The sequence below is a fragment of the Scandinavium sp. NPDC088450 genome (assembly GCF_044900545.1).
GTDB lineage: Bacteria > Pseudomonadota > Gammaproteobacteria > Enterobacterales > Enterobacteriaceae > Scandinavium.
Map to the genome: position 1 here is coordinate 1 of NZ_JBJDNI010000005.1, position 114539 is coordinate 114539.

112 protein-coding genes, 1 tRNA gene and 2 pseudogenes are annotated in these 114539 nt (G+C 53.0%); 67 read left to right on the plus strand and 48 right to left on the minus strand.

Annotated elements, in window-relative coordinates; all coding sequences use genetic code 11:
• The 8 genes and pseudogenes from ACI2I2_RS06230 to ACI2I2_RS06265 form a co-directional block, all read right to left on the minus strand.
• Positions 1-263: pseudogene (locus ACI2I2_RS06230) on the minus strand (lateral flagellin LafA); the annotation flags it as partial.
• 186 nt (positions 264-449) lie between these two features.
• Complete coding sequence (flhA, locus tag ACI2I2_RS06235; protein WP_404657109.1) at positions 450-2549, minus strand: flagellar biosynthesis protein FlhA; 2100 nt, start codon at positions 2547-2549, stop codon at positions 450-452.
• The gene (flhB, locus tag ACI2I2_RS06240) at positions 2536-3663 is read right to left on the minus strand and encodes a flagellar biosynthesis protein FlhB (RefSeq protein WP_404657110.1); all 1128 of its coding nucleotides are present in this window, start codon (positions 3661-3663) and stop codon (positions 2536-2538) included. The genes flhA and flhB overlap by 14 nt, the downstream gene beginning before the upstream one ends.
• The gene (gene fliR, locus ACI2I2_RS06245; protein ID WP_404657111.1) at positions 3663-4436 is read right to left on the minus strand and encodes a flagellar biosynthetic protein FliR; all 774 of its coding nucleotides are present in this window, start codon (positions 4434-4436) and stop codon (positions 3663-3665) included. The genes flhB and fliR overlap by 1 nt, the downstream gene beginning before the upstream one ends.
• 4 nt (positions 4437-4440) lie before the next feature.
• Entirely contained in the window at positions 4441-4713 is a 273-nt protein-coding gene (fliQ, locus tag ACI2I2_RS06250; protein WP_404657112.1) for a flagellar biosynthesis protein FliQ, read from the minus strand.
• A gap of 2 nt (positions 4714-4715) precedes the next feature.
• Complete coding sequence (gene fliP / locus ACI2I2_RS06255; protein ID WP_404657113.1) at positions 4716-5471, minus strand: flagellar type III secretion system pore protein FliP; 756 nt, start codon at positions 5469-5471, stop codon at positions 4716-4718.
• Complete coding sequence (gene fliN, locus ACI2I2_RS06260; protein ID WP_404657114.1) at positions 5468-5869, minus strand: flagellar motor switch protein FliN; 402 nt, start codon at positions 5867-5869, stop codon at positions 5468-5470. The genes fliP and fliN overlap by 4 nt, the downstream gene beginning before the upstream one ends.
• Entirely contained in the window at positions 5862-6743 is an 882-nt protein-coding gene (locus tag ACI2I2_RS06265; protein ID WP_404657115.1) for a FliM/FliN family flagellar motor C-terminal domain-containing protein, read from the minus strand. The genes fliN and ACI2I2_RS06265 overlap by 8 nt, the downstream gene beginning before the upstream one ends.
• Before the next feature lie 466 nt (positions 6744-7209).
• Between ACI2I2_RS06265 and ACI2I2_RS06270 the strand changes: the two genes are divergently transcribed.
• The 7 genes from ACI2I2_RS06270 to fliJ are packed head-to-tail and all read left to right on the plus strand — an operon-like array spanning position 7210 to position 13821.
• Entirely contained in the window at positions 7210-8244 is a 1035-nt protein-coding gene (locus ACI2I2_RS06270) for a sigma-54 interaction domain-containing protein (RefSeq protein WP_404657116.1), read from the plus strand.
• Positions 8245-8261: 17 nt separating this feature from the next.
• Positions 8262-8630 carry a flagellar hook-basal body complex protein FliE gene (fliE, locus tag ACI2I2_RS06275; RefSeq protein WP_404657117.1) on the plus strand — a complete coding sequence of 123 codons (369 nt, stop codon included), beginning with the start codon at positions 8262-8264 and terminating at the stop codon, positions 8628-8630.
• A gap of 12 nt (positions 8631-8642) precedes the next feature.
• Positions 8643-10310 carry a flagellar basal-body MS-ring/collar protein FliF gene (gene fliF, locus ACI2I2_RS06280; RefSeq protein ID WP_404657118.1) on the plus strand — a complete coding sequence of 556 codons (1668 nt, stop codon included), beginning with the start codon at positions 8643-8645 and terminating at the stop codon, positions 10308-10310.
• The gene (locus ACI2I2_RS06285; protein WP_404657119.1) at positions 10285-11310 is read left to right on the plus strand and encodes a flagellar motor switch protein FliG; all 1026 of its coding nucleotides are present in this window, start codon (positions 10285-10287) and stop codon (positions 11308-11310) included. The genes fliF and ACI2I2_RS06285 overlap by 26 nt, the downstream gene beginning before the upstream one ends.
• A 3-nt stretch (positions 11311-11313) precedes the next feature.
• The gene (gene fliH / locus ACI2I2_RS06290; RefSeq protein ID WP_404657120.1) at positions 11314-12066 is read left to right on the plus strand and encodes a flagellar assembly protein FliH; all 753 of its coding nucleotides are present in this window, start codon (positions 11314-11316) and stop codon (positions 12064-12066) included.
• Positions 12059-13378: a flagellar protein export ATPase FliI gene (gene fliI, locus ACI2I2_RS06295; RefSeq protein ID WP_404657121.1), complete on the plus strand. Its 1320-nt coding sequence runs from the start codon at positions 12059-12061 to the stop codon at positions 13376-13378. Before fliH ends, fliI begins: the two co-directional genes overlap by 8 nt.
• Positions 13379-13386: 8 nt before the next feature.
• Entirely contained in the window at positions 13387-13821 is a 435-nt protein-coding gene (fliJ, locus tag ACI2I2_RS06300; protein WP_404657122.1) for a flagellar export protein FliJ, read from the plus strand.
• A gap of 704 nt (positions 13822-14525) precedes the next feature.
• Here the strand turns inward: fliJ and ACI2I2_RS06305 are convergent.
• The 3 genes from ACI2I2_RS06305 to flgA form a co-directional block, all read right to left on the minus strand.
• On the minus strand, positions 14526-14963 hold the full coding sequence (locus tag ACI2I2_RS06305; RefSeq protein WP_404657123.1) for a flagellar protein FlgN: 438 nt from the start codon (positions 14961-14963) through the stop codon (positions 14526-14528).
• Positions 14964-14969: 6 nt separating this feature from the next.
• Positions 14970-15245, minus strand: a complete 276-nt coding sequence (locus tag ACI2I2_RS06310; protein ID WP_404657124.1) for a flagellar biosynthesis anti-sigma factor FlgM — start codon at positions 15243-15245, stop codon at positions 14970-14972.
• Between the two features lie 123 nt (positions 15246-15368).
• The gene (gene flgA / locus ACI2I2_RS06315) at positions 15369-16070 is read right to left on the minus strand and encodes a flagellar basal body P-ring formation chaperone FlgA (protein WP_404657125.1); all 702 of its coding nucleotides are present in this window, start codon (positions 16068-16070) and stop codon (positions 15369-15371) included.
• 166 nt (positions 16071-16236) lie between these two features.
• Between flgA and flgB the strand changes: the two genes are divergently transcribed.
• The 12 genes and pseudogenes from flgB (at position 16237) to ACI2I2_RS06375 (ending at position 26027) form a co-directional block, all read left to right on the plus strand.
• Positions 16237-16587, plus strand: coding sequence for a flagellar basal body rod protein FlgB (gene flgB, locus ACI2I2_RS06320; RefSeq protein ID WP_404657126.1), 351 nt, complete (start codon positions 16237-16239; stop codon positions 16585-16587).
• A gap of 18 nt (positions 16588-16605) precedes the next feature.
• Entirely contained in the window at positions 16606-17031 is a 426-nt protein-coding gene (flgC, locus tag ACI2I2_RS06325; RefSeq protein WP_404657127.1) for a flagellar basal body rod protein FlgC, read from the plus strand.
• Between the two features lie 2 nt (positions 17032-17033).
• A complete protein-coding gene (gene flgD, locus ACI2I2_RS06330; RefSeq protein ID WP_404657128.1) occupies positions 17034-17702 on the plus strand; it encodes a flagellar hook assembly protein FlgD in 669 nt (222 codons plus the stop codon).
• 45 nt (positions 17703-17747) lie between these two features.
• Positions 17748-18941, plus strand: a complete 1194-nt coding sequence (flgE, locus tag ACI2I2_RS06335; RefSeq protein ID WP_404657129.1) for a flagellar hook protein FlgE — start codon at positions 17748-17750, stop codon at positions 18939-18941.
• Positions 18941-19672, plus strand: a complete 732-nt coding sequence (locus tag ACI2I2_RS06340; protein ID WP_404657130.1) for a flagellar basal body rod protein FlgF — start codon at positions 18941-18943, stop codon at positions 19670-19672. The genes flgE and ACI2I2_RS06340 overlap by 1 nt, the downstream gene beginning before the upstream one ends.
• A 27-nt stretch (positions 19673-19699) precedes the next feature.
• On the plus strand, positions 19700-20485 hold the full coding sequence (gene flgG / locus ACI2I2_RS06345) for a flagellar basal-body rod protein FlgG (protein WP_404657131.1): 786 nt from the start codon (positions 19700-19702) through the stop codon (positions 20483-20485).
• 27 nt (positions 20486-20512) lie between these two features.
• A complete protein-coding gene (gene flgH / locus ACI2I2_RS06350; protein WP_404657132.1) occupies positions 20513-21178 on the plus strand; it encodes a flagellar basal body L-ring protein FlgH in 666 nt (221 codons plus the stop codon).
• A gap of 8 nt (positions 21179-21186) precedes the next feature.
• Positions 21187-22281 (plus strand): flagellar basal body P-ring protein FlgI, encoded by a 1095-nt coding sequence (locus ACI2I2_RS06355; RefSeq protein WP_404657133.1) that lies wholly within the window; start codon positions 21187-21189, stop codon positions 22279-22281.
• 9 nt (positions 22282-22290) lie between these two features.
• Positions 22291-22572 (plus strand): annotated as a pseudogene (locus ACI2I2_RS06360) (rod-binding protein); the annotation flags it as partial.
• A gap of 119 nt (positions 22573-22691) precedes the next feature.
• Positions 22692-24062 (plus strand): flagellar hook-associated protein FlgK, encoded by a 1371-nt coding sequence (gene flgK / locus ACI2I2_RS06365; RefSeq protein WP_404657134.1) that lies wholly within the window; start codon positions 22692-22694, stop codon positions 24060-24062.
• A gap of 22 nt (positions 24063-24084) precedes the next feature.
• A complete protein-coding gene (flgL, locus tag ACI2I2_RS06370; RefSeq protein WP_404657135.1) occupies positions 24085-25002 on the plus strand; it encodes a flagellar hook-associated protein FlgL in 918 nt (305 codons plus the stop codon).
• A 2-nt stretch (positions 25003-25004) separates the two neighbouring features.
• Complete coding sequence (locus tag ACI2I2_RS06375; RefSeq protein ID WP_404657136.1) at positions 25005-26027, plus strand: hypothetical protein; 1023 nt, start codon at positions 25005-25007, stop codon at positions 26025-26027.
• A 15-nt stretch (positions 26028-26042) separates the two neighbouring features.
• On the opposite strand, the gene ACI2I2_RS06380 is transcribed toward ACI2I2_RS06375, so the two are convergent.
• A complete protein-coding gene (locus ACI2I2_RS06380; RefSeq protein ID WP_404657137.1) occupies positions 26043-26498 on the minus strand; it encodes a hypothetical protein in 456 nt (151 codons plus the stop codon).
• The gene (locus tag ACI2I2_RS06385) at positions 26476-27459 is read right to left on the minus strand and encodes a winged helix-turn-helix domain-containing protein (protein WP_404657138.1); all 984 of its coding nucleotides are present in this window, start codon (positions 27457-27459) and stop codon (positions 26476-26478) included. Before ACI2I2_RS06385 ends, ACI2I2_RS06380 begins: the two co-directional genes overlap by 23 nt.
• Before the next feature lie 585 nt (positions 27460-28044).
• On the opposite strand from ACI2I2_RS06385, the gene cueR reads away from it, so the two are divergent.
• Positions 28045-28449, plus strand: a complete 405-nt coding sequence (gene cueR, locus ACI2I2_RS06390; RefSeq protein ID WP_404657139.1) for a Cu(I)-responsive transcriptional regulator — start codon at positions 28045-28047, stop codon at positions 28447-28449.
• Here the strand turns inward: cueR and ACI2I2_RS06395 are convergent, their stop codons facing one another.
• Both ACI2I2_RS06395 and ACI2I2_RS06400 read right to left on the minus strand, forming a co-directional pair.
• Positions 28450-28902: an NfeD family protein gene (locus ACI2I2_RS06395; RefSeq protein ID WP_404657140.1), complete on the minus strand. Its 453-nt coding sequence runs from the start codon at positions 28900-28902 to the stop codon at positions 28450-28452.
• Complete coding sequence (locus ACI2I2_RS06400; protein WP_330983182.1) at positions 28899-29816, minus strand: SPFH domain-containing protein; 918 nt, start codon at positions 29814-29816, stop codon at positions 28899-28901. Before ACI2I2_RS06400 ends, ACI2I2_RS06395 begins: the two co-directional genes overlap by 4 nt.
• 135 nt (positions 29817-29951) lie before the next feature.
• Between ACI2I2_RS06400 and fetA the strand changes: the two genes are divergently transcribed.
• Both fetA and fetB read left to right on the plus strand, forming a co-directional pair.
• The gene (gene fetA / locus ACI2I2_RS06405) at positions 29952-30620 is read left to right on the plus strand and encodes an iron efflux ABC transporter ATP-binding subunit FetA (RefSeq protein WP_404657141.1); all 669 of its coding nucleotides are present in this window, start codon (positions 29952-29954) and stop codon (positions 30618-30620) included.
• Positions 30607-31392: an iron efflux ABC transporter permease subunit FetB gene (gene fetB, locus ACI2I2_RS06410; protein ID WP_404657142.1), complete on the plus strand. Its 786-nt coding sequence runs from the start codon at positions 30607-30609 to the stop codon at positions 31390-31392. The genes fetA and fetB overlap by 14 nt, the downstream gene beginning before the upstream one ends.
• A 72-nt stretch (positions 31393-31464) precedes the next feature.
• Here the strand turns inward: fetB and ACI2I2_RS06415 are convergent, their stop codons facing one another.
• The 3 genes from ACI2I2_RS06415 to tesA all read right to left on the minus strand — a co-directional run bounded on the left by ACI2I2_RS06415 (position 31465) and on the right by tesA (position 33873).
• Positions 31465-32319, minus strand: coding sequence for a co-chaperone YbbN (locus ACI2I2_RS06415; protein WP_404657143.1), 855 nt, complete (start codon positions 32317-32319; stop codon positions 31465-31467).
• A 68-nt stretch (positions 32320-32387) separates the two neighbouring features.
• On the minus strand, positions 32388-33158 hold the full coding sequence (locus tag ACI2I2_RS06420; RefSeq protein ID WP_404657144.1) for an SDR family oxidoreductase: 771 nt from the start codon (positions 33156-33158) through the stop codon (positions 32388-32390).
• Between the two features lie 28 nt (positions 33159-33186).
• Positions 33187-33873 carry a multifunctional acyl-CoA thioesterase I/protease I/lysophospholipase L1 gene (gene tesA / locus ACI2I2_RS06425; protein ID WP_404657145.1) on the minus strand — a complete coding sequence of 229 codons (687 nt, stop codon included), beginning with the start codon at positions 33871-33873 and terminating at the stop codon, positions 33187-33189.
• 103 nt (positions 33874-33976) lie between these two features.
• Here tesA and ACI2I2_RS06430 point away from each other — a divergent pair, with 103 nt between their 5' ends.
• The 13 genes from ACI2I2_RS06430 (at position 33977) to ACI2I2_RS06490 (ending at position 49094) form a co-directional block, all read left to right on the plus strand.
• Positions 33977-35149: a tyrosine-type recombinase/integrase gene (locus tag ACI2I2_RS06430; RefSeq protein WP_404657146.1), complete on the plus strand. Its 1173-nt coding sequence runs from the start codon at positions 33977-33979 to the stop codon at positions 35147-35149.
• Positions 35150-35166: 17 nt separating this feature from the next.
• The gene (locus ACI2I2_RS06435) at positions 35167-35787 is read left to right on the plus strand and encodes a hypothetical protein (protein ID WP_404657147.1); all 621 of its coding nucleotides are present in this window, start codon (positions 35167-35169) and stop codon (positions 35785-35787) included.
• Positions 35788-35943: 156 nt separating this feature from the next.
• Positions 35944-36177 (plus strand): helix-turn-helix transcriptional regulator, encoded by a 234-nt coding sequence (locus ACI2I2_RS06440; RefSeq protein ID WP_404657282.1) that lies wholly within the window; start codon positions 35944-35946, stop codon positions 36175-36177.
• On the plus strand, positions 36170-36607 hold the full coding sequence (locus ACI2I2_RS06445) for a hypothetical protein (RefSeq protein ID WP_404657148.1): 438 nt from the start codon (positions 36170-36172) through the stop codon (positions 36605-36607). Before ACI2I2_RS06440 ends, ACI2I2_RS06445 begins: the two co-directional genes overlap by 8 nt.
• Positions 36604-39660: a DUF927 domain-containing protein gene (locus ACI2I2_RS06450; protein WP_404657149.1), complete on the plus strand. Its 3057-nt coding sequence runs from the start codon at positions 36604-36606 to the stop codon at positions 39658-39660. Before ACI2I2_RS06445 ends, ACI2I2_RS06450 begins: the two co-directional genes overlap by 4 nt.
• 691 nt (positions 39661-40351) lie before the next feature.
• The gene (locus ACI2I2_RS06455; RefSeq protein WP_404657150.1) at positions 40352-41062 is read left to right on the plus strand and encodes a hypothetical protein; all 711 of its coding nucleotides are present in this window, start codon (positions 40352-40354) and stop codon (positions 41060-41062) included.
• A 10-nt stretch (positions 41063-41072) separates the two neighbouring features.
• A complete protein-coding gene (locus tag ACI2I2_RS06460; RefSeq protein ID WP_404657151.1) occupies positions 41073-42482 on the plus strand; it encodes a PAAR domain-containing protein in 1410 nt (469 codons plus the stop codon).
• Positions 42482-42877 carry a hypothetical protein gene (locus ACI2I2_RS06465; protein ID WP_404657152.1) on the plus strand — a complete coding sequence of 132 codons (396 nt, stop codon included), beginning with the start codon at positions 42482-42484 and terminating at the stop codon, positions 42875-42877. The genes ACI2I2_RS06460 and ACI2I2_RS06465 overlap by 1 nt, the downstream gene beginning before the upstream one ends.
• A gap of 254 nt (positions 42878-43131) precedes the next feature.
• Positions 43132-43704, plus strand: a complete 573-nt coding sequence (locus tag ACI2I2_RS06470) for a recombinase family protein (RefSeq protein WP_404657153.1) — start codon at positions 43132-43134, stop codon at positions 43702-43704.
• 24 nt (positions 43705-43728) lie between these two features.
• Positions 43729-44592 (plus strand): hypothetical protein, encoded by an 864-nt coding sequence (locus tag ACI2I2_RS06475; RefSeq protein WP_404657154.1) that lies wholly within the window; start codon positions 43729-43731, stop codon positions 44590-44592.
• Positions 44593-44678: 86 nt separating this feature from the next.
• Positions 44679-45359: a putative ABC transporter ATP-binding protein YbbA gene (gene ybbA / locus ACI2I2_RS06480; RefSeq protein ID WP_404657155.1), complete on the plus strand. Its 681-nt coding sequence runs from the start codon at positions 44679-44681 to the stop codon at positions 45357-45359.
• Positions 45356-47767, plus strand: coding sequence for a putative ABC transporter permease subunit YbbP (gene ybbP / locus ACI2I2_RS06485; RefSeq protein ID WP_404657156.1), 2412 nt, complete (start codon positions 45356-45358; stop codon positions 47765-47767). Before ybbA ends, ybbP begins: the two co-directional genes overlap by 4 nt.
• 181 nt (positions 47768-47948) lie before the next feature.
• On the plus strand, positions 47949-49094 hold the full coding sequence (locus ACI2I2_RS06490) for a porin (RefSeq protein ID WP_404657157.1): 1146 nt from the start codon (positions 47949-47951) through the stop codon (positions 49092-49094).
• A gap of 130 nt (positions 49095-49224) precedes the next feature.
• Here the strand turns inward: ACI2I2_RS06490 and mnmH are convergent, their stop codons facing one another.
• The gene (gene mnmH, locus ACI2I2_RS06495; protein ID WP_404657158.1) at positions 49225-50295 is read right to left on the minus strand and encodes a tRNA 2-selenouridine(34) synthase MnmH; all 1071 of its coding nucleotides are present in this window, start codon (positions 50293-50295) and stop codon (positions 49225-49227) included.
• Positions 50296-50360: 65 nt separating this feature from the next.
• Positions 50361-51287 (minus strand): HTH-type transcriptional activator AllS, encoded by a 927-nt coding sequence (gene allS, locus ACI2I2_RS06500; RefSeq protein ID WP_404657159.1) that lies wholly within the window; start codon positions 51285-51287, stop codon positions 50361-50363.
• 217 nt (positions 51288-51504) lie between these two features.
• On the opposite strand from allS, the gene allA reads away from it, so the two are divergent.
• The 9 genes from allA to glxK all read left to right on the plus strand — a co-directional run bounded on the left by allA (position 51505) and on the right by glxK (position 62062).
• The gene (gene allA / locus ACI2I2_RS06505) at positions 51505-51987 is read left to right on the plus strand and encodes an ureidoglycolate lyase (protein WP_330983192.1); all 483 of its coding nucleotides are present in this window, start codon (positions 51505-51507) and stop codon (positions 51985-51987) included.
• Between the two features lie 89 nt (positions 51988-52076).
• Positions 52077-52895, plus strand: a complete 819-nt coding sequence (allR, locus tag ACI2I2_RS06510) for an HTH-type transcriptional repressor AllR (protein ID WP_404657160.1) — start codon at positions 52077-52079, stop codon at positions 52893-52895.
• An 87-nt stretch (positions 52896-52982) separates the two neighbouring features.
• Entirely contained in the window at positions 52983-54764 is a 1782-nt protein-coding gene (gene gcl / locus ACI2I2_RS06515) for a glyoxylate carboligase (RefSeq protein ID WP_404657161.1), read from the plus strand.
• Between the two features lie 9 nt (positions 54765-54773).
• Positions 54774-55550 carry a hydroxypyruvate isomerase gene (gene hyi / locus ACI2I2_RS06520; protein ID WP_404657162.1) on the plus strand — a complete coding sequence of 259 codons (777 nt, stop codon included), beginning with the start codon at positions 54774-54776 and terminating at the stop codon, positions 55548-55550.
• Positions 55551-55640: 90 nt separating this feature from the next.
• Positions 55641-56519, plus strand: a complete 879-nt coding sequence (gene glxR / locus ACI2I2_RS06525; RefSeq protein ID WP_404657283.1) for a 2-hydroxy-3-oxopropionate reductase — start codon at positions 55641-55643, stop codon at positions 56517-56519.
• Positions 56520-56647: 128 nt separating this feature from the next.
• Positions 56648-58102, plus strand: coding sequence for a putative allantoin permease (locus ACI2I2_RS06530; protein WP_404657163.1), 1455 nt, complete (start codon positions 56648-56650; stop codon positions 58100-58102).
• 77 nt (positions 58103-58179) lie between these two features.
• Positions 58180-59541, plus strand: coding sequence for an allantoinase AllB (gene allB, locus ACI2I2_RS06535; protein WP_404657164.1), 1362 nt, complete (start codon positions 58180-58182; stop codon positions 59539-59541).
• A gap of 50 nt (positions 59542-59591) precedes the next feature.
• The gene (locus tag ACI2I2_RS06540) at positions 59592-60908 is read left to right on the plus strand and encodes a uracil/xanthine transporter (protein WP_404657165.1); all 1317 of its coding nucleotides are present in this window, start codon (positions 59592-59594) and stop codon (positions 60906-60908) included.
• A gap of 11 nt (positions 60909-60919) precedes the next feature.
• Complete coding sequence (gene glxK / locus ACI2I2_RS06545; RefSeq protein WP_404657166.1) at positions 60920-62062, plus strand: glycerate 3-kinase; 1143 nt, start codon at positions 60920-60922, stop codon at positions 62060-62062.
• 200 nt (positions 62063-62262) lie between these two features.
• Here glxK and allE read toward each other — a convergent pair whose 3' ends face one another.
• Genes allE through allD form a run of 3 tightly spaced genes read right to left on the minus strand, consistent with a single transcriptional unit; the run spans position 62263 to position 65361 of the window.
• Entirely contained in the window at positions 62263-63045 is a 783-nt protein-coding gene (gene allE / locus ACI2I2_RS06550; protein WP_404657167.1) for a (S)-ureidoglycine aminohydrolase, read from the minus strand.
• Between the two features lie 10 nt (positions 63046-63055).
• Positions 63056-64291 (minus strand): allantoate deiminase, encoded by a 1236-nt coding sequence (gene allC / locus ACI2I2_RS06555; protein ID WP_404657168.1) that lies wholly within the window; start codon positions 64289-64291, stop codon positions 63056-63058.
• Positions 64292-64305: 14 nt separating this feature from the next.
• Positions 64306-65361: an ureidoglycolate dehydrogenase gene (gene allD / locus ACI2I2_RS06560; protein ID WP_404657170.1), complete on the minus strand. Its 1056-nt coding sequence runs from the start codon at positions 65359-65361 to the stop codon at positions 64306-64308.
• Between the two features lie 304 nt (positions 65362-65665).
• Here allD and ACI2I2_RS06565 point away from each other — a divergent pair, with 304 nt between their 5' ends.
• Genes ACI2I2_RS06565 through ACI2I2_RS06580 form a run of 4 tightly spaced genes read left to right on the plus strand, consistent with a single transcriptional unit; the run spans position 65666 to position 70311 of the window.
• Positions 65666-67333 carry an acyl-CoA synthetase FdrA gene (locus tag ACI2I2_RS06565; RefSeq protein WP_404657171.1) on the plus strand — a complete coding sequence of 556 codons (1668 nt, stop codon included), beginning with the start codon at positions 65666-65668 and terminating at the stop codon, positions 67331-67333.
• A gap of 9 nt (positions 67334-67342) precedes the next feature.
• A complete protein-coding gene (locus ACI2I2_RS06570) occupies positions 67343-68599 on the plus strand; it encodes a DUF1116 domain-containing protein (protein ID WP_404657172.1) in 1257 nt (418 codons plus the stop codon).
• Positions 68599-69414: a DUF2877 domain-containing protein gene (locus tag ACI2I2_RS06575; RefSeq protein WP_404657173.1), complete on the plus strand. Its 816-nt coding sequence runs from the start codon at positions 68599-68601 to the stop codon at positions 69412-69414. The genes ACI2I2_RS06570 and ACI2I2_RS06575 overlap by 1 nt, the downstream gene beginning before the upstream one ends.
• 3 nt (positions 69415-69417) lie before the next feature.
• Complete coding sequence (locus ACI2I2_RS06580) at positions 69418-70311, plus strand: carbamate kinase (RefSeq protein ID WP_404657174.1); 894 nt, start codon at positions 69418-69420, stop codon at positions 70309-70311.
• Between the two features lie 19 nt (positions 70312-70330).
• On the opposite strand, the gene purK is transcribed toward ACI2I2_RS06580, so the two are convergent.
• A complete protein-coding gene (purK, locus tag ACI2I2_RS06585; protein WP_404657175.1) occupies positions 70331-71398 on the minus strand; it encodes a 5-(carboxyamino)imidazole ribonucleotide synthase in 1068 nt (355 codons plus the stop codon).
• Positions 71395-71904, minus strand: coding sequence for a 5-(carboxyamino)imidazole ribonucleotide mutase (gene purE, locus ACI2I2_RS06590; RefSeq protein WP_154160146.1), 510 nt, complete (start codon positions 71902-71904; stop codon positions 71395-71397). The genes purK and purE overlap by 4 nt, the downstream gene beginning before the upstream one ends.
• Positions 71905-72162: 258 nt before the next feature.
• Between purE and ACI2I2_RS06595 the strand changes: the two genes are divergently transcribed.
• Positions 72163-72777: a Fic/DOC family protein gene (locus ACI2I2_RS06595; protein ID WP_404657176.1), complete on the plus strand. Its 615-nt coding sequence runs from the start codon at positions 72163-72165 to the stop codon at positions 72775-72777.
• Here ACI2I2_RS06595 and ACI2I2_RS06600 read toward each other — a convergent pair.
• Positions 72774-72932 (minus strand): hypothetical protein, encoded by a 159-nt coding sequence (locus ACI2I2_RS06600; RefSeq protein ID WP_404657177.1) that lies wholly within the window; start codon positions 72930-72932, stop codon positions 72774-72776. The two genes, ACI2I2_RS06595 and ACI2I2_RS06600, sit on opposite strands and share 4 nt — an antisense overlap.
• A gap of 244 nt (positions 72933-73176) precedes the next feature.
• Here ACI2I2_RS06600 and ACI2I2_RS06605 point away from each other — a divergent pair, with 244 nt between their 5' ends.
• On the plus strand, positions 73177-73440 hold the full coding sequence (locus ACI2I2_RS06605; protein ID WP_330983210.1) for a DUF2534 family protein: 264 nt from the start codon (positions 73177-73179) through the stop codon (positions 73438-73440).
• Here ACI2I2_RS06605 and lpxH read toward each other — a convergent pair whose 3' ends face one another.
• Both lpxH and ppiB read right to left on the minus strand, forming a co-directional pair.
• Entirely contained in the window at positions 73441-74163 is a 723-nt protein-coding gene (gene lpxH, locus ACI2I2_RS06610; protein WP_404657178.1) for a UDP-2,3-diacylglucosamine diphosphatase, read from the minus strand.
• 2 nt (positions 74164-74165) lie between these two features.
• Positions 74166-74660 carry a peptidylprolyl isomerase B gene (gene ppiB / locus ACI2I2_RS06615; protein ID WP_404657179.1) on the minus strand — a complete coding sequence of 165 codons (495 nt, stop codon included), beginning with the start codon at positions 74658-74660 and terminating at the stop codon, positions 74166-74168.
• 172 nt (positions 74661-74832) lie between these two features.
• Here ppiB and cysS point away from each other — a divergent pair, with 172 nt between their 5' ends.
• Positions 74833-76218: a cysteine--tRNA ligase gene (gene cysS, locus ACI2I2_RS06620; protein ID WP_404657180.1), complete on the plus strand. Its 1386-nt coding sequence runs from the start codon at positions 74833-74835 to the stop codon at positions 76216-76218.
• 58 nt (positions 76219-76276) lie between these two features.
• Complete coding sequence (locus tag ACI2I2_RS06625) at positions 76277-76435, plus strand: hypothetical protein (RefSeq protein ID WP_404657181.1); 159 nt, start codon at positions 76277-76279, stop codon at positions 76433-76435.
• Between the two features lie 270 nt (positions 76436-76705).
• On the opposite strand, the gene ACI2I2_RS06630 is transcribed toward ACI2I2_RS06625, so the two are convergent.
• The 5 genes from ACI2I2_RS06630 to folD all read right to left on the minus strand — a co-directional run bounded on the left by ACI2I2_RS06630 (position 76706) and on the right by folD (position 81252).
• Entirely contained in the window at positions 76706-77227 is a 522-nt protein-coding gene (locus ACI2I2_RS06630) for a metal-dependent hydrolase (RefSeq protein ID WP_404657182.1), read from the minus strand.
• A 73-nt stretch (positions 77228-77300) separates the two neighbouring features.
• A complete protein-coding gene (gene malI / locus ACI2I2_RS06635) occupies positions 77301-78317 on the minus strand; it encodes a Mal regulon transcriptional regulator MalI (protein WP_404657183.1) in 1017 nt (338 codons plus the stop codon).
• 89 nt (positions 78318-78406) lie between these two features.
• Entirely contained in the window at positions 78407-79906 is a 1500-nt protein-coding gene (locus ACI2I2_RS06640) for a PTS transporter subunit EIIC (protein WP_404657184.1), read from the minus strand.
• 264 nt (positions 79907-80170) lie between these two features.
• Positions 80171-80383, minus strand: coding sequence for a ribosome-associated protein YbcJ (gene ybcJ, locus ACI2I2_RS06645; protein WP_404657185.1), 213 nt, complete (start codon positions 80381-80383; stop codon positions 80171-80173).
• A 2-nt stretch (positions 80384-80385) separates the two neighbouring features.
• The gene (gene folD, locus ACI2I2_RS06650; RefSeq protein WP_404657186.1) at positions 80386-81252 is read right to left on the minus strand and encodes a bifunctional methylenetetrahydrofolate dehydrogenase/methenyltetrahydrofolate cyclohydrolase FolD; all 867 of its coding nucleotides are present in this window, start codon (positions 81250-81252) and stop codon (positions 80386-80388) included.
• Positions 81253-81612: 360 nt separating this feature from the next.
• On the opposite strand from folD, the gene fimA reads away from it, so the two are divergent.
• The 6 genes from fimA to sfmF all read left to right on the plus strand — a co-directional run bounded on the left by fimA (position 81613) and on the right by sfmF (position 87632).
• The gene (gene fimA / locus ACI2I2_RS06655; RefSeq protein ID WP_404657187.1) at positions 81613-82164 is read left to right on the plus strand and encodes a type 1 fimbrial major subunit FimA; all 552 of its coding nucleotides are present in this window, start codon (positions 81613-81615) and stop codon (positions 82162-82164) included.
• Positions 82165-82234: 70 nt separating this feature from the next.
• Positions 82235-82780 (plus strand): type 1 fimbrial protein subunit FimI, encoded by a 546-nt coding sequence (gene fimI / locus ACI2I2_RS06660; protein ID WP_404657188.1) that lies wholly within the window; start codon positions 82235-82237, stop codon positions 82778-82780.
• A gap of 42 nt (positions 82781-82822) precedes the next feature.
• The gene (gene fimC / locus ACI2I2_RS06665) at positions 82823-83515 is read left to right on the plus strand and encodes a type 1 fimbria chaperone FimC (RefSeq protein ID WP_404657189.1); all 693 of its coding nucleotides are present in this window, start codon (positions 82823-82825) and stop codon (positions 83513-83515) included.
• Positions 83516-83580: 65 nt separating this feature from the next.
• Positions 83581-86109: a fimbrial biogenesis usher protein gene (locus ACI2I2_RS06670; RefSeq protein ID WP_404657284.1), complete on the plus strand. Its 2529-nt coding sequence runs from the start codon at positions 83581-83583 to the stop codon at positions 86107-86109.
• A gap of 4 nt (positions 86110-86113) precedes the next feature.
• Complete coding sequence (gene fimH, locus ACI2I2_RS06675) at positions 86114-87106, plus strand: type 1 fimbria D-mannose specific adhesin FimH (RefSeq protein ID WP_404657285.1); 993 nt, start codon at positions 86114-86116, stop codon at positions 87104-87106.
• A gap of 10 nt (positions 87107-87116) precedes the next feature.
• Positions 87117-87632 carry a fimbria assembly protein gene (sfmF, locus tag ACI2I2_RS06680; protein ID WP_404657190.1) on the plus strand — a complete coding sequence of 172 codons (516 nt, stop codon included), beginning with the start codon at positions 87117-87119 and terminating at the stop codon, positions 87630-87632.
• Between the two features lie 42 nt (positions 87633-87674).
• On the opposite strand, the gene fimZ is transcribed toward sfmF, so the two are convergent.
• A complete protein-coding gene (fimZ, locus tag ACI2I2_RS06685) occupies positions 87675-88307 on the minus strand; it encodes a fimbria biosynthesis transcriptional regulator FimZ (RefSeq protein ID WP_404657191.1) in 633 nt (210 codons plus the stop codon).
• Positions 88308-89197: 890 nt separating this feature from the next.
• Positions 89198-89914 carry a hypothetical protein gene (locus ACI2I2_RS06690; protein ID WP_404657192.1) on the minus strand — a complete coding sequence of 239 codons (717 nt, stop codon included), beginning with the start codon at positions 89912-89914 and terminating at the stop codon, positions 89198-89200.
• 360 nt (positions 89915-90274) lie between these two features.
• Between ACI2I2_RS06690 and ACI2I2_RS06695 the strand changes: the two genes are divergently transcribed.
• A tRNA-Arg gene (locus ACI2I2_RS06695) sits at positions 90275-90351 on the plus strand.
• Positions 90352-90428: 77 nt separating this feature from the next.
• Here the strand turns inward: ACI2I2_RS06695 and ACI2I2_RS06700 are convergent.
• Entirely contained in the window at positions 90429-90992 is a 564-nt protein-coding gene (locus ACI2I2_RS06700) for a hypothetical protein (RefSeq protein ID WP_404657193.1), read from the minus strand.
• Positions 90993-91308: 316 nt separating this feature from the next.
• On the opposite strand from ACI2I2_RS06700, the gene ACI2I2_RS06705 reads away from it, so the two are divergent.
• The 3 genes from ACI2I2_RS06705 to ACI2I2_RS06715 all read left to right on the plus strand — a co-directional run bounded on the left by ACI2I2_RS06705 (position 91309) and on the right by ACI2I2_RS06715 (position 95195).
• Positions 91309-91707, plus strand: a complete 399-nt coding sequence (locus ACI2I2_RS06705) for a DUF350 domain-containing protein (RefSeq protein ID WP_404657194.1) — start codon at positions 91309-91311, stop codon at positions 91705-91707.
• A gap of 453 nt (positions 91708-92160) precedes the next feature.
• Entirely contained in the window at positions 92161-94137 is a 1977-nt protein-coding gene (locus tag ACI2I2_RS06710; protein ID WP_404657195.1) for an autotransporter outer membrane beta-barrel domain-containing protein, read from the plus strand.
• A gap of 437 nt (positions 94138-94574) precedes the next feature.
• Positions 94575-95195, plus strand: a complete 621-nt coding sequence (locus ACI2I2_RS06715) for a DNA-binding protein (RefSeq protein ID WP_404657196.1) — start codon at positions 94575-94577, stop codon at positions 95193-95195.
• Here ACI2I2_RS06715 and ACI2I2_RS06720 read toward each other — a convergent pair.
• Positions 95192-95581: a DUF1090 domain-containing protein gene (locus ACI2I2_RS06720; protein ID WP_404657197.1), complete on the minus strand. Its 390-nt coding sequence runs from the start codon at positions 95579-95581 to the stop codon at positions 95192-95194. The genes ACI2I2_RS06715 and ACI2I2_RS06720 overlap by 4 nt on opposite strands.
• 187 nt (positions 95582-95768) lie before the next feature.
• Here ACI2I2_RS06720 and ACI2I2_RS06725 point away from each other — a divergent pair, with 187 nt between their 5' ends.
• Both ACI2I2_RS06725 and ACI2I2_RS06730 read left to right on the plus strand, forming a co-directional pair.
• A complete protein-coding gene (locus tag ACI2I2_RS06725; protein WP_404657198.1) occupies positions 95769-96890 on the plus strand; it encodes a JmjC domain-containing protein in 1122 nt (373 codons plus the stop codon).
• 215 nt (positions 96891-97105) lie between these two features.
• On the plus strand, positions 97106-97756 hold the full coding sequence (locus ACI2I2_RS06730; protein WP_404657199.1) for a helix-turn-helix domain-containing protein: 651 nt from the start codon (positions 97106-97108) through the stop codon (positions 97754-97756).
• Between the two features lie 45 nt (positions 97757-97801).
• On the opposite strand, the gene ACI2I2_RS06735 is transcribed toward ACI2I2_RS06730, so the two are convergent.
• Positions 97802-99196 (minus strand): MFS transporter, encoded by a 1395-nt coding sequence (locus ACI2I2_RS06735; RefSeq protein ID WP_404657200.1) that lies wholly within the window; start codon positions 99194-99196, stop codon positions 97802-97804.
• Positions 99197-99253: 57 nt separating this feature from the next.
• Complete coding sequence (locus tag ACI2I2_RS06740) at positions 99254-100342, minus strand: cellulase family glycosylhydrolase (RefSeq protein WP_404657201.1); 1089 nt, start codon at positions 100340-100342, stop codon at positions 99254-99256.
• Between the two features lie 199 nt (positions 100343-100541).
• On the opposite strand from ACI2I2_RS06740, the gene ACI2I2_RS06745 reads away from it, so the two are divergent.
• From ACI2I2_RS06745 to ACI2I2_RS06755, 3 genes are all read left to right on the plus strand, one after another.
• Entirely contained in the window at positions 100542-101555 is a 1014-nt protein-coding gene (locus tag ACI2I2_RS06745) for a LacI family DNA-binding transcriptional regulator (RefSeq protein WP_404657202.1), read from the plus strand.
• A gap of 184 nt (positions 101556-101739) precedes the next feature.
• Positions 101740-102756, plus strand: coding sequence for an HlyD family secretion protein (locus ACI2I2_RS06750; protein ID WP_404657203.1), 1017 nt, complete (start codon positions 101740-101742; stop codon positions 102754-102756).
• 11 nt (positions 102757-102767) lie between these two features.
• Entirely contained in the window at positions 102768-104309 is a 1542-nt protein-coding gene (locus ACI2I2_RS06755; protein ID WP_404657204.1) for a DHA2 family efflux MFS transporter permease subunit, read from the plus strand.
• 379 nt (positions 104310-104688) lie between these two features.
• On the opposite strand, the gene ACI2I2_RS06760 is transcribed toward ACI2I2_RS06755, so the two are convergent.
• The 9 genes from ACI2I2_RS06760 to ACI2I2_RS06800 form a co-directional block, all read right to left on the minus strand.
• On the minus strand, positions 104689-105684 hold the full coding sequence (locus ACI2I2_RS06760; RefSeq protein ID WP_404657205.1) for an HAD family hydrolase: 996 nt from the start codon (positions 105682-105684) through the stop codon (positions 104689-104691).
• On the minus strand, positions 105681-106712 hold the full coding sequence (locus tag ACI2I2_RS06765; RefSeq protein WP_404657206.1) for an oxygen tolerance domain protein: 1032 nt from the start codon (positions 106710-106712) through the stop codon (positions 105681-105683). The genes ACI2I2_RS06760 and ACI2I2_RS06765 overlap by 4 nt, the downstream gene beginning before the upstream one ends.
• The gene (locus tag ACI2I2_RS06770; RefSeq protein ID WP_404657207.1) at positions 106709-108226 is read right to left on the minus strand and encodes a tetratricopeptide repeat protein; all 1518 of its coding nucleotides are present in this window, start codon (positions 108224-108226) and stop codon (positions 106709-106711) included. The genes ACI2I2_RS06765 and ACI2I2_RS06770 overlap by 4 nt, the downstream gene beginning before the upstream one ends.
• Positions 108223-109200, minus strand: a complete 978-nt coding sequence (locus tag ACI2I2_RS06775; protein WP_404657209.1) for a VWA domain-containing protein — start codon at positions 109198-109200, stop codon at positions 108223-108225. Before ACI2I2_RS06775 ends, ACI2I2_RS06770 begins: the two co-directional genes overlap by 4 nt.
• Positions 109193-109633, minus strand: coding sequence for a DUF4381 family protein (locus ACI2I2_RS06780; protein ID WP_404657210.1), 441 nt, complete (start codon positions 109631-109633; stop codon positions 109193-109195). Before ACI2I2_RS06780 ends, ACI2I2_RS06775 begins: the two co-directional genes overlap by 8 nt.
• Complete coding sequence (locus tag ACI2I2_RS06785; RefSeq protein ID WP_404657211.1) at positions 109634-110539, minus strand: DUF58 domain-containing protein; 906 nt, start codon at positions 110537-110539, stop codon at positions 109634-109636.
• Entirely contained in the window at positions 110539-111537 is a 999-nt protein-coding gene (locus tag ACI2I2_RS06790; RefSeq protein ID WP_404657212.1) for an AAA family ATPase, read from the minus strand. Before ACI2I2_RS06790 ends, ACI2I2_RS06785 begins: the two co-directional genes overlap by 1 nt.
• On the minus strand, positions 111534-112829 hold the full coding sequence (locus ACI2I2_RS06795; RefSeq protein WP_404657213.1) for an anaerobic sulfatase maturase: 1296 nt from the start codon (positions 112827-112829) through the stop codon (positions 111534-111536). Before ACI2I2_RS06795 ends, ACI2I2_RS06790 begins: the two co-directional genes overlap by 4 nt.
• A 114-nt stretch (positions 112830-112943) precedes the next feature.
• Positions 112944-114521 carry an arylsulfatase gene (locus ACI2I2_RS06800; RefSeq protein ID WP_404657214.1) on the minus strand — a complete coding sequence of 526 codons (1578 nt, stop codon included), beginning with the start codon at positions 114519-114521 and terminating at the stop codon, positions 112944-112946.
• Positions 114522-114539: the final 18 nt, after the last annotated feature.

A 114539-nucleotide genomic window follows, 5' to 3' on the forward strand; every position in this document is an offset into this window, starting at 1 on the left:
ATGTTGCTGACTTCGTCGAATGCGCCTTCAGCGGTCTGCAGCATGGAAGTGGCATCAGAGATGTTACGCTGAGCAACAGCCATACCGTTGGTCTGGCCCTGCAGACGGGTGGCAATCTGCATACCAGCGGCATCGTCAGAGGCAGAGTTGATACGTTTACCGGTACCCAGACGCTCCATGGAAGTGGAAAGCAGGCTATTCGCCTGGTTCAGGGCATTGGTGGAAGACATTGCTGCAGAGTTAGTAAAAAGGGAAAGTGCCATAGTATTTATCTCCTGAAGAAACCGGCGTATCCGGCTTTCCTGTTGTGTACTGAGATAAAACGACACGGGGAGAGGGGAAATTAAATTTTATTTTGATAATTTTAAAAGGGAATAAAAATCAGTCGGTTGTCGTGCAGATTTGGTAGGCCGGGTAAGGCGCAAGCCGCCACCCGGCAAAGGAAAGGATCAGGCTAAAGTTCCGACCACGCTCAGTTCGCTGTCTTCCGGGATCTCGTTGTAAGAGAGAATATTCAGGCCGGAAGCAAACAGGCGACCATAACGGGAAATCAACGGACGCAGCTGAGGGGTCACCAGCAGCACAGGCGACAGCCCTTTGGCTTTCATCTGCTCTTCAATCACTGGCATGTTGTTTTGCAACTGGGTCAAAATATTCGGGTCGACCGGGAAGCTGTCGAGCGAGACTTTCCCGGCTTGCTGTGACTGGTTCAGGGCTGACAGCAAAATATTTTCAAGTTGGTTTTCCATGGTGAACACCGGCAGCTTGCGCTTATCGCCATTGATGTTGTTCACAATGGCGCGACGCAGGGCGTAGCGCACGTCTGAGGTCAGCAACAGCGGATCTTTGGTCATCGTGGCACTGTCGATAAGCGTAGTAGCGATAGTGACAATGTCCTTCAACGACACATTTTCCAGCAATAGCTGACGGTAAACCCGCAACAACTGGCTGTGGTTCAGCGCATTCCCCAAATCTTCAGCCAGCTTCGGGGCCAGCGCAGAAAGGCGGCCGTGCAGATGCGTAATGTCGTCGTAGTTAAACAAGTCCGGCAGGTTTTCGCGCGCAATACGGTTGATGTGGGTGGCCACCACGCTGGCGCAATCCACCACCTGATAACCCAGATTCAGCGCTTCGGCACGCTGATTGTGGTCAATCCACACAATCGACATGCCATAAGCCGGGTCAACATCCAGCACGCCATCAATATCGCCGTAGGTTTCGGTGCCAGGGATCGCCATCAGTTTATCGGCATGCACTTCGCCCATCGCCCGACGAATGCCGTTGATGTGAATCGCATACTGCGCAGGTTTAAGGCGGAAGTTTTCACGGATACGAATTTCAGGCAGCAGTACGCCGCAGTTTTCCGATACCACTTGCCGCACGCCGCGCACGCGCTGTGAAAGCTGATTCCCTTGCGCCGCATCCACCAACGCCACAAGTTTATAGCCAAGGTTCAGACCAATCGGTTCGACCATCGGAATGCTGTCCCAACTGATGTCGGGCATCTTGTCATTGCTGAGTGTATCGTTGATGGCGGCAAAATCGTCCTCTTTCGTCGCAGCGGGTTTGACCTCTTTACCCTGACGCCAGGCAACAAAACAGAGGATCGCCGTGAAGCTCAGGAAGGCGATGTGCGGCATGTTTGGCACAATCGCCAACACGAAGAGAATAAACGCCGCGGTGTAGAGCACGGCAGGTTTCGCCAACAGCTGGGATTTGATTTCCTGGCTGACGTCGTTGCCATCGCTGACGCGAGTCACGATGATCGCCGCCGCGGTGGAGAGCAGCAGGGAAGGGATCTGCGCGACCAGACCATCACCGATGGTCAGCAGAACGTAGGTCTGGAAAGCGTGCGAAGCATCAAGGCCATGCTTGAAGATCCCGATACAGATCCCGCCGAGCACGTTGATGATAAGAACCATGATCCCGGCGACGGCATCCCCACGCACGAACTTGGACGCACCGTCCATCGCACCGTAGAAATCTGCTTCACGCGCAACGTCTTTTCGCCGCTCACGCGCTTGCTGCTGGTTGATCAACCCGGCATTGAGATCGGCATCAATCGCCATCTGCTTACCAGGCAGGGCATCCAGCGTAAAGCGAGCCGACACTTCCGAGATACGCTCGGCCCCTTTGGTGACCACCACGAAGTTGATGATCATCAGGATCACAAACACCACGAAGCCGACCACGAAGTCGCCGCCAATCACCACCTGCCCGAAGGCTTCAATGACCTTACCGGCAGCGCCTTCACCTTCATGACCGTGCAGCAGCACCACACGTGTCGACGCCACGTTGAGCGAGAGTCGCATTAATGTGGTTATCAACAGCACCGTTGGGAACACTGCAAAATCGAGCGGGCGCTGGGAGTTGATCGACACCAGCAGAATAAGCACCGCCAGCACGATGTTGAAGGTGAACAATACGTCCAGCATCATCGGTGACAGTGGCAAAATCACCATTGCCAGCACGCTCAGGATCAGCACAGGTACGCCCACGCGCCCCTGCTTCAGAATGGCAAGCTTCTGCTGAAAGTTACTGTTTGCCATGTTCGTCTAACACCTCTTTCGGGAGTGATATTTGCCTGTTCAGGCGGGGTTTTGCTTTGTTTTTGCCGGTACGCCAGGACTTCAGCTGCATCACATAAGTCAGGACGTGGGCAATGGCGCGGAACAGCTGCGCCGGAATTTGTTGGTTCACACGGGTGGTGTGGTACACGGCACGCGCCAGCGGCGGAAATTCCACCACTTCCACATCGTGCGATTTCGCGACTTCACGGATATAGAGCGCGATGTCATCCACGCCTTTTGCCACGATATACGGTGCCTGGGCTTTTTTCGGATCGTATTTCAGCGCCACGGCGTAGTGCGTCGGGTTGGTAATCACCACGTCGGCGGTCGGCACTTTACGGCTGATCTGGCCCATCGCCATCTGGCGCTGCAACTGGCGAATGCGCCCTTTAATTTGTGGGTTACCGTCGTTGTTCTTGTGCTCTTCTTTCACTTCTTGCTTGGTCATGCGCATCTTTTTGGTGAACATGAATTTGCTGAGCGGCACATCGATAACGGCGAACAGGACGATCACGGCGATAAAGTTACTGATGACGCCGTGAAAAATGTCGAATCCCCGGTAAACCGCCTGATTCAGCCAAAGACGCTGCAAGAACAGCATGGGCTCCATCTGCTTGTGGATGGCGTGATACATAATGCCCAGCAGGATGCCGCACTTGAGGATCATTTTCGCCAGTTCAACGAAATGGTTACTGTCAAACAGGCGCTTGATGCCACTTAATGGGCTGATTTTCTTAAAGTCAGGCTTCAGTTTTGCAATGCTAAACATAAAGCCGCCCGGCACCAGGCTTGCAATAATGCAGGCTATTGGAATCGGTGTCAGCGAGGCGATAATGCGCAGCATGATGTGCACCTGGGTCAGCAAAAACTGGTTCAGGGCGCCGGGGTCGTCGAGTTTGCCCGCCATCATGCCCACCGCTGTGAACGACTCGCCAATCAACGTTTTGTACCACGGCATAAAGGCCGTGATGGTCATGAATGAGGCCACCAGACCGACCGCCATGGTCAGGTCTTTGGAGCGTGGGATATCCCCTTTTTCACGCGCTTTGCGTAATTTGCCCGAGGTGGGTTTTTCGCTTTTATCTCCCGACATCAGTAGTTCCTTACCGCATCCAGCTTCGCGAGGATTTCATTGGTCAGGTTGAGGTAGTGATCGGGAATATTGGTCATCATCATCGACACGCACAGCAGGCCAAACAGCATGCTGATGGGAAAGCCGAGGGAAAACAGGTTCAGCGAAGGTGAAATACGGTTAAGCAGGCCAAAGCCGCCTTGCACAATCATCATCACGAAGGTGGTGGGCAGGGCGATGAGCGTGGCAGTCGAAATAATCCAGCCGAAGCTCTCGACCAGTAATGTCAGGGTCGGGCGATTCAATGCCTCGCCAATCGGCCAGTAGGTAAAACTTTTGTACAGCACGGTCACCAACAGCAGATGGCCGTTCATGATGAAAAACAGCAGCGTGGCAAAAATAGTAATAATTTCAGAGATGACGGGCGTGTTGACGCCGTTCACCGGGTCGTTCATGGTCGCCATGCCCAGACCCATATTCATCGCCAGAATTTGCCCGGCGGTTTGCAGCGCCGTAAACACCAGACGCAGAATCAGCCCGAACAGCATCCCCCAAAGTAATTGCTCACCGACCAGCAACACGGTGCGCATTGAGAGCAATTCGCTCAGCATCACCTGTTTGTGCAGCATCGGGGTGATGATGATCGACAGCATCAGGGCGAGCGCCACGCGCGAACGGCGCGAAAAGGCGTGGCTATCCAGCACCGGGGCGAAATGCAGCAGCGCCAGAATGCGAAAGAACGGCAGCAGCAGCGCCAGCAGTGGCGTGTAGAGGGTCTGAATCTGAATGCCCATGGTGTTAACTCACCAGCGTAGCGGCCTGGTGGAAAATATTGATTGTGAAATCCACCAGTTGAGTGAGTATCCATTTCCCGCCAAACACCAGCACACCAAGGGAAACCACGAGTCTCGGCAGGAAGCTAAGGGTCTGTTCGTTGATTTGCGTCACCGCCTGAAACACGCTGACGCACAGGCCGACAATCAGGCTCGGGACAATCACCACGGCGGACACGATCAGCACCAGGCGAACGCCTGCGGCAACCACATCGCCCGCAATGTCCATGTTCATCATGATTACAGCCCTCTGACGCTGGCAGTCAGCGTGCCGACAATCAGCGTCCAGCCGTCGCAGAGCACGAACAGCATCAGTTTAAACGGCAGGGAGACAATCAGCGGTGACAGCATCATCATGCCCATCGCCATCAAAATGCTCGCCACAATCAGGTCGATGACCAGGAACGGGATGTAAATCATAAACCCAATCTGGAAGGCGGTTTTCAGCTCGCTCAGCAGATAAGCCGGTGTGACGACCGTCAGGTCTTGATCTTTGGCATCGCCTTTCACACCGGCGATATCCATCATCTGCGCCATCGCTTTGTTGTTGGTCTGCGACAGCATGAATTTTTTCATCGGCACTTCGGCCGTCGCCAGCGCCTGAGGCAGAGTCATCTCGTTGTTCTGAAAAGGGATAACCGCTTCCTGATAGATTTTGGTCCACACCGGGTGCATCACCAGCAGCGTTAGCGCCAGTGCAATACCGGTCAGCACTTTGTTCGGCGGGCTTTGTTGCAGGCCCATCGCCTGACGCAGAATAGCCAGCACAATGATGAAACGCGTAAAGCAGGTCATCATCAGCACCATAATCGGCAGCAGACCCAGCAGGGTCATCATGATTAAGATTTCAATCTTAACGCTGTAATCCTGGCCGGCCTGAGTGGCGGTCGAGCTGAACAAAGTGATATCGCCGTTGGCAGCCATTGCCCACGGCGAAAACAGCAGCCCGATGGCCAAAAGCGTGGCCAGGCCGCTGCGGGAAAGGACGCGTTTCATCGGGTTAATTCGCCGAGATCTTTGGTGTTAAATTCGAGAATGCGCAGGCCATACTTGTCGTTCAGCATCACCACTTCTGCTTTGCCGAACAGAATGCCGTTCACTTTGATGTCCAGCGGTTCACCGGCCAGTTTGTCCAGTTCCACCACCGAGTCATTGTTCAGGGTCATCAGTTCTGCCAGCGAAATATGTGCCGAAGCCACTTCGAGGGTCAGCACCACAGGAATGCGGCTGAACAGCGACATCTTCTGCATCTCGCTCATGCCAGGCGTCGGGGCGGCATCGGGCTGAATATCCATGCGGATATTGCCTTCAACAGTCTCTTCTTGCTCAAACTCATTGAGATTCAGATCGCCGAGATCCAGACTTTGGCCAAACTCTTGTTGCAAATCACTCATATTGTTTCTCAACCGTACTGCCAGACAGGTCACTCAGGAAAAGTTTGCCGCGATCTTCGGCTATCTCCGCATCGAAGATCTGTTCCTTACCGATGAACACGGGAACTGGCTCATTAATGAAAATAGGGATGATGTCCCCTGGTTTTAAATCTGAAAGCTGGGCTACCGTCAGGTTGAGGTTAGCCAGCCGGGCATTCAGCGTTAACGGAAGGCAATGGAACATGCTTTCTATCTGCGCAGGCGTTGGCGACTCGGGTGGATTTTCCCCGTTTTCAATGGCGCTGCTGCGCAGTTGGGCGAGGTAGTGATCCACATGCTTTTCATCAAAAAGCAGCGTGAAGGTGCCATGTTCATAGCCGGCAAGCGTGTAGGTAATGCTCCACGCCCAATTATTGATAACCACTGAATTATCCGTTTTGATATCCAGCTTGCTGCCGAAGCTTTCTTCGTCCACTAACAGGCAGGTGAGTTCTTTGCCTATTTTGACCTTTAACCGTTCTTCTGTTTTGGTGACTTTTTCATCTTCAACCTGAGGCTCCACATCGCTGTCATCGCGCAGGCCATAGTAGTCGTAGAGAATATTCAGCAATAAAGGACGCTCAATGCTGATGGCGATATACCCATATTGGGTCGAAAAAATCTGCGTGTTTTTAAAACTCTGATCAATGCCAAAGTGCAGGTTCTTTAACGCCACATTGACCCGCAGCTTTTTTAAGAAATAAATGCTGAGCTGCGAATCGGTAATATCGAAGCGGTCATTAATGATTTTTGGCAATTTATGCCAGGGACGCCCCAGTTTTTGCGCATCCAGGGTCGTCACTTCTGGAAGTGCATCGCTGTGATAAATCCTGAATGTCTGTGATGCTGGGTTCATGGCTCTATTCGCTAAGTCTGAAACGTGATATTAGCCCGAATAAAAGGAAAGTCGTTTTCCTTTTTCGTGGGACACGTGCGTGAATGAATGACGCAATACTGACTGTGACAATAAACAGCAGATGTGGGTGCTAATAAATGTTGAACGATTAAACCGTTTTTCTTCCGCTCGGGCAAGGTCTGTTTCGTTATTATTCTATTATTTAGAAAGCGTAATTTAAGATTAATAACTTTGCATAAACATATGATTTTTATGGATTAATATTTTAATATCGCTAAAAAATTAAGACTAATCCAATGGGGAAGGTATAGTTCCTCCTGATTGAAATCCAGAGGCGCTTCGTCACTTCCGTGTCACGTCAACAATAGCGCGTTCGACAGAGTTAAATGTATTTTGCCTGGTGTGTTCTCTTGTGAGTGGCCAGAGAATTTATTTTAACGTATTACCAATAAATTGGTGAGCTAATATGAATTTGTTTTCTGAACACGAAGTCAGTAAAGAAAGTGGATTTGTTGCCAGTGCGGCACAAAGTAAAAGTGTATTTTCTTTAGCTCGACGTGTTGCGCAATATAATGTGGCAGTGCTGATCACGGGTGAGACAGGGACCGGGAAAGAGTGTATTGCAAAATATATTCATGAAAGTGCGGGCAACCCTGATGCGCCGTATATCGGTGTGAACTGCGCTGCCATTCCAGAAAGTATGCTGGAAGCCATCTTATTTGGTTATGAGAAAGGTGCGTTTACCGGCGCAGTGACCAGCGTGGCAGGGAAATTCGAACAGGCGAACGGCGGGACGTTATTACTGGATGAAATCGGTGATATGCCTTTGGCGTTGCAGGCGAAATTACTGCGTGTGCTTCAGGAGCAGGAAGTCGAACGTCTGGGCAGCCCGAAGCGTATTCCTCTCGATATTCGCCTGATTGCCTCCACCAACAAAGATTTGCAGGTTGAAATTGCCGAAGGCCGTTTTCGTCAGGATCTCTTTTACCGTATCGCGGTGGTGCCTATCAACATCACGCCGCTGCGTGAGCGCAAGCAGGACATCATTCCGCTGGCCTCGCGGTTTATTGCCAAATACGAAGCGTTCCACAATGGCGAAATTCAGTTGAGCGATGAAACCTGGCAATCACTGCTGGCCTACGATTGGCCGGGGAATGTGCGTGAGCTGGAGAACGTGATCCAGCGTGGGATCATCCTCAGCAACGGCAAAGAAATCACCGCCAAAGACTTTGGTCTGACCCCGGTGAACAGTGATCTTTCACTGGTGAACAAAATCAGTGAAAGCCTGCCCGCCTACCACGATCAAAAATCCACCTCGGAAATTCAAAACGTGAAGCTGCACGGTCGGATGGCGGAGTACCAGTACATCATCGACCTGCTAAAACGGAACAACGGTAACAAATCACGCACCGCAGAGTTTCTGGGCATCACGCCCCGGGCTTTGCGCTACCGCCTGGCGTCAATGCGGGAAGAAGGGATCGATATTGTCGCGTTTAGCTAACAATTAAGGACGAACACATGGACAAGATTAGCGCTATCGGTATCAACACCGAACAACAAACGCTGCTTAAGCAGATGTCGCAAATGGCCTCGCAGGCGGGTGTTTCCTCACTGGATATGCCGGTGATGGCAGCCGATCCCAGCTTTGCGACCAGGGCGACCAGCAACACCTCTTTTGCCAACGTGCTGAACCAGGCTATCGACAACGTCGACGGGCTGCAAAAAAGTGCGGATGCGAAACAGCAAGCCATCGATATGGGTCAGAGCGACGATCTGGCCGGAGCCATGATTGAATCCCAGAAGGCCAGCGTGTCGTTTAGCGCCATGGTACAGGTTCGCAACAAGCTGACCTCGGCCCTGGATGAAGTCATGAATCTCCCTCTCTAAGGTTCACAGAAAGTGTTAAACAAGTTAAAAGCGCAATTCGCTTCGCTGCCCGTTCCTGAAGCGCTGAAAAATCCCCGCTGGCTGATGATCGCCGGCGGTGTCGTGCTGGCCGGAGGGATTGTCTTTTCACTCTGGAACAGCGATCGCGGTTATGTCGCGCTGTACGGACATCAGGAAGATATTCCTGTCGCGCAGGTGGTCGAAGTCCTCGGCACAGAAAACATTCCTTATCGTATCAATCCGGATAACGGTCAGATCCTGATCGCGGAAAACCGACTGCCTGCCGCGCGTATGGCGCTGGCGGCGAAAGGGATCACGGCAATTAAACCTGATGGCTACAACCTGATGGATAAGGACGAGATGCTCGGCAGCAGCCAGTTTATTCAGAACGTGCGTTATAAACGCAGTCTGGAAGGCGAGCTGGCGCAGAGCATCATGTCGCTCGATCCGGTTGAGCAGGCTCGTGTGCATTTGGGCATCACCGAAGGCAGTTCGTTTGTGATGAACAACAAGCCGGACAGCAGCGCTTCAGTGATGCTCAAACTCCGCTACGGCACGCACCTGACGGATGAGCAGGTCGGCGCGATTGTGCAAATGGTCGCAGGCAGCATGCCGGGCATGTTGGGCAAAAACGTTCGCGTGGTCGATCAGGCAGGGAATTTGCTGTCAGAAAACTATCAGGGCGGCGCTGAAAATCTGGTCAACGTGCGGCGTGGTACCGAAGCCGCCGATCGCGTGAAGCAGGAAACCACTAAAAACATTTCCAGTCTGCTGATCCCGCTGGTCGGGCAGGGCAACTTCCGTATCAGCGTTACGCCAACGATGGATCTGAGCAGCGTCGAAGAGACTCAGGAACATTACGGCAAAGACCCGCGCATCAGCGATGAAAACGTCTCTAAAGAGAACACCACCAACCAGTTGGCGTTAGGCGTTCCGGGCTCGCTGAGCAACCGTCCGATCCCTGTTCCGGGGGCAGCCGCATTGCCACCGGGTGCAGCGGCACAGGCGAATAACCAGAAATCAAACCCAAGCTCGCTCTCCAGCCGTAGTCAGGAACAGCGCAAATATACTTACGATCGCGATATTCGCCATATCCGCCATCCGGGATATCACCTCGAAAAATTGCAGGTCGCCGTTGCGCTTAACAAGCTCGCGCCGGGGCTGAAAAGCATGCCGCCGGGGCAACTGGAATCCATCACACGCATGGTGGAAGAAGCGGCAGGTATCAACAAATCACGCGGCGATTCCTTGACGCTCGACACGCTGAGCTTTGTTCAGCCGCCGGACTACACACCGCCGCCGCTGAAATGGTGGGAAGACCCGTCCATTCAGCACTGGGGCGAAATGGGTGGCATTGGCCTGCTGGCGCTGTTGACGCTGTTGTTTGGCGTGCGTCCTTTGGTGAAACGTGTGACCACGCAACGTCAGGAATTGCTGACCGCCAGCAACGCGGCATTGCAAGCCACGGAAGCGACAGAGATGGATGGCGCACCGACCAGGGATTCTCCGCTGTCGTTGACGCACTCCTTCCCGTCAGATATTGCGTTGCCGCCACAGGGTTCCGGCCTTGAGGACAAAGTGGAGTATCTGCAAATGATTGCCGAGAGCGAAACCGAGCGTGTCGCTGAAGTCTTAAAACAATGGGTGAACAGTAATGAGCGAAGCAACGGCCAGAAGTAACACTAAAAGCGGTTCCCGCAGCCGTCTGGATCAGGCTGCTATCCTCCTGCTGAGCATCGGTGAAGATGCGGCAGCGAAAGTGATGCAAAAGATGAGCCGCGAAGAAGTGGTGCTGCTAAGCGAAACGATGGCTCGTTTGCATGACGTGAAGCTGGTGCATGCGCGTAACGCGCTGAACACGTTCTTCGAAGAGTATTCCGAGCAGAGTGGCATCAACGGTGCTTCGCGCAGCTATCTTAAAGGCATTCTGGAAAAAGCGCTGGGCGGTGAAATTGCCCGCAGCGTGATCAACGGCATTTACGGCGATGAGATTCGCCACCGTATGGCGCGCCTGCAATGGGTTGATACACCACAGCTGGCGGCGCTGATTGCACAGGAACACCTGCAATTGCAGGCCGTGTTCCTCGCATTTTTGCCGCCGGACGTGGCAGCCAGCGTGCTGAGCTCGCTGCCGGAAGAGCGTCGCGATGAAATTGTCTATCGCGTGGCGCGTCTGGATGATGTGAACCCGGACGTTATCGATGAACTCGAACGTCTGGTGGAACGTGGTGTGGCCGTGCTTTCCGAACACGGTTCGAAAGTGGTCGGCATTAAACATGCGGCCAACATCGTGAACCGCATCGCCGATAATCAGCAGGTGCTGCTGGATCAGTTGCGTGAGCGTGACAGCGACGTGCTGGAGCAAATTACCGACGAAATGTACGAATTCTTCATCCTCAGCCGTCAGTCGCAGCAGACCATTCAGCGTCTGCTGGAAGAAGTGCCGATGGAAGAGTGGGCGATTGCCCTGAAAGGCACCGAGCCGGTGCTGCGCCAGGTGATTTACAACGCCATGCCAAAACGTCAGGTGACGCTGCTGGAAAGCACCACTTCGCGCCTTGGCCCCGTGCCAGTCAGCCGTATCGAGCAGGTGCGTAAAGACATCATGGGCCTGGTTCGCCAACTTGCGGAAGAGGGGGATATTCAGGTGCAGCTCTTTGCGGAAGCGACGGTGGAGTAACCGATGTTCAAGAAACGCACTTTGTCGCTGGACAGCCTGACTCCGCGTCGCAAAGCGGTAGTGAAACCGCGCTTATATAAATTCCCGCCGCTGAAAAAAAGCTGGCAGAAGAACGCCGTTGAACAGGTCGCAAGTGATGAGTCGGGCCTCGATCCTGAAGCTTTCGAACAGCAATTGACGCAGGGCTTTAACGACGGCCTGAACCGCGGTTTTGCTCAGGGTATGGAAGAGGGCAAAGAAGAAGGTTATCAGGAAGGCGCTCGTCTTGGTTTCGACGAAGGGATGCGCAAAGGTCTGGTCGAAGGCAAAGTGCAGGCGCGTCAGCAGTTTCAGGAAGCGGCACAGCCTGTCGATTCCATGATTGATCAGCTGGAGTCCTTTCTGGCGAACCTTGAAGTTCGCCGCCGTGAAGAGCTGCTGCAACTGGTGGAAAAAGTCTCTCGCCAGGTGATCCGCTGCGAACTGACGCTGCATCCTACTCAGCTTTTGACGCTGGTCGAAGAAGCGCTGACCAGTCTGCCTCAGCAGCCCGATCAGGTGAAAGTACTGCTCAATAGTGAAGAATATCGCCGCATCAGTGACACCGAACCGGAGAAAGCCCAACAGTGGGGCTTAGTCGCAGACCCCGATCTCGAACCGGGCGAATGCCGGGTTATCACGGAATCCGCTGAAATGGACATTGGCTGCGAGCATCGCCTGAATCAGTGCATGACTGCGCTGAAAGAGAACCTGCTGCCGGAAGCGCAGAATGAGTGATTTTGATTTCGAGCAGGCGCTGCGCTCCATCGACAATATCAACCTCGCGCGCGTGGCGGGGAGGCTGGTACGCGCTAATGGCATTTTATTGGAAGCGGTCGGTTGCCGTCTGGCAGTCGGCCAGATGTGCCGTATTGAATCCGACGACCATGAGCTAATTGATGCGCAAGTCGTGGGGTTTGACCGCGATGTGACCTACCTGATGCCCTTCAAACAGTGCTCCGGCATGATCAGCGGTGCTCGCGTTTTTCCGGCTGAGAAGCAGGAAAGCGTGATGATTGGCGATCAGTGGCTCGGGCGCGTGGTAAATGGTCTTGCCGAACCGATGGACGACAAGGGCAAACTTACCGGCGACACACCTTTGCTGACTCAGGCACCGCAGGTGCATCCGCTGAAACGCCAGCCGGTGAACACACCGCTGGACGTTGGCGTGCGTGCCATTAACGGCATGCTGACCATCGGCAAAGGCCAGCGCGTCGGTCTGATGGCGGGCAGCGGCGTAGGGAAAAGTGTGCTGCTCGGTATGATCACCCGCTTCACTCAGGCGGAAGTGGTTGTGGTCGGGCTGATTGGAGAACGTGGCCGTGAAGTCAAAGAATTTATTGAAGAAGCGTTGCAGGAAGCGGGCCTTAAGAAGTCGGTCATTGTGGCGGCACCTGCAGACGAATCCCCCCTCATGCGTATTAAAGCCACCGAGTTATGCCACAGCATTGCCAGTCATTTTCGCGATAAAGGCAAAGACGTACTGCTGCTGGTCGACTCCCTGACGCGCTACGCCATGGCACAAAGGGAAATCGCGTTGTCATTAGGCGAGCCGCCTGCGACCAAAGGATATCCGCCTTCAGCTTTTGGCATGATCCCACGACTGGTGGAAAGCGCCGGGAACAGTGAAAGTCTGGGCTCGATGACCGCCATTTATACCGTTCTGGCGGAAGGTGACGATCAGCAAGATCCGATCGTTGACTGCGCACGTGCGGTGCTTGATGGGCATATTGTGTTGTCTCGCCAGTTGGCGGAGTCCGGACACTATCCGGCAATAGATATCGGCCAATCGATCAGCCGCTGTATGAGTCAGGTGACGTCAAGCGATCACCGTAAAGCGGCCATCAACCTGAAGCAGCTTTATGCCGAGTACCAGAATATTAAACCGCTGATCCCGTTGGGCGGCTATGTGGCAGGTGCTGATCCTCTGGCCGATAAAGCGGTGAAACTGGCGCCAGCCATTGCCCGATTCCTTCAGCAGCAGGTGCACGATGCCTCACTGCTGGATCAAACCCTGACAGACCTGAAAACCCTCGCCCAGGCGGGCTAAGGAAAGCAATGAGCAGGATGATTACCACCCTGGAACAGTTAAAGCGCCTTCGTCATCAGGCCGTGGATGACTTGACCACCAAACTGACCCAGCAACAGCAAATCAGCAACCGCTGCGGGCGCAATATCGACACGTTGAATTCACTGGCGGGCAGTGTCACCAGTGAAGGGCTGCTGGATGCCACCATGATGGTGAACCACTCGGCCTACAAAAGTAATATTCAACGCGTGGTGAACTGGCAAAAACAGCAGCAGGCGCTGGCGGAAGCCGAAGCGCGCCAGTTAAAGCTCAAGCTGCTGGTGGAAGCGAAGCGGGAGAAAAGCGTGGAGTTACTGCTGGATATGCGCCGCGATGAACTGCGTGCCGAACAAGACAGACGAGATCAAAAGCAGACGGATGCGGCCTCAGCGCAATGCTGGTTGCGTCAGCATCAGGGGCGGTAATCCTTTGGGCAAAAATATGCCGATTTAGGTAGAATTGTTCCGTCCACTTTATGACCTGCTTTCCCCTGTTATCTGGTTGCACGTGAACGGGTTAAGGGAGCCTCTCGCGGCTCCCTTAACAATCCCTGCGACCCCGCGAATGAAACCGGTGCTTTGCACTCCCCTCCCTGACAACCATCTGCCTAAGGTCGGCTCGACTCGACGTCCATGTCTCATTTCGCCTCAGTCCGCCATCCATGGCGGCCTGACCTTGTCATCTGGTCGTCAGCTCGGCGGTTTCAGCGGGGAGCAACACCAGCGCCCACTGAAGCCGATGTGGTGGGTTTTGGTCCGGCTGAAAATCGCCTCAACCTTCAGCGACTGGCCGGGGCAGCCCGCATGGATGCGGGCTGAGGGCGTGACTTACAGGGACGTTGCATCTCGCCCGACCCGATTAGCCCGTTGCTGAAGGTTGAGGTTCCGTGAAGCGGCGATTTTCTTTTGCCGGGAGCCGGGATTGCTAAGGGAATGGCGGTGAATTCCCTTAGCACGTTCACCGCAGCGGGGATTACACAGTAGCAATGGACTTATAGTGAACGGAACGATTCCACTGCTGCTTTATATACGCTTATTTCTGGGGCCCCTCAGCCTGTGTAAAGTCCGGAGACATGTTGAACACTTGTTCGGGGACATGGTAGACACATATAACTGAGGCGTAAGCCGATTTACACCTGCTGATACAGCCAGTTCTCCGGCTCACTCACGTTGAGCAGATTTTGCAGAATGTCATTTTGCATATTCAGTAACATGCCGTTGGCATCGTTGGCCATTTTGCAGGTGGCGGCGTTGTCTTCCAGATCGGCCCAGAGCTGTTTTACCTGGTTCTGCCAGTTTTCAGGCAGACGAGAAAAGAGCATCTTTAACCCTTTCACACCAACCGGAATGCCCAGCGCTTTCAACAGACGGTGGCGTTTCTGGCTGTGAGCGGAAAGCTGTTGGTACAGGGTAATGATCTCCTGATTGACCATTTCCAGCACCGCCACGTCGCGCAGAATAATGCCTTCCCTCTGCGCTTCAAGACGATCGCGCAGAAGGGTATAGAGGTTACGATCCGCAACCATGTCCTGAATCAGCGTTTTCACACTCTCGCTGGCGTTACTCATACGGTGTTATCCCTGGTAGTACTTCTGCATCGCAACAGTCAGTTCATCAATATTGATACCGATCTGCCCTTTGCTGATGGCTTCTTTCATTTCAGCCACACGATCCATGTCGATTTCTGGCATGGCGGAGAGCTGCGATTGTGCTTCACCCAAAACAGGGTCGATAGCGCCCGGCTTCTGCGTTTTCTGCACTGTAACGCTTGCTTTCACGTCGTTGTTTTTCGCCAACTGTTTTGTGTCGATGGCTGAGACAGTGGTGTACTGCGAAGCGGTGACTTTCATTTTCAAACCCCATTCCCGGTATTAGATAGTGATGCAGTGCTTTGTTCTTTTTGTGAAGCAATTCCCCTGCAACTGAGTAAAGCGGCGCACCGGGTAGAAAACTTAACTGCGAGCGTAAAATTTTTATTTAGCAGAAACTGCAACGGTCTTCACCACGCCGAAGTCGGTCACCCGGGCGCTGACCTGCTGGCCGCTGCTCTCGTTTTTTACTTTGATAATCTCGCCGCGACGGCCTTTCTTCATCGCAAAACCGGTGGTTTGCGCGGTCACGCCATCTTGCGAGGCAATCATCGCCACGCGTTGTCCGCGTTCTACCATGACGGGTGCTTCGAGCATGCTTTGGGTGATGGGCGTCATTTCACGCAAACGGCGTTTTACCGTTAGTCCAACCACGTCATCCACGCGCCAGACGATATCGCTGCGCGCTCCCGTCACGTTGTATTTCTTTAGCGTTAAATCTTCTTCACTCACGACATGACCGCGCTCCAGCGTGGCGTTTGCCATCACGACGGGCATCGAAATATCCGGTTTGACGGTCACGCTGCTGTTCCAGCCCGGCGTGCCTTCACAGCGTAAATCAATCCTCAGACGGCTTAAGTTAACGCGGCCATTTTCGGCAGACATGGCTTTGAGTGGCGAAGGGCAGGCTGCCAGTTGCGTGGCTTCAGTGGGCACAAAAATATTGAGTTTGGCGCTGTAGTCATGCCAGCCGCGCTTTTTGGCTTCGCGCTGGATGAGGGTTGTCGCCTGTTTTTGTGCCGCGGCATAGATCTGTTTACGCGCCGTGGTGGGCTGAACATCCGCTCGCGCGACGGGAACTGACAACAGGGTTACCGCGATGAGTGAAAGGAGGAAATGTGTTTTCCCGAATGATCGGTTTTTTTCAGTAATCGTTAAGTTTTTCATGATGTTGAAAAGTTGGCACGCCTATTGCTTAAATGGAGTGTGTCCAGCAAGGCAGGGCAGTGAAATCATCATGAGGAAGTGAATTGTGAGTATTAGTTTTGACAAAGCATTAGGTGTTCATCCCCACGCTGTAGCAGTCCGTCTTGACCGGGCAGAACTGCTTTCAGCGAACCTTGCAAACGTCGATACCCCGAATTTCCAGGCCAAAGATATTGATTTTGCCGAGGAGATGCAACGGTCACAGCACTATTTCACCAATGCATCTTCCCCGGAACTGAAATATCGCGTGCCTTTTCAACCCTCTGAGGACGGCAACACCGTTTCTCTGGATGTTGAGCAGTCTGAATTCGCCCGTAACTCACAGGATTTCCAGGCGAGTCTGACCTTTTTAAACATGAAGTTTGCTGGTCTGAAACAGGCCATCGAAGGCAAGTAATAAGGAAAGGAAACCCGTATGGCTTTTTCTGATATTTACCGTGTTTCCGGTTCTGCGATGTCTGCCCAAACCGTTCGTTTGAACACGGTGGCCAGTAACCTCGCGAACGCTGAAACACCAGCCCAGGCGGAAGGGGATGTGTACAAAGCGCGTCACCCGGTTTTTGCCGCTGTTTATCAGAATGACGAGTTAATGAACGACAACGCGCTGACAGGCGCTCGCGTCCAGGTGCTGGATGTGGTGCAGACCGGACAGTCCGTGAAGCGCTACGAACCGAATCACCCGATGGCGGATGACAACGGCTTCGTTTACTACCCGGACATTAATGTCGTGGAAGAGATGGCAGACATGATGTCCGCCTCACGCAGTTTTGAGACTAACGTCGACGTCCTGAACAACGTGAAAAGCATGCAGCAAAGCCTGCTGCGACTAGGAGAAGCGTAAACATGAACGTTAACAGCACGTCGAACAGCCAGAGCGGCAATGTGGGCGATACCAACACTGTGGTGAGCAACGACACCTCAAGCAGCATGGACACCATGTTTATGCAGCTGCTGGTGGCGCAAATCCAGAACCAGGACCCGCTCAACCCGACCGACGGCACCGAGTACGTCAATCAATTGGCACAACTCACTCAGGTGCAGTCGATGGAAAGCATGTCGCAGATTATGGCCAACAACATGGTGCTGATGGACAACATCCAGACCCTGTCCACCTCAAGCCTGGTGGATCAGAAAGTGATGGTGCAGACCAGTTCGCTGGAAAGCGACGGTGCAACCACCGTGGATGGCCGTCTGACGCTGGATCACGCGTCCAACGTCGTCAACGTCATTCTGAAAGACGAAGCCGGCACCGAGTACAAAATTCCACTGGGTAATCAGGAGCAGGGTCAGGTTGATTTCTCCATCGACCCGGCAGAACTCGGTATGCCAGCCGGAAAATACACGGTCGCCGTGGTGACTGATTCCGGTGATAACGACACCGCTGTCGAGCTTGGCGGCAACGTCGACAACGTCCGTATTCCGCTGGATGGCAGCACCACTGTGCTGAACGTCGCCGGTATCGGCGAAGTGCCTTACAACCATATCTCGCAAATTGGCGAGACAGACGCCTGACGGATCGGGCATTTCAAGACACATTGAGATTAAGAGGGAAATACCATGAGTTCTAACATTGCGATTAGCGGCCTGAATGCCATCAACGAGCAGCTGGATTCTATCTCCAACAACATCGCCAACTCCGGCACCGTGGGCTTTAAATCGGGCCGTGCAGAATTTGCGTCAATGTATGCCGAAGGCCAGCCTTTAGGTGTGGGCGTGACAGGTGTGACAGAAAGCATCAATAAAGGCGGAAGCATTTTTTCCTCCGGTAATGATCTGGACCTGGCGATTAATGGCAGCGGTTTCTTCGTGATGCGCGATTCCAGCGGCTCCACCGCGTATACCCGTGCGGGCTACATGCAAACGGACAGCAACGGCTATCTGGTCAACAACCAGGGAATGCGTTTGCAGGGGTATCCGGTGGATGCGAACGGCGAGCTGCAGGTCGGTTCTGTCGGCGACCTGAAAGTGGCGTCCGGTTCTATTCCGGCGAAAGCGACCACCTCGCTGGATTTCGCCGCCAACTTTGATGCTAACGCGGATGTCCCGGCCACGCCGACGTTCGATCCGGCGGATAACACGTCTTACAACAATACCTACGCCACCCAGGTGCATGACTCCCTGGGCCGTGAACATACGCTGAACCAGTATTACGTGAAAACCGGCGAAAACAGCTGGGACACTTACTACTACATGGACGGCGCGGCGATCTCCAGCCCAAGCCCGCAGGCGATGAGCTTTGATAACCAAGGTCTGCTGACCAGCCCAACGGGCCCGGTGAACCTGAGCGTTCCGGTTGCTGGCGCGGCAGATTTGAGCATCGACGTGAACTACAACGGCACCACGCAGTTCGGCAGCGATTTCTCCGTGAGCCAGAACAACAGCGACGGTTATGCCTCCGGCGAACGTACCGGTCAGATGATCGACGAAGATGGTTCGGTCTACGCCACGTTCTCTAACGGTGAGCGCATGCTGCAGGGCCAGGTGATCCTCGCCAACTTCCCTAACCCGAACGGTTTGCAGTCCACTGACGGCACCACCTGGGTTCAGACGCAGGCTTCTGGTGCGCCAATTTCTGGCACACCGGGTAGCGGCCTGAACGGCTCTCTGACCTCTGGCGCGCTGGAATCTTCCAACGTCGACCTGACGGCGGAACTGGTGAACCTGATGACGGCCCAGCGTAACTATCAGGCCAACACCAAGGTTATCAGCACCGATGACAAGATGATGACGGCTCTGTTCCAGGCGGTGTAATGGATAAGCTCCTCTATACCGCAGTCAGCGGCGCGGCGCGCAACCTTTCCCAACAGCGCATCCACGCCAACAACCTGGCGAACGTGAATACCGAAGGGTTTCGCCAGGATCTGGAACGTGCGCAGTCTGAGCAGGTAATGGGCGAGGGGTATTCCTCTCGTTTCCTGGTTGAACCGCAAAACGGTGGCGTGGACATGACGCCCGGTGCGGTGCGTGAAACGGGGCGCAATCTGGATGTGGCGATCAAAGGCAATGGCCTGATCGCCCTGAATGATGGCAACCGCGAAGTGTATACCCGTAACGGTCAGATGGAAGTCGGCCCGGAAGGCGATTTGCTGATCAACGGGCTGCCAGTGGAAGGGGATAACGGGCCGATCATTCTGCCGACCTTTACCTCTCTGACCATTGGCGACGACGGCATCATCACCATCATTCCGGATGACGGTGAAATCAGTCAGGCGATCGATGTGGATCGCATCAAGCTGGTGGATATCGCCCCGGGGCAATTGCACAAGAACGAAAATGGCCTGCTGATAACCCAGGCCACCGACAATCCTCGCAGCGAAGAGGTGGAAGTGGCTTCGGGTCATCTTGAAACTTCCAACGTGTCGGCGATTGGCGAAATGGTGGCGAGCATCTCGCTTAACCGCCAGTTCGAAGCGCAAATCAAGATGATGAAAGCGGCCGAAGACATGGCCAGTGCAGGAAATCGACTGCTACGGAACTCGTAAGCGGCGGCATAAGAACAAGGAGTCACAATGAATTCAGCATTATGGGTGAGTAAAACCGGCCTGGCGGCAGAAGACGCCAAAATGACCGCGATTTCCAACAACCTGGCGAACGTCAACACGACAGGCTTCAAGCGCGATCGTGTGATGTTTGCCGACCTGTTCTATCAAACCGATCGCGCACCGGGCGGTTTGCTGGATCAACAGAATACGTCGCCAACCGGCATCCAGTACGGCACCGGGGTGAAGATCGTTGGCACGCAGAAAGAGTTCGGCGAAGGCAACATCCAGAACACCGGACAGTCGCTGGACGTGGCCATCACCGGGCAGGGCTTTTTCCAGGTGGAAACGCCGGACGGCGACACCGCCTATACCCGTGCGGGCAACCTGCAACGTAATGCCGATGGCATGATCACTAATGCGCAAGGTTTACCGCTGATCCCGCAGATTGAGCTGCCGGAGAACACCAAAGACATCCAGATTGGCAAAGACGGTACGGTGACCGCCACGGTTGCCGGTGAAGCTGAACCGGTTGAACTGGGGCAGATTACCCTGGTGAACTTCGTCAATCCGGCCGGTCTGGAAGCGGTCGGCGGCAACCTCTACATGGAAACCGCAGCCAGCGGTGAAGCCGTGGAAGGTGTGCCGGGCGAAGAGGCTTTTGGCCAGCTTGAACAAGGCTCGCTCGAAGGCTCCAACGTTCAGGTTGTGGAAGAAATGGTGGACATGATTACCGTTCAGCGTGCTTACGAAATGAACGCCAAGATGGTGTCTGCCGCCGATGACATGCTGAAGTTTGTCACGCAGCAGATGTAATGCCTGCGGCGAAACAGTGAAAGAGATATGAAAAAGCAGTTATTGATTGGAATGCTGGCACTGTTGCTGTCGGGCTGTGAAAGCCCGGCACTGCTGGTCCAGAAAGACGATGCGGCGTTCGCGCCGCCGGAAGATTACGTCCAGCCGCCGACCCAGGTCAAAGGTGGCGGGCTCTACAATTCAGGCTACAACTGGGGTCTGGTGCAGGATCACCGCGCCTATCGCGTGGGCGATATCCTGACGGTTATCCTCGATGAATCGACCCAGTCGAGCAAACAAGCGAAAACCAACTTCGGCAAGAAGAACGATGTCACGATTGGCGTGCCAACGGTGATGGGCAAAACCCTCGACAAGGCTTCTGGCTCTGTCAGCGGCGACCGTAACTTTAACGGCGGTGCCAGTTCACAGCAGCAAAACAGCCTGCGTGGCGCGATTACCGTGGCGATTTACAAAGTGCTGCCCAACGGCGTGCTGGCGGTTCGCGGCGAAAAATGGCTGACCCTCAATCAGGGTGACGAATACCTGCGCGTCACCGGGCTGGTACGTTCTGAAGACATCGAACACGATAACTCGATTTCTTCCCAACGCATTGCCAACGCACGTATCTCTTATGCGGGACGCGGTGCCCTTAGCGATGCCAACTCGGCAGGCTGGCTGACGCGCTTCTTCAACCATCCGCTGTTCCCGATTTAATGGAGAAGATGATGCGTAAGTTAGTGATTTTCTGCCTGGCGCTGTGCAGTGTGAACGCCTTTGCCGCCCGTCTGGGAAATATCGTGGATGTACAGGGTGTGCGTGGCAACCAACTGGTGGGCTACAGCCTGGTTGTTGGGCTGGATGGAACCGGTGACAAAAACCAGGTGAAATTCACCAGCCAGTCGGTGACCAACATGCTGCGTCAGTTTGGCGTGCAGCTGCCAGCCAAAATTAACCCGAAAGTGAAGAACGTGGCCGCCGTGGCGGTCAGTGCAACGTTGCCACCGGGCTATGCTCGTGGGCAGTCGATTGACGTGACTGTGTCCTCCATGGGCGATGCGAAAAGCCTGCGTGGCGGCACATTGCTGATGACACAGCTGCACGGCGCAGACGGTGAAGTTTACGCGCTGGCACAGGGCAATATCGTGGTGGGCGGCATTAAAGCCCAGGGCAACAGCGGTTCCAGCATTACGGTGAACACCCCAACCGTTGGTCTGGTGCCGAACGGTGCGTCCATCGAGCGTGAAATTCCAAGTGATTTTCAGCAGACCGACCGCGTGATGCTCAACCTGAAACAGCCCAGCTTCAAAACGGCGAATAACATAGCCGTTGCGCTGAATAATTCGTTCGGCTACGGCACCGCGATGGCGGAAAGTTCTACCAACGTTTCCGTGCGTGCGCCAATGAATCCGGGCGATCGCGTGGCCTTTATGTCACAGCTTGAAGACGTGCAGATTAATGCAGGCAAACAGCCGCCGCGCGTGGTGTTCAATGCCCGCACTGGCACGGTGGTGATTGGCGATGGCGTGGTGGTTCATGCCGCAGCGGTCTCTCATGGCAACCTGACGGTTTCCGTTCGTGAGTCTTCTACTGTTTCGCAGCCAGGCGCGTTTAGCCAGGGCAACACGGTGGTCACGCCGCAAAGCGATATCAGCGTGAATCAGGGCAAAGGCCAGATGGTGACATTGCGCACCGGCACCAGCCTGCGAGCGATAGTCAATACCCTGAACAGCCTCGGCGCATCCCCGGATGACACCATGGCCATCCTTCAGGCGCTGCATGAAGCGGGCGCACTCGACGCTGAACTCGTGGTTATCTAAGGAGAGGATATGGTTAACGCAGTTCATCTCAACACGGCGGTGATCCCAGGCGATGTGACCGGGGCCGTGAAGCCGCAAAACCTGGAGCAGGCCGCAGAGCAGTTTGAAGCGATGTTCCTGCGCTCGATGATGAAAGAGATGCGCAAATCCTCCGATGCGCTGTTTGCCGACAACCCGTTTGAGAGCAAACAGCAAAAAATGCTGCGTGATTTTTACGATGACAAAATGGCGTTACACCTCGCGACCACCCGCAGCAGCGGGATTGCGCAGATGATTATGGCGCAATTAGGGCCCTCGACGCAGAACGCGGTTAAGAACCAACAGGATATGGTCGCTCTTATTCAGCATCCACAAGAGTTGAAAACCCCTGTCGTGCCAACCGGGCATGGCAGCAAGGAGTAAGTCACCCCATGAACATTATTAACATTGCCTACAGCGGGCTTCAGGCGGCGCAGATTGGCCTTGGCGTCACGTCGATGAACGTCGCCAATGCCCTGACACCGGGCTACACCCGTCAAAGCTCGACCCAAAGTTCCGTAGGGCCGATGGGCGAAGCGGGCAAGTCTGCGGGCTCTGGCGTGCAGGTCGACAGCATCCGTCGTGTGTCTGACCAGTACCTGGTGAATCAGGTCTGGCAGTCGAACACCAAAGCCAGCTATTACGGCATGACCGATCAGTACACCAGCGCGCTGGAAAAAGTGATCGGCACAGACTCCAGCAGCCTGGGGACAGGGTTTGACGACTTTTTCTCGGCGTTAAGCTCGCTCACCACACAGCCAGAAAGCGAAGCGAATCGTCAGCAGTTGCTGAATCAGGCCAATGCGCTGGCGACCCGTTTCAACAATATGGATGGGTTTATCAGCTCGCAGAAAGATCAGATCCATTCCCAGCGTGGCGCGCTGGTGACGCAGGTGAACACGCTTTCCGGACAGATTGCAGACTACAACCAAAAAATCACCACGGCGGAAGCGTCAGGCGCTAACACCAATACCCTTCGCGATCAGCGAGATGGTCTGGTGAAAGAGCTGAGCGGCATTATCGACGTCAACGTGACCGAAGATGACAACAGCAACTATACCGTGGCGTTGAAAGGCGGCCAGCCTTTGGTCAGTGGCCGCACGGCAGGCACACTGTCGGCGGATTATGACACCGATGGCAACCCTTCGCTGAACCTGAGTTTCTCGAAATCTGACTTCCCGCTGTCGCAGTCTGTGGGCGGCGAAATGGGCTCGTTGTACGACTATGAAACGGGCACGTTGCAGGACATGCGAGACAGTATTCGTGGCATGGCTGATTCCTTCGCGACCCAGTTTAACGATCAGTTGGCGCAGGGTTATGACCTGAACGGCAACCCGGGCCAGCCGATGTTTACCTACGACCCGAGCAGCCCGAACGGCATCTTGCAGGTCAATGATTTGAAGCCTGACGACATTGCGCTTTCCAGCGCAGCAGGCGAACCGGGCAATGGCGATAACCTGCAGAAGCTTATCGACATTAAAAACGCCAAAGTCGACATTCCGGGGATGGGCAACATGAGCCTGAACGAAGGGGCGGCGGCGATTGTGTCCAACATCGGTATTTTCAGTAAGCAGACCAAAGCTGAGCTGGAAGCGGCGCAAGCCGTCAGCGATCAGTCTCAGACTCAGCGCGATAACGTCAGCGCGGTCAATCAGGACGAAGAGGCGATAAACCTGCAAACCTATATGCAGTCTTATCAGGCCAACATGAAAGTGATCGCCACGGGCAATCAGGTCTTTTCTGACCTGCTGGGCCTGTTTTAATCAGGGATGAGGAGAGACCATTATGCGAATCAGTAGCCTTTACCATTCTCAGGCCATGCTGGCCCAGATGAACAGCAACAACGACCGTCTGAGCAAGTTGATGGAACAGATGTCGACGCAAAAACGTGTCAATGTGCCGTCGGACGATCCAGTAGCCGCCACGCGTCTGGTGCAACTTAACCGCGAGCAATCGGCGATTGAGCAATATCAGCAAAACATCAGCCGCGTCAGCGGGACGCTGTCAGTGCAGGAATCCCACGTTCAGGCGATGAGCGATAACCTGCTGGCGATTAATGACAAGCTGCTGTCGGCCAACAACAGTACTTACAGCGAAAAAGATATGTCAGGCTTTGGTGCAGAACTGTCGTCGATGCTGGATTCGCTGGTGGACAGCATGAACGCGCAGAATGAAAACGGCAGCTACCTTTTCTCGGGCACCAAAACCGATACTAAACCGGTGGTGTTCGACGATGCGACCGGCAAGTATGTTTATCAGGGCAACGACGGCACGCGTGAAACAACCGTTGCCAACAGCGTGACGATTCAGGAAAACACCAATATGGCGTCCGTCTTTTCTTCCGGCGGTAACGATCTGGAGATGCTCAATCAGCTCAAGGAGTTGAGCGATAAGATGCAGGACCCCACCGCGCACTTTGAAGACTATCAGCCGCAGATTGATCAGGTACTGAAACTGGAGTCTGACTCGCGCGATAAGATTTCTTCGGTCTTCACGGATTTGGGTGGCCGCCAGAATCAGCTCACGCTGCTGGGCAACGCACACACCGATGTCAGCCTTGCTAACGATCAGGTGGTTCACGATCTCTCTGATACCGACTGGGCTGAAACCAGCATGAACATGCAGCTGTACGTCAACTCGGTGCAGATCAGCAACAAGGCCTACAGCATGGTCAGTTCACTTTCATTGTTCGATAACTTGTAATCATGGTCACCCAGGTCTCTTCTAAAACCAGCCCCCTCCCAACCGCCTCAACCGCGGTTGGACAGCGCCCGGTAGGCGCGCCCGGAACGATTCGCCAGTCTTCTGCGGTGGCCGATGTCGCGTCTTCCGCGCGTAATAACGTTTTCCCGGAAGCGGCGATCATTTCTCGTCAGCCTCTGCGCTATAACGTTCAGTTAAATCAGCAATTGACCGCGGTGCAGCAGGCAGACAGCTATCTGGCGCAAACGGAATCGAAACTGATGCAGTTGCGCCATGCTTCTTCAAATGGGGCGGATAGCCGTAAGGTTTCTTCTGAGTTGAAGCAACACCTCGAAGGACGGAGTGAACTGTCTGGCGGCACGGTCGACAGACAGTTCGCGCTGCGCTTACAGCAGAGCAGCAAGGTGAATTTCAGTCTGTCTGGCCTGGATAAACTGGTGGAGAACCCGCAAGGCGAAACGCTGGTTTTCTCCCTGGGTGGCGATAAGCGAGAACTGGCGGCGGTGACCTTGCCAAAGCAGGACAACCCTCGGCAGGTACTGCGCCAGATGAATCTGGGGCTAGGACGGCTGGGTATTCATGCTCAACAAGGCAAAGACGGACAAACCAGTTTCAGCGTGGACGAACAACGTTGGGGCCGGGTGAGCCAGTATCTGAGCGTGCGCGGGGAAGGGCAGAATTTCCCGGCTGATGCGTTCACGATGCTGACCCCGAAAGCGGAATCTTCGCAGGAAGATGTGCTGCAACAGGTAAGCCAGGATCGCAAACAGGTCAGCAGCACTACGCTGAATCAAGTGATGGACAATATTGTGAAGCAACGTAGCCGCCTGAATCAGCATCAGGGGCGTGCTGCCAGCCGTATTGATGATTTAGCCCCGCCGATGTCAGCGGCTCAGGCACAAACGACTTCGCAGGCGCTGGGCGATATTCTGGCGAACAGTGGCGAAAGCTACGAGAGCTTCTCCCGGGCGCTCTCGGCCCAGGGGAACGTCCGTCTGGCGACGGTGAAGAATCTGCTGAGTTAGCGGCTTTAAGGAAGGTTAGAGTGGGAAAACCACGCCTTCCTTACCGATCATTAACGTCCTCTGATTATCGTCCTGCGCTTGCATCCACAAATCGGTGTGGGTCAGCATCTCAATATATTCCCAGGCCATTGATGTCTTCACGGTTGATGACGTGATCACCGGGCTGAACTTATAGTTGTAGCGATCGTCGTACTTTTTCACTTCCACCATATTGGCTTTGATGAGAAAGCCCGGGTCTTTCGGGTCGGTGAACGTCGCCAGAATGCAGTCATCAAGCACCTGAACATCCACGTTGTACATCTCCTCCTGATGCGACATTAAATCGACAAAACCAATTTTCATCGCCTTCTGGTGCTTGTTCATCAGGAAGCGAGGCGAATGCAGCGTGTGCCATGCAAATGTTCCTGTCAGCCCGATGACCAATGCCAGAATGAAGAGCCAGAGTGTCTTATTTACAGGTTGCCATTTCATTCAGTGTACTCATGGTATTGTCAAAGATAGAGCGATTCAGGGCCGCGTTATCACTGTGCCAGTGATAGAAATAGAGGATGGTCTCTTTGTCCTCACAGCGGCTTTTCAGGACGAAGGTATAGTTCAGCGTTTGTTGCACATAGTGGTAGTAAACCGTCATGTCTACCGAACGGGCTTTCAACGCTTGATTTAACTGGGTATAGGTGTCTCTTAACCGACTGAACAGATACATATCCGTTTGGTCGAGATCGTCGTCGGTGGTGTTTTTGACTTCATACAGCGTGATGTGATCGAACACTTTTTGCTGGCGAGACGACAGCGTCAGTTGGGAAGCATTTACTTTCATCAGCCAGGTTCCGCCGGTGGCGACCAGCACGCTCAAGGCCATCGCTGCAAAAACAACCAGCAGGCGGAAAGACGCGCTACGTGGCTCGCGGGCGGTTGACTCAGGAAGTGCCGTGACTTCAGGCATGTGCTGGACTTCCGCACAGTGAAGACAGACATCCGTCGGCTGGCTTTCATCCACCAGCGTGACGTCTTCCGTTACGATCCCCTCTTCTGTCTCTTCGTGCTCGAAGGTTTCCGTCAGCTCCGCATTCTGGTTGGCGGCGGAAACCTCAGACTCTTCCTTTTCGACCTGAGTGCAGTATTCAGCTTCGAGAATGTAGCCCTTTTTGGGCAGCGTTTTAATGATACGCTGCTGCTTCCCATCATCTTCCAGTGCCGCACGCAGCGCATGAATGGCGTTAGGCAGGCTGTTGCTGCCGATAACACGGCGTTCCCAGACCAACGCCGTGAGCTCTTCACGAGACATAATACGGCCCGCGTTTTCCAGCAGCACTTCGAGGAGCTTTATCTGATACTCACCCAGCCGCTTCTTTTCACCGTTGGCTAAGTGAATGAGCGATCCCGTCGGCGAGTCCACCAGCCAGTTGTTAACCGAGTAAAAAAACTTTTGCATAATGATCAAATGAACAATGGCCCAATAGAGTAAGCACAAAAGCACCCGTCGTAATAACCCAGCGTGAGAGAAATCCTTTCTTGAGGGAGTGATGCAATAGCTGTGCCGTGGTGATGATGTTTTCATCGGTGAACTGTTTTCTACCGAGATATTAATCACATTTCAATCTATTAATCTGTTTAAAATTACATTATGGCAGTATTAATTAACGTTTTTAAATGGCGGCTTGATGGTGGCTATTTTGTATATATGGTTGTTTTGTAATGATTAATCCATTTTTTGTTCGGCGTGTTTTATATTGAATTCCACTTTTTTAAAATTTAAAATTGAATATTTTCAATGTTGATAAATTGTGTCTTTTTTGTTTTTTCAAGACGAGATTATTGTTTATAAATGGCAATAAATAATCAGCATTAATACTAATAAAGGAGTAGGCGACAACTGCCAGTCTCAGGGAAAAATATTCAGGTTGTTTTCAGGCTTCAGGTGGAAACGGTAAAGCAGGGTATAGGCGCTGGCCCGGAACGCCTGGCTGCGAGTATAATTTCACTCTGGCATGCACCTTTGCTCGCCCCAGGAGGCCCCGTGAACATCAGCGACGTTGCGAAAAAAACCGGATTGACCAGCAAAGCGATTCGCTTCTACGAAGAGAAAGGGCTGGTAACGCCGCCTTTGCGCAGCGATAACGGCTACCGCACATACTCGCAGAAGCATCTGGATGAGCTGACGCTACTGCGTCAGGCACGTCAGGTGGGGTTCAATCTGGAAGAGTGCGGTGAGCTGGTGAACTTGTTCAACGATCCTGCTCGCCACAGTGCAGATGTGAAAGCGCGAACCTTGCAAAAAGTGGCGGATATTGAACGCCACATTGAAGAGCTTCAGGGAATGCGTAAGCAATTACTCACGCTCGCTGATGCCTGTCCAGGGGATGACAGCGCCGACTGTCCGATTATCGATAATCTTTCCGGCTGCTGTCATCGTAAGGCCTGATCAGTGAGGGCGCACCTTTAAGGTGATCCCTTCCACGGCAATGATTTCCACTCGTGTGCCTGCCGGCAAATCGTCATCGGCAGAGACGGGCCAGGAGCTGTCACCCACTTTGATGTGGCCTCTCCCGTTAATTAGCGCGGCTTCAAGCGCAAACACTTTACCCACCAATTGCTGCCCACGTTGATTTAACTGACTGTCGGCGCGGGGCTGTTGCTTCACGCGATTGGCCAGCCAGCGCCACCACAACCAGGCGGCCAGCAGTGTCAGGACGGCAAAAATTACCCCTTGCCACTCCCAGCCAAGCGGCAGAAGCCACACCAGCAAGCCGGTGATGATACCTGCCACGCCGCTCCACAGCAGATACCCGTTCCCGCCCAACATCTCCGCCGCCAGCAGCAAACCACCGAGGCTTAGCCAGAAGATGTGCGGGTGTGTGAGAAGGGTGTCCATCATCTGTTTTTCCGCTCAGTGGCGCTGTCTTTCATCAATTCGGCAATCCCGGCGATGGAGCCCATCAGGCTGCTGGCATCCAGCGGCATCATCACCACTTTACTGTTGCTGGAGGATCCAATCTGCTGCAGCGCATCGGTGTATTTCTGCGCCACGAAGTAGTTCACCGCCTGAATGTCACCGGCAGCGATCGCTTCGGACACCATCTGTGTTGCACGAGCTTCTGCTTCCGCAGAACGTTCACGGGCTTCCGCCTGCAGGAACGCTGACTGACGCTCACCTTCCGCTTTGAGGATTTTGGACTGTTTTTCCCCTTCTGCTTTGACGATTTCAGCCTGACGAATCCCCTCGGCTTCAAGGATATAAGCACGCTTGGTACGTTCGGCTTTCATCTGGGCATTCATCGCATCGATAAGTTCGGCTGGCGGGCGAACATCACGGATTTCGATACGGGTGATTTTGATGCCCCAAGGATTGGTGGCTTCATCCACGATGTGCAGCAGGCGAGTGTTGATGCTGTCTCGCTGTGAGAGCATTTCATCGAGTTCCATAGAACCGAGCACGGTACGGATGTTGGTCATGGTCAGGTTGATGATTGCCAGCTCAAGATTGCTGACTTCATAGGCCGCTTTCGGGGCATCGATAACCTGAATAAAGCACACCGCATCAATCGCCACGTTGGCGTTGTCTTTGGAAATGACTTCCTGTGAAGGGATGTCGAGGACCTGTTCCATCATGTTGATCTTACGACCAATGCGGTCCATAAACGGCACCACCAGGCTCAGCCCTGGCTGCAGGGTGTTGGTGTAGCGGCCGAAGCGTTCTACTGTCCATTGATAGCCCTGCGGCACAATTTTGACGCCTGCACCAACAATCACCAGCGCGACAAAGATTAAGACGGGAATAAAGATGAGCATGAAAACCTCCTGTTTTTTGCCTGATAGCCAACAGCCTTCGTCAGCCCGAGAACAGAAAGTATAACTTTTATCCTTCTCAGCGCGAAGTGCGCAGGCGTACAATAATGGGGAATAAGTGTGATAAATGGGAAAACAATGAAGGAATTATTGCAGGTCAGCCAACTGGGTTTTATGTCTGGTGAAACTTCCCTCCTGAATAATATCAATCTGCGGTTGTGCGAAGGACAATTTACGCTGATTACAGGGCCTTCCGGCTGCGGGAAAAGTACCTTACTTAAGATCATTGCCTCGCTGCTCAGCCCAACGTCCGGCAGCATTCATTTTTGTGGCGAAGATATCCTGCAGCTCTCCCCTGAAGCCTATCGACAGCAGGTTTCTTACTGCGCGCAAACCCCTGCGCTGTTTGGTGAGACAGTTTATGACAACCTCATTTTTCCGTGGCAAATACGGGATAAACGTCCGGAACCGGAACACTTGCTGGCGGATTTGGTACGTTTTAATTTGCCAGAAGACACGCTGCAAAAATCCATTCATTCGCTGTCTGGCGGTGAAAAACAGCGAATATCGCTGATTCGCAATCTGCAATTCTTACCGAAAGTGTTACTGCTCGACGAAATTACCAGCGCACTCGACGAGAGTAATAAGCATAACGTGAATGAGATTATTCATCGTTATGTGAAGGAGAAGAACATCGGCGTGTTGTGGGTCACTCATGATAAAGACGAAATAAGCCACGCCGATGATGTTATTACCCTGAAACCGCAGGCGGGTGGAATGGAGGAGCACGCAGATGGGCGAGCATAATATTTCTAACGAATCGCTGGCGTTATCGATGGTGCTGGTGCTGGTGGCGATTATTGTCAGCTATAGGGAAAAACTGGCGCTGGAGAAAGACATCATCTGGAGTATCTGCCGGGCCGTTATCCAGTTGGTGATTGTCGGCTACGTGCTGAAAACGATTTTTAACGTCAATAACGCCTTGCTGACGTTGTTGATGGTGCTGTTTATCTGTTTCAACGCGGCGTGGAATGCGCAAAAACGCAGTAAATACATCAGTCAGGCGTTTGTGTCGTCGTTTATCGCTATCACCACCGGGGCGGGGCTGACGCTGGCGGTATTGGTTTTCTCTGGGGCGATTACTTTCACGCCAATGCAGGTGATTCCGATTGCAGGGATGATCGCTGGCAACGCGATGATTGCGGTGGGGCTGTGCTACAACAACCTTGGGCAGCGCTTCAACAGTGAACAGCAGCAAATTCAGGAGAAGTTGAGCCTGGGCGCAACGCCGAAAATGGCGTCTGAACGTTTGATTCGCGAGAGTATTCGCGCGTCGCTGATCCCAACGGTGGATTCGGCCAAAACGGTGGGATTGGTCAGTTTGCCGGGCATGATGTCAGGCCTGATTTTTGCCGGAATCGACCCGGTGAAGGCCATCAAATACCAGATTATGGTGACGTTTATGCTGCTCTCAACCGCGAGCCTGTCGACCATCATTGCCTGCTACCTGACGTACCGGAAGTTCTATAACTCGCGCCACCAGTTGGTGGTGAAGCAGTTGAAAACGCCGGGCGGCTGATGCCTTACCCGGCCTGTTTACGTTACCGTAGGCCCGTGCAAGCGAAACGCCGCCGGGCATTCAGCAAAGGAGTTAGTAAAGCAGAGAATAAAGCTGACGGCGGTACTTCGAGGCCAAAGCGTCACCGGTGCCGAGGGCTGCAAGAATTTCCTGCATCATCTTGCGCGCCTGGCCGTCTGCTGCGCCCAAATCTTTCTTCAAATGGCTAAACAGCAATTCCAGCGCTTCTTCGTTACGCCCCACTTGATGCAGTTGCAGCGAGAGCTGGGAAGCCAGCGCAGCATCTTCTGGATTGGCGGCTACTTGCTGCTGTAACTGCTGAATTTCTGGGGTATCAGCGGCTTGTTTCAGCAACTCGATTTGCGCGACCAGCCCTTGATAGCGGGTATCCTGATCCTGCAACGGCACGGTTTTCAGTGTCGCTTCGGCGTCTTCAGAACGGTGTAGCGCGATTTGAGTTTCTGCCAGCAGCAGGCCAATCTGGCTGTCCTGACTGGACAACTGCCAGGCGTCTTTCAGCAGCGGCAACGCTTCGTCGTATTTACCTTCCTGCATCAGGGCCATCGCCTGCTGAGCTTTTACCTCTTCTTCACGAGGCAGCACTTTGTCGAGCAGCGCACGAACCACTTCTTCCGGCTGCGGGCCCTGGAAGCCGTCAACCGGCTGGCCGTTCTGGAACAGATAAACGGTTGGAATGGCGCGCAGACCAAACTGTGAGGCGATCATTTGCTCGGCGTCGCAGTCCAGTTTGGCGAGGATAAACTGCCCGTTGTACTGTGCCGCCAGGCTTTCCAGCATCGGGGTTAACTGTTCGCAATGCTGGCTACGCGGAGACCAGAAGTAAAACAACACCGGCCTGCTGGTCGACTGCTCCAGCGTCTGGTGCAGGTTAGCTTCGGTAATGTTAACGATGTACTGTGCAGTCATGAGGCACTCTCTATAGTCGAATTCAGAGGATATCTCTGTTACATGGGGGCTTTAGCCACAGCTTCAACTCAGCCCTGTAAAATTTTGTCCATCATCCGGCCGGGTAACAGGCGCTTGAGCAGCATCACCGCATGGGTAACCAGCGTCACCGGATAGCGCATTTTTGGCCTGTCGCTGGTGAAAGCATGGCGCACTTTGTCCACTACGGCTTCCGGCCCCAGCGTGAAACGTGCAGCAATTCCTGGATTTTCGACTGGCTTATCGGCCTGAGATTGATTGACGTTTTCCGTAAAGCGGGTACGAATGGGACCAGGTTCAATCAGGCTGACTTTGATGCCGCTGTAGCGCAGTTCCATACGCAGTGCGTCGGACCACGCTTCCAGCGCGTATTTACTGGCGGCATAAGCCCCACGGCCTGGGGTGGAAATCAGCCCCATCACCGACGATGTCATCACAATTCGGCCTTCGCCGTGCGGTTCCATGGCGGGCAGCAAGCGCATGGTTAGCTGGTGTGCACCAAAGAAGTTAGTGGAGAATTGTTTCTCTACCTGAGCACGACTCAGCGTACTTAATGGGCCATACAGCCCGTATCCGGCGTTGTTAAAAATGCCGAACAAGCGGTTCCCGGTGAGGGCAATAATGTCACCGGCGGCACGATCGACGCTTTCAGGCGAATCCAGATCGAGAACGATCCCGACCAGCCCCAATTCTGCCATGCGCGCCACGTCTTCTGGCTTACGGCAAGCGGCCAGCACGCGAAAACCCTGGCGTTTCAGTTCCAGCGCACTTTCCAGCCCAATCCCGCTGGAACATCCTGTTATTAAGACCGTTTTTTGCATAACTTTACCTGAAGACCACTCGCGACTCTCAGGAGTCGTGTTTAACTAGGGGAGCCAGACGTGTCGCCATCCAGTCGGCAATAAACGGCTGGGCGTCACGATTGGGGTGAATACCATCATCCTGCATCCACTGCGGTTTCAGATAGACCTCTTCCATAAAAAACGGCAACAGAGGAACATCGAACTCACTGGCAAGCTTCGGATATATCGCACTAAATGCTTCATTATACCGACGGCCATAGTTTGCAGGCAGACGAATTTGCATCAGCAGGGGTTTGGCGTTGGCGGCTTTGACCTGAGTGAGAATAGTGCGCAGGGTGGCTTCAGTTTGCTGAGGCTGGAACCCGCGCAGGCCGTCATTGCCACCCAGTTCAACCAGCACCCATTTGGGCTGGTGTTGTTTCAGTAGGGCGGGTAAGCGTGACAGCCCTTGCTGCGAGGTGTCACCGCTAATACTGGCGTTGACAACCTCCGTCTTCGGCTGCCACTTTTCATTCAGCAGCGCAGGCCATGCGGCTGTGGCCGCCATCCGATAGCCCGCACTCAGGCTGTCACCCAGAATCAGCAGCGTGTCGGCAGCCGCGGCGCGAAAGCTTAACAGAATCAGAAACAGGAAAGGCAAATGCCAGCGGAAAACATACTTGATAGTTGTTTTGTATGTCCTGTTAACTATGGTGATTTCTCTGTATGGCTTGCTGTTTCTGGCTTTGCTCATGTTTTCATTTCCGATGAATTCATTTGAAATAGCATTGATTCAACATCAAAAGGTGTCCCTTTGGTGTACCCTTATGCTTGATTGTATTTTTGAGGGACACCTAATGTCATTAACCAACGCACAGATCAAAAACGCGCCTGTAAAAGATAGAGAGTACCTTATCGCTGATGGGGCTGGCCTGTCGATACTCATCAAGCCCAACGGGGCAAAGCTATGGCGCTTTCGATACTCTCTTTTTGGCAAAAAACAGAAACTCTCCATCGGTAGCTACCCAGAGATCACGCTTTCTCAGGCTCGCGTAAAAGCCGCAGACGCAAGAGCGAAAGTTGCACAGGGTATCAGTCCTGTAGACGAGCGTCAGAAAGAAACTAAAGCCAGCAATAGTGCAAGCTCGTTTGAAGCGGTATGCCTTGAGTGGCAAGGTGTCCGTTCAGCAACATGGGCGGCGAATTACGCGCTTGGTGTTAAGCGATTGTTCAAGAATCATGTTTTCCCTGTCATTGGAAAACGCCCAATTGCGAAAATTGAGCCGATGGAATTGCTGGAACTACTAAAAAGAATTGAAGCAAAAGGCGCTAAAACTGTCGCAGAAAACGTGCGGGGGCGCTGTTCCGAAGTGTTTGCTTACGCAATTATTACCGGAAAGGCAAAATATAACCCTGCTCGCGACCTGGCTGGGGCATTACAACGTTTCCGTAAAGGCCATTTTGCCTCTTTGGATGTTGCGGAATTAAAGGGGTTTCTGCATGTGCTGGAAAACTCAAGAGGGAGTGTGTTAACCATCAGTTTAATCAAGCTAATGATGCTTACAGGGTTACGTCCGACTGAAGCTCGTGAAGGGGCATGGTCGGAAATTGATATTGATGCTGCTTTGTGGAGAATTCCTGCTGAAAGAATGAAAGCCAACAGGCCGCATATCGTTCCCTTATCACGACAAGCAATTGAACTACTGAAAACGCTGAAATCAATGAATGGTGGGTATGGGCATCTTTTCCCTAACCGTCGAGATCTTACCCGTGCAATGGCTCCGGGCGTAGTGAGTTCTCTCATTGCAGATTGTGGCTATGGTGGTAAAACTACTGGACATGGTTTCAGGCATACAATGAGTACAGCTTTACATGAAAAGGGCTATGACAGCGCATGGGTAGAGTTACAGCTCGCACATGCTGACAAAAATACTATTCGTAGCACATATAATCATGCTCAATACCTTGATGGCAGACGTGAAATGCTTCAATGGTATGCTGATTATATTGATGAATTGAAGTCTCAATAACTATTGTAGGTGATGGCATGACTACACGTGACAATAATAATTATAAGGGTAAAAAAATCACACTTGATTCCCTTGTGGGGGAGTACAGAAATGGCGGAGGTTATCCAATTATTACTCCGGCTATGATTCATGAGTCTGGGTGTGATATTTGGGATTTGTGTGAAATGTTGAGTGATGCGATAGGTCTCATTTCTCAACAAGATAAAGCTAATATAAATGCATTGGGTTTATTGGTTAATCGTGATAAGAAAATAACCACACCTGGAATGAGTGAAGCCGAATTGGAGCTATTAAAGAATATTTTTGGTCAGGAATATGACTCTAAGAGTGAGTCTGCAAGTTTCTCAGAAATTAAGAAAGTCATGAACGGTTGGCCTTTGGAATTATCCTTTGAAAGGGGATGTGAAGCTATACGCTATTGGGCACTCCTCGAATTTACTCAGAGAAAAACAAAGCATAAGCGTGTTACTGATCCTGAGGAGGAGCAATTGCGATTAGATGTTCGCGATGAATATATCCGCAATCCGGGGAAAAGTGTTCGTGACTTCTATGAACGTCTCATACGTGAAGGTTGGAAACTTCCTCATCAACGCAAAATTGAGCGTTGGACTAAAGATTTAAGAATCCTAAAGAAATAAATATCAATTATTTCATGTTGATAGGTATAGGCTCAAAGATTTACAAAAATACAGCTAGTTGCTGTCGGGCATTATCCATCACGAAATGCCAGGGTTTCTCCAGTAATCATTGATGTTTATTGGAGGTGAGTCGTGGCGGCTAAAAACATTCTTTGGGTGGCAAAGCCATTCGATCCTAAGTACACACATATTCGCATACAGGATGTATGCGATATGATCTTTCGCACGCAAACATTTGTGTATGAGCAAATGGCAAAAGGGCAATTTCCTACGCCAACTAAGTTATCACCTGCCGTTAGCGTATGGAGGAAGGAAGAAATAGAAAAATGGTTAGTTGAATCAGCTAAGAGTATTGGTTCTGGTGCTGTTGAGGAGAAACGATATGATTAGTTCATTTCATCTGGAGAGGTCAATTTCATTCAATTGTCAAAGAGTAGGTAAGGCGGTTTTATATAATCGAAATGGCTTCGTTGTTGATGCTATCCATGTTTATGTTATTGCAAGTTCCGATCCCAGAGTCATCAGAGGGACAATGCTCTATTTATGCGATGCATTATCTGGTTTGATTAAAGGAATTAAATATACTGCATCAACTACGTTGCTCACGATTTCTCTATCTTCGCGAAGGAAAAGGAAAGTTTCGAATGATGAGTTCCTTATCAGAGATAATGATTTTATTATTTTATCTCAGTCTTGTCGTGCTGTTGAAAAAAGATCACCGTCCAGAAAAGTAAATCCAGATAAATTAGATGCGTATGCGGAAACGATTATTAAGGGAAGTAGCGGGGGATTATCATCAAAAAATAGGGGGAGAAAATGAGCGTCCTTGATGATGTTAAGCATTGGTTGAGGAATCCCTCCAATCTTACGGCGGCATGTGCGGCCTTTAATATCCCCTGTGATGCCAGCGGGAAACATCACTCTTGCCCGATTTGCGGCAAGAGGAAGTTTCGCTTTCAAGCTACGGGAACGCGAGCAGGTAAATATATTTGCACCTGCGGTTCTGCTGGCATTGGCTTTGGATTCATAGATCTGATTGCGCGGCTGTATTTTGATGCACCGAAAGATGGCAGACCAAGTGGCGCTCTGGCCTATCGTGCAGCCAGTTTGATTGATGAACGCATGGGAACTGGTTTTAAAACCAGCCAACCGCAATCTCATGCTATTTCACCGCAGGAGCGGGAAGCATACCGACAGAAACAACAGGACGCTTATGAACAACAGACAAAAGAAGCTCATGCAATAGAAGCGTCCAGGATCGCTGAAGCTGCTCCCCGTATTCGGGAGATACTCACACAAGCGATTATAGGGGAGTGTCTTTACCTTAAAGGCAAAGGGTATTCTGAATGCCAGCTTCCGCTCACTGCGAATGGTTGGGGGGTACTTCTTATTACCGATATTGATAATCGTGAACGCTCTTTACAATATCTGCCCCCTCCCGGCGCAGTGAGTCGCCGAGGTGAGTTGCATACCAAAATCTTCATGAAGCGAGCACCTTTGCGTGATGCATTCATTAACGTCAGCAACCCGACGCAAACCAAAAGTATCGTTATAGTAGAAGGTTATGCTACCGGGCTGGCGGTGGCTCAATGTTTGCCTGACAGCCGGATTGTGGCGGGATTATTTGCCGCCCATCTTGCAAATATCGCTGATGTATTCAGAACTAATTTCCGCGACGCGGAGATCATCATTGCCGCAGATAACGACTGGCATTCAGTGGATGAACGGGATGCTAACGGTAAGCCTAAACGTAATACGGGTCTGGAAAGTGCCTCTGTTGCCGCTCATGCGGTGGGCGGTCTGGTTGTCGCACCTGATATGCAGGACAACAAAAAAACGGACTGGTGTGATGTACGCCAGAAATTTGGCAATGACGAACTTATCGCCCGTTTCACTGCAAAGCTTGCAGAAGCACGTTCCATACCCGATGACTTCATCCCCAAAAAGAGGCAGGATGCACCTTCTGCTATTAAGACCGGTAGCATTTCTGTTGTGCCTGAAAGCGTTGATATTGTGAATCATCGTTGCCCTGACCGTTTTAAAAAATACTATGCTGACCGGGTCACACCGCAGGAAATTCAGCCTGATATTTCCCCTTATCTCGTTGAGCGTGACAACGGTGACATTCAGATTGTCTTTACCCGTGTTGGTCGTGAAACCGTGGACGATGAAAAACGCTCAGGGGTGTTTAAATCTGCGACCACTGAAACGGTAGTATCGGGCGTAAAAGCCATTCAGCGGGGAAGAAGAGACAACGAATCCTATACAACCTATGCAAATCGCCGTGAAAAGCGATTGCGGGTTTCAGTCCCCGATTCTGCTGATGCGAGGGCGCTCGCTGCCGCTCTGCGTAGTATTGGCGGTGTTGTTGCACCAAAACACCTCGATTTCTACCGTAGTGCTTATCTGTCGCAGCAGTACCTTGAAGAAGTGGCTTATATCAATGTACCCGGCTGGCATGAAATAAACGGTAATCGCATTTACATTCCCCCCGTGGGGAAATGCGACCTCCCCGGTGGCTTACGGGCTGAGTTCATTTCTTCTCGCGTTCAGCGGGACAACAGCAAACCCGCCGGGACTCTGGAGCAGTACCGCCAGCATGTTCTGGCTCTGATTACCGGTAATCCGGGGCTTGTTTTCCCTGTATTACTGGAGCTTGCAGCGGTAATTAACCCCATACGGCATGGCGGGTTACGTGCAGAAGGAATGACTATCGTGATGTACGGGCAATCCGGAAGTGGTAAATCACTTTCGTTGCGTCTTGCTGCCAGTGTGTGGGGCGACCATTCCGTTCTGGTTGAAAGCGCCAACGCTACGTTTACCGCTTTGCAAAACAGCGCGGTGGATTCCAGCGGCGGCATTATGCATGTTGATGATTTGTCCTCAATGCCGGATGTGAACGGCAAGGAAGCTGAAAGCCTGCTTTATGCCATCGGTAATGGCAGAAGCAAAGGCCGCAGCAGTGTTGACGGTAAAAATCTCCCTGTCAGTGAGTTCAGTGTTATCTGCCTGATAACCGCTGAGAAATCCATGACGGACACCATACAAGAGAAAACCCAGCATCACCTCAAGGATGGGGCAAAAGCGAGACTGATTGAACAGCCGTTCATCCGGGTTTCTGATTTCAAAGGGTGTGCCACGCTTCAGGAATTTGCCAGCAAACTGCTGGTTGCGTTCTCAGACTTCTATGGAACGCTGGGGGCGGCGTGGGTGGCGCTTTTGCATAAAAATGGCTGGCAAACCATACAACGCGAAATCAAACGCTACCGGGATGAATTTGACACTCACATGAATGAGCTTTTCCCCGCAGAATGGTCTTACCGCCCTGACCATAAAAAGCGGGCGCACCAGATTTACGCGATAGCTTATGCCGCAGGTAAAATGTCTCAGCCATTAACCGGGTTTACTGACCAGCAGGTACTGGAGACCATCATTGTCTGTGTAGAGGCCGAAATTGAAAGCAACGACAATGGACAGCGCTCAGAAACAGAAGCTGTAGAATGTCTATGGGACTTTCTCACCGCTAACACTGGCAACATGGGCGCAATTGCAAGAGAAGGGAATATCGCAGCGCGGCAGAACCGGAGCGCTGAATTGATGGGATGGGCTGATGTTCGTGAGTCACCGGACGGGACGGGCGTAGTCACCGTGTTCTATCTCAATCAAACACAACTGAAATCTGCTTCCCTAAAGTCATGCAGTATGTCAGGCAAAGAAATGCTGCAATTGTTAACCCGTCACGGATATCACGAGCCGCCTGATACTGAGAGAGGTAAGCTCTATGGCACAAAGAAAATCAAGGTTTGGGTTGGCAAAGATGCCAGTACCCCGCTTGACCTCATTAAAATCAGCGCACCTCCATCTCAGGATTAAGAGCTTCCCCTGACCCTTGAAATGCAAAACCCCTCAAAACGCCATACGGTAAATAAATCAGTGGCAGCTATAGCCATTTTATGCCCCGCTAAAAATTAAATAATAAGGTTGTTACAGGGGGGGGAAATCACTTCTACTAAAGGCTGCATTCGATTTTGACTACCTGACTACCGCTTTACTACCGATTTTACTACCCATTTATTTATCTATTTATATGTATTATATAGATATTTATATATAGGTAGTAAAGTAGTCAAAAATTGAGTGCAATACACTCTCTATGCGCGAGAGCTTTTCATTTACAAAATCCATAAATCAGCATTTAAAAAAATCACTATATACATGTCTTTTTTTCTTTGACTACTTTGACTACTTGCCTACCTGTGGAACTGACAGGAATTAATGAACATTCTTTGTACATCATTTTCGGTAGGCAAACCGTGGGGATGGGTAGTCAAAACCCTCCATCGGTAGGCAAATGTTCTTCGTGCGCGCGGGGCTTTTATCTCAGCATCAGGGAAAGGGGAACCAGCAGAGATTACAAACGGAGTGAATGGACGGCTATAGATTTTGCCCGGTATGGCATGATATCGAAGATTCTAAAAGTGGATAAAAATTACGCACGCTGTACAAAACCTTAATGATTGTGTGACAATGGGAGGCTGAAAAAACAACATCAGTACAGGACGTTATGAGTAAGAAGATTCATTTTCTCGCATCAGCAGTAAACGATTACATTAGCCCTGTTTCACTATGGTCAGTCGCCCGTGTGACGGTAAATGATGATGGTGTGAACTGGCTACAGACTCAATGGGTCGGTGGCGGTGAACTCCACGGGATGGCGCTTTATACCTCGAAACTTGATGCTGCGGTTGCAGCGGAGGTTATGAACCAGAGGGAAAATTCAACGGCATGGCAGGTTTACTCCTTCTCTGATATCAACATCACCGAGATGATGATTAATGTAAAGAGTCAAAAGCCAAACTACGGGATCATGTTGGTGTTTGGATTCTCAATTGATGATTTCAGACATCTTATCCTTCATTCAAATCTTTATCGCAGCCTGCAATTTCCTGAATCATTCCCGATTGGTGATGGTTTAGATCCCATAACGAATAAGGCAATCCTGAAGTTTAACGAATCCTTTTTCGAGGGCATGAATGATTACTGGCATGAGGAATTTGCAAGCTACTGCGAAACGATGGACAAGCAGAACTCTCTGCCTTTCGACCTTATCAAAGAACACGCCCGGAATGCAGTTTCAGCGGCACTTGTCACCACAACACCGATTATCAGCGCTGCATCACAATACTGCGTCAGTACTTATTCCATCGAAAAACAAATGTGGGTTGTATCCTCCCTGTCTGTAGGCGGCGCTCAACCCGCCAACAAACTTCATTAAGGATGATTCTATGCCAACTGGTCATTTTCTTCGTATCGGCGATAAAACTTCATGCGGTGGCAGCATACTTTCTGGATCTCCGAATCACAGCTTTGGCGGGATTGCGACAGCGCGAAATGGTGATTCTGTATCGTGCGGCAAAGATGGCAAAATCTATCATATCGCTGGTGGCATACCCAGTTACTCAATTCACGGTGTTGCCGCAGCGGGTACTTTGCATAGCCGGAGCACATGCCCTTGCCGGGCAAGATTCATTTCATCCTTCCCAAACGCCTCTTATTGGGTGGAGGAAGAAAAGAAAGTAAAAGCCACGCCGCCTGTTGCTGCACCTTTGGTCACAGCAGCCCCTGCACCTGAGCCAGTAAAAGCTGATGAACCAGTACAGCACGCACAAGCTGCTAAAAAGCATTCAGAGGCGAAGCGTGAACCTGTAGATGCAGGTTTTTGTGTTCTCCCCTATGGGGCTGAAACGGGAGCCTATGAGCCGTGGCTATTCGAAAGTGAGCCCCCGGCAGGAACACGAGAACTGTACCGCTCATTAAACGGTGTGGGTAAGGAATATAAAGCAGGTTCTATCCTGCTGGTGGTTGATCCTGAAAAGCAGGACAATGAACAGATCGCCCACATGAAGGCGGCTAAACAGCGTATTGATACAGCACTGGAACCGCTGACGCATCAGGAAGCTAATTTCCTGCATAAGCACTACGCGACTATTGCTAATTTCTCTGATATCGCTGATAAGGGTATTGGCCTTGCAGCTGATCCCGCTGGTAAGTATTTTGAGAATATCGAAAAAATCCTTAAAGAGATTCAAGATACTTACAAAAATACGTATATGACACGAGGGGCATTAATAGGCGAACAGTTTTATGTGAGACGTTCTCAGTTGTTCAAAGAGCTTGAACGCGTGCTCAAAGTCGGTTTTTTAAATAAAGCCATGAAATTTGGTGAGTACACAAAAATAAAAAATGCACTTGGCTTGTCAACCAGTTCAATCACTCATAAATGGAACGAAACAGGTATCAGCGATATTGAGGGCTATGCAACTCATATTGAACGCGCAGCTAAACTTGTTGAAAAAATGCGATATCTGGGTTATGTGGGTATCGGGTTTAGCGTACTTCATTCTCTTAATGAAATCCATGAAGCATGTAGTATTGGGCGTGAAAATGAATGTACCAAGAAGAAATATACTGAGGTGGGTAGTTTTACTGGTGGAATGATTGGTAGTTTTGCTGGTGGTAGTGCTGGAGTTGGTCTGTGCTCCCTTGTTTTAGGACCAGAAACTTTCGGGGTTGGTGCCCTCGCTTGTGGGGTCGTATTTAGTGTGGCAGGGGGAAACCTCGGAGGGGCGTTAGGTAATTGGGGGGGAGAAAATACAGGTGAGTGGATTTATAATGTCGTTGAGGAAGATAAATAATGCCTGTCTTTAAAGTCGTCGTTATTTTTCTTGCGGGTGTATGCGTACTTTCTTTACTTTTTTCCATAATATACTCTTTTCTTTCAGAGAAGAAATACCTTGTAATAAAGAAGAAGTTTAAAAAAGAATTTGGCTATGTACCTTCTTCTATGGTTGCAGGTGAGTTAATATTTCAATATGGAATTTTTGCCAAAGACTTTGTGCTCATATCTGCTTTTATTTTTCCTCGTGCTCTACTTAAAAGAAAAGTATTAACTGAAAAAGAAATATCCTTCATAAAAAGTCTTGATAATAAAGAAATATCATGGGTGTTTGTAAAACATGCGGCTTTCTTTATTAGTATAATGTGTTGGGCTACCTTGGGGATACTTATGGTATTGCACCGCGTGAACTAATAATTGGCGTATTGAGTTAGTTTAGTGGCCTAATTAATTAGGCCAAGCCTTTGTCAAAGGTCATTAGTATCGAGTCTTTTAATTCTTTTAGCGAAATTGCTTATTAGTGCTTTTTCTCCATTTACATTATGTTCATAAAGGTACTCCTTTACGAACAGCACGATTTGCGTCTTCATTGGTGTTCGTAAAGGTTGATTCTATAATTTATGAACGATATAGTTTACGAACTAATTTTTTGAACACCAGAGCGAGCAATGGCAGTAATTACCTATCTACGCGTTTCAACGAATGACCAGACCATAGAAAACCAGCGTCGCCAGATTAACGATGCAGGCTATCAGGTAGAAAAAGATTTCGAGTTTTTTGATGAAGGGATCAGTGGTGCGATACCGGCACTAAAACGACCAGCATTGACGGAAGCGGTAAAGATGGCGCGTAAAGGTGACATTTTTGTTGTTTCGGCAATTGACCGTTTAGGCCGTGATGCTGTTGACGTACTTACGACAGTTAAAGCGTTAGATAGCAAAGGGGTGAAAGTTGTAAGCCTCAGAGAAGGGTTTGACCTGAGCACACCAGCAGGAAAAATGATGCTTCACATGATGGCGGGTTTTGCCGAGATGGAAAAAAATTTAATCGCAGAACGCCGTACTGCTGGCATTGAAAGAGCTAAAGCTGATGGCGTTCATATGGGGCGTCCCAAATGCGAGCATGGTGAGCTAATAGCCTCTTTATGGGCTAACGGCTTATCCTACCCTGAGATCGTTGCAGAGCTTACCTCACGCGGTTTCAAAGCGGGGAAAACCACTATTTACAGCTTTAAAAAATAGTTCTTTGTTATTGTGGGGTGCACCATGCGTGATCATCCATGGCAAAGCAGGGATTCGATGAGTGAACTCAGGGAACGAGTTGCTAGAATTGAGGCGATTACCGTCCCTGATTTTACGTTTCTGCCAACACAAGCTTTTGAAGTAAGGATTCAGGCGGTTCAACGTATTTGCCAGAAACAATCCAACTCTGATGTTTTGTCGTATCTTGAGGGGTTGGGATTTGTCAGGGCAAAACTTCTTTCTGCGCGTGAAGTGCTTCACGACAAGGGGAAGAAAAGATTTGAATCTTTCATCCGTTCCGCTTCCTTAGACATAGCCAGCCGCTTTTCAGCCATTCATAAGGCTCATATCGAAACCCTCAAAAATGTGATGCATGTTCCTTTCCGACGAAGCGCGGCAAAAGATTTGCAACAAATAAGCGAATCCCTGTGCCGTATCGCTGATCTCATTTCTTCATATCGCTATAGCATCGTAGATTCCAAGTACCGCGAGTTTGTTCGAACTATCCTTGGACACATCGACACTGAACGGCTTCCCCCACGAATCGCCGGACTGATCATTGTGGAACTAACAGACCTGGTGGAAGCGGCTGTTTCTGTAAACGTATTCAAATACTCTGGCTCTGGTTTAACCCATGAAGAATACTGGCGACATGTTGACCCTATTGAGTATGGCGAGGTTTATGAGGGGGGCGTTATACCTGACGATGCAACCTTGATAGATGGAATGGACGCCTACTCTCAGCATGAAGCCATTGCGGAGCAAAGCCTTTGGTATGGCATTGATGGAACTGTCGATGATTTCATCATTTCAACCGCTGGTGGGTTGTTGCACATGAAGCGCCTAAGAGAACCAGTTAACAACCATGAAGGGAAGCGCGAGGAATGAAACCCTCTTAATCATGTCCCTTAAAGTGTTCCTTGATTTTTTGTTGGAGTGATTTTTTGGATAAAAAACAGATTGATATGAATTCAATGGCAAACATACTTGAAGTTCATCATCTTAAGAAATCCGTCGGTCAGGGTGAGCAGGAGCTTTCCATCCTTACCGGAGTTGAGCTGGTTGTCAAACGGGGGGAGACACTCGCGCTGGTGGGCGAATCGGGCTCGGGGAAATCGACGTTGCTGGCCATTCTTGCGGGTTTGGATGATGGCAGCAGCGGTGAAGTGAATCTGATGGGTAAGCCACTGCATAAGCTTGATGAGGAGGCTCGGGCGGCATTACGCGCACGGCATGTCGGCTTTGTTTTTCAGTCTTTCATGCTTATCCCAACGCTGAATGCGCTGGAAAACGTCGAGCTTCCTGCGTTGCTGCGTGGGGAAAGCGACAGTCAGGGGCGCACTCATGCCAAAGCCCTGTTAGAACAGCTTGGGCTGGGTAAGCGTCTGCATCACCTTCCGGCGCAACTTTCTGGTGGCGAACAGCAGCGAGTGGCGCTGGCTCGTGCGTTTAACGGTCGGCCTGATTTGCTGTTTGCCGATGAGCCAACAGGCAATCTCGACAGACAAACCGGGGATCGCATTGCTGACTTACTCTTCTCCCTTAACCGCGAACATGGCACCACGCTGGTGCTGGTGACGCACGACCCGGAACTGGCGGCGCGCTGCGACAGACGTCTGCGTCTGGTCAACGGTCAGTTGAGGGAAGAATCATGATTGCCCGCTGGTTCTGGCGAGAGTGGCGGTCGCCCTCGCTGCTGATTGTCTGGCTGGCGTTGAGCCTGGCGGTGGCGTGCGTGCTGGCGCTGGGCAATATCAGCGACAGAATGGAAAAAGGGTTAAGTCAGCAAAGCCGTGAATTTATGGCGGGCGACAGAGCCTTGCGCAGCGCGCGGGAAGTGCCCGCCGCCTGGCTGGATAAAGCACGGGAATCAGGCCTGAAAGTGGGCGAGCAGCTTAATTTCGCCACCATGACCTTTGCAGGTGATACCCCGCAGCTTGCCGATGTGAAAGCGGTGGACGATGTTTATCCGATGTACGGCGAACTGGATACGCGCCCTCCAGGCCTGAAACCGCAGGCGGGCAGCGTGTTGTTAGCGCCGCGCTTAATGGCGCTGTTGAACCTGAAAGTCGGGGATTCTATCGATGTGGGTGATGCGACACTGAAGATAGCAGGGGAAGTGATTCAGGAGCCAGATTCAGGATTTAACCCTTTCCAGATGGCACCACGGCTGATGATGAACGTCGCCGACGTGGCGAAAACAGGCGCGGTTCAGCCTGGAAGCCGTGTGAGCTGGCGCTATAAATTTGGCGGCACGCCGCAGCAAATAGCCGCTTATGAATCGTGGCTGTTGCCGCAGCTCAAACCCGATCAGCGCTGGATTGGCCTTGAACAGGATGAAGGCGCGCTCGGCAAATCTCTCGAACGCTCACAGCAATTCTTACTGCTTTCCGCTTTGCTGACTTTGCTTCTGGCTGTGGCCGCCGTCGCTGTGGCGATGGGGCATTACTGCCGCAGCCGTTACGATCTGGTGGCTATCCTCAAAACGCTTGGCGCCGGGCGAGCGCAGTTGCGAAAACTGATCCTCGGGCAGTGGGCGATGCTGCTGGCGTTGTCGCTGATCACCGGCGGTGCGATGGGATTGGTGTTCGAAAAAGTCCTGATGGTGTTGCTAAAACCTGTGCTGCCTGCCGCGCTGCCGCCAGCCAGTTTGTGGCCGTGGCTGTGGGCCACTGGCGCGATGGTGGTGATTTCACTGTTGGTGGGGCTTCGCCCGTGGCGATTGCTGCTGGCAACCCAGCCGTTACGCGTGCTGCGTCGTGATGCGGTGGCAGATGTCTGGCCGCTGAAGTTTTACATCCCGGCGATTGTGGTGGTCGTAGTGTTGCTTCTGGCCTGGCTGATGGGCGGCTCGATGCTGCTTTGGTCGGTGCTGGCTGGGGCGGTCGTGCTGGCCGTGCTGTGCGGCATTGTCGGCTGGCTGTTGCTTAATGGCCTGAAGCGATTGACGCTGAAGTCTCTGCCGCTGCGTCTGGCGGTGAGTCGTTTGCTACGCCAGCCGTGGTCGACGCTCAGTCAGCTGGCGGCGTTTTCGCTGTCATTCATGCTGCTGGCGCTGCTTTTGGTGCTGCGTGGCGATCTGCTGGACAGATGGCAACAACAACTGCCGCCCGAAAGCCCGAACTACTTCCTCATCAACATAGCGCCGGAGCAGGTGGGGCAAGTGAAGGGATTCCTGGCCGAGCATCAGGTTATTCCTTCGGCTTTTTACCCGATTGTTCGCGCACGTCTGACAGAGATTAACGGCAAATCCACCGATGGCAGCGCTGACGAATCGCTGAACCGAGAACTGAATCTGACCTGGCAAAACCAGCTGGATCACAACGAGGTGACAGCAGGGAACTGGCCGCCGAAAGCGGGCGAAGTTTCGATAGAAGAGGGGCTGGCGAAACGGCTGAGTATTTCGCTGGGCGACAGTGTGACCTTTACCGGCGACACGCAGGCGTTTAGCGCCAAAGTCACCAGCCTGCGCAAGGTGGACTGGGAAAGCCTGCGGCCCAATTTCTTCTTCATCTTCCCGCAAGGGGCGCTGGATGGGCAACCGCAAAGCTGGCTGACCAGTTTCCGCTGGGATAACGGCACAACGTTGCTGACCCAACTGAACCGTGAATTCCCGACCGTCAGCCTGCTGGATATCGGTGCGATCCTCAAACAAGTTAGCCAGGTATTGGGGCAGGTCAGCCGGGCGCTGGAGGTGATGGTGGTGCTGGTTACCGCCTGTGGCGTACTGCTGCTGTTAGCGCAGGTGCAAGTCGGCATGCAGCAACGCCATCAGGAGCTGGTGGTGTGGCGCACGCTCGGCGCAGGTAAATCACTGTTGCGAACCACGCTGTGGGCCGAATTTGCGCTGCTTGGCTTTGTCTCCGGGCTGGTCGCCGCGATAGGGGCGGAAACAGCGCTGGCCGTATTGCAGACCAAAGTCTTTGACTTCCCCTGGGAACCAGACTGGCGGCTGTGGGTGACCTTACCGGTGTGCGGCGCAGTGCTACTTTCCCTTTGTGGTGGCTGGTTGGGGATTCGCCTGCTTAAAGGCAAAGCGTTATTCCGCCAATTCAGCGTATAGTTTATTTCCGTCATTAATTAAAGCCGGCCAAAGTGCCGGTTTTTTTATATTAAGAGCACGGAAGGATAAACTCTGTTGTTTAACCGCACATTTTATTAAAAACACAACAACACAGCGAAATTGATAAAAGTTAATATCCGTTAGGTAAATGCGTTTCTATTAATTTACTCAGGGATATAACATGAAAATAACAATGAAAGCACTGTCTGTTGCGATCGGTGCTGCAGTGGCATTAACCTCGATGGCCGCACAGGCTGAGATAACGCTCCTCAAGCAAGATCCTCAGGCTGGCGACCCGCTAAGCCGCCTCAACTTCACCGTCGGGGGCAGTATTCGTCCTCAGTTCAATAATATGACCGGGGATGGCGATAAAGGTTCTTATAAGCGCAATGGTTTTGACGGTGGGACTCGTTTCCGTTTCGCAGCGGATTACTATCTTTTCGATGATATTAGCTGGATAAGCTACTACGAACTGGGCGTCAATATTCCAGCGTTGTTTAACTGGGATAATCACTATGCCGAAGGTGCCAATAATACCCAGCGTCGTATGCTGTACACCGGGCTGAAAAGTAATACCTGGGGGACGTTAACCTACGGTCAGCAAAACAGCGTTTATTATGACGTTGTCGGTGTAAAAACCGATATCTGGGATTACGACATGATTGGGCAGGCGCCAGGTAACGGGATCAACGGCGACTACGACGGATCTTACCGTTCACGCAGCATGCTGAAGTACAAGAAAACCGTGGAGAATGTCGATCTCTATGCCTCTTATTTGTTTAATGATGACGAATACTTGCCGGGCAACGGCCTGCGCTACAAGCGTAAAGGCGGCGGCTCACTCGGTGTGGATTACCACATCACCGATGAGTTGACCTGGGGTACCGCGTGGAACTACACCCGCGCCGAAATGCGCAATCCAGGCAATAACGACAGCAAAACCTACGATCAGAACATTGTCGGTACGGCGCTGAGCTACACGCCGGACAACTGGACCTTCTCGTTCGGCGGCGGCTGGTATCAGAACTTCCTGACCACTAAAAAAGTGTCGGTCGATGATTACTTTGCGGGCGACGCGTGGGGGATTGAATACTTCGCGGGCTATAAATTCCCAATCGGTCAGTACGGGCTCAAATCCGTTCAGCCTTACTTTATGGGCGACCGCATGGAATACGTCAACGGGCGTAACTACCAGCGTATCGATAACGGCGTAGGGATCAGCTTCAAGCTGGATTACGGCTTCCAGGTGGATTACGAACACGTGTTCACGTCCAGTACCGACGATCTGGGCGACATGAATCTGGTGCGTCTGCGCTACGATTTCTGATGTGAAAAAATCGTCACATGATGTGTGGCTAATGTAGGCCGGGTCAGCGTTAGCGCCACCCGGCATTTTTGAGATATTTTGCCCGGCGGCACTGCGTTTGCACGGGCCTACAAACGGCCCACTTTCCCGCTCAGTTTGCGAGCCAGGCCGCAACCTCATCATACTTCCCGCGAAACACAATTTTCTGTGTTTTTTTACTGAGCTGATAGCTGTACATCGGATCGTAATAGTCAATCAGCAAGGGCCTGAGCCAACTGAAATGTGATTCGGTCGAGCCTGTACGCTGCTGCTCTACCAGCGCGGTATCCAGTTTATCCGTCAGTTCAGCAAAGCGCTGTAACCCCAGACGACGGCGAATGGCGAACAGGCCCTGGTGCAGATAATCACTGTATTCCTGCCAGCCTTTTTCTTCGCCAAAAGCCTGTAAGAACGCCTGATGCATCGTCGTGAAGTACTCTTCCCGAAGGCGCTCTAGCCGAACGTCAAACGGATCTTCCACCACCACAATCGGCGATTGCGCCATCCGGTCGCGCAGACATTCTGGCAGGTGATTGGCACCAATCATGTGGCCTTCATCTTCCAGCACCCAGCGTTCACTCTCAGTGCGTAACAGTTCAACAGCTAGCGCATTTTCAAAACTTGCCTGCGAAAGCTGCGGTTGCAGGGTTCGGCCAAATGAAGAGCCGCGATGATGTGCGAGGCCTTCGAGATCAACACCCGAAGCGTGCGCCTTTACCAGCAGCGTTTTGCCATTACCTGTGCAACCGCCAACCAGCACAATGGGCTTTTTGACCTTCTCCTCGGTGATACTTATCGTTGCTTGCCTCAGGGATTTATACCCGCCGACAATCAGCGGAACATCAAGCCCTGCTTCGCGCAGCCACTGCTGAGTGATATGCGATCGCTGGCCGCCACGGGCGCAGCAAAGAAAAGCGGTTGGGTGATGCTGAAATGCCTCAAGCCAGGCGTCAATACGCTGCTGGCGAAGCTCACCGCGAACCAGTGAATGGCCGAGTTTTAGCGCAGCTTCTGCCCCATGGCGTTTGTAACAGGTGCCAACGGATGCGCGCTCATCATCGTTCATGAGCGGCAGGTTGATGGCTGTAGGCACGGCACCTTGCTGAAACTCAACGGGCGCGCGTACATCGATGATGGGCGTTCCGGCACGCAGAATGGCGCGGAAGTCTGTCCCATTGTTCATGAAAAAATCCTTCTCGAATGGCATAGGGGGATTCTACGCGCATCGCCGAAGGATACTTTGATTTTTCACTGCAACGACGAGGAAAAGGGCTGCCAGAAGCCTTCGACTTCCGCTTTCCGCTGAACGAACAGCTCAACAATATCCTGCACGGCTTTTCCGACATTGCCTTTTTGCCAGGCCAGACTCAGCGGTGAAGGCGGGCGCATCACTGGAATGGTCAGGTTGACCAACAAGCCAGCCTCAATTAACGGTCGGCAAAGAGGCTCAGGCAAAAAGCCGACGCCAACGCCTGCGAGGTGAGCCGCAATTTTAGTTTCCATATCCGGCACGACAATTTCTTTTTGCCCCGGCAGCAACCAGGCAACACGCCGGGTTAGCTTCACGGCGCTGTCTTTGATATTGACGGCCGGATAGCGCCGTAATTGGGCATCGGAAAGCGGTAAGGATTGTTTGCTGAGTGGGTGATTGGGCGCCATCACAAACAGCCAGTTGACCTCGCCGAGCGGCGCCAGCGCCACGCTGTCGGACAACGATTCATTCCCCGTCACGCCAATGGCCAGGGAAAAATCATCGTGCAGCAGGGTGTCCCACACGCCCATATAAATCTGGCGGGAGAAGTGGAACTGGGTAAAAGGATAGCGCTCGGTCAGCCAGGCCAGCAGCGTGGCAATGGCCTGCGGGGAATACATCAGATTGTTCACCACAATATTAACCTGTCGCTCAACGCCATCGTTGATTTGGCGAAGCTCGCCCTGCATGCCGTCTATCCAGCCTAGCCATTCCCTCGCCTGGCTCAAAAGATGCCGTCCTGCGGGGGTCAGGGAGACGCTGCGGGTGGTTCTGATCAGCAAAGGAACGCCGACATTGTCTTCGAGCAGTTTTATGCGGTAGCTGATGGTGGCGGTGGTCTTAAACAGCTTTTCCGCTGCGCGTGAAAAATTCCCGGTTTCGGCAATACAAACAAAGGTGCGTAAGGTATCAGGATCTAACATGAGGTTTCCCCTCTGTGGAGGCGTTAGTTTTCTTGTTGGCTGATTTAAAAGTATTTTTTCATAATGGCCCTGTGAATAATGTGGCCTTCATCTGTTTTTGGAAAAATATTCCAACTTTGGTATTGATGTTCCGATTCGATGGTTCTAAATTAGCCAACAGAAATGCTACGGCGGTGAAAGGCCGGGCAAAACGGATTGAGATAACAAGGAAAAGGCGATGAAACTTGAAGTGTTACCGCTGTCGCGTGAAGCGTTCCGTCCGTATGGCGATGTCATCGAAACCGACGGGCAGGATTTTTTCCACATTAACGAGGGAAAGGTCCAACGTTTCCACGATCTGGCGCTGGTCGAGGTGCTGGAACAGCCCCGAACGCTTATCAGCATCAATAAAGCCCAGCCGGCAGCGTTGCCCATTATTGTCACCGAACTGGAACGTCATCCGCTGGGAACCCAGGCTTTTATCCCGCTAGGCGGAGAAGCCTTTGTGGTGGTTGTGGCGCTGGGCGGTGATACACCCGATGAAACCACGCTGCGTGCCTTTATCAGTAACGGCAAGCAGGGCGTGAATTATCACCGTAATGTCTGGCACCACCCGCTGTTTGCCTGGCAGAGCGTGACAGACTTTTTGACCGTCGATCGTGGCGGCCAGGACAACTGCGATGTGGCGAAAGTAGGACCCAAAGAGCTGCACTTTGCATGAACTGAACGTGACCCGGTTGATTATCTTGCATAAGATGTCGGTGTTTTCAGACAACTGATGCCCGCTTTTAGGGTGGAGATAATCGAAGTATGACTGAAGTTAAACGGCGTGGCAGGCCGAGCCAGGCAGAGCCCACGGCGCAAAAGGGCGCACAGGCGCTGGAGCGCGGCATTGCTATCCTGCAGTACCTGGAAAAAAGCGGTGGCAGCTCGTCGGTCAGCGATATTTCATCGAATCTGGACTTGCCGTTATCAACGACTTTCCGCTTGCTGAAAGTGCTGGAAAGCGCTGATTTCGTCAACCAGGACAGCCAGTTAGGCTGGTGGCACATCGGGCTAGGTGCGTTTAACGTGGGCGCGGCTTACATCCACAATCGCGATGTCCTGTCGGTTGCCGCACCGTTTATGCGCCGTCTGATGCTGATGTCAGGTGAAACCGTGAACGTGGCTATTCGCAATGGCAATGAAGCCGTGCTGATAGGGCAGCAAGAGTGTAAATCGATGGTCCGGATGTGCGCGCCGCTGGGCAGCAGGCTGCCACTTCATGCTTCTGGTGCAGGAAAGGCGTTGCTGTTTCCCTTGTCAGAAGAAGAGTTGATGGACGCTATCCTCAAAACGGGCCTGCAACGTTTTACGCCCACCACGATAGTGGATCTGCCTGAACTGCAGGCGAGCCTGAAGCAGGCCAAAGAACGGGGTTATGTTATCGATCTGGAAGAGCATGTGGCAGGGCTTAACTGTCTTGCGGCGGCCATTTACGATGATGTAGGCACCGTGGTTGCGGCTATCTCCATCTCTGGCCCGGCATCAAGACTGACGCCGGAACGCTTCACCAGTCAGGGTGAATTAGTGCGTGATACCGCGAGGGATATCAGCCTGGCGTTGGGCCAGAAAGCGCCAGCCCAGTAATCGTAAGACCCCGCTCTCTGGAGCGGGATTTTTTGACCCAAATTTGAAGTTGGAAAATTTTTCCAAAAATAAAGGAGTGGAAAGAGAATGGCAAAAATGCGAGCTGTTGATGCGGCACTGTTGATACTGGAAAAAGAAGGGGTGACCACGGCGTTTGGCGTACCGGGGGCAGCAATCAACCCGTTTTATTCCGCGATGCGTAAGCACGGTGGAATTCGCCATATTCTTGCCCGTCATGTAGAGGGCGCTTCCCATATGGCAGAAGGGTATACCCGTGCGACGGCAGGCAATATCGGCGTTTGCCTGGGGACTTCTGGCCCGGCTGGCACGGATATGATCACCGCCCTTTATTCCGCCTCGGCCGATTCAATTCCTATTCTGTGCATCACCGGGCAAGCCCCGCGTGCGCGTCTGCATAAAGAAGATTTCCAGGCCGTAGATATTGAATCTATCGCCAAACCGGTCAGCAAAATGGCCGTTACTGTGCGTGAGCCAGCACTGGTGCCAGGCGTTCTGCAACAAGCTTTCCATCTGATGCGCTCTGGTCGTCCAGGCCCGGTACTTATCGACCTGCCGTTTGATGTTCAGGTTGCGGAAATCGAGTTCGACGCTGAACTGTACGCGCCGTTGCCGGTGTACAAACCCGCCGCCACACGTCCACAGGTTGAGCGTGCGCTGCAAATGCTGTGTCAGGCGGAGCGTCCGTTGATTGTCTCCGGCGGCGGCGTTATCAACGCCGATGCCGCGGCGCTGCTGCAGCAGTTTGCTGAACTGGTTAACGTGCCGGTTATCCCTACGCTGATGGGCTGGGGCACTATTCCAGACGATCACGAACTGATGGCGGGGATGGTCGGGCTGCAAACGGCGCATCGTTACGGCAATGCCACGCTGCTGGCCTCGGACCTGGTCTTCGGTATCGGTAACCGCTTTGCTAACCGCCACACAGGTTCAGTAGAGAAGTACACCGCCGGGCGCAAAATCATTCACGTTGATATCGAACCGACCCAAATTGGCCGCGTGCTTTGCCCGGATTTAGGCATTGTTTCCGATGCGAAAGCCGCGCTGACGCTGCTGATTGAAGTGGCGAAAGAAATGCAGGCACAAGGTCGTCTGCCGAGGCGTGATAGCTGGGTGGCAGAATGTCAGGAACGCAAACGCACGCTGCTGCGTAAAACGCACTTTGATAACGTGCCGGTGAAACCACAGCGCGTCTATGAAGAGATGAACAAAGCCTTCAGCCGTGACGTGTGCTATGTCACTACCATCGGTCTGTCGCAGATTGCGGCGGCACAAATGCTGCACGTCTTTAAAGACCGTCGCTGGATTAACTGTGGTCAGGCTGGCCCGTTAGGCTGGACGATTCCGGCAGCGCTGGGGGTGTGTGCCGCCGATCCAGAACGTGAAGTGGTCGCTATTTCCGGTGACTTCGACTTCCAGTTCCTGATTGAGGAACTGGCCGTGGGCGCACAGTTCAACATTCCTTACCTCCACGTGCTGGTCAACAACGCCTATCTGGGCCTGATTCGCCAGTCTCAGCGCGGCTTTGATATGGATTACTGCGTGCAGCTGGCGTTCGAGAATATCAACTCCAGCGAAGTGAACGGCTACGGCGTCGATCACGTGAAAGTGGTTGAAGGCCTGGGTTGTAAAGCCATCCGCGTGCAAAAACCAGAAGATATCGCGCCAGCGCTGGCACAGGCGAAAGTCTGGATGAAGCAGTATAAGGTGCCGGTAGTCGTGGAAGTGATTCTGGAACGTGTGACCAATATTTCGATGGGGACGGAGCTCGATAACGTTAACGAGTTTGAAGACGTGGCAGACTGTGCCGCTGATGCCCCAACCGAAACCTGTTTCATGAAGTACGAGTAGGAGACCGCTATGCTTCGTTTCTCTGCCAACTTATCGATGCTGTTTACGGAATATGATTTCCTTGAGCGTTTCGAGCGTGCCGCACACGCGGGCTTTCGCGGCGTGGAATTTATGTTCCCGTACGACTACGACATCGACGTTTTAAAACAAAAATTGCAGGACAATGAGCTCGAACACACGCTGCACAATCTACCTGCGGGTGACTGGGCGGCGGGTGAGCGTGGCATCGCTTGCATTCCAGGCCGCGAAGAAGAGTTTCGTGAAGGTGTGACGGCGGCAGTTCGCTATGCTCGTGAATTGGGCAACAGCAAGATCAACTGCCTGGTGGGTAAAACGCCTGCGGGTGTGAGTGCGGAAATCGTGCGTAAAACCCTGGTTGAGAACCTGCGCTATGCCGCAAATGTGCTGGCGAAAGAGGGCATTTTGCTGCTGATCGAGCCTATTAATCAGTATGACATTCCGGGCTTTTACCTCTCTGGCACTCAGCAAGCGCTGGCGTTACTGGAAGAAGTCGGGTGCAGCAACCTGAAGGTTCAGTACGACATTTACCACATGCAGCGCACCGAAGGTGAAATTGCCCTGACGATGCAAAAATATCAGGACAAGATTGGTCACCTGCAAATTGCCGATAACCCGCAGCGCGGCGAACCCGGCACCGGTGAAATTAATTACGACTATTTATTTGCGGCTATCGCTGATTCACCTTATGACGGATGGGTCGGATGCGAATATAAGCCGAAAACAACCACCGAGGCGGGTTTAGGCTGGTTTGATCGCTATCGCTAATTAAGTAATCACATTCAGGCTGTGTTTTATTTCCACCCGGTGGAAAGGGACTGTTGTTGCCTGAATATCTGAAAAGGAATGAGGGAAATGATGAAACTGGGATTTATTGGTCTGGGCATTATGGGAACCCCGATGGCGGAACGTCTGGCAAAAGCCGGACATCAGCTTCACGTCACCACGATTGGGCCGGTGTCATCCACGCTGCTTGAGCTTGGCGCGCAGCATCTCGAGACTGCGAAGCAGGTCGCTGAGAAATCAGACATTATCTTTATTATGGTTCCCGATACGCCACACGTCGAAGCGGTTTTGTTCGGCGAAAACGGATGTGCTGAAGCGTCTCTGAAGGGAAAAACCATCGTGGACATGAGCTCCATCTCACCTATCGAAACCAAGCGTTTTGCCGCGAAAGTGAATGCGGCAGGGGCGGATTATCTCGATGCGCCGGTCTCCGGCGGCGAGATTGGTGCCCGCGAAGGCACGCTCTCTATCATGGTCGGTGGTGATGAGTCCGTCTTTAATCGTGTTAAGCCTTTGTTTGATGTGCTGGGGAAAAACATCACTCTGGTGGGCGGCAACGGCGACGGGCAAACCTGCAAAGTGGCGAACCAGATTATCGTTGCGCTGAATATCGAAGCGGTATCTGAAGCGCTGCTGTTTGCCTCGAAAGCCGGTGCCGATCCGGCGCGCGTTCGTCAGGCATTGATGGGGGGTTTTGCCTCTTCACGCATTCTTGAAGTGCATGGCGAACGTATGCTGAAACGCACTTTTAACCCAGGCTTTAAGATTGCGCTGCATCAGAAAGATTTAAATCTGGCCTTGCAGAGCGCCAAAGCGCTGGCGCTGAACTTACCGAATACAGCAACCTGTCAGGAGCTATTTAATACCTGTGCGGCAAACGGTGGCAGTGACCTCGATCACTCCGCGCTGGTGCAGGCCCTGGAATTAATGGCGAATCACAAGTTGTCATAAAAATAAATCGCCACGTCGGTGATGTGGCGAATAAAAGAAGTTCTTATTTAATAATTATAATATTAAAAATTATTGTTCCGCATAGCTAAACCTGAAAAACGTAATCCGATACGTCTTAAGAGGGAATTATGGAACAACACAGAAATCTGTACCAACAGCGAGGTTACAGCGAGGATCTACTGCCTAAAGTAGAAGCTCAGCGTAACTGGAAGACATTTAACTATTTTACCTTATGGATGGGATCAGTTCACAACGTGCCCAATTATGTGATGGTCGGCGGGTTTTTTATCCTCGGTCTTTCCACGCTTAATATCATGCTGGCCATTATTATCAGCGCATTATTTATTGCCGCGGTGATGGTGTTTAACGGTGTCGCGGGCAGTAAATATGGTGTTCCCTTTGCGATGATTTTACGTGGCTCTTACGGTGTTCGCGGGGCGTTATTCCCGGGGATCTTAAGAGGTGGCATTGCCGCCATTATGTGGTTTGGCTTGCAGTGCTATGCCGGGTCACTGGCCTTTTTGATTTTGATTGGCAAGTTCTGGCCGGAATTTCTAACATTGGGTGGGGATTTCAAACTGCTAGGGCTTTCATTGCCCGGGTTAATTGCCTTCCTGATCTTCTGGCTGATTAACGTCGGCATCGGCTTTGGCGGCGGCAAAGTCCTGAATAAATTCACCGCGGTGCTGAACCCTTGTATCTACATCGTGTTCGGCGGCATGGCGATTTGGGCGATTTCTTTGGTGGGGATTGGCCCCATTCTGGATTACCTGCCAGCAGGCGTTGCCAAAGCGGAAAACAGCGGCTTCTTAACGCTGGTGGTTATCAACGCGGTGGTTGCTGTATGGGCCGCGCCAGCGGTCAGTGCGTCTGACTTTACCCAGAATGCGCACTCGTTTCGTGCTCAGGCGCTAGGGCAAACGCTGGGATTAGTGGTCGCTTACGTGCTGTTTGCCGTTGCCGGGGTTTGCATCATCGCCGGTGCGAGCATTCACTACGGCATGGACACCTGGAACGTACTGGATATCGTGCAGAGATGGGACAGCCTGTTCGCCTCCTTCTTTGCTGTTGTGGTTATCCTGATGACGACTATCTCCACGAACGCGACGGGGAACATTATTCCGGCGGGCTATCAAATTGCTGCCATCGCACCGACGAAATTGACCTATAAAAACGGTGTGTTGATTGCCAGTCTTATCAGTCTGGTTATTTGTCCCTGGAAGTTGATGGAAAACCAAAGCAGTATTTATTTGTTCCTCGATATTATTGGCGGCATGCTTGGCCCGGTCATTGGCGTCATGATGGCTCACTATTTTGTTGTAATGCGTGGTCAGATTAACCTCGATGAACTTTATACCGCGGCTGGTGATTACCAGTATTTTGAGAATGGTTTTAACCTGACGGCTTTTTTAGTCACGCTGGTGGCGGTTGTTCTTTCGCTCGGCGGGAAATTTATTCCCTTGCTTGAGCCTTTGTCTCGTGTCTCATGGTTTGTTGGCGTCATATTTGCCTTCGTGGCTTATTCATTATTAAAAAAACGCACGCTGCAAAAAGATTTAGTGCAGCAAAATGTTCCCGGTTAGTGAAGTACAAAGTAACAGGATGATTGAGTTCAGGGATGAAGCAGATAAAACACTCTTATTAATACAAGGAATAGGTTATGTCATTTGATCTGATTATTAAGAACGGTACCGTCATTTTAGAAAACGAAGCACGCGTGGTCGATATTGCCGTCAACGCTGGCAAAATTGCCGCCATCGGCGAAAACCTGGGTGAGGCGAAAAGCGTCATGGATGCCAGCGGGCTGATTGTTTCCCCTGGCATGGTGGACGCACACTCTCATATTTCCGAGCCAGGGCGTACCCACTGGGAAGGCTATGAAACCGGCACCCGTGCAGCCGCCAAAGGTGGTATCACCACCATGATTGAAATGCCGTTGAACCAGCTTCCCGCCACCGTTGACCGGGCCTCTATCGAACTGAAATTCGATGCTGCAAAAGGTAAGTTAACGGTGGATGCAGCGCAGCTGGGTGGCCTGGTGTCTTACAACACCGACCGTCTGTATGAGCTGGATGAAGTCGGCGTGGTCGGTTTCAAATGCTTCGTCGCCACCTGCGGCGATCGCTCCGTGGATAACGACTTCCGCGATGTGAATGACTGGGAGTTTTACAAAGGCGTGCAAGCGCTGGCGAAAATGAACCAGACCGTGCTGGTGCACTGCGAAAATGCCCTGATTTGTGATGCGCTGGGTGAAGAAGCCAAAAACGAAGGCCGTGTCACCGCGCACGACTATGTGGCCTCTCGTCCTGTGTTCACGGAAGTCGAAGCTATTCGTCGCGTGCTGTATCTGGCGAAAGTGGCGGGTTGCCGCATTCATATTTGCCACGTCAGCAGCCCGGAAGGGGTGGCGGAAGTGACCCGTGCGCGTCAGGAAGGCCAGGCCGTGACCTGCGAATCCTGCCCGCATTACTTCGTGCTGGATACCGATCAGTTTGAAAAAATCGGCACCCTGGCGAAATGCTCACCGCCGATTCGTGATGCAGAGAATCAGAAAGGCATGTGGGACAAACTGCTGAGCGGTGAAATTGACTGCCTGGTGTCTGACCACTCGCCATGTCCGCCAGAAATGAAAGCCGGCAATATCATGCAGGCGTGGGGCGGAATTGCAGGCCTGCAGAGCTGCATGGATGTGATGTTTGACGAAGCGGTGCAGAAGCGCGGGATGTCGCTGCCGATGTTTGCTCGTCTGATGGCGACCAACGCCGCCGATATTTTTGGTCTGAAAAACAAAGGCCGTATCGCCCCGGGCAAAGACGCCGATCTGGTGTTTATTCAGCCGGAGAGTAGCTACGTGCTGAAGAATGAAGATCTGGAATATCGTCATAAAGTCAGCCCGTACGTGGGACGCACTATTGGCGCGCGCATTGCTCGCACCATCCTGCGTGGGGAAGTAATTTATGATATCGAGCAGGGCTTCCCGAAAGCGCCGCAGGGTAAATTTATCCTGAAACATCAGCAGTAAGTCGTCGTGTGTGCCCGCCTTGCGCGGGCACTCTTTTACAGAGTGGTGCTATGGCCGTATTCAAGTTTGATCGTCGCCAGTTGCCTGGCGGATTTCAGTGGTTCTTCTTCATTTTCTGCAACACCGTGGTGGTTCCACCCACGCTGTTGTCAGTCTTTCATCTTCCTGCCTCGTCGCTTTTGACCCTGACCCAATATGCGTTTATCGCAACCGGCTTTGCTTGTCTGGCTCAGGCATTTTTCGGCCATCGACGGGCTATCATGGAAGGCCCAACGGGGCTGTGGTGGAGCACGATCCTGACCATTGCTGCCGGGGAAGCCGCGCGAGGTACACCGATTAACAGCATTGCCTCAAGCCTTGCAGTGGGTATTTTGCTTGCTTCGTTGTTGAGCATGGTGATTGGCATCAGCGGCATTGGCTATCGCTTAGCCCGGTTGTTCAGCCCGGTGGTGATGACCTTCTTTATGCTGATGCTCGGCGCACAGCTGACCACGATTTTCTTCAAAGGCATGCTAGGTCTGCCATTTGGTGCCTCCATTGCTCCCGTGAGCATTCAAATGGGGCCGGCGATGTTGTCATTGGCGATAGTGTGCCTGATGCTCGGCATGATCATTTTCCTGCCCCTTCGATGGTCACGCTATGCGTTGCTGGCCGGAACGCTGGTGGGCTGGTTGCTCTGGTATCTCCTTTTTCCAGCGGTTTCCACGCAAGGCGTAGCAGAGGCGCACTGGCAATGGTTCCCACTTGGAAGCGGTGGGCAACTGATGCCGGGTATTATTCTCACCGCCGTGCTGGCCGGGCTGGTGAACATCACCAACACTTACGGCGCCATTCGCGGCACAGACACGTTTTACCCCGAGCAGACAAACGGCAATGCGCGATATCGCCGCAGTTTCCTTGTCTCCGGCGTGGTGACGCTGGTGACTCTCCCGATGGCCGTGGTGCCGTTTTCCCCGTTTGTCTCTTCCATTGGCTTGTTGACCCAAACCGGGGACAGTTCACGTTCGCCTTTTGTGCTGGGCGGTTTCTGCTGTCTGATTGTCGGTCTGGCTACGCCGTTAACGCAATTTTTCACCACGTTGCCGCTCACTGTGAGCAGCGCCGTGATGTTGGTTTCTTATCTGCCTTTGCTCTATTCCAGCCTGAATTTCAGCCAGCAGGTGACGTTTACTTCCCGCAATATCTATCGTCTGGCGCTGCCGCTGTTCTTCGGTTTGTTTTTAATGAATTTGCCAGGTGTTTACCTGCAAAGCTTGCCGCTGGCGTTGCGCCCCTTATTAAGCAACGGGTTGCTGGTGGGCGTTTTGCTGGCTCTGGTTCTGGAAAATTGTATTCCGTGGCAACGGATTGACTCCCCTCGTCAGTGAAAGGATGAAGCATGAAAATTGTAATTGCGCCTGATTCGTTTAAAGAAAGCTTGAGTGCCGAGCGGTGTGCGCAGGCCATCAAAAAAGGATTTATGACGTTTTTCCCGATGGCGGAGTATCTCTGCCTGCCGATCGCGGATGGCGGCGAAGGCACGGTGGAAGCGATGGTCAGCGCCACGGGCGGCAAACTGGTTTACAAAACGGTAACTGACCCGCTTGGGCAGGAAATACAAGCATTCTACGGGCAAAGCGGCGATGGACGTACGGCCTATATCGAAATGGCGGCGGCCAGCGGCTTGATGCTGGTGCCACCGGAAAAACGTAACCCTTTGCTGGCGACCAGTTACGGCACCGGCGAGCTCATTCGCCATGCGTTGGACGCCGGGCTGCGACACATTATTTTAGGCATTGGCGGCAGCGCCACGGTAGATGGCGGAGTGGGCATGGCGCAGGCGCTGGGCGCACGATTTTACGACATTAACGGCCTGAATCTTGGGTTTGGTGGTGGCGAGCTGCAGCGAATGGTGAAACTGGATATCAGCGGGCTCGATCCGCGACTGGCGGAATGCACCATCGAAGTGGCGTGCGACGTGGATAATCCTTTAATCGGGCCGCGCGGTGCGGCAGCGGTGTTTGGGCCACAAAAAGGGGCTACGCCAGAAATGGTGCAAACGCTGGAAAACGGGCTGAAAAAGTATGCCTCGTTGATTCAGAGTCTGACGGGCAAAGCAGTTGATACATTACCGGGTGGTGGTGCGGCAGGCGGCATGGGCGTAGCAGCGCTGGTTTTCCTCAATGCAGCATTGCGTCCAGGGATTGATATTGTCATCGACGCTGTGGGGCTGGATGCTGCCGTACAAGGCGCATCGCTGGTCATCACAGGCGAAGGCAGAATTGATTCACAGACGGTCGGCGGAAAAGCACCGATGGGCGTGGCGCAAATGGCGCAAAAACATGGCGTGCCGGTGATTGGTATTGCAGGCGTGCTGGGGGAGGGCGTAGAAATTGTGCATCAGTACGGTATCGATGCGGTGTTCAGCATTTTGCCGCGCCTTGCCCCGTTGCCCGATGTGCTGGCGAGCGGTGAAGAAAACCTCTATCACTGCGCGCGCAATATTGCTGCGGTTCTGCGTCTTGGCCAGCAGATAGCCTGATAAAAAAAAGCCACGGTTTACACCGTGGCAAAAAACAACATAGCTAAACACAATCGGTAGAAGGCTTACGCCATACCCGTCATACTTCAAGCTGCAGGGGTGTTGGCTGCACTCTCTCACCCCAGTCACTTACTTAAGTAAGCTCCTGGGGATGAGCTCCCTTGCCGCCTACCTGCAACTCGAATTATTTAGGGTATAAATCAAATATCAACGTCGCGGTTGCAGTCCTTCGAGTAGATGTAGCTGAACGTTTCACGTCCTACGCCATACCCGGCCTGCAATGAATAAGCGCCCATAAAGATGTAGTCGCCCTGTTTCACCGGGATCCACTCGTTATCCAGGTTATAAACCCCTTTCCCCGAGAGAATATACGCGCCGTGTTCCTGAACATGTGTCTCGATATAACCGTGGCTGGCTCCTGGTTCGAACGACAGGATGTGCATATTCATATCAAACCCGAGCTCTTTGGGCAGGAAGTCGAACAGAATGACGTCGTCCATGCCTTCGTAATGAACAGGCTCAAGCTGGCTAACGTTGCCGGTGACACGGTAAGGCAAATGGCCTGCGACTGGCGTGTAGCGGCGTTTGTAAAGGAACAGTTGGCTGTCGGCATGGCTGGCATTGCTAAAGGTCATCAGCTCGCCCGGAGGGCAGTAAAGGTAGCCGCCAGCGTCCAGGTTCAGGCGCTCATTCCCTGCTGTCGCGTGGATTTTCCCGCTGATGACATACAGAAAGGTTTCAATGCCTTCGCCACCAAAGCCCTGCAGATTACCGCCGTCCTTATGAAGCGTGACCAGATAATCAACAAAGGTTGCCCCGAGTTTCGGCGTGGACAAGATAGTCACATCGCAGTTGTCGAAACCGGGAATAATGTTCTTCACCAGACCGTCAGGCGTTAACAGAGCGTAGTTGCCATGACGAACAACAGAGCGGGTTGCCAGCAAATCTTCACGGTAGCCGGTCACGTTATTCAGATATCCCATTTACTTCTCCTTATTCGCACCAGGCCAGCTGGTGCAGCATCAGTGCCAGCGTTCTGACCCCTTCGGCCAGATCGTCAATATGGGTGGCTTCCGCCGGGTTGTGGCTGATACCGCCTATGCTTGGCATGAAAATCATGCAGGTCGGCACCCGTGGGGCAAAAATCTGAGCATCGTGGCCCGCGCCGCTGTGCATCACCCGGTAGTTCATCTTTTCTTTTTCACACAGCGCGGCCAGTTGAGCGACCAGCTGTTTGTCCATCGGCACGGGCGCTTCGTCCATCCACAAATCGATATCAATGTCGATAGTCATCTGCTGGCAAATGCGGCGCATATCGGCTTCCAGCTCGACGGTAAAGGCACGAAGCGCTTCGGCGTCGGTATGACGGCAGTCGACAGTGAACACCGTTTTGCCCGGTACCACGTTGACGGTATTGGGCTGAGGGTTGACTTTGCCGAAGGTCAGCACCAGCGGATCGCCGTGGGCGTTGGCTTTGTCGATGGCCTCGGTGCAAATTCGGCTAAACGCATGGACGGTGTCGCGGCGGTAGCTCATTGGCGTGGAACCCGCGTGGTTGGATTCGCCGCTGAGTGTGACGGTATAGCGGCGCTGGCCGACGATGGCATTCACCACGCCAATAGACTGGTGATTCACCTCAAGCACGCGGCCTTGCTCGATATGCAGCTCAACAAAAGCTTTGATGTTTTTCTTCGCGGGAAGCGGGGCACTCGGTAGGCTAAACCCGCAGGCTTTCATCGCGTCGGCAAAGCCCACGCCGTCGACGTCGCAGATGTCGCGCACATCGGCCGGGTTGGCCAGGCCGAAGATATTCTTGCTGCCCCAGAACACATACGGGAAACGGCTGCCTTCTTCTTCGGCAAGAGCGACCACTTCCACGGTGCGAAGCGGTGGGCCGTAAGTATCTCTCAGCCAGCGAAGCGCCAGCCAGGCGGCTAAAGCACCGAATTGCCCATCCAGATTGCCGCCGTTGACGACGCTGTCGATATGCGAGCCGCTGAGGATAATTTCATCCTTGTAGCGAGTGCCCTCCAGCGACGCAAAAAGATTGCCGACTTCATCAAAGCGCGCGTTAAATCCGCTGTCGCTCATTCGTTGCCTGAATGCCTGCTGTGCCTGTAGCCATTCGGGAGAATAAAGCAGACGAGTCAGGCCCCCTGATTCATCTGCGCCGAAGGAAGAAAGCCACGGCAGCGTCTCTTCTACCGCCTGGCGAAAATAAGTCTGCATAATGCCCTCTGATATTATTTTGCCTGTGCAAATGGCGAATGTGTTTCATAGGAGCGGGTGTATAAAACATCCGACACAAGGTAGTCGTAAATATCATCGACAATCTCGATGCCTTCTTTTTCTGAGAGGCGTTCGTTAATATCCAGATTCTGCCCCGGATAATAAACTTGCTGGAAACCTGGTGCTGGCGCAATCGCATTGAGCTCTTGCATAGTCTGACTAATATGTTGGCGGAAAAGAATGCCATTGCCGAAAAAGGCAGGGTTAATCACAATATGCAACTGACCTAAATCGCGGCCTTTGCTTAAATTATCGTACATTGAGCTGACCTGACGACCAAAAGGCAGGTTTAATAAAATGCCCGACAAAATGTCGATCATCATCATCAGGCCATAACCTTTGGGGCCTGCGGCGGGCAGCAGGGCGTGAACTGCATAAGGGTCGGTGGTTGCCGCGCCGTTTTTATCAACGGCCCAGCTATCCGGAATGCTTTCACCGCGCGCTCTTGCGTCCAGAATTTTTCCCCATGCCTGCACCGTGGTGGCCATATCGAAGGTGATGATATCTTCGCCTTCACCAGGTGCTGCAAAGGCCAGCGGGTTGGTGCCGTAATAGATCTCTGCGCCGCCGAAAGGCACGACCATCGGATCTGACTGACAAAGGGAAAGGCCTATAAACCCGGCTTTCGCCGCCATTTGAGCAAAACAAGAAATGGCACCACTGTGCCCCATTTGCCTGATACCCACGACCGCGACGCCGTTCTCACGCGCCAGCGAGATGGCTTGTACCATGCCTTCTTTCGCCGCCACTTGTCCTGCTGCATTGTCTGCATGAAGAATGGCGCTGCACGGCCCTGTTTGCTCAAAGTTGAAGTGCGGGTTGCAGTTAGTACCGCCTTTGGAGATCCTTTCGGCGTAATATTCCACGCGAACCGCGCCGTGCGAGTGAATACCCCGGGCATCGGCGTAGGTCAGGACTTCGGCAACGGTTGCGGCGTGCGAGTCGTTGAGTCCGGCCTGGTGCAGTTTACGGGCAATAAGTTGATGGAGTTTTTCCCGACTGATTTTCATCTGTCTTCCTTTTTAGGGCATGTAGAGCCTTTAACTGCGCACCAAAATACCGGGGAATAGATTTAAAATTGTGATCTGAACGACTAAATATAGTTAGTTAGAATTTGTTTGATAATCCCGCTGGCTTTATCGGTGATTATTAAATAAAAGAGCCTGGTAAATTATTTCGCTAATGCGTAGGCTATTTTTTCAATAATTCTTTCAATCCGGTGAGTGTGATTTTTATCACGCTAATAACCTATTTTGGCGGCTAGCCTGTGCGCATATTTACCTGAGCTGTAAATACACTTACCGGAGAGCCGTAATGATCCATGCTTTTATTAAAAAAGGCTGTTTTCAGGATTCCGTCAGCTTAATGATTATCTCTCGCAAGCTGAGCGAAAATGAAAATGTTGATGATGTGTCGGTGATGATGGGCACGCCAGCCAATAAAACGTTGCTGGAAACAACAGGGTTCTGGCATGACGATTTTACTGCGGCAACGCCGAACGATATCTGCGTGGCGATACGCACAGAAAGCGAAGATGACTCGATTGCCAAAACCATTCTCGACCAACTGGACGATGCCTTAAAGGGCCTCGCACAGGGCAACAGCAACAGTCAGTCTCTGACGGTGGTTCGCCGTTGGCAGAGCGCCACTCGCGCCTTACCGCCTGCCAACGTGACGCTAATTTCCATTGCGGGCGAATACGCGGCAGGGCTGGCTCGTCAGGCGCTGGACGATGGCCAGAACGTGATGATTTTTTCCGATAACGTCACGCTCGAAGATGAAATCGCCTTAAAGCAGCAAGCGCGAAGCAAAGGTCTGCTGGTGATGGGCCCGGATTGCGGGACCGCGATGATCGCCGGCACACCGCTTGCTTTTGCTAACGTGATGCCACAAGGCAATATCGGCGTCATTGGCGCATCAGGCACGGGCATTCAGGAACTGGTTTCGCAAATCGCGCTGGGTGGGGAAGGGATCACCCATGCGCTTGGCCTTGGCGGCCGTGACCTGAGTGCGGAAGTGGGCGGGATCAGTGCTTTGACGGCGCTGGAGATGCTTAGCGCAGACAGTCAAAGCCAGGTGCTGGCTTTTGTCTCTAAACCGCCAGCCGCAGAAGTGCGTACACGTATTATTGATGCGATGAAAAAGACCGGGAAACCTGTCGTGGCGTTGTTCCTTGGCTGGTATCCGCCAGCACCTTGTGATGGCAACGTCTGGTTCGCGCAAAGTCTTGATGATGCCGCAAGACTGGCGTGTCGGCTTTCTCGTGTGATGTCGCTGCGTGCAACATTACCGAGCTGTCACCAACGCACCATTCGCGGGCTTTACACCGGCGGAACGCTTGCTGCCGAGGCCGCAGGCTGGCTGGCGCAAAGTCTGCAAATTGACACCGATAGCCACCACCCGCACGGCATGATGCTGGAGGGCAAAGGCCATCAGGTTGTCGATCTTGGTGATGATTTCTACACCGTAGGCCGTCCGCATCCGATGATCGACCCTTCCTTGCGTAATCAACTCATTGCCGAACTGGCTCACCAGCCGGAAGTCGGCATTCTGCTGCTCGATGTGGTGATTGGCTATGGGGCCACCGCAGATCCAGCGAGCTCGCTGGTGACCGCCTGCGATCAGGCAAGATCAGGACGCACGCAGGATTCGCCGCTGCACATCATCGCCACCGTTACTGGCACAGAACAGGATCCGCAGTGTCGCTCGCAACAAATCGCCACGCTGGAAGACGCGGGCATTCTGGTGGTCGACACCCTTCCGGAAGCGACGCTACTGGCGGCTGAGCTGGTGCGTGCGCCTGTTACAAAGTCTCCTCAAACCAAAGCCGCTCTGCTTGAAGGCGTGGCGGTGATTAACGCTGGCCTGCGCAGTTTTGCGTTGGATCTTCAGGCCGCCGAAACGCCGGTTGTTCACTTCCAGTGGGCTCCGGTAGCAGGCGGAAATACCGAACTGGCTCGTTTACTCGAACGTTTGCAATAAGAGGTTGTTATGTACACATCCGTGGCGCAAGCCAACGAAGCAGTGATCGAAAAAATCCGTAACGCGCGTCCACACTGGCTGGACGTGCAACCCGCAGGCCGCGTCATTGCTGAACTTAATGAGGCAAAAACCCTGCTGCATGCCGGGCCGCCAATGCGCTGGCAGGAAATGACGGGCCCGATGAAAGGGGCCTGCATTGGCGCCTGCCTGTTTGAAGGCTGGGCGCAGAACGAAGCACAAGCGCTGGATTTACTGGAAAGCGGCGGCGTGCGCTTCATTCCTTGTCATCATGTGAATGCCGTTGGGCCGATGGGCGGGATTACGTCGGCCAGCATGGCGATGCTGGTGGTCGAAAACCACACCGACGGCAATCGGGCCTACTGCAACCTGAACGAAGGGATTGGCAAAGTAATGCGCTTTGGCGCGTACGGCGAAGAAGTGCTGGCCCGCCTGCGCTGGATGCGCGATGTGCTGATGCCAGTGTTGCATCAGGCCTTGAGCACATTGCCGCAGGGGCTGGATTTAACGGCGATGATGGCGCAGGGCATCACCATGGGTGATGAGTTCCATCAGCGCAACATTGCGACCTCAGCGCTGCTGATGCGCACGCTGGCCGCACCGATTGCCCGTCTGGATCACGATAAAGCAGAAATTGCGCAGGTGATGGAGTTCCTCGCCACCACCGATCAGTTCTTCCTCAATCTGGCGATGGCCTATTGCAAGGCGGCGATGGATGCCGGAGCCCAGATTCGTGCTGGCAGTATCGTTACCGCAATGACCCGCAACGGCGATAACTTCGGCATTCGCGTCAGTGGCCTGGGCGACCGCTGGTTTACCGCACCGGTCAATACGCCACAAGGGCTCTTCTTTACGGGTTACAGCCAGGAGCAGGCCAACCCGGACATGGGCGATAGCGCGATTACGGAAACCTTCGGCATCGGTGGCGCAGCCATGATCGCCGCACCAGGCGTCACGCGCTTTGTTGGCGCAGGTGGCGTTGAGGCGGCGAAAACCGTGTCAGAAGAGATGGCGGAGATTTTCCTCGAACGCAATATGCAGTTGCAGATCCCGGGGTGGGATTTCCAGGGCGCTTGTCTGGGGCTGGATATTCGTCGGGTGGTGGAAACCGGGATCACACCGCTGATCAATACCGGGATTGCGCACAAAGAAGCAGGGATCGGGCAAATCGGCGCGGGCACCGTTCGTGCTCCGCTCGCTTGTTTTGAACTGGCGCTTCGGGCGCTGGCTGAGTCAATGGGCGTCTGATGAACGGTGAGATCCTGCCACTGATCGGCAGCCAGCATGCGCCTGTCCATCTTCAGCGCTGGCATGTAGGCGGTGTCTGGCGTCGGGCTGTCAATCTGTACACGGACAAAGGCGAACAGCTCACGCTGCACGATCAGGGGCGGGGTCTCACGCCAGGAGGCTGGCTGCTTCGACATCGGGATTTTACGCGTATCAGCAGGGCGCTTCAGGCCGGAAGGAAGGTGGATGCTGATGAGGAAGCTCTCCGCATCGGGCACCTGACGCTGCGACCGCCGCAAAGACGCTGTGCGTTAACTTTACGAGCGCATTCGGCTTGCCTCTCGCTACCCGCATCAATGCTGGATTTGCCCGAGGAAACTGGCCTGTTTGGATTGCTCTCACAGGCAATCGCTGCACCGTTCTCATCCGAGCTAAAACAGTTCTGCCATTGCTTCAGCGCAGCGTTACAGGGCGAGATCGTGGATTGGCGTCCATGGATTGGCAGGGGGCCGGGGCTCACGCCCAGTTCGGACGACATGCTGGTGGGCATGCTGCTGGCTGCACAAATGGACGGCGCACTCAGCTCAAAGCTGTGCGAAAAATTTTTTGCCGCATCAGGAAATCTGTTTGTCGTCACCACGCGGGTTAGCGCCAGCTATTTGCGCTACGCGAGTCAGGGTCTGTTTGGCTCACCTTTGCTGCATTTTGCCACTTCTCTCCAACGAGGCCTGCGGATTACGCAGGCTGTCGAAAAATTGCTTGGCGTCGGGCATACCTCCGGCGCGGACACTCTGCTGGGATTCTGGCTGGCCCGTCAACTCATCACGAAAGGATAAAACATGAAAACGCTGGTGGTTGCCCTTGGCGGCAACGCGTTATTGCAGCGCAATGAAGCGCTGACGGTCGAAAATCAATATCGCAATATTGCCAGTGCCGCGCCTGCGCTGGCTCGTCTGGCGCAACACTACCGCTTAGCGATTGTGCACGGCAACGGCCCTCAGGTGGGGCTGCTGGCTTTGCAAAATCTGGCTTATCGCGATGTCGCGCCGTGGCCGCTGGATGTGCTGGTGGCGGAAAGCCAGGGCATGATTGGGTCGATGCTGGTGACCTGTTTGCGCCAGCAGCCCGGGATGCCGCAAGTGGTCAGCGTGATGACTCGCGTGCGGGTTTCAAAAGACGACCCGGCATTTCTTGACCCAGAGAAATTTATCGGCCCGGTCTATGCCCCGGAACAGCAGGCGGCGCTTGAGAAAGAATACGGCTGGCAGATGAAGCGTGACGGGCAATATTTACGCCGCGTGGTGGCTTCGCCGCATCCGCTGAAAATTGAAGAGAGCGAAGCGATTAGCCAGTTACTCAATGCCGGGCAAGTCGTGATTTGCTGCGGTGGCGGCGGAGTTCCTGTGACAACGCAAGGCGAAGGCGTGGAGGCCGTCATCGATAAAGACCTGGCGGCAGCGCTGCTGGCGGAGCAGATTGATGCCGATGGTCTTGTCATCCTCACTGACGCGGATGCGGTATATGAAAACTGGGGTACGCCCACTCAGAGAGCTATTCGAGAAGCCACGCCGGATGCGTTAGCGTCTTTCGCCAAGAATGATGGTTCAATGGGGCCAAAAGTGGCGGCGGTAAGCGGCTTCGTTCGTCGGAAAGGAAAACCTGCGTGGATTGGCGCGTTATCGCGTCTGGATGAAACGCTGGCGGGAACCGCGGGAACCTGCATTCATCCTTGAAATGCAGGTTCCGGTGTGCTTATTTCAGCTTTGCCTGTGCCCATGCGATCCCGCTGGCGTACTCCGGCGGAAGCAGGGGAATAAGCGCCTCAAGCGTGGCGCTCAAACGGTCGGTGTCACTGTCGTTCAGGTTTAAGTGACCGACTTTGCGGCCCGGGCGCACTTCTTTGTCATACCAGTGCAGATGCACCAGCGGCAGCTTCAGCCAGTTGTAGTTCAGGTCTGTGCCAATCAGATTGACCATCACTGAAGGGCTGTTCACCACCGGCGGCGGCAGCGGTAAGTCTGTCACGCCGCGAAGATGGAGTTCGAACTGGCTGATGGATGCACCATTTTGCGTCCAGTGTCCGCTGTTGTGCACGCGCGGGGCCAGTTCGTTAATCAACAATCCGGAAGGTGTAATAAAGCATTCCATCGCCATCACGCCCACATAGTTCAGCTCGTTCATAATGGCCGTGAGCATGCTTTCAGCCTGTGATTGCTGCTGAGCATTGGCTTGCGGGAACGCCACGCTGACACGCAGAATGCCGTCCTGATGCAGGTTATGTGTCAGAGGATAGAACACCGTGCTGCCATCGTGGGCGCGTGCGCCGACCAGCGAAACTTCACCGCTAAAGTTGATCCCTTGCTCAACAATGCATTCGCCATAGCAATCGGCAGGAAGCTGTTCGGTGTCACCGGCGCGTAAACGCCACTGCCCGCGGCCGTCATAGCCGCCTGTGCGACGCTTCACAATAGCCAGCTCGCCAAGACGTTCGAACACGGCAGGCCATTCTGCGTTATCGGCCAGCAACTGCCACGGCGCGGTAGCGAGCCCCAGCTTGTCGAACAACTGCTTTTGCGTCAGACGGTCAGCGATGATCGGGAATACGTCGCGGTTCACAAACGCTTTATGCAGCGCCAGCTCGCGGGTCAGTGCCGTTTCCGGCCAGCGCTCAATTTCTGCGGTGATCACACTTTGCTGAAAGGGCACGGCTTCCGGGTCGGCTTCCAGCCCGACAGGCCAAACGCTAATGCCCAGCGGTTCGCCAGCCTGGCGCAACATCCGACCTAATTGACCGTTGCCAAGGACGCAAACTTGTTTCATTGCGCACCCCGTGGGTCTGGATTGTCCAGCACTTCATCAGTTTGCGCTTTCCGCCAGTCCGCCAGGCGCTGGTGTAATTCACTGTCGTGAGTGGCGAGGATTTGCGCCGCCAGCAGGGCGGCATTGGCGGCACCTGCTTTGCCAATCGCCAGCGTGCCAACCGGAATGCCGCGGGGCATCTGCACGATGGAGTAAAGGCTGTCGACACCGCTCAGCGCTGCGCTCTGCACAGGCACACCCAGAACAGGAACTAATGTTTTCGCGGCAATCATGCCCGGCAAATGTGCAGCACCCCCGGCTCCGGCGATGATCACCTGATAGCCATTCTCTTCTGCGCTTTCGGCGAAGCTGAACAGTTTGTCGGGCGTGCGGTGTGCGGAAACCACTTCCACATGGTGCGGTACGTTCAGGGTATCGAGGATTTCAGCGGCGAACTGTAGGGTAGCCCAGTCGCTTTTGGACCCCATCACGATGGCGACACGCGCCGGATTGTTGCGGGAAGACATGCGTCTTAAAACTCCTGTGGGTGTGGAACACACTGCTTTGAAGGCCACAGAGAATAGCATGGAAAATCGGCAAGGAAAACGGTTGCGCGGTCAGGATTACGTGGATGTGCTGAGAAAATATAAAAGGTATATGGGACTTTATTATGACTAACGTTGCGTAAAATGGCCGAATGCGGACGGGGTGACACATATCCTCTCTGTAGTATGTTTGGCTGATTCATCAGTGAGCAATGAGAGCAGTAAACCTGGAGGTAGGGCTTGTCAAAATATGACCTTTATTCAGCGGAGGAGCGCTATCAGTCCGGCTCTGGCGGTCTTGTGCTTGCCAATAAGCTGGGGATCATCGATGAGCAGGAAATGGAGTCACTTGAGTCAGGCCTGCTAATGATGCTGTACGAACAACTTTTTCTTACTGACCCGCTATCTGTGCCGCTGGCATTTGAGCAGATCCGCGACTGGCATCGCCAATGGCTGGGAAATGTGTATGGCTGGGCAGGGAGATTGCGTCACGCCAATCTGACTAAGGACGGCTTTCACTTTGCAGCGGCAGACCGAATTCCTCAGCTGATTACCGGGTATGATCGGCAGTATTTGTCACGGACTGGCACGTTGAAATCTTTATCACGCTCAGAATTCGTTCGCTATCTGGCTGAAAGCCACGTGGAGTTTATTTTGATCCACCCTTTCAGAGAAGGTAATGGACGCTTATCAAGGCTACTTTGTGACATGCTGTCAGTTCAGGCGGGGTGGAGTCTGCTGGATTATAGCTTGTGGGATAAACACAAAGATTATTACTTCAAAGCGATTCAGGCGGGCGTATCAGGGAACTACAAACCTATGATGCAACTCGTGAATGATATATTGCCGGATTAGCGTGCAAGACCAATAGCCTTAACCTTCGCCCGTGAACGTTTAAGCTGCTGCTCTATTTTCTGTACAGAAGCCCCCGTTTCGATCGCGGTTGAACTCGCAACGGTTCGGACAATTTGAGTTTTCGTGATCGGATCCTGCACTTTTTGTTTTGCCATGCTCTGAGCCTCATTTTACAAGCTTTGATTTTAGTTCTGACCAGAACCATTCGCAAGGCCATCGCGGCCGCCAGCAACCAGCAGAAAAGCGGTTAAACGGGATGCACACATTTCTGGTGTGCTAGCTGCTGTAAATTTACCGCAACGAAACCAGAAATACGGTAAAGTTGCGGCTGGAGTTGTTACCTTGCCGACTAAACGACTGCGGAAACACCGCAGCGCAGCATAACCACGAGGAGAGCGTATGCTGAAACACATTCTTCGCACCCCGGAAGGGAAAAAATTTCTGACCGCTGTCGCGATTGTCTTTCTGATTGCCGTGACGGTAGTGACTAAAGTGACGTTCCAGGGCGTGGAAGATCAATACAACCTGCCAATGGAAAACTGGAACGTGGGTATGTTCTTTATTCAGGGCGCGTGGGCGGCCATTTACAGCATCATGTTCACCATCATTGGTTCCCTGCCGTTTGGCTTTTACTTCCTCGGCCCGAAAGACGATCGCGGCTGATTAGAACGGGAACGCGATCAGTTCGACGCTGTCGGTGGTCACTTTGACCATCGACCCTTCTTCATGCCACGCACCTAACACCACACGCTTTGCAGGCCGACCATTCGCAGTAAGCGGGTGAACCGCCGGGCGATGGGTATGCCCATGAATGAGCCACTGCACCTGATGCTTTTCCATCATGCGCACCACGGCTTGCGGGTTCACGTCCATAATGGTCATCGATTTATGGCTGTTGGCGGCTTTACTGCCATTACGCATTTTGGCGGCGATTTTACGGCGGATAAATAACGGCAGGGCGAGAAACAGGGCCTGAAGCCAGGGCTGATGCACTTTGGCACGAAAGGCCAGATAGCCGGTGTCGTCTGTGCACAGCGTATCGCCATGCATGATCAACATTTTGCGTCCGTAAAGATCTAACACTTGCTCTTCCGGCAGCAGCGTCATGCCGCTTTCACGCGCGAAGCGTTTACCAAGCAGGAAATCACGGTTGCCATGGATGAAGGAGCAGGGAACGCCGGAATCGACCAGCGCTTTGATCTCTTTGGCAATTTCACGGTGCAACAGTTCGGGATCATCGTCGCCAATCCAGGCTTCAAACAGGTCGCCCAGAATGTAAAGCGCATCGGCTGTGCGCGCTTCACCGCGTAAAAAACGCAGAAAACCGGCGGTGATCGCCGGTTCTTCTGTGTGCAGATGCAAATCTGCAATAAAGAGTGTCGCCACGATTACTCGCTGACGGTCACGCTTGTGACGATAACGTCTTCTTTTGGCACATCCTGGTGCATGCCGCTGCGGCCTGTTGCGACAGCTTTAATTTTATCAACCACGTCCATGCCTTCGACGACTTCAGCAAATACGCAGTAACCCCAACCCTGCAGGCTTTCGCCCGAGAAGTTCAGGAAGTCGTTATCAACCACGTTGATGAAGAACTGTGCGGTGGCAGAGTGTGGCGCCTGAGTACGGGCCATCGCCAGCGTACCACGGGTGTTTTTCAGACCGTTGTTCGCTTCGTTTTTGATCTGATCTTTGGTGGCTTTCTGATTCATGCCTGGCTCAAAGCCGCCGCCCTGAATCATGAAGCCGTTGATAACGCGGTGGAAAATGGTGTTGTTGTAAAAACCTTCGCGGCAGTAGTCGAGGAAGTTTTTAACTGTTTCAGGCGCTTTATCATCAAAGGTTTTGATAACGATATCGCCGTGATTAGTGTGGAAAGTAACCATTTTTGCATCCTGTTACGATAGAGTGGTGCGAATACCCGCAGACGGGTCACGTATAGGGGCTTGTTATAGCATAACCGTAAGGTTGGATCACCTTGCAATGCGTGCTGCTTCCGGATTGAATTACAGGTAGAATACGCCGTTTAAGACCACACACGTTTACATGGAATCTTCAATGTTAAAAATCTTTAATACACTGACGCGCCAAAAAGAGGAATTCAAACCTATTCATGCCGGGGAAGTCGGCATGTACGTGTGTGGTATTACCGTTTACGATCTCTGTCATATCGGCCACGGCCGTACTTTTGTCGCCTTTGACGTGGTATCCCGCTATTTGCGTTTCCTGGGCTACCAGCTGAAGTACGTGCGCAACATCACCGATATCGACGACAAAATCATCAAACGCGCTAATGAAAATGGCGAAGACTTTGTGGCGCTGGTCGATCGTATGATTGCCGAAATGCACAAAGATTTTGATGCCCTGAATATCCTGCGTCCGGACAACGAGCCGCGCGCCACGCACCACATTCACGAGATCATTGAGATCACCGAAAAGCTCATCGCTCGCGGTCACGCTTATGTGGCGGACAATGGCGACGTAATGTTCTCGGTGCCAAGCGATCCGAACTATGGCTTGCTGTCACGCCAGGATCTGGAACAGCTTCAGGCTGGCGCACGCGTTGACGTGGTTGACGTTAAACGCAACCCGATGGATTTCGTGCTGTGGAAGATGTCCAAAGCAGGCGAGCCGAGCTGGTCTTCTCCGTGGGGTGAAGGCCGTCCAGGCTGGCACATTGAATGTTCTGCGATGAACTGCAAACAGCTGGGTTCCCATTTCGATATTCACGGCGGCGGTTCGGACCTGATGTTCCCACATCATGAAAACGAAATCGCTCAGTCCACCTGTGCGCACGATGGCGAGTATGTGAATACCTGGATGCACTCCGGCATGGTAATGGTTGACCGCGAGAAAATGTCCAAATCGCTGGGTAACTTCTTCACCGTGCGCGATGTGCTGAAGTACTACGATGCTGAAACCGTGCGTTACTTCCTGATGTCCGGCCATTACCGCAGCCAGCTCAACTACAGCGAAGAGAACCTGAAGCAGGCACGCTCAGCGCTGGAGCGTCTTTACACCGCACTGCGCGGCACGGATGCTTCTGTTGAAGCCGCAGGTGGTGAAGCGTTTGAAGCCCGTTTCCGTGAAGCCATGGACGACGATTTCAACACCCCGGAAGCGTATTCCGTGCTGTTTGATATGGCCCGCGAAGTGAACCGTCTGAAAGGCGAAGACCTGGCTGCGGCAAACGGGATGGCGGCGCACATGCGCAAACTGTCCGGCGTGCTGGGCCTGCTGGAACAAGATCCAGAAGTGTTCCTGCAAGGCGGCGCACAGGCCGACGACGGTGAAGTGGCAGAAATCGAGGCTCTGATTAAACAGCGCCTGGATGCACGCCAGTCAAAAGATTGGGCAGCAGCAGATGCCGCACGTGACCGTCTGAATGAGATGGGCATTGTGCTGGAAGATGGTGCGCAGGGAACGACCTGGCGTCGTAAGTAAATTTATCCCTCAGGCTGACCCTTTTCAGGAAGGAAAGGGTCTTCAAAATGAGTAATATGTGACTTTTAGTGAAATCCTTCCCGATGATTTTGTCCTTGTTAGCCATGCCAGCCCTGGCCAGTCACTGAAAGTTGAGGCGATTTTCAGCCGGACCAAAACCCACCACATCGGCTTCAGTGGGCGCTGGTGTTGCTCCCCGCTGAAACCGCCGAGCTGACGACCAGATGACAAGGTCAGGCCGCCATGGATGGCGGACTGAGGCGAAATGAGACAGGGACGTCGAGTCGAGCCGGCCGCAGGCAGCTGGTTGGCAGGGAGGTTTAGTGCAAAGCACCGGTTTCATTCGCGGGGTCGCAGGGATTGACAAGGGAGACGCGAGAGTCTCCCTTGTCCCGTTCACGTGCAGAGATAGTTGAGGTGACTGCAAGGCATAAAGTGAACGGAATAATTCCACTAAGTGAAAAGACAAAAACGAGTTGCTCGTCGATTAGCGCCTTCTCCACCACATTAACCCCATCACCACGATCCCCGGCAGCCACACCCACATCAGCTCCGACAAAATGACCTGATGCCCGTACGGCGTGGTGTAGCGCGACAGGGCAAACGGCGCGACTTTGATAACTTGCCACGGCGCAAAAAAACGTTCATCTGACCACGGCCACAGCCAGCCAACGCCTTTTCCCCCTGTGGTAATCGAATCCAGAAGACTGTGAGACAGCAGCGAAACGGTCAGAAATGCCCAGCAGCGGAGCAGGGAGGTTTTGAACCATCGTCGGCCAATGAGTACACACAAAATGGGAACGACAAAGGCAAACAGCAACGAGTGCGTAAAGCCGCGATGGCCGAATGCATTGCCGTAGGCCACGCCGAATTTGAAGGCCAGCACGTCGGCATCGGGCAGCATGGCCAATACAATTCCCGCAAAAAGCAGACGTGGCGGAATAACTCGGGTTCCCAGACCAATGCCGAGACAGATTGGCACCGCAGCGTGTGTAATGATGGTTGGCATGTCAATTTCGCTTAGGGTGAAAAAGCGAACTATAGCAGTCATTTGGGCGATAAATCGCCATTAAATATCTGAATTAAGCCGATTCCCGCGCAATCAGTTGGCCTGAAAGCGTAATGCGCTGGGTTTGCAAATCGGGTTCTTTGAGCTTGCGTATTATTAATCCCGCCGCCTGCCGACCGGTTTCCTCGCTTGCCGATGAAACATAGGTAAACGACGGTGAAGTCAGGTTCACGTGCAGCATGTCTTCGAAACCAATCAGCGCGACCTGTTGAGTCAGGAACACATCTTTCCCGATGGTGCGACCGACGTGGTGAATGCCGTTGATGCAGCCAATCATGGCGTTGGGCGAATGGCAGAGCAGGGCGGTGATGGTGTTGTTTTTCTCGAGCAACTGGCGTGTGGCGAGGCTGGCGGCGTGAGTATCGTCGCTGCACGCCGGGGCCGAGTCTTCTTTGTACACCATGCCGTTTTGTGTCAGAGCGCTGCGAAAGCCCTGTAATCGTTGCTGGCGAATCAGGCAGTCGGTCTGGCCGCCAATATAGCCAATGCTGCGGTGACCGCGTTCAATCAAATAACGGGTTGCCAGACTGGCCGCCTGACGGTTATCCCTCATCACCAGATTGCAGTTTTCTTCCATCAGCGATTGCGACACCACGACCAGCGGCAGTGGGCACTGACTCACCAGCGCAGGCAAGGTGGCCCGATTGGTGTCTGAGGCCAGATAGATAACCCCGGCGACGCCTTGTTGCTTGAACGATAAGAGGCACCGTTCGAGGCTTGCACGGTCATCCTGTGGTTGGCCGAGGAAAACCATAAAGCCCTGTTTTTCCAGCTCCTGAACCACGCTTGCCATCACTTTGATGGAGAAGCTGTCGCTGAAATCTCGCAGGATCAATCCAATCAGGTTGGAGGTGTTTGCCCGCAGGTTGGCGGCCGCCACGTTGTGGACGTAACCGAGCGCCTGAATCGCGGCCTGCACTTTCTCAATGGTGGCGTCGGAAATCTTGCCTTTCTGGCGCAACACCAGCGAGACCGTCGAGACCGAGACGCCCGCCTGTTTTGCCACATCAATAATGCCGACTTTTTTCACACCTGCTCCCTGAAACATCCGCGCAATCAGCCAGATAAAACAACGTCTCCCGCCGGAGCAGGAGACGCTGACAGACTACCATCTTCCGCTTATTTGCCAATCATCGTCGACATGGTTTGTGCGATAAATTGCGCGCGGGCGCCAAAAATCACCTGAATACCCGTATCACCGACGAAGACAACACCGCGAGCGCCGACCGCATTCAGACCGTCTTTATCCACGATGTCGCTTTTTGCCACTTCCAGACGCAGACGAGTGATACAGGAACCGACAGAATCGATGTTCTGTGCACCGCCCAGCAGGCTGATAATTTCGGTGGCCAGTTCGGTGTCCGTTTTGTCATTCGCATTGGCGGTGACGCTGGTGCGGCCCGGCGTTTTCACATCGAAACGGCGGATAACAAAGCGGAAAGTGAAGTAGTAAATCAGCCCCATCGGGATGCCGATGATCACCGCGCTGAGGAAGTTGGTCTGGTAGCCGTTGAAGGACGGCAGGATGCCGAAGGACAGGTAGTCGATGAACCCGGCAGAGAACGACTTCGCAATGTGCGCGTGCATCAGGTACATGGTCATGTAGGCCAGGCCCGCCATGATGGCGTTGAACACATACAGGATTGGCGCAACAAAGATAAAGGTGAATTCAACCGGCTCGGTTATCCCGGTCAGGAAGCAGGTCAGCGCCGCAGAGAACAGAATACCGGCCGCGATTTTCTTGTTCGCGGTGTGCGCTTCGTGATACATCGCCAGACAAGCAGCTGGCAGGGCGAACAGCATCAGCGGGAATTCACCCTGCATGAATTTACCGGCGTTCTGGTAGGAATCGCTGCTGAAGGATTTCACGCCTTCTTCCAGCATTTTGAACCAGATGGTCTGGTCGCCGTGAATAACCTGGCCTGCCTGAGTGGTGTAATCGCCAAAAGAGTACCAGAACGACGGATACCAGATGTGGTGCAGGCCAAGCGGGATCAGCGCACGTTCTACCAGACCGAAGATAAAGGTCGAAGCCGCTTGATTGTCACCGTTGACGACTACCGACAGCGCATCGATCCCGGACTGAATGTGCGACCAAATGTATGGCAGCAGCAGGCCCATAATGAAGGAGAGGAATGCGGTAGCGATAGCCACGAAGCGCTTGCCAGAGAAGAAGCCGAGGAATTCCGGGAGCTGCATCTGGTGGAAGCGGTTGTAACACCATGCCGCTAGCACGCCGCAAATCAAGCCGCCAAAGACACCCATTTGCAGAGTTGGAATGCCGACCACCATGGCGAATTTCCCGCCCTGAGAGGCCATTTCTGGCGTTATGCTCAGTACGGTGCTGATGGTGATGTTAGTGACAAACACCGATACCGCGGCCGACAGCGCAGCGATACCTGATTCTGATGCCAGCCCAACCGCGGAACCGATGGCGAACAGCATTGGCAGGTTATCGAAAATAACCCCGCCCGCGTTCATCATCAGCGGCAGATGAAACTTATCGCCGAAGGCCAACAGCAGACCCGCAGCAGGCAGCAGTGAAATTGGCAGCATTAAGGCGCGACCAATCATAGAAAGTTTTGACAACGATTTAACAAACCCTGAGAACAGACTCATGCTGTTATCCCCCGACCTGAGACCCTGAGATGCACTTTTTACGTGCTGTTGTAGTAAGTAGAACGTTTTAGTAGAACGTTCTACTTATCGTCTGTGATGTGAATGTAACACGCAACGTAAATTTCACATTCGGTCAGAGGATTTACTGATTTTTTTGAAGTGGATCGTAAAACGGGGTGATGACGGGCAGCAATGACAGGCATAAAAATGCCGGGCGGCGCTGACGCTGGCCCGGCCTACAAGGTTTGCGGCTATACCCAAACCTTATGCGATAACGGTAATGCTCTGGCCGTCAAAGCTGACGGTTTGACCGGCGATAATCTTGCAGCGCTTGCGGGTTTCCACCGCGCCATCGACGGTCACCTGGCCTTCGGCGATAAAGATCTTCGCCTGCGCGCCGCTCTCGCTCCAGCCTTCGAGTTTCAGCAGGTCGCACAGCTCAACGTGCGGGTGTTTGCCAAGGGAAAAAGTGGCCATTCTCAGTGTTCCTCTACATCATGATATTCTTCACACGCCTGAAGCGTGTTCTGGATAAGCGTTGCCACGGTCATGGGGCCAACGCCACCCGGTACCGGCGTAATATAAGACGCACGCGCTGCGGCGTCGTCAAAAATCACATCGCCAACCACTTTGCCGCTTTCGAGGCGGTTAATGCCGACATCGACCACAATCGCGCCTTCTTTGATCCACTCGCCAGGAATAAAGCCCGGTTTACCGACTGCGACAACCAGCAGATCGGCGTTCTCAACGTGCTGACGCAGATTCTTGGTGAAGCGGTGCGTGACGGTGGTGGTGCAGCCAGCTAACAGCAGTTCCATGCTCATCGGGCGACCCACGATATTGGAGGCGCCGATGATCACCGCATTCAGACCGTAAGTGTCGATATTGTAACGCTCAAGCAGCGTCACGATGCCGCGCGGTGTGCAAGGGCGCAGACGCGGCGCGCGCTGGCACAGACGGCCCACGTTATACGGGTGGAAGCCATCGACGTCTTTGTCTGGCGCGATACGCTCCAGCACTTTGACGTTATCGATGCCTGCGGGAAGCGGAAGCTGCACCAGAATGCCATCAATCTCGCCGTCGGCATTCAGGGTATCAATCAGCTCCAGCAGCTCGGCTTCGCTGGTGGTTTCCGGCAAATCGTAAGAGCGGGAGATAAAGCCCACTTCTTCACAGGCTTTGCGTTTGCTGCCGACATAAATTTGCGAAGCAGGGTTGCTGCCGACCAGCACAACTGCCAGGCCAGGGGCACGTTTTCCGGCTGCAACTCGAGCCTTCACTTTTTCCGCGACCTCAGAGCGTACCTGCTGCGCAATCGTTTTACCGTCAATAATCTTTGCTGCCATCAGAGAGAGGATTCCGTCTGTCACTATCGAAAGGGGGGATGCTCATATTTTGTCAGAAGCCGGGCGTGATGTCAGTCACCGTTTGCGTTTTTATCGTGTGCGCGAGGTGGGATGACAAGGAAAGCCACAAAGAGAGACAGGTCTTTTCCCATGTTTCCAGAAATAAGTAGTCGTTTCCTAATTATTATTAGGACGAGGCTGACAGAAATGGCAGTGTTTATCCATATTTCCCATTCATCAATTTGTCTACTGTATGCCGACTGCGACGGGGATATTTCCGTTCAGTGTTAAAGGAACAACGGGAGTTATTTTTCGGATTGTTTCTTCGCCGTGAATAATTAGATGAATCAAGGAAAACTCATGAAAGTAAGTAAGATTGCCTTCGCTCTGGTGGCGGCTATTGGTTTTGTTGCGGGTTCTGCAAATGCAGCCACAACAACCGTTAATGGCGGCAACGTGCATTTTAAAGGTGAACTGGTGAACGCTGCCTGTGCTGTCAGCACAGAATCTTCAAACCAGACCGTTGAACTTGGCCAGTACCGTACCGCGGCTTTCACCAAGGCTGGCGACACCTCTGCCAAAATCCCTTTCAGCATCGTGCTGAACGACTGTGATCCAGCGGTTGCTGCGACCGCCGCTGTTGCCTTTACCGGCCAGATTGATGCGACCGATACCTCTCTGCTGGCTGTGGCTTCCGGGAGCAACACCGACACGGCATCTGGCGTGGGTATTGAGATCATGGATAACGCATCTGCAACGCTGACGCCAAACGGTACTGTGTTCTCTGCGGCCCAGAACCTGGTTCAGGGCACCAACACCCTGCAATTCAGCGCACGTTACAAAGCAACCGCTGATACCGCGACTCCAGGCCAGGCTAACGCTGACGCGACCTTCGTAATGAAATACGAGTAAGTCGTCTTCGCGCTCAGGATGAGCATTGCCTTAAGGATGAGGCGCTTTTCGGACCTCCCGGGACAACACGATGAGATGGAAGTTGCCGCTGCTGGCCTTATTCGTTGCTACCACTGCGCCTGCATTTGCCCACACGGTGGTGGTGGATGGCGGTCGCATAAAGATGCGTGGCGAGCTGGTCAACAGCGCCTGTGCAGTTGCCCCCGACAGTCAGTCGATGCGGGTAGAAATGGGCCAGTACCGCACCAATACCTTTGGTGAAGTCGGCAGTTATTCCACGGTCACGGTGCCTTTCTCACTGCATCTGGTGGAGTGTCAGCCCGATGTCGCAAGCCTGGTGGGAGTGAGATTTCAGGGGCTTAGCCCGGCGGAAGATCCACAGGTGTTTGTCGCCTCTGCGCAAGCCAGTGGCATGCCAGGCGAAAGTGGATTGGGGTTAGCGCTGTTTGACCCTCAGCAACAGCTGATTATTCCCAACGCATCGCCAAATTATTATTTACCGATAACCACCAAAGAAATGATTTTGCACTTTAGCGCACGTTATCGCGTTATTTCTTTGCCGTTGGTTCCAGGGAATTTACTCACCGATGTCTGGTTTACGTTGGTGTATCCGTAAAGACCAGATTGCATCAGAAAATAAAATACAGGTTATTTCGCTATGATCCGCCTTATTAAAGCGACGACGTTGCTGTCACTGCTGTTATTGAGTTGTGTGATGCCTGCCCAAGCGGCGGGTGGGATCGCGCTGGGTGCGACTCGGGTGATTTATCCCGAAAACGCCAAGCAAACCTCTCTGGCGCTGAGCAACAGCAACAAGCAGGAACGCTACCTGATCAATGCGTGGATTGAGAACGCGACGGGGCAGAAAGAGAAAACGTTCGTCATCACGCCGCCGCTGTTTGTCAGCGAGCCGAACAGTGAAAACACACTGCGTATTATCTATGCCGGACCTGCGCTGCCTGCTGACCGCGAAACGCTGTTCTATCTGAACGTGAAAGCGATCCCGTCGATGGACAAGAAAAACGCAGACGGGAGTAACGTGCTGCAACTGGCGATCCTCTCGCGGATCAAGCTGTTTGTCCGTCCTCAAAATCTTGAGATCCAGCCTGCTCCGGCGCTGGAAAAACTGGTGTTTACCCGTAGCGGCGGCACCCTGAGCATCAGCAACCCGACGCCGTATTTCATCACTCTGGTGAATCTGCAAATGGCCGGGAAGAAAGTCGACAACGTGATGATCGCGCCGAAAAGTAGCGCCAGCGTTTCGTTGCCTGCTGCAGCGCCGGGCGTGCTGAGCTGGCAGAGTGTGAATGATTATGGCGCCATCACGCCTGCTCGCCGTGTGAATTTGTAATGAGCACCCTTACTGTCGCCTCCACTGCCCGACGCTGGCCGCGGTTGAAACTGCTGGTGCTGGCGATGTCGGGGGCAGGGTTAACGTCTGGCGTTTGCGCCGAAAGTTACTTTAACCCTTCCTTCCTGTCTGATGATGCCGCGGGCGTGGCGGATTTGTCGCGCTTTGAAAAAGGCCATCAGCAGCCTGCTGGCGTCTATCGCGTGGATATTTCGCGTAACGACGAATTTATGGGCTCACAGGATTTACGCTTTGTTACGGCCGAAAATACCCAACCTGCCGCTGGCGGGCTGGCGCCTTGCATCACCCCGGAATTGTTACGACGCCTTGGCGTCAACACGGCGGCGTTTCCTGAACTGGCGAAAGTCGAAAAGGGAGAATGTGTCGCGCTGGAAAAAATCATCCCAGGGGCGGAGACAAGTTTTGATTTTGCCGCGCTGAAGCTCAGCATCAGCTTGCCGCAGGTGGCGATGTTTAACAGCGCGCGCGGCTATATTCCACCGGAAGAGTGGGATGAAGGCATCCCGGCGCTGCTGGCTAACTACAGTTTTAGCGGTAACCGTGGCAGCAATGATGACAGCTACTTTTTAAACCTGACTAGCGGGCTGAACTACGGTCCGTGGCGTTTACGCAATAACGGCACCTGGAGTTATTCCAACAACAATAATCAGAAACAGAATCAGTGGCAGAACGTTGCTACCTGGGCGCAGCGCTCAATCATTCCATGGAAAAGCGAACTGGTGCTGGGCGACAGCAACAGCGGCAGCGATGTGTTCGACAGCGTAGGATTTCGTGGCGCGCGTCTTTACTCGTCAGACAGCATGTACCCCGACAGTATGCAGGGCTTCGCGCCGACAGTGCGTGGCATTGCCCGCACCCCAGCGAAAGTGACCATTCGTCAGAACGGCTATGTGGTTTATCAAAGCTATGTGCAGAGCGGCGCGTTTGCGATAAGCGACCTGAACCCAACCTCATCAAGCGGTGACCTTGAGGTGACTGTCGATGAAAAAGACGGCAGCCAGCAGCGTTACACCGTGCCTTATTCCTCCGTGCCATTACTGCAACGTGAAGGGCGCTGGAAATACGATTTGGTGATGGGCGATTTCCGCTCGGGTAACAATCAGCAGGACACGCCCTTCTTCGCGCAAGGCACGCTGATAACCGGATTAAAAGCAGGTGTGACCGTGTATGGCGGTACGCAGCTTGCTGAAAATTATCGGGCTCTCGCCGTTGGGGTGGGTAAAAACCTCGGCGACTGGGGCGCAGTCTCATTCGATATCACCCATGCGCACAGCGTCCTCGTGGATGATTCCTCGCACGACGGGCAGTCGTTGCGCTTCCTGTACGCGAAATCGCTGAATACCTTCGGCACCAACTTCCAGTTGCTGGGTTATCGCTACTCGACAAAAGGCTTCTTCACCCTTGATGACACCACCTGGAAGAGCATGAGTGGCTATCAATACGGGAACGATGACAGCGACCGGGACGGCGTGCCTGACGTAATTAGCTACCACAACCTGACGCAAAATAAGAAAGGCCGCTTCCAGGCCAACATTTCACAATCGTTGGGTGATTACGGCTCACTGTATCTGTCGGGCAGCGAGCAAACCTACTGGGGCTCCGATGAGAGCACGACCTGGTATCAATTCGGCTATTCAGCGGGATGGCGTGGGATCAGTTATTCGTTATCCATGTCCTGGAACCAATCCGTGGGGATCGAAGGCACCGATCGTATCGCTTCCTTTAATCTCTCTGTTCCTTTCAGCATCTTCAACCGCGGCGGAAACGAACGCTGGCGCACGGCAGTCGATCGCGCCTATGCCACCGTTTCGGCTAGCCGCAACAGCGACGGTGATAGCAGCTGGCAAAGTGGTATCAGCGGCACGTTGCTGGAGGGGAATAACCTCAGTTACAGCGTGACGCAGGGCAACGCCAGTGATCGCGGTTACACCGGCAGCGCCAGTGCCAACTGGCAGGCGACCTACGGCACGTTAAGCGGCGCGTACAACTACGACAGAGATCAGCACTCGCTGAACTGGCAGGCCTCGGGCGGCATTCTGGCGCACGCCGACGGCATCACCTTCAGCCAGCCGCTGGGCGATACCAACGTGCTGATCAAAGCGCCTGGCGCTGACGGCGTACGCATCGAAAACCAGACCGGGGTGAAAACCGACTGGCGCGGCTATGCGGTCATGCCTTACGCCACGGTTTATCGTTACAACCGTATCGCGCTGGACACCAACACCATGAGCAACAGCACCGACGTGGAAAACAACGTCAGCAGCGTGGTGCCGACGGAAGGCGCAGTGGTGCGAGCGGCATTCGATACCCGCATCGGCGTGCGCGCATTGATAACGGTGCGTCGCGGTGCTCAGCCTGTTCCTTTTGGTGCCATCGTGCGTGAAACCGCCAGCGGCGTCACCAGCATGGTGGGTGATGACGGACAAATCTACCTGAGTGGTTTACCGCTGAGCGGTGAGCTGTTGATTCAGTGGGGCGACGGACCGAATGCGCAATGTCGCGCACCGTACTCTCTCCCCGAAAAGAGCCTGAAACAGGCGATCACACTCACGGAGGTTCGCTGTGATCACTAAAATTATGCCCCTGTCTTTGCTGGCCATCATGCTGGTGAGCACGTCCGCCTGGGCCACGGTTTGCCGTAATCAGAATGGGGTGCCGACGGATGTGTTTTACGATCTGACGGATACCTTTACCAGTGCCAACAACCAGGTCGGGCAAACCGTGACGCTCAGCCAGAAATCAGGCTGGATTGGCGTTAATGCGGTGTGTCCGGCGGGCACCACAGGCACCACCACCAAACGCAGTTACGTGACCAGCTTCCCGGTGGTGAGCACCGAGAACAACTTCAAATACTTAAAGCTGAATGATTATCTGGATGGCGCGATGCAGATAACGGACAGCGCGGCGGGGACTTTTTATCCTCCAGTGGACTACATTCAGATGGGCTCACACCCTAACGTGCCGAAGCAACAGCCCTTTCCGGTGGATGACTCTAAATTGATTTTCCGCCTGAAGGTGACGCGTCGCTTTATCAATATGGTCGTTATTCCAAAACAGACGATGTTTACGGTCTATGTGACGACCAACAGCGGCGAGCCCCTGACCACGCCGGTCTACACCATCAGTTACAGCGGCACCATCAACGTGCCGCAGACCTGTGAAATCAACGCGGGCACCATTGTGCAGTTTGATTTCGGGGATATCAGGGCTTCGCTCTTCAGCGACGCAGGGGCGGGCAATCGCCCGGCAAATGTGCCGGTTCAGCAGAAAACCATTGGGATCAAATGCACGAACGTGGAGTCACAGGCCTATCTCACCATGCGTGTTGAAGCGGAGAAATCGCAGGGCAATGCGATGGTGTCAGACAACCCTGACCTCGGGTTTATTGTTGCAGACAGCAGCGGCAATCCTCTCACACCGAATAACATCAACAGCAAGATCCCTTTCCGTCTGGATGGCAGTGCACAGGCACAGGTCGGCATCCGTGCCTGGCCCGTCAGCGTGACCGGCAATAAACCGGAAGAGGGGAAATTTACGGCTCGTGGCTACCTGCGTGTGGATTATGACTAAGGAGCGGGCGATGAAAAAACTGGGATGGATGGTGTTAGGCGTGGGCATCAGCAGCGCGGTTTGGGCTGACACGCCACTGGGCGAAATCAATATTGAGTTGACCGGAAATGTGGTCGATTATACCTGTGTGGCGGAAGGCAGCGACAGTGATAAATCGGTTGAACTAGGGCGCTGGGCGTCAAAACAATTACGCCAGACCGGGAGCACGACCTCGTTAACCCCCTTTACCTTGAGCCTGACAGGTTGCCCTCCTGGTGCCGCTTCAATTACGTTTGCAGGTAAGGCGGATGACAGCGACCCTTCGTTGCTTGGCTTAAATTCGAGCAGTACCGCTACTCGTGTTGCTGTTGAAATTCGTGATAGCGATCGTCGGCGTCTGCCTTTGCAACAGGCCAGTCGCGAAGTGGTGGTGGATGCGCAAGGAAATGCGACCTTGCAGTTTTTTGCCAACTATATCGCCACTGCCGAAAACCCTCAGGCGGGTAGCGCAGACGCTGACGCTACCTTCGCCATTAATTATTATTAAATACGCCCCATTCCCTGTATTTTTCGGGAATGGGGGCGTTTTTCAGAGCAACTCGTGCGAGCGGGCATAATCGATCAGTTCTACGATGGAATGCACCCCAAGCTTAGAGAAAATATTGGATTTATGTGCGCTTATGGTCTTGTTGCTCAATAATAGCTGGTCAGCAATCTCTTTATTTGTTAAGCCATTAACCAGATAGCGCATTACGGTCACTTCGCGATTAGATAAAGGCAGTTCCACTTGTTCATTGCGACGAGTAGCATGCTGACTCAACAAATTTATGGTGTCAGATGGGAAGAACGAATAGCCATCCAGCAGCATTTCCACCGCTTTATAAATATCATTGTAATCCTTGCGCTTGCTCACAAATCCATTCGCCCCGGCACGAAGTGCCCGGCCTGCATAATAATTTTCCGACTTTGATGATAAAAACAAGACCTTGGTCGTTGGGCGAATATCATTAATGCGCTTGAGCAGCGAGAACCCGTCTGTTCCCGGCAGTTCAATGTCGACAATAATCAGATCGACTTCTGATTTTCTTATGTAATCAAGCACTTCCCTTCCATCCCCTGACGTTAGCACAACCCGGATATCGCTGTTTTTGTTCAGCAAGACTTCTATCGACATTCTGACGATGGGCTGTTCGTCCATAATAATTACGGCGGCCGGTTTCATTTTCTATTCCTCAGATTATGTTTTCGGTTCTGCTGTTCCCCGAACGGGCAGTTCGCCAGTGCAGGCTAATAACGTTGTTACCAGGCGTCTGATATAGCGATAAAAATGGCTCGTGGGGGCCGCTAACGTCAGTGTTTATCTGGCAGAACAGCAATGTAAGTGACGGTGGGGTAATCAGAACATCCTGATACTGATGTATTTTCCAATGAGTGCGATGAGAGCTCCCTTGTTTTTTGTGGTCACGAAATTACCATCAACTATTATCTTTGGGGGAGATGTTGTGGTGCATTTTGTTATTTATCTTAATGCTGTCGATTATACCCTTTAACGTTTTTTGAAAAAGCCTGAGAAACGGATAAATGCCTTTACTAATTAGGATGTTCTAAATGATCTCGGGTAAGATTTTTCTTTTGGCGATATTTTCTGCCTATTTTTGTTTTATCGATGTTTATGGCTTACGGGTCTTAAAAAAACAACACAACACACTGGATGTTGTATCAGTGTTAATTTTCTTTCCAAATGTTATTTTGAAGTTTATTGGAACCCGGTGGCTAAAAAAGCTTTTAAGATAGAGAGTTATGTTTACATAGCGGCCTGCCATATCTGTTGCAGCCGACCTGTTGCAACACAGCAGGATCTCCGGTTGTTGCAAACTCCAGGCACGCCAGTGTGCCATCGCGCTCACATTTTACTCGAATAAACTACCTACTATCCACGGAAAAATCTTAATAAGTAGTGGTAAATATTGGGCAATTAGCCTAAAGCGGTTGTTCGTTTCACTATTGAGATCAATTTAAGATTAATCATAATTGTTAAATATTGGTTAATAAATCGCGTTTTACTTACCCGATTTTAAGTAGTTTCCTAAAAAAATACGGTGCTTCAACAAGTTATTCCGAGGTATGCCCGGGTGGTGTGGCACTGACTTTCTGTAAAAGGCTGAGTAACTGCTGACGCTTCTCCAGCCGAAGCAGGGCGATGATGCAATTTACCCGGTAGGTAATGCGGTGATAGGGGCGCTGTTGATGGCGTGCTATCTCGCATAACGATAAGCCTCGGGCCATTAACATCAACACGCTCCATTCTCGGGTTTTAAACAGGCGGTGTGAGGCAGGAAGAGGAAGACGGCGATACTGTAAGGCGTCGCGGAGTTGTTTTAGCTCCAGATGTTTGTCGATTAAGCGGCACAGACACGCGGCCTGTAAAAAACGGCGATAGGAAAAGGCTTTTTCCGGGGTGATCAGTGAAATCTCAAGACCTGGATGCCGTTTATGCAGGTCGAGTAAGTGATTAAGGATATCCAGCGTCGGTACCGGCCACCCCTCAATATCAATAATCAGGTTCAGTGGCTGCGTACCGCGTACCACGTTCAGCGCCTCGTCGAGATTGTTATAGATAGTGCAATAGCACAGCGGAGCCGGGCTGTGATGAATGCCCAGCGCGAGGAAGTAATCGCAGGTCACCAGAATGCGGTTTTCATTGGCTCGCCCGTGGTGGCTCAGCAAATCGTGGCGTTCTACCAACGCAAAATGGGGAAGGGGTCGGGCGTGACTCTGTAGGGGAGTGAGGTTTCTCCGTCGTCTTTCTCTGCGCAGCATGATGCTCATCGTTCCCTCTCTGACCGTCAATCCGTTTTATCTTCTTAATGCTCATTATCGGTAGCGCCTGGAAAAATCATCTTTGCAAAGCGTGAGTTAGCGCGAGTAATCCAGTGATTACCGTGATGAGCGATGGACTTCTATTGTTGTCAGAGCCCAAAAATGAAGGTACCAGGCGTTGCTTAAACGGCGCTGGGATATTTCGTATACCCAGGCCGGAATCGCGAACGTCTGGTGAAGGAGTGAGCGGTAAAAGGAGGGGATTTAAGCTGACATCCGTGTAATCAACGTTTACGGGGAAAAGCCATTGACTCAACAGGCGTTGACCGTATAATTCCACGCGTTCCAGGTACGAAGTTTCTACTCCGTGCGCCCTTAGCTCAGCTGGATAGAGCAACGGCCTTCTAAGCCGTAGGTCACAGGTTCGAATCCTGTAGGGCGTGCCATTTCGGAACGCGCATTAAAGAAAGCAGACGTCACAAGACGTCTTTTTTTATGCCTGAAATTCAGTGAAGTAGCCGGTTTACCCGGCTGTTTCGCTCACCACTCTTTGGTTCAACTGCACTGCTTCCCGGGTGTTGATGGTTCTTGCCGAAAGAAACGCACAGAAAACCAGCGTTGTACACGCGAAGAATGCCAGCAAAAATTGTCCCGTCATGAGCAGATAACCCCCAACGCCGACATACAGAAGTGCGGTGACAGTACTGACAAGCGCCACCTGAATCGCCGCTTCTTCACTGCGTCTGAAGGTTGTGCCAATGAGACCGCCAATCAGTACCAGCCCAAACAGTGCGCCGATAGCCGGGAGCCCGCATATCACGGCAACAAGCAAAAACAAGGGGATCTGGTATTTGCGCCATAGGGGCTTATCGGCGAAAAAATCGGTTTCATATAATGCGTTGCTGGAGAGATTAAAAATGCGCACCAGCCGCTTTTTTCTGAACAGCAGACGTACGCTCTGACCCACTTCGAAACGTGCCGCTATCTTAGCCGGAAGCTCGATGGAACGTTTGGCATCGCCCTGTTTCAGAATGATGCCGTTCCATAAAAGCTGGTCAATCTGGCCGCTCAGTTTTTCGTATTCCATTGAATAATGTTCCTGAAAATAATTGCATTTGTGTTTTAGCTCCATGCGTTGCCGGTATATAAATGCAACGACAATAGCCTTAATAAAATAAGGGTTATGGAGGCGAGCAATAAAAGGCTTTCAATTCTATCAGTATCAATGGTGAGTTAATGTAAAGAGCAGGTAAGGATTGTCTATGCCATTGTGGACAGAATGCTCATCCTGGAAATGGTTAGCGTGCTTGTTATTGTCGGTGGTGGCGAAAGTAAAAAGAAGTAAAGGGGCGTTAGCGCGGTAAACGATCGGGTAAAATCGATTTTTATTTCTGGGAGGTAACATGCATATCCTTGATGCATTACTGGCTTTTTCGGCCTATTTTTTTATCGGCGTGGCCATGGTGGTCGTTTTTCTTTTCATTTATACCAAAGTCACTCCGCACGATGAGTGGCAACTGATTAAAGATGATAACGCCGCTGCTGCGCTGGCTGTCAGCGGTACATTGCTGGGGTTTGTGATCCCGCTTTCCAGTGCCGCCATCAATTCCGTGGGGATTCTGGATTATTTCATCTGGGGAGGCGTTGCCTTTGTTGTGCAACTGCTGATCTACGCTGGCGTCAGATTATACATGCCGACGCTAGGGGAGAAGATTGCCAACAATAGCATTGCGGCTGGCGCTTTTATGGGAGTTTTCGCCCTGGCTGGCGGCATTCTTAATGCGGCGTGTATGACGTGGTAAAACTGGCTATCAACGCTGGTTGATTTAGCGAAAAGAAAAATGCCCCACGGGCGTAGACGCGGGGCAAAAACCGATATCTTCAATCGGCTTAACGGGATCACGATGAATTGCTACAAGGACGTGCACATTTTTCACCAACACACACAACTCGAAGAAGAGGACGTGACTATGATGTTGCGCTTACTGGCTCTGTACGCCGCGAGCTAATACAGAATTAGGTATGATGCATCGTCTTTGCACGTTAATCATAGAATGGTCAGACTCCACCGGCGATAAGACGAATCACTGCCGGCGTGTAGGTCATGGACTACACAGTGGCGTGATATTTAATAACGCCTGAAATACTGTCATTCCCTTCTTCACTAATATCTTCAGCAACAGAAGCTACAATAATTGCATAAGCAATTCAGACTCACAGTGGCTGCAATAATAATAACGTGCTGAGGAACTTCAATGAACAAAGGACGTATCCTGCAAACCGCTGCCGCGCTAACGGTAGCGCTGGCTGTACACTCACCTGCTTTTGCCTTCGACTCACTCACCGTTTTTGGCGACAGCCTCAGCGATACCGGGAATAACGGGCGCTGGACGTGGAACAGCAGTCAGAACAAACTCTATGACGAACAACTGGCCAGTGATTATGGGCTGTCGTTAACGCCTTCGAAAAGTGGCGGCACTAACTATGCGGCAGGTGGAGCCACCGCAGTGGCGGCGCTAAACCCGCAGGATAATACCGCAAACCAGGTTCAGCAGTGGCTGGCGCAAAACGGCGGTAAAGCCGACAGCAACGGGCTGTATATCCACTGGATTGGCGGGAACGACCTGGCGGCGGCGGTGTTACTGCCCGCTCAGGCGCAGGCCATTGCGGCTAACAGTGCAGCCAATGCGGGAGCGCAGGTTGGGCAACTTCTTGATGCCGGAGCCGGGCTGGTGGTTGTTCCGACAGTACCGGATATCAGCGCCACGCCGATATTACTGGAGTCTGTGATTACCGCTGGGCTGGGTGTTGCCGCGACACCCGCTTTACAGGCTGCATTTGCTTCTTTGGATGCAGCACAAACGCCCTCGCTCGCCCGACGCCAGTTAGCGATTCGTGAGGCTTTTGTGGCGGCGGCTTCGGTAGTCAGTAACAACCCGTTGGTACAACAGGCGATTGCCGCGCAATTAATGGATGCTTACACCACGGCTGCGGCTCAGGCTTCGGCGCTGACTGACTATTACAACGCCACCGAAGAAGCGGCACTTGTGCAGCATGGCGGTAATATTGCCCGGGTAGATATTAACGGTATTTTCCAGGAGATCCTCGCCAACCCTGGCGCATTCGGGGTGACTAACACCGCTGGCATGGCTTGTCCGCTGGGCGTGGCCGCTTCTGAGTGTACGTCCTCCACCCCGGGCTTTAGCAGCGAGCAGGATTACCTGTTTGCCGACCACTTCCATCCGGGCCCCCAAATTCACACCATCATGGCGCAGTATATCCAGTCGATTCTCGCCGCCCCCGTACAGGCGACACGACTGAATCAAGGCGTGCAGGCGATGGTCGGCAGCAGCCGCGCCACGCTGGATAGCCGTTATCAACAGCTTCGCCAGGGCAGCAATCCTGTGGGAGCCGTGGGCGTTTTTGGCGGTTATAGCGGTGGATATCAGCGTTATGACAGCACAGATGACGTTGGAAGTGGGCATGGCAACACCAATAATTTAACGGTGGGTGCAGATTATCAGCTCAATGAAAACGTCCTGTTGGGCGGCCTGATTTCAGGTTCGCTGGATAACCAGCGTCCGGATGACAACTTCCGTTACGACACCCGAGGTTTCCAGGCCGCGCTGTTTAGTCATCTTCGGGCCGGGCAAGCGTGGCTGGATGGCGATGTTCATTATCTGAATGCTGACTTCAACAATATTCAGCGCAGCATTTCGTTGGGGCCACTGACTCGGGTAGAAGAGGGCGAGACTAACGGCAAATTGTGGGGCGCTCGTCTGACTGCGGGGTATGATTTCCCGCTAATGTCATGGTTGACCACGGGGCCGATGGCGCAATATGCACTGGATTATAGCCACGTGGAGGGGTACAGCGAAAAAGCTGACAACAGCACTTCGATGCGTTTTGGCGATCAAAATGCGCATTCGCAGGTCGGCAGTCTTGGCTGGCGGCTGGATGCAAAAGCGGGGATCGTAAACCCGTGGGCGCAGGTGAATTACCGGCATCAGTTTGGCGATGATGTTTATGTTGCCAACGGCGGGCTTAAATCAACTTCGCTGACTTTTACCCGAGCGGGGGAAACACAGGATAAAGATTGGGTCGATTTTACCCTTGGGGCTGATCTAGCGTTGTCCGACACCGTGTCTGCCTTTGCCGCCGTGGCACAAACGGCAGGTTTGAGTAACGGCAATCAGACGAATTACAGCGTGGGGATTAGCGCACGGTTTTAAGGGCAAGGTTGTGCACGAGCACGCGCCCGTCATGGAAGGGTTACCACTCGTGCACAATCAGCATCCGATCCTGAGAGATCCGAACTTCGCTGATCTTTGGTTGTGGAGGCGGCGCGGCGATGATCAACCTCACCTGGATCCCTCCTTCACTCGTTGCTAGTGTGCTTTTAAAGGGTAAAAAAATAAGTAAAACAATCAATAACTTTTTCATTCTGTCTGGCTATAAATAACGTTGGGAAAATACGGTCTTGTTTTTCTGCCGGGATATTTTAACAGAGTGAGCCGGATCTTAATCTAATGAAAAAGGTCGAAAATGAATCCGATTTTCCTTGCCATGCGGGCCCTGTTTATTGAGCAATGTTCCTCAAACAGGGTAAATTATGCGCTGGCAAATCAGCCGTTCGGCTGGCAGGTTCAAAGGAGAAGTGAGCGAACTCATGGGTAATCGCGTTGACTATCAAATTGAGAAATACGTATTCACGGAAGTGAACGAATCACCGCGCATCGCTCGCCAGTGGGCTGAAGTGGTTGAGGAATGCCGTGAGGAAAAAGCGGGCAGCGAAGAACGCTTGCGGATTGCCTTGCTCAATGTGGATTATGTCAGCAGCTTCGAATTGCCTTTCCGGCTGCTCTTGATTCGCACGCCCCAGCTTATTGAACGCCTGCGCAATGAGCTACAGCTCAATCAAAAAACAGTGCTGGTGAATGACAAAAAACGCGGTCAGGTTTATAGCCTGAAGGCTGATTTAAGTCAGGTGCCGGACGACGTTCGCTACCGTTTTTCGAACCGTATTCGCCGCAACGAAGCGGGTGTGGAAGCGAATTTATTGCCGCAGATAGCAAAACAGGTGAAAGATCCAAAACAGCGTCTGAAGCTGGCGCTGGAAACCGGGCTGACCGTCAATGCGCTCGATGGCCTGTTCTGGCTGGGCAGCCAACGGATTGCGGCTGATGTGTCGACGCTGCGAACCTCAGGCATGAACATCACCACGTCTGAGGTTGAGGTTTATGACGACCTGACCGCGACAACACGAACCATTTCGGCCTATCGACTTTAGCGCTGTAATGCGGCTTTGGCTTCAGTCAGTTCACTCAGCGCTTCTTGCAGCTTACGCTCTCGCTTTTCAATTTTATCGCTACGCCCTGAAGCCTGTGCTTCTTTAAGGTCCTGCTGGCGTTCTTCTACTTTTTGCTCTTTTTCTCGCACGTTGTCTTCACGCTGCGCCTGAAGCGAGGCGTCGGTGCAATTCGCCCGAACTTCCGACAGTGCTTTTTCAAGCCCGGCAATGCGTCCACTGTTGTTGTGCGCTTTTGCGTAATCAAGCTGCTGTTGAATATTCGCTTCTTTGGCGGCACAGCCTTTAAGCGGCGTCTGAGCCAGAGTGGCGAACGAAGCGGTGCTCAGCAGAACCAGCGCGAGGGTATTTTTTACGGTGAAAGTCATGGCTTCTCCCTGAAGACTTGTTCAAACAAAAATCCAGTGTACCGGGGAGTTCTTAACGGTTTCTTAAATGCCGCACATTATGTACGGAAAAACAGTTATTTTTTCACCAACCCTTGACCCGCAGCAAAGTTGAAAAAGGGTAACTCTCGCATACTCCGCGCATCTTTCCTTTTCCCGGTGCGAGTGTATGGCTTACCAACTGAATCTGAACTGGCCAGAATTTTTAGAGAAATACTGGCAGAAAAAACCTGTGGTCCTGAAGAACGCATTTCCTGGCTTCGTTGATCCCATTACGCCGGACGAACTGGCTGGGCTTGCGATGGAGCCCGAAGTCGACAGCCGTCTGGTCAGCCATCAGGATGGAAAATGGCAGGCAAGCCATGGCCCCTTCGAAGATTTTGACGGGCTGGGTGAAACCGGTTGGTCACTGTTGGCACAAGCGGTAAACCACTGGCACATGCCGGCGGCCGAGCTGGTGCGTCCTTTCCGCGTGCTGCCGGAATGGCGTCTGGATGACCTGATGATCTCCTACTCGGTGCCGGGCGGTGGTGTGGGCCCGCATATCGATAACTACGATGTGTTTATTATTCAGGGAATGGGCCGCCGCCGCTGGCGTGTGGGCGATGCGCTGCCAATGCGTCAGTTCTGTCCGCATCCTGCGCTGCTGCACGTTGATCCTTTTGAGCCGATTATCGATGTTGAAATGTCGCCGGGCGATATCCTTTATATTCCGCCAGGCTTCCCGCATGACGGCTTCACCTATGAAGATACGCTGAATTATTCCGTGGGGTTCCGTGGGCCGAATGGCCGTGATTTGATCAGCAGCTTTGCTGATTACGCGCTGGAAAACGATCTGGGCGGCACACATTACAGCGATCCTGATCTCACCGTTCGTGAACGCGCAGGACGGGTAGAGCAGTATGAACTGGATCGTCTGCGCGAGCAGATGATGGCAGTTATCAATCAGCCGGAAGATTTCAGGCAGTGGTTTGGCCGCTTTGCCTCCACGCCACGCCATGAGCTGGATATTGCGCCAGCCGAGCCACCGTACGAGCCAGCTGAAGTACAGGAAGCGTTGCTCGGTGGTGAAAAATTAATTCGTCTGAGCGGCTTGCGAGTGCTGAATGTTGAAGGCACATTCTTTGTGAATGCTGAGCGTTTGGCTGTTGAGGATGCCAAAGCAGCAGATGCATTGTCTCGTTATACCGAATTGGGCCAGCATGAATTAGGCGATGCCGTAAAGCAGGCTGAATTTATAGCAGCGCTAACGGGGCTCATTAATCAGGGTTATTGGTTCTTCGAAGAGTAAGATCTCGCGCTTAGCCGTCTATTTTCGCGTTCAAAGGGAGGGGAGTTCTCCCCTCCCTTCTTCTGCAAACTCACCGACAACTGGCCCATTTTCACCCGTAGTGGTGAATTTGACGTATAATGAGAAAGGATAAATTGATTTAATTTATGTTCTCTTTCTTATTATTGGCGGTGTGTATTATGTTACCAACGCAAGCGAAATACCATGGAGGGAAAATGTCTGAAGCAGTCTCAGACGATGAGAACATCAAGTCGGCAAATAAACCGATTCATGATTTCCACGTATTAATGGATACCTTATATCCTCATGCTAAACCGGTCGCCTGTGCGAAAAATAAAAGGCTGGAATTTACCCGAACTCGCCCACAGTCTTGCTACCTGCTGTATGAAGGATTTGGCCTGGTGCACCGGGCCAGCGATGGCCTGGTGTTGGGAACAATCAAGGCCCCTTATATTATAGGCATTACCAATCTTTTTACCTCGCTGGAAGAGCAGTACTACTGGCGAGCAGGCAAGACCTGCTCCATTTTGGTGGTTGAATCGGCGGTGGTCCGTGAAGTGATTGAAAAGAATCATTTATGGGAAAATTTCGCTCGGGTATTAAGCTATATCGTGCAGTACCTGAGTGGACACAGCGAACGGCTGGTGGCGCAAAATGGTTATCACCTCGTGTGCCATCAACTTATTTCTCTGATGAATGAGCCAGAATTTGTCAGAGCGAAAATGAGCCCCTCAAAATATATTATTGACCGGACATTACTGTCACGAAGTTATGTGATGAAAATTCTTTCAGAATTAAAACAGAGTGGACGTATTATCGTGTCCGATAAAATGCTGGTGGAAGTGAAAGATCTGTTTAAAGAGTAAAAGGCTGCGGCAATCACGCCGCAACCTTCAGTATTTCTTTGCTGTTTAGTTTGCGGAAATCGGTCTTGTTGTCAGTTCAGGGCTTTCCGCATCGACAGTAACGTTGTTTCGGCGTAGCGCCAGCAGGCGACAGATCTCAGCGTGCTTCTCTTCGGTGAAGGTGAAGCGCGACATAAAGCCAAGGCGAATCAGAGAGCCAATAGCCGGAAGCAGGCAAATCCCAAAGAACAACCCGTTCAGCACCGCATCACTTTGGCTTTGCGCCTGTGGCACATAGCCAATCACCGTCAGGAACACCCCAATTAACCCGCCGCCTACCGCGACAGACATCTTGCCGGTAAAGGTTTGCCCTGAGAAGGTGATCGCCGCACAGCGCTTATTGGTGTGGTACTCCGCGTATTCGATGGTGTCCGCAATCATTGAAGAGGTGAGGATGTTGGTCATCATCACGAAAATGGTGCTCAGCCCCAGCAGCAGGAACAGCAGCGCGGTGTGATGATAACCGGCGAACCACATCACCACCCGCACCGCGACATCCAGCCCACAAAGGATCATGAACAGTTTTCGCTTCTGCATTTTGCGCGTCAGCATCGGCGCGACCAGGCACACCACGGCTGCCACGATGCCCATCAGGCCAATCACCATTTGCAGGCTGGCATCGCCCATGTTGTAGATAAAAAAGTAGATGTAAATGCCGTTGGCGACGTTATGGAACACGCAGAAAAAGAACGACAGCAGAATGATAAACAGTGGCTTGTTCTGCCTCAAATTGCGAAAGGTGTCGCGGATGGTGACTTTTTCCGGGCTTGGCAGCACACGCTCTTTGATTTGCAGAAAGCCGTTCAGCATCAGCGGCAAGCCAACCAGCATCATCACCAGCGCCGCCATAAAGTAGCCTTTGTCGTTGCTGTACTGGGCAAAGAAAGCGGCCAGTTTGGGGAAGAAAATATTGGCGCAGGCAATCCCGGCGTTGACCCCAAGCATGGCGGCAGTGACTGCACGAGTGCGCTGCCCGGAATCATTGGTCATCACCGATGACATCGACCAGAATGGAATATCCGAAATGGCGTACAGCGTGCCCCATAAAATGTAAGTCACCCCGGCGTACAGAATTTTGGTGGTGGTGTCGGCCTCAATTTTATAGAACGACAGCAGTGTCACGCCGGTTATCAGCAGCGGCGCAATCAGCATAAAGTGGCGGAACTTGCCGAAGCGGCTGTTAATAGTGTCCATGAAGCTTGCGAATAACGGATCGTGGATGGCATCCCAGGCGCGGGCGATAAGGAAAATGGTACTGGCCGCAAGGGCGGAAATGCCCAGCACGTCGGTATAGAAATAGTTAATAAACGAACCCACTAAACCAAAGCTAAAACACTGACCTAAACCATAGCCAAAATAGGACCACAACTCGCGAGACGGTATTTTCATTGTATTTGCCATAGTGCGTACCTTTTCACCCGACGGCGGGCCGCCGGGCTGCTGTCATCAGTATTATTATTAACGGGAAGGATGCAGACCAATGCGGCTCAGCTTGCGCACCAGCGCCATCTCCGCTTGTGAGAAAGGAATACCGTTTTCTTCAAAAACGTCATGGAACCACAGGCGACAATAATCTGGTGAGGTAGTCATCACTACCGGCCACGGCAGCCAGGTCTGGGTCTTACCGCGCACCAGCCCCCATTGATACGGCGCCACATTGGCGGCGTGCATCAGAGGCAATTGCTCTTCGATGGTGCTGCCTACATGACGTGCCAGCCATTCCGTGCAGAACATTGGGCGGCCCAACTGCTCCAGTTGGTGGATGATGGCGACCATTCTTGCGGTGTTGGTATAAGCGTGGAAACTCACCACGTCAGACAGCGCCAGCGCGGTCTGATCCAGCGGATGCTGATAGAACGTTTCGCCTTCCACTTCAGGCGGCAAGCGCCACGCGCAGACAGTGAGTGGTTGCTCCGGGTTTTCATCGCGCACCCACTCGAACGCTTTGCGCATCAGTTCGTGAGCGTACTCTTCCAGCTTTTCGTCGTACTGCACTTCCACGGTACCGGTGGCGAAAATGCCGCGGTTGCCCGGCTCGTTGTACAAATCCCACAGCAGCACGCGTTTGTCGTCGCGGAATTCGCGCACGATGTCACGAACGTAACGTTCAATTTGCGGCCATTCATCACGATTGCACACTTTCGCGCGGCCTGGGCTCGCGGCAGCCTGGCTATTATGTTTGCCTGGAACGGGCGCTTTTTGAGGGCCGAGATACGGTTCATCGCCTGAAAAACCGCAGTCGTCCATTAGCGTCAACATGGTGCGAAAACCGTGCTTGTCCGCAATCTGCAAAAACTGATTGATGCGAGTAATCAATCCGTCGCGGTCAACTTCCCAGACGATAAACGGCAGGTTGATGCGCAGGCTGTTGTAACCCGCTTCAGCAGCCCAGCCGAGTTCGCGCTCAATAGTTGGGGCGTCGAAGGTTTCTTTTTGCCAGATATCCGTCCAGTTCACCGCCGTTGACGGCAGATAGTTAAAGCCACACAGCCAGCCCTGTTGCTGATACCAGGCCTGCGCCTGTTCTTTTGTCCACTGTTGTTTCATGATGACCTCTCTGCTGATAATATTTAGCTAATAAATATTAGTTGGCGTATTCATGAGCAATTCCGATGAGCAGAAAAAGCGACAACCCTCACAAAGTTGGCGATGCTGAGAGGAAGAAACGTGATCGGCAGCGCACAGCGCTGACACGCGTCGGGGATGATGGGTATGATGTGGCAATCAAAAACCGTGGGCAGGGAATATGAAGCGGAAAAATAAAGTCACCATGAATGATATTGCGCGCGCAGCCGGGGTGTCTCAGGCAACGGTATCGTTAGTGCTTAATCAGTCTCGCAATATCAAACTCAGCGACGAAACGCGCCAGCGGGTGATTAACGTGGCAGGGGAGCTGGGTTACGATCGTTTGCCTGCCATTCATTCTCCGCGTAATCAGGAAGAGATCGCGCTGCTGGTCAGTTCCCTGCAAAGCTACGATCCTTTTATCGATGCTATCAGTCAGGCGCGCGATGCGGCCTGGCGCAGCGAAGTGCTGCTCACGGTGTACGATTACGGCGATGACACCGAGCTGGCGCTGAACATCATTCGCCAGTTAGAAAAGCGCAACTGCGTGGGGATTATTCTGGCCTCGCCAGTGACCACGGTAGTGGAGTTGAGCGCGTTTCAGGATTGCACCACGCTGCCGTTAGTGCTGCTCAACCAGCGCGATCCGGATTCTCCGCTGCTGCCGTCATTCGAACCGGATGACTACGCCAATGCCTTTCAGGTCACCCGACATCTGGTGAATCAGGGCGCAAAACGCATCGCACACATTACCGGCGAAAGCTGGATGGAAGCCACGCGTCAGCGTCTGGCGGGCTATCAGGCGGCGCTCACGCAATCGGGCATTACGCCGCAGGATGAGTGGGTGCAGCAAACCAACTGGCAGTTCAACGAATCCTACCAGGCCACCGTGGCGTTGCTGGCTCAGGCCGAGCGCCCGGATGCCATTTTCTGTGCCAGCGACTGGCTGGCCATCGGTTGTTATCAGGCGATTTCCGACCATGGATTACGTATCCCGGACGACATGCTGGTGGTCGGTTATGACGACCAAAAAATCTCTGAGCAGTTAACGCCACCGCTCACCAGTATTCAGCTGCCTTATGGTGAATTGGGCAGACTGGCGGTGGAATATCTCTGCAATGCTGAAGATGCCGCGACACATTTAACCCTCGCCGGGCGCTTGAAAATACGGCGTTCCAGTCAGCGAAGTTTATAAATAAACCCCGAATAGCACAGCCTGCTTAGTTTACAATAAGCAGGCTAATTATATTTATCGCATCAATGAATCAGCGATGCCTGCCCACTCCGCCCTGATGAAACCTGCCACCGCGCAGGGCGTCAGCGTCTGTTTTTGCCTCATCTTTCCGACTCTGGTATCGCGCAAATAAAGAGATTTGCACATGAAAACTAAAAAGCTGCGTTTAATTTTGTTGCTTGTCATACCGACTCTGGGGATTGCTGCGGGGAGCTGGTTATATTTTTCCGGCGGCCGTTATGTGGAAACAGATAACGCCTATGTAAAAGCGGATAAAACGACCATTGGCGCTGAAGTCTCCGGGCGCGTATTGCATGTGGCGGTGAAAGAAAATCAGCATGTGAATAAAGGCGATTTGCTTTTTAGCGTCGATCCTAAACCGTATGCATTAGCCGTCGCTCAGGCAAAGTCTGAACTGAATAATACCGTTATCGATTTGACCACCATTAAATCGCAGTACCGCAGCAAGCTGGCGAATATTGATGTATCAAGAAGTCAGTTAGCGTACGCCCAGCGTGAAGAAGGGCGCTTGCATCGTCTGAGTGGCCCGGGCTACGTGTCTGCCTCTGACCTTGACGGTGCGCACCAGAAAAGTTTGTTGATGGCGCTGGAAGTGAACATGCTGCAAAAACAATTGCAGGAAGTGGCCGACAGCTTCGGCGGTGATATTTCCATGCCGGTTGAACAGCATCCGCGTTATAAAAAAGCACTGGCAGAACTGAATACGGCAAAAAACAACCTGTCACACGTGAATGAATATGCGCCTTCTTCCGGCACCATCACCAAAGTGCTGCAAACCGGGGAATACGTGCAGAATGGCAGCACAGCCATGTTGCTGGTGGCGGATAACAATTTGTATGTTGAAGCCAACTTCACCGAAAAAGATCTCACTCATATTCGCGACAATCAACCCGCAGAAATCAGCGTCGACTATGCGCCGGGTGTGACCTGGCACGGCAAAGTCAGCAGCATCAGCCCCGCGACGGGCGCGGAGTACTCGGTGATCCCCGCTGAAAATGCCACGGGTAACTGGGTGAAAGTGACACAGCGTGTGCCCGTACGTATTCGTCTGCAAACGGATGCCAATCAACCGCAACTGCGTGCCGGGCTGAGTGCCACCATCAAAATCGATACTCAGGCAACCGCCAACAGCGCTTCCTGAGGAGGTGGCACATGTCTGATGTCATTGCAGCTCCGCTGCCGAAAACAAAAGGGACCGATCGCCGTCTGTTGATCACCTTCTCGGTGATGCTGGCGACCATCATGCAAGCGCTTGATACCACCATCGCCAACGTTGCGCTGCCGCATATGCAAGGGGCGATGGGCGCGACGCAGGACCAGACCTCGTGGGTGCTTACGTCTTATATTGTGGCCGCCGCGATTGCGATGCCGCTGACGGGTTTTGTGTCGGCTCGTATTGGGCGCAAGCGCCTGTTTGCGTGGTCAGTGGTTGGTTTTACCCTCGCGTCGATGCTTTGCGGCGCAGCGCAGTCGCTCGATCAAATTGTGATTTTCCGCCTGATGCAGGGCATTTTCGGCGCAAGCCTGGTGCCGCTGTCGCAATCAGTGATGCTCGACGCCTGGCCGAAAGAGAAACACGGTTCCGCGATGGCAATGTGGGGCATGGGCGTGATGGTCGGGCCGATCCTCGGGCCCTCGCTCGGCGGCTGGCTGACGGAGTATTACAGCTGGCGCTGGGTGTTTTACATCAACATCCCGTTTGGCGTGCTGGCGTGGCTTGGGATCACCTCGTTTGTCAGTGAAACCGCGCTCGACAGCAAACGTAAGTTCGACCTGCTGGGCTTCTTCTTCTTGAGCGTGGCGATCGGCAGCCTGCAGCTGTTCCTCGATCGCGGTGAATCCAAAGAGTGGTTTGCCAGCGGCGAAATCATCATTGAAGCGGTGCTGGCCGGTGTGGCTCTGTATCTGTTTGTCGCCCATATCTTCACGGCCAAAAAGCCATTTATCGAACCGGGCATCTTTCGCGATAAAAACTTCGTGGTGGGGCTATTGTTCAGCTTCGGGATGGGGACGATATTGCTGGCGACGATGGCGTTAATGCCGCCGCTGTTACAGGGTTTTATGCATTATCCGGTGATTGATGTCGGCCTTCTGATGACCCCGCGCGGCTTCGGCACCATGCTCAGCATGATGATAGTCGGGCGCATCGCCGGGAAAGTCGATTTGCGTTATGTCATCGCGGTAGGCGTGGTGATCATGGCGATATCGCTGTGGCAGATGACCCATTTCAACATGTGGATGAGCCCGTGGGACATTATCAGTTCCGGCGTGGTGCAGGGCGTGGGGATGGGATTAACCTTCGTGCCACTCTCAACGCTGACGTTCTCCACGCTTGCGCCGCAGTACCGCACAGAAGGGGCATCGCTCTACTCGCTGATCCGTAATATCGGCAGCAGCATCGGGATTTCAGTGGTGACGACCTATCTGGCGCAGCAAAGCCAGCGTAACCACAGCGTGTTCTCCGGGTTTATCAACCCGTTCAACAAGGCGCTTCAGCACGCAATGCAGCACGGTGCGTACAACTTGCATCAAACATCCGGGCTGATGGCGATTAACGGCGAAGTCTCACGGCAGGCAACGGTGTTGGCCTACTATCAGGATTTCCGCCTGATGATGTTTTTATGCTTCATTCTGCTGCCGCTGGTGCTGCTGTTTTCGAAGCCAACTCGGGTAGAAGAGCCGATTCTGGAGTAACAGCTGGATCGGAAGCACCCCCTCTCCCTAACCCTCTCCCAAAGGGAGAGGAAACAGTAAGATGCTGGTTTTGATTTGCTCCCTCTCCCTAACCCTCTCCCAAAGGGAGAGGGAACAGTAAGGTGCTGGTTATGATTTTCTCCCTCTCCCTAACCCTCTCCCAAAGGGAAAGGGAACAATAAGGTGCTGGTTTTGATTTTCTCCCTCTCCCTAACCCTCTCCCAAATCGAAAGGGAACAATAAGGTGCTGGTTTTGATTTTCTCCCTCTCCCTAACCCTCTCCCAAATCGAAAGGGAACAATAAGGTGCTGGTTTTGATTTTCTCCCTCTCCCTTTGGGAGAGGGCAGGGGAGAGGGGATCAAACCGCAGAGGATCGACTTACTTCGCCGGACACAGCGCCGGGTCAAACACCGTTTTCCAGTCTTGTTTCATGTCGACTACCGTCCAGCCTTTGGCTTTCGCTTCTTCCATTCCTTTAATCAACTTGCCGCCGGAACCGGGCTGTTTGTCGTACGCGTATTCGCGTTCAGCATCGGTATGATGAACCAATAAGCCGAAGGTTTTGTAATTCGGATTAGCAGTGGTGTACTGCAACATCTGCAAATCACCGTCGCTGTTACCGAACGCGCCAACCGGGCGCTGACCCATGAACAGATGAATGGCGACAGGTTTGTCTGCACCGTCGTCATAGAACGCGCCCTTCATCGTTTTGCGGATTTGCGTGCCGTTGTCGGTTAGTGAAAATTCACCAAGCGCAAAGGAACCAATAACCTGCTCCGGTGGAATACCGTACATTTTCTGCGAAATGACGCGCATAAAGTCGATGCCGCCGCCTGAGACTATCCAGGTTTTAAAGCCATTTTCGCGTAAATAATCGAGCAACTGGCGCATCGGCTGGTAGGCCATCTGATCATATCGGCAGCCAAAGCGAGCGTCTTTCTGGGTATCGAACCAGTTCGCTACGCGCTGATTGAACTCGTCGGTGGTCATTCCGCTTTGCGTCAAAGTGACCAGCTTCAGCAACCCTTCTTTGCCAAATGTCATGACCTTCTTCAGATCGTTATCCAGCACCGCTTTTAGCAGCGGATCTTTTTTCCACTCAGGATGTTCCGGTGCCTGGCGTTTGATCTCATCGACGATAAATTTTATCTGGAATACCAGCGGTTCTTCCGGCCACAGCGTGCCGTCATTATCAAACACCACATAGCGCTTATCCGTGGGAATAAAGGCCGGGCTGCCTTCTTTGGTGGCATTTTGCACCCACTGTTCAATGGACTGTTTTGCCGCCGTGTCATTCCAGGCCGACAGCGGGTCGGCATGAGCAAAGGTGCTGCATCCCAGCAGCAGGCCGCAGGTCAGTAAAGTTTTTTTCATCGTTTTCTCCTGTTAACGGGAATGAGGTCGGGCAGCGATACGGGGCTCCAGAAACGGTGCCAGCGGTGCGCGAGCCAGAGCCCGCTCTTTTGTAATGAATGGCGTGCAAACCAGCACGCGACGCAAATCATGATCAGTACGATCAGAATGCCCACGGTTTGCCAGTTGCGTTCGCCACTTCGCCCTTTAAGCGCAGATTCTTTCCCCGCCGCGCGCGAGGCTTGGATAGTCAACGTCTCGCCTTTTAGTTCGGCCAGCTGCCATGTCTGACGTTCCGTATCCCACCACCGCAGTTTTATCGGCGGCAGGGTAAGCGTGCCCGCTTCGGTCGGCAGATAGCGCAAACGCTCCACCCGCATCGCCCCTTCAATATTGCCGCGACCATCTTTCGCAAAGCTGTTTTCCGGCACCAGACGCTGGCTGCTATCACCCGGTATGGCATACAGGAGTTGCGGAATTTGTGCTGGCAGCACGTCTTCCGCTTTGAGGGTAACAACGCGTTCCACAGCATCGCCAGCGCGCAGGGTATTGTCTTTACCGGTGTGATATTGCTGAATATTTTGCTCAAGCGTCAAGTTGCGCGCGGGCAGAAAACGGTCGGGCTGTTCAACCCCTTTGGGCCAGACGACCGCTTTTTCCAGTGCATCAAGGTGCACCGTCACCGGAGGCTGACCGGAAGAGGTGAGGGTCAAATCCACCGCAGGCAGGCGCAGCGTGCTTTGGTCCCAGGCCATCACCTGACGTTCAAGCCGGATACCGCTCCAGCTGATGCCATTTTTCTGACGCGTCAGCAACTGATTGGGCAAAGGTGTGTTGAGCAAAACGCCGTTCTGCACAGGAAATTCCGGCCACGCCGGCGGCGGGTTGAACCAGGAGTCCGTCCAGTAGGTTATTGCGACAGTCATGGGCTGACCCGGGGCCACATCTTTCGGCGCGACCAGTTCACGGCTGATATCCATCGCCGCCTGAGCAGGCAACATCACCAGCACCATCATCGCAGTCGTTAACAACGCAAGCAGGAATCTCATGGGGTTGTCTCCTGTGCGCCATTGCGATACAGGTTTTGCAGCAAGCCCGAAGGGGAAACCTGTAAATTTTCAAACCATTGATTGAGCTGCGGAGCATTGCCGTCCACGCTGCCAATGTCTTTTTGCTTCACGCCCTGGCCTTTTTTCAGGTCTTTAACGATTTTGTCAGGGCCGTCGTCCATGTCGTCACCTTGTTCCTGCTCGCGCTCCCGTTCTTTTTGCCGTAACTGCATCACGATGTGAGAAATTTTTTCCCGATTGTCGAGTGCCATTTTCCAGTCCGGGCGCAGGCTTAGCGCCTGATCGTAGCTGTCCAGCGCCGCCTGCCACTGTTTCTGCTGCGCCAGAGCATTGCCCGTCCACAACAACGTTTCAGGCGTTTGAGGGGCGCGATGAAATGCCGTGGTGGCTGCCGCGAAGTTACCGGCGTTGTACCAGGCGATGCCTTGCCACAGCGGATCGCGGAAGTGCTCAGCGGCTTTCTGGTATTCCCCTTTGTCAAAGGCGTGCTGGCCCTGAATATCCGGGCTTATCCACGCATCCAGCCAGGCAGCTTCACTGTGCGGCGACCAGAACAACACCGGCAACGTGAACAGCACGCAAATTAACTGACGACGCCAGAAGAACAGCAGGATCAACATCGGGATTGCCAGCAGCCAGCCGTTGTTCTTCCAGTGCAAATCGCTGCGGGCGTTATTTTGCTGGGTGACGGCTTGCTTAATGTGGCTTTGCACAACCTGCAGATCGCTGTCATCGCTGGTGACCAGCGTGACCGGAATACCTGCATCACGCACGTCGCTAAAACGCTCAACGTTCAGACGGGTATCAATTCCCCGGCTGGCAAGACTTTCAGGCAACGTGCCGCCAGCCGCTGTGCCGGGCACCCAAATTTGTAGCGGGGCGTCGAGCTTTTCAAGATACGCGGCATCTTCAGGGGAGAGCGTATCTGCCACCAGAATCAGGCTGCGCGGGGACTGAGGCATGTTTTTCAGCGCCAGCTCTACCGCCGCTTTTAGCCCAGAGCCCTGGCCTTCTGGCATCAGCGATGGGTTCTGCGCATGCAAAAACAACGAAAAGAACTGCGAGTCTTGCGTCAGCGGCGTGGTGACAAAAGCCTGATTGCTGTAGACCACCAGGCCGTAGCGCGCGCCGGGTGTGTTGTCCATCAACGTGCTGATTTTGCTCTGCATCCGCTCGTTACGGCTGGGTGCAAAATCTTGCGCATACATCGCCAGATCCTGTTGCAGGATAACCATCACGTTGCTTTCCGGCGTGAGAGCTGCGGGCAGTTCGCGCTGCCAGGTCGGCCCGGCGAGCGCAATCACGCCCAGGCCAAACAGCCACGGCAGCATCTGCGTCAGCCGTTTACTGCGCCCAATAATGAGCGCTTTGGCGAACGGTTTGTCCATCATCCGCGTCCAGGCACTGGCCTGCGCATAGGGCATAAAGACCAGCGCGACGGCAATCAGCAATCCGAGCAGTCGCCAGGGGTAGATAAAATGGAAGTCACTCACGCGCGTTTCTCCCTGATAAGTCTGGCAACGGCAACCAGCAACAGCACGCCCATCGCCAACCCGAGCGGCCAGGCGAATAACGGCAGATGCCACGACCAGCCGATGCTTTTCACCTGCACGGGCGTGATGGCATCAATCTCTTTCCACACGCTGTCGAGGGCTTCACCGGAATTTGCGGCGGTCCAGGATTTGCCGCCAGTCGTGCTGGCGATGGTCTGCAACAGCGGCAAATCAACTTTGTCATCGCCCTGGCTGCTGAGATCACCAAACGCAATCGTGTGAACCTGAACGTGATGCGCGGCAGCCAGTTTTGCCGCCAGTTCTGGCGAAAGTTGTGAGGCGGTATCGTTGCCATCGGTCAGCAGGATAGCCAGCTTGCTGGCCTCTTTATTCTGCCCGGCGTCGAGCAGTTTGACGGCCACGCCAAGCGCATCGCCAATCGCGGTTTGCTGCCCAATCATGCCCGGGGCAAGTTGGTTGATACGCATGTTCAGCGCCTGCTTATCTTCACTGACCGGGGCGAATGGCCACGCACTGCTGGCGAAAATGACCATCCCAATTCTGTCCGATTGCCGTGCGGCCACAAATTTGCGCACGGAAGCCTGAACGGCCTGAAGACGCGTCATGCCACCCTGAACATCGTTTTTCTCCATCGAGCCAGACACGTCGAGGATCAGTACCATGTCGCGCATCGGTTTCTGAATATGCTGCGGCGGCGTGAGATATTCCGGACGCGCCAGGGCGCAGACCAGCAGCCCCCAGACTAACCAGAACAATGCAGTGCGCAGCCAGCCTTCACGTGAGGGCTGGCTGTTCAGGTTCAGTTCATCGATAAGTTCCGGCAGGAAAGGCACGCGGACGTACTCTTTTAGCGGTTTGTTCTGCGGTAGCAAAAAGCGGCCGAGCAGCGGCACAACCAGCAGCAGCCACGCCCACGGCCAGGCAAAATCCAGTCTGGAAAGCAGGTCAGACATCTGGCAACTCCTTTAGCCAATGAGCAAGCTGGTGGCGCAGACGCGTTTCCTGCTCAGGTTCCAGTTGGTTATCTCGCTGGCAGTACTTCGCGCACATCACCCGTTGCAGTTCTTTATCGACAGGAACGTGTTGCAGAAGGGATTCAGGCTCAATGTTTTGGCTGATCTCATCCCGAGGATGGTGCACCAGCAGGATCTGTTTGATCAGCCGAAGCCAGTTGTCCACGCTGTGAGAGGCGCTAAAAATGGAGAGCGCCTCACGTCGCCAGAGATTACGCCGCCAGCGGGCGACACGGAAAAAAAGATAAATAGCCAAAGCCGACAACAACAGAGCGCCCAACACCAGCCAGCCAGCAGGAAGCGGCAGCCAGGAAGGAGAGGCTGGAAGCGCGGGGTGTGAGAGCGCGGGGACGGTAAATCCTTTCTCGAGCATTTAAAGGCCCTTTTGTAACTGCTTAATCAGATCCTGCGTGACCACCAGATGATTCACCCGAATACCTAACCGGGTCAGGCGGCTTTGCTGTCGGGCCAGACGTGCAGTGATGCTTTGTTCAATCTCTTCCCGAATGCCTGAGGACAGCGAAAAAGCGGCTTCATGACCCTGATACGTCGCGGCGACGGTGCCCATTGTGGGTAAATGGCGGTGCAAATCATCCAGCACCACAAACGCGCTCACTTCACAGCGTCGACGCAGGCCAGCTAACAGCGCATCACACTGTTTATCCAGATCGTGAAAATCACTCAGCACCGCCACCCAGGCCCCATTGGGAATGGCGCTGCTGGCTCGCAAGAGCGCATCGGCAAGGGAAACTTTCGCAACAGGTTCGGTCGGGTATTTTTCCGGGAGCTGCTGGTTGTAGTGCACCAGCGTGTCGAGGATCGTATTGAGCGTCGTGCGGGGAGGGCGACATTTTTGCAGCGTCATGTCGCTGTCGTTAAACACCAGGCTGCCGATGCGATCGCCATCGTGCCAGCTTCGCCAGGCCAGCAATGCCGCCGTGTTGGCGGCGGCAACCGATTTGGTCTGCACGCGTGTCGCGAAGAACATATCAAGCCGTTGGTCGACCAGCAGAAAAACCGGACGCTCGCGCTCTTCGTTATACAGCCTGATCCACGGTGAACGTAAGCGGGCGGTGGCCAGCCAGTCAATCAGCCGCACATCATCACCCGGCTGATAGCGGCGCAGGCTGTCAAAATTAAGCCCGCGGCCTTGCTGTTTTGAGGTGCGTTCGCCCGCCAGTGCACCGGGCGGAATTTGCCCCGGCGGATTGGTTATCAGCCGAGCTTTGTTCGCCAGCGCGAGCAGCGAGGCCCTGTCAACGCTGAGTTGCCCGGCCATCACGCCACCACGGCATCAAGCAGCAGTTTGACGACATCATCGGCGGTGCGGTTGTCGGCGTTAGCCTGATAGCTGAGCATCAGACGATGGCGAATGACCGCCGGAGCAATGCGCCGGATATCTTCCGGGAGCACTGCATCGCGGCCTTCAAGCCAGGCTTGCGCCCGACCACAGCGTTCCAGTGCCAGCGTACCGCGCGGGCTGACACCAATGGTGATATAGCTCGCCAGCGTTTCGCTGATACTTTCGGGCTGGCGAGTGGCGGCGATCAGATTGACGATGTACTCCTCAATTGCCGGAGCCACATACACCGACGAAATGGCCTGCCAGCTGGTGGCAATCTCTTGCTGTGAGAGGGTTAGCGTTTCTTGCGCTGTGACCGTTTCATTTTGCGCCAGCGCCTGGTATTTCGCCTGTTGCTCCGCTCGCACAAGCTGCATGACCTGCTGCTCTTGTTCTTTCGACGGATAACCGACTAACACCTTCATCAGAAAACGGTCCAGCTGCGCTTCCGGCAGCGGCCAGGTGCCTTCCTGATCAACCGGGTTCTGTGTGGCGAGCACCATAAAGACGCCGGGGAGCGGCCAGGTTTTACCCGCGACCGTCACATGGCGTTCTTCCATGGCTTCAAGCAGAGCAGACTGCACGCGGGCGGAAGCACGGTTGATTTCATCCGCCAGGATGAGGTTGCCGAACACCGGGCCCGGGCGAAAACGGAACTGATCTTCTTCGCGGGTGGCGTTCTGCTGATAGATTTCGCTGCCAGTGATATCCGAAGGCAGCAGGTCTGGAGTGAACTGAATACGGCGGAATTCGCCTTCCACATGACGGGCAAGTTCGCGCACAGCACGCGTTTTGGCCAGGCCAGGTAAGCCTTCCAGCAATACGTGGCCGTCGCAGAGCAGGGCGATAATCAGCATGCGTACCAATTCTTCCTGACCCAGAACCTGGGTATTCATGCGCTGTTCAAGCTGTAACAGTTTCTCTCTGCTGTTCATTTCTTCACTCCGGAAAAATCACGCTTGAGCAGCGTAGAGATCCCCACCAGGATCGGCTCAGCATAATTAAAGAATGCTTTGATACCCGGGCACAGATAGTTCAGCCCCAGCTCGCCATCGGGGGTGCGCACCAGACGGTTTTTCGGGCATTCGCCCCAGCACAATTTCAGGTAAGGGCACTCTTTACAGTATTTCGGCAGCGTGTCCTTTTTGCCCATCCCAAACGCTTGTTGGCGCTCTGAAAACGCCAGATGCGCCAGCTTGTTGTGCTCAATGTTGCCTATCTGGTATTCCGGATAGACGTAGTGATCGCAGGAATAGATATCGCCATTTTTTTCAATCGCCAGGCCTTTGCCGCAGAATTCTGACGCGGTACAAATTTGCGCGGGCATGCCCATCGTTTGGGCGACGGCCGTCTCGAACAGGTTGACCTGTACGCGGCCTAAATCGTTGTTTACCCACTCTTCAAACACGGCAATCAGGAATTTACCCCAATCGTCGGGATCAACAGACCAGTCAGTGACGATAGAGTCGAGGTCGCCCGGGTGCGCACGGCGGCTGCCGGTGACCGGAATGCTGTCATCCTGCCAGAACTGCGGGGCGGTGCTTTTGAAATCAACGGGCTCTACGCAAGGGTTGAACTGGACGTAGGTCGCGCCCAGTTCGCGGGTCATGAAGCGATAAACTTCCAGCGGGAAGCGGGCATTGGTGCGGTTAACCGTTACCAGCGCGTTAAATGGCACGCCATGGCGCTTCAGCGCGGCCACGCCTTCCATCACCTTATCAAAGGTTGGTTTGCCGCTACGGGTTACGCGATAGCGGTCATGTAATTCTCGTGGGCCATCAATCGAGATACCCACCAGAAAGTTATGTTCTTTAAGGAATTCGGCCCATTTGTCATTGAGCAGGACGCCGTTGGTCTGCAAATCGTTTTCGATACGCTGATCCGGCTTTTTGTACAGTTTCTGGAATTTGACCACTTTGTGGAAAAATTCGAGCCCCATCAGGGTCGGTTCGCCGCCCTGCCAGGAGAAGACCACTTGCTCACCATCCTGACCATCAATGTACTGGCGGATAAAGTTTTCCAGCACTTCGTCACTCATCCCGGTGTGACGGTCCTGATGCAGCAGGTTCTCTTTGGAAAGATAAAAACAGTAGGTGCAATCGAGGTTACAGGTTGATCCGCTGGGCTTCGCCATCACGTGGAAGCGGCGTTTATATTCCGGCCCCTGACCGTTATATTTTTCGGCCGACGGTAACGCTTTAACAGGGAGAGTGGTGCTGTACTTCATGGCAAGCTCCAGGAAAAATGACGGACAATGCGCGCAAGCAAAAGGGGAAAGCAGAGCGGATTGCTTGTGCAACCCGCCCTGAAATTGAGGTCGTTGCCTCATTCAACGTCAGCTTTATTTATTGACGTTTGAACCTTGTTCCAGCATAGCTGAAGCATCAGAAATGGTGAATGAACCTGGTTTCTGACGTGGTGGATAGTCTTTGAAGGTTGCCAGCATTTCTTTGGCATACTTCTGAGCACCGCCCATCAGGAACAGACGATCGTAGAACCACGCGTTGTAGCCCATGCCGTCACTGCCTTTCTCCAGCGGATCGACTTCGAGGTCGAAGATCATTGGCGTACGCAGTTTGGTGAACGGATAACGCCACAGATCCAGACCAGTGTGTTCCTGAATCATGAAGTGGATTTTCCAGCGGCCGTAGCGCATCGCCAGCAGGTCGCCGTCATCACTCCAGTAGAAGAACTCTTTACGCTGATCCGGCGCATTGCCTTTGAGGAAGTCGAGCTGGTTGTAACCATCCAGATGCACCTTGTAGGTAATGGACGGCGTTTTGTAGCCCTTCAGCAGTTCGTCTTTAATGTTCGGATCGCCCGCCGCAGCAATCAGCGTTGGGAACCAGTCGTTACTGCCGAACATATCGTTAATCACGGTGCCTGGCTTAATGTGGCCCGGCCATTTGATCATCGCTGGAACACGGAAGCCGCCTTCCCAGCCGGTGTTTTTCTCACCACGGAACGGGGTTTCGCCCGCATCAGGCCAGGTCGCGGTCATTGGGCCGTTGTCGGTGGTGTAGATAACGATGGTATTGTCTTCGATGCCGAGGTCTTTAATTTTCTTCAGCACTTCACCGATAATTTTATCGTGTTCAACCATCCCGTCGGCATAATCACCCAGGCCCGTGACGCCTTTGTCAGCGTCCTTGATATGGGTTTTGTTGTGCATACGGGTGGTGTTGTACCACGTGAAGAAAGGCTTATTGGCCTTAACCTGACGCTCCATAAAATCGTTGTTGGCCGCCAGCGTTTCTTCGTCAATGGTGCCCATACGTTTCACGGTCAGAGGGCCGGTATCTTCAATCTTGCCGTCAGCGGTGCTCTTAATGACGCCGCGTGGGCCAAATTCTTTACGGAAGGCCGGGTCTTTCGGGTAATCCGGGTTTTCCGGCTCTTCTTCGGCGTTCAGGTGATAAAGGTTTCCGAGGAATTCATCAAAACCGTGGGCGGTTGGCAGGAATTCATCGCGGTCACCGAGGTGGTTTTTACCAAACTGACCGGTGGCATACCCCAGCTGTTTCAGAATGTTAGCGATGGTTGGGTCTTCTTTCTGCAAGCCTTGTGGCGCACCCGGCATCCCAACTTTACTCATCCCGGTACGGAATGGCATCTGGCCGGTAATGAAGGAGGAGCGGCCAGCAGTGGAACTCTGTTCCGCATAATAAGACGTAAATTTCGCGCCTTCGGCAGCAATGCTGTCAATGTTCGGCGTTTTATACCCCATCATTCCCTGGTTGTAGGTACTCAGGTTCCAGTAGCCAATATCATCACCAAAAATAACGACGATATTGGGCTTTGAGGCGTCTTGTTTTTGTGGGGCTGCTTCAGTATCGGCATAAGCAGACGTCACTGCTCCAGAGGCTAGCGTCAACATACTCGCCAGCATCGTCCGCTTAAAAGGGACATTCTTTAACATGGGGAAGCTCCGTTCGTT

Coding starts and splice junctions, on each gene's coding strand:
- ACI2I2_RS06385 (WP_404657138.1), bottom strand. CDS start 27,459: ATGCAAAAGTTTTTTTACTCGGTTAACAACTGGCTGGTGGACTCGCCG.
- ACI2I2_RS06600 (WP_404657177.1), bottom strand. CDS start 72,932: ATGGCAAAACAAAAAGTGCAGGATCCGATCACGAAAACTCAAATTGTC.
- folD (WP_404657186.1), bottom strand. CDS start 81,252: ATGGCAGCAAAGATTATTGACGGTAAAACGATTGCGCAGCAGGTACGC.
- fliJ (WP_404657122.1), top strand. CDS start 13,387: ATGAGCAGGATGATTACCACCCTGGAACAGTTAAAGCGCCTTCGTCAT.
- ACI2I2_RS06465 (WP_404657152.1), top strand. CDS start 42,482: ATGCCTGTCTTTAAAGTCGTCGTTATTTTTCTTGCGGGTGTATGCGTA.
- ACI2I2_RS06790 (WP_404657212.1), bottom strand. CDS start 111,537: ATGAACAGCAGAGAGAAACTGTTACAGCTTGAACAGCGCATGAATACC.
- ACI2I2_RS06630 (WP_404657182.1), bottom strand. CDS start 77,227: ATGCCAACCATCATTACACACGCTGCGGTGCCAATCTGTCTCGGCATT.
- ACI2I2_RS06310 (WP_404657124.1), bottom strand. CDS start 15,245: ATGAAAGTCACCGCTTCGCAGTACACCACTGTCTCAGCCATCGACACA.
- fliP (WP_404657113.1), bottom strand. CDS start 5,471: ATGAAACGCGTCCTTTCCCGCAGCGGCCTGGCCACGCTTTTGGCCATC.
- purE (WP_154160146.1), bottom strand. CDS start 71,904: ATGTCTTCCCGCAACAATCCGGCGCGTGTCGCCATCGTGATGGGGTCC.
- allA (WP_330983192.1), top strand. CDS start 51,505: ATGAAACTTGAAGTGTTACCGCTGTCGCGTGAAGCGTTCCGTCCGTAT.
- flgG (WP_404657131.1), top strand. CDS start 19,700: ATGAATTCAGCATTATGGGTGAGTAAAACCGGCCTGGCGGCAGAAGAC.
- gcl (WP_404657161.1), top strand. CDS start 52,983: ATGGCAAAAATGCGAGCTGTTGATGCGGCACTGTTGATACTGGAAAAA.
- ACI2I2_RS06570 (WP_404657172.1), top strand. CDS start 67,343: ATGTACACATCCGTGGCGCAAGCCAACGAAGCAGTGATCGAAAAAATC.
- ACI2I2_RS06285 (WP_404657119.1), top strand. CDS start 10,285: ATGAGCGAAGCAACGGCCAGAAGTAACACTAAAAGCGGTTCCCGCAGC.
- ACI2I2_RS06750 (WP_404657203.1), top strand. CDS start 101,740: ATGAAAACTAAAAAGCTGCGTTTAATTTTGTTGCTTGTCATACCGACT.
- ACI2I2_RS06305 (WP_404657123.1), bottom strand. CDS start 14,963: ATGAGTAACGCCAGCGAGAGTGTGAAAACGCTGATTCAGGACATGGTT.
- ACI2I2_RS06400 (WP_330983182.1), bottom strand. CDS start 29,816: ATGCTCATCTTTATTCCCGTCTTAATCTTTGTCGCGCTGGTGATTGTT.
- ACI2I2_RS06795 (WP_404657213.1), bottom strand. CDS start 112,829: ATGAAGTACAGCACCACTCTCCCTGTTAAAGCGTTACCGTCGGCCGAA.
- ACI2I2_RS06475 (WP_404657154.1), top strand. CDS start 43,729: ATGCGTGATCATCCATGGCAAAGCAGGGATTCGATGAGTGAACTCAGG.
- ACI2I2_RS06435 (WP_404657147.1), top strand. CDS start 35,167: ATGACTACACGTGACAATAATAATTATAAGGGTAAAAAAATCACACTT.
- ACI2I2_RS06420 (WP_404657144.1), bottom strand. CDS start 33,158: ATGCAAAAAACGGTCTTAATAACAGGATGTTCCAGCGGGATTGGGCTG.
- ACI2I2_RS06415 (WP_404657143.1), bottom strand. CDS start 32,319: ATGACTGCACAGTACATCGTTAACATTACCGAAGCTAACCTGCACCAG.
- allE (WP_404657167.1), bottom strand. CDS start 63,045: ATGGGATATCTGAATAACGTGACCGGCTACCGTGAAGATTTGCTGGCA.
- glxK (WP_404657166.1), top strand. CDS start 60,920: ATGAAAATTGTAATTGCGCCTGATTCGTTTAAAGAAAGCTTGAGTGCC.
- allB (WP_404657164.1), top strand. CDS start 58,180: ATGTCATTTGATCTGATTATTAAGAACGGTACCGTCATTTTAGAAAAC.
- ybbA (WP_404657155.1), top strand. CDS start 44,679: ATGGCAAACATACTTGAAGTTCATCATCTTAAGAAATCCGTCGGTCAG.
- flgE (WP_404657129.1), top strand. CDS start 17,748: ATGAGTTCTAACATTGCGATTAGCGGCCTGAATGCCATCAACGAGCAG.
- ACI2I2_RS06760 (WP_404657205.1), bottom strand. CDS start 105,684: ATGAAAAAAACTTTACTGACCTGCGGCCTGCTGCTGGGATGCAGCACC.
- ybbP (WP_404657156.1), top strand. CDS start 45,356: ATGATTGCCCGCTGGTTCTGGCGAGAGTGGCGGTCGCCCTCGCTGCTG.
- fetB (WP_404657142.1), top strand. CDS start 30,607: ATGGGCGAGCATAATATTTCTAACGAATCGCTGGCGTTATCGATGGTG.
- flhB (WP_404657110.1), bottom strand. CDS start 3,663: ATGTCGGGAGATAAAAGCGAAAAACCCACCTCGGGCAAATTACGCAAA.
- flgK (WP_404657134.1), top strand. CDS start 22,692: ATGAACATTATTAACATTGCCTACAGCGGGCTTCAGGCGGCGCAGATT.
- flgD (WP_404657128.1), top strand. CDS start 17,034: ATGAACGTTAACAGCACGTCGAACAGCCAGAGCGGCAATGTGGGCGAT.
- ACI2I2_RS06755 (WP_404657204.1), top strand. CDS start 102,768: ATGTCTGATGTCATTGCAGCTCCGCTGCCGAAAACAAAAGGGACCGAT.
- ACI2I2_RS06745 (WP_404657202.1), top strand. CDS start 100,542: ATGAAGCGGAAAAATAAAGTCACCATGAATGATATTGCGCGCGCAGCC.
- ACI2I2_RS06720 (WP_404657197.1), bottom strand. CDS start 95,581: ATGACTTTCACCGTAAAAAATACCCTCGCGCTGGTTCTGCTGAGCACC.
- ACI2I2_RS06380 (WP_404657137.1), bottom strand. CDS start 26,498: ATGAAATGGCAACCTGTAAATAAGACACTCTGGCTCTTCATTCTGGCA.
- ACI2I2_RS06395 (WP_404657140.1), bottom strand. CDS start 28,902: ATGATGGACACCCTTCTCACACACCCGCACATCTTCTGGCTAAGCCTC.
- ACI2I2_RS06700 (WP_404657193.1), bottom strand. CDS start 90,992: ATGGAATACGAAAAACTGAGCGGCCAGATTGACCAGCTTTTATGGAAC.
- ACI2I2_RS06735 (WP_404657200.1), bottom strand. CDS start 99,196: ATGGCAAATACAATGAAAATACCGTCTCGCGAGTTGTGGTCCTATTTT.
- allC (WP_404657168.1), bottom strand. CDS start 64,291: ATGCAGACTTATTTTCGCCAGGCGGTAGAAGAGACGCTGCCGTGGCTT.
- ybcJ (WP_404657185.1), bottom strand. CDS start 80,383: ATGGCCACTTTTTCCCTTGGCAAACACCCGCACGTTGAGCTGTGCGAC.
- allD (WP_404657170.1), bottom strand. CDS start 65,361: ATGAAAATCAGTCGGGAAAAACTCCATCAACTTATTGCCCGTAAACTG.
- ACI2I2_RS06605 (WP_330983210.1), top strand. CDS start 73,177: ATGCTGAAACACATTCTTCGCACCCCGGAAGGGAAAAAATTTCTGACC.
- ACI2I2_RS06430 (WP_404657146.1), top strand. CDS start 33,977: ATGTCATTAACCAACGCACAGATCAAAAACGCGCCTGTAAAAGATAGA.
- ACI2I2_RS06780 (WP_404657210.1), bottom strand. CDS start 109,633: ATGCTCGAGAAAGGATTTACCGTCCCCGCGCTCTCACACCCCGCGCTT.
- ACI2I2_RS06765 (WP_404657206.1), bottom strand. CDS start 106,712: ATGAGATTCCTGCTTGCGTTGTTAACGACTGCGATGATGGTGCTGGTG.
- ACI2I2_RS06470 (WP_404657153.1), top strand. CDS start 43,132: ATGGCAGTAATTACCTATCTACGCGTTTCAACGAATGACCAGACCATA.
- ACI2I2_RS06800 (WP_404657214.1), bottom strand. CDS start 114,521: ATGTTAAAGAATGTCCCTTTTAAGCGGACGATGCTGGCGAGTATGTTG.
- ACI2I2_RS06785 (WP_404657211.1), bottom strand. CDS start 110,539: ATGGCCGGGCAACTCAGCGTTGACAGGGCCTCGCTGCTCGCGCTGGCG.
- sfmF (WP_404657190.1), top strand. CDS start 87,117: ATGAAAAAACTGGGATGGATGGTGTTAGGCGTGGGCATCAGCAGCGCG.
- fimH (WP_404657285.1), top strand. CDS start 86,114: ATGCCCCTGTCTTTGCTGGCCATCATGCTGGTGAGCACGTCCGCCTGG.
- fliE (WP_404657117.1), top strand. CDS start 8,262: ATGGACAAGATTAGCGCTATCGGTATCAACACCGAACAACAAACGCTG.
- ACI2I2_RS06375 (WP_404657136.1), top strand. CDS start 25,005: ATGGTCACCCAGGTCTCTTCTAAAACCAGCCCCCTCCCAACCGCCTCA.
- ACI2I2_RS06340 (WP_404657130.1), top strand. CDS start 18,941: ATGGATAAGCTCCTCTATACCGCAGTCAGCGGCGCGGCGCGCAACCTT.
- cysS (WP_404657180.1), top strand. CDS start 74,833: ATGTTAAAAATCTTTAATACACTGACGCGCCAAAAAGAGGAATTCAAA.
- fimC (WP_404657189.1), top strand. CDS start 82,823: ATGATCCGCCTTATTAAAGCGACGACGTTGCTGTCACTGCTGTTATTG.
- ACI2I2_RS06450 (WP_404657149.1), top strand. CDS start 36,604: ATGAGCGTCCTTGATGATGTTAAGCATTGGTTGAGGAATCCCTCCAAT.
- mnmH (WP_404657158.1), bottom strand. CDS start 50,295: ATGAACAATGGGACAGACTTCCGCGCCATTCTGCGTGCCGGAACGCCC.
- tesA (WP_404657145.1), bottom strand. CDS start 33,873: ATGAGCAAAGCCAGAAACAGCAAGCCATACAGAGAAATCACCATAGTT.
- fliR (WP_404657111.1), bottom strand. CDS start 4,436: ATGGGCATTCAGATTCAGACCCTCTACACGCCACTGCTGGCGCTGCTG.
- ACI2I2_RS06690 (WP_404657192.1), bottom strand. CDS start 89,914: ATGAGCATCATGCTGCGCAGAGAAAGACGACGGAGAAACCTCACTCCC.
- ACI2I2_RS06725 (WP_404657198.1), top strand. CDS start 95,769: ATGGCTTACCAACTGAATCTGAACTGGCCAGAATTTTTAGAGAAATAC.
- ACI2I2_RS06355 (WP_404657133.1), top strand. CDS start 21,187: ATGATGCGTAAGTTAGTGATTTTCTGCCTGGCGCTGTGCAGTGTGAAC.
- fimZ (WP_404657191.1), bottom strand. CDS start 88,307: ATGAAACCGGCCGCCGTAATTATTATGGACGAACAGCCCATCGTCAGA.
- ACI2I2_RS06530 (WP_404657163.1), top strand. CDS start 56,648: ATGGAACAACACAGAAATCTGTACCAACAGCGAGGTTACAGCGAGGAT.
- hyi (WP_404657162.1), top strand. CDS start 54,774: ATGCTTCGTTTCTCTGCCAACTTATCGATGCTGTTTACGGAATATGAT.
- ACI2I2_RS06705 (WP_404657194.1), top strand. CDS start 91,309: ATGCATATCCTTGATGCATTACTGGCTTTTTCGGCCTATTTTTTTATC.
- ACI2I2_RS06445 (WP_404657148.1), top strand. CDS start 36,170: ATGATTAGTTCATTTCATCTGGAGAGGTCAATTTCATTCAATTGTCAA.
- fliN (WP_404657114.1), bottom strand. CDS start 5,869: ATGAGTGATTTGCAACAAGAGTTTGGCCAAAGTCTGGATCTCGGCGAT.
- ACI2I2_RS06710 (WP_404657195.1), top strand. CDS start 92,161: ATGAACAAAGGACGTATCCTGCAAACCGCTGCCGCGCTAACGGTAGCG.
- ACI2I2_RS06730 (WP_404657199.1), top strand. CDS start 97,106: ATGTCTGAAGCAGTCTCAGACGATGAGAACATCAAGTCGGCAAATAAA.
- ACI2I2_RS06490 (WP_404657157.1), top strand. CDS start 47,949: ATGAAAATAACAATGAAAGCACTGTCTGTTGCGATCGGTGCTGCAGTG.
- flgL (WP_404657135.1), top strand. CDS start 24,085: ATGCGAATCAGTAGCCTTTACCATTCTCAGGCCATGCTGGCCCAGATG.
- flgH (WP_404657132.1), top strand. CDS start 20,513: ATGAAAAAGCAGTTATTGATTGGAATGCTGGCACTGTTGCTGTCGGGC.
- ACI2I2_RS06460 (WP_404657151.1), top strand. CDS start 41,073: ATGCCAACTGGTCATTTTCTTCGTATCGGCGATAAAACTTCATGCGGT.
- ACI2I2_RS06640 (WP_404657184.1), bottom strand. CDS start 79,906: ATGAGTCTGTTCTCAGGGTTTGTTAAATCGTTGTCAAAACTTTCTATG.
- ACI2I2_RS06715 (WP_404657196.1), top strand. CDS start 94,575: ATGGGTAATCGCGTTGACTATCAAATTGAGAAATACGTATTCACGGAA.
- ACI2I2_RS06270 (WP_404657116.1), top strand. CDS start 7,210: ATGAATTTGTTTTCTGAACACGAAGTCAGTAAAGAAAGTGGATTTGTT.
- ACI2I2_RS06565 (WP_404657171.1), top strand. CDS start 65,666: ATGATCCATGCTTTTATTAAAAAAGGCTGTTTTCAGGATTCCGTCAGC.
- glxR (WP_404657283.1), top strand. CDS start 55,641: ATGAAACTGGGATTTATTGGTCTGGGCATTATGGGAACCCCGATGGCG.
- allS (WP_404657159.1), bottom strand. CDS start 51,287: ATGTTAGATCCTGATACCTTACGCACCTTTGTTTGTATTGCCGAAACC.
- ACI2I2_RS06740 (WP_404657201.1), bottom strand. CDS start 100,342: ATGAAACAACAGTGGACAAAAGAACAGGCGCAGGCCTGGTATCAGCAA.
- purK (WP_404657175.1), bottom strand. CDS start 71,398: ATGAAACAAGTTTGCGTCCTTGGCAACGGTCAATTAGGTCGGATGTTG.
- flgC (WP_404657127.1), top strand. CDS start 16,606: ATGGCTTTTTCTGATATTTACCGTGTTTCCGGTTCTGCGATGTCTGCC.
- ACI2I2_RS06775 (WP_404657209.1), bottom strand. CDS start 109,200: ATGTCTGACCTGCTTTCCAGACTGGATTTTGCCTGGCCGTGGGCGTGG.
- fliI (WP_404657121.1), top strand. CDS start 12,059: ATGAGTGATTTTGATTTCGAGCAGGCGCTGCGCTCCATCGACAATATC.
- ACI2I2_RS06540 (WP_404657165.1), top strand. CDS start 59,592: ATGGCCGTATTCAAGTTTGATCGTCGCCAGTTGCCTGGCGGATTTCAG.
- fliQ (WP_404657112.1), bottom strand. CDS start 4,713: ATGATGAACATGGACATTGCGGGCGATGTGGTTGCCGCAGGCGTTCGC.
- ACI2I2_RS06265 (WP_404657115.1), bottom strand. CDS start 6,743: ATGAACCCAGCATCACAGACATTCAGGATTTATCACAGCGATGCACTT.
- ACI2I2_RS06670 (WP_404657284.1), top strand. CDS start 83,581: ATGTCGGGGGCAGGGTTAACGTCTGGCGTTTGCGCCGAAAGTTACTTT.
- fimI (WP_404657188.1), top strand. CDS start 82,235: ATGAGATGGAAGTTGCCGCTGCTGGCCTTATTCGTTGCTACCACTGCG.
- fimA (WP_404657187.1), top strand. CDS start 81,613: ATGAAAGTAAGTAAGATTGCCTTCGCTCTGGTGGCGGCTATTGGTTTT.
- ACI2I2_RS06575 (WP_404657173.1), top strand. CDS start 68,599: ATGAACGGTGAGATCCTGCCACTGATCGGCAGCCAGCATGCGCCTGTC.
- ppiB (WP_404657179.1), bottom strand. CDS start 74,660: ATGGTTACTTTCCACACTAATCACGGCGATATCGTTATCAAAACCTTT.
- fetA (WP_404657141.1), top strand. CDS start 29,952: ATGAAGGAATTATTGCAGGTCAGCCAACTGGGTTTTATGTCTGGTGAA.
- flhA (WP_404657109.1), bottom strand. CDS start 2,549: ATGGCAAACAGTAACTTTCAGCAGAAGCTTGCCATTCTGAAGCAGGGG.
- fliH (WP_404657120.1), top strand. CDS start 11,314: ATGTTCAAGAAACGCACTTTGTCGCTGGACAGCCTGACTCCGCGTCGC.
- ACI2I2_RS06455 (WP_404657150.1), top strand. CDS start 40,352: ATGAGTAAGAAGATTCATTTTCTCGCATCAGCAGTAAACGATTACATT.
- ACI2I2_RS06580 (WP_404657174.1), top strand. CDS start 69,418: ATGAAAACGCTGGTGGTTGCCCTTGGCGGCAACGCGTTATTGCAGCGC.
- allR (WP_404657160.1), top strand. CDS start 52,077: ATGACTGAAGTTAAACGGCGTGGCAGGCCGAGCCAGGCAGAGCCCACG.